The sequence below is a fragment of the Streptomyces sp. NPDC059828 genome, from assembly GCF_042731955.1.
In the GTDB taxonomy this organism is placed as follows: Bacteria; Actinomycetota; Actinomycetes; order Streptomycetales; family Streptomycetaceae; genus Streptomyces.
This window is the reverse complement of the sequence record NZ_JBHWIW010000029.1, coordinates 1-91,474: the sequence shown is the minus strand read 5'-3', so window position 1 is coordinate 91,474 and position 91,474 is coordinate 1. Positions and strand designations below refer to the sequence as shown.

General features: G+C 71.0%; 80 protein-coding genes and 2 tRNA genes. 61 read left to right on the top strand and 21 right to left on the bottom strand.

All coding sequences use genetic code 11. The annotated features are described in order from the left end of the window. Positions 1-122: 122 nt before the first annotated feature. The 5 genes from rsfS to ACFV6V_RS19030 all read left to right on the top strand — a co-directional run bounded on the left by rsfS (position 123) and on the right by ACFV6V_RS19030 (position 2,221). The gene (rsfS, locus tag ACFV6V_RS19050) at positions 123-563 is read left to right on the top strand and encodes a ribosome silencing factor (RefSeq protein ID WP_385566250.1); all 441 of its coding nucleotides are present in this window, start codon (positions 123-125) and stop codon (positions 561-563) included. Next, complete coding sequence (locus ACFV6V_RS19045; RefSeq protein WP_385566247.1) at positions 560-1,219, top strand: histidine phosphatase family protein; 660 nt, start codon at positions 560-562, stop codon at positions 1,217-1,219. The genes rsfS and ACFV6V_RS19045 overlap by 4 nt, the downstream gene beginning before the upstream one ends. A 106-nt stretch (positions 1,220-1,325) precedes the next feature. After that, a tRNA-Ala gene (locus tag ACFV6V_RS19040) sits at positions 1,326-1,398 on the top strand. 344 nt (positions 1,399-1,742) lie between these two features. Next, entirely contained in the window at positions 1,743-1,976 is a 234-nt protein-coding gene (locus ACFV6V_RS19035; protein WP_361279755.1) for a hypothetical protein, read from the top strand. Positions 1,977-2,148: 172 nt separating this feature from the next. After that, a tRNA-Ala gene (locus ACFV6V_RS19030) sits at positions 2,149-2,221 on the top strand. Positions 2,222-2,287: 66 nt separating this feature from the next. Here ACFV6V_RS19030 and ACFV6V_RS19025 read toward each other — a convergent pair. Next, on the bottom strand, positions 2,288-3,883 hold the full coding sequence (locus tag ACFV6V_RS19025; RefSeq protein ID WP_385566227.1) for an NADH-ubiquinone oxidoreductase-F iron-sulfur binding region domain-containing protein: 1,596 nt from the start codon (positions 3,881-3,883) through the stop codon (positions 2,288-2,290). Continuing rightward, on the bottom strand, positions 3,880-5,622 hold the full coding sequence (locus tag ACFV6V_RS19020; RefSeq protein WP_385566225.1) for a hypothetical protein: 1,743 nt from the start codon (positions 5,620-5,622) through the stop codon (positions 3,880-3,882). The genes ACFV6V_RS19025 and ACFV6V_RS19020 overlap by 4 nt, the downstream gene beginning before the upstream one ends. A 485-nt stretch (positions 5,623-6,107) precedes the next feature. Between ACFV6V_RS19020 and leuS the strand changes: the two genes are divergently transcribed. The 5 genes from leuS to ACFV6V_RS18995 all read left to right on the top strand — a co-directional run bounded on the left by leuS (position 6,108) and on the right by ACFV6V_RS18995 (position 14,475). Beyond that, positions 6,108-8,978 (top strand): leucine--tRNA ligase, encoded by a 2,871-nt coding sequence (gene leuS / locus ACFV6V_RS19015; RefSeq protein WP_385566223.1) that lies wholly within the window; start codon positions 6,108-6,110, stop codon positions 8,976-8,978. Between the two features lie 128 nt (positions 8,979-9,106). Further along, the gene (locus tag ACFV6V_RS19010; protein WP_385566220.1) at positions 9,107-9,880 is read left to right on the top strand and encodes a hypothetical protein; all 774 of its coding nucleotides are present in this window, start codon (positions 9,107-9,109) and stop codon (positions 9,878-9,880) included. A 127-nt stretch (positions 9,881-10,007) separates the two neighbouring features. Then, positions 10,008-10,853 carry a DegV family protein gene (locus ACFV6V_RS19005; RefSeq protein ID WP_385566218.1) on the top strand — a complete coding sequence of 282 codons (846 nt, stop codon included), beginning with the start codon at positions 10,008-10,010 and terminating at the stop codon, positions 10,851-10,853. 425 nt (positions 10,854-11,278) lie between these two features. Further along, positions 11,279-11,992 carry a helix-hairpin-helix domain-containing protein gene (locus ACFV6V_RS19000; RefSeq protein WP_385566216.1) on the top strand — a complete coding sequence of 238 codons (714 nt, stop codon included), beginning with the start codon at positions 11,279-11,281 and terminating at the stop codon, positions 11,990-11,992. Further along, positions 11,992-14,475, top strand: coding sequence for a ComEC/Rec2 family competence protein (locus ACFV6V_RS18995; RefSeq protein WP_385566243.1), 2,484 nt, complete (start codon positions 11,992-11,994; stop codon positions 14,473-14,475). The genes ACFV6V_RS19000 and ACFV6V_RS18995 overlap by 1 nt, the downstream gene beginning before the upstream one ends. On the opposite strand, the gene ACFV6V_RS18990 is transcribed toward ACFV6V_RS18995, so the two are convergent. Next, on the bottom strand, positions 14,460-14,915 hold the full coding sequence (locus ACFV6V_RS18990; RefSeq protein WP_385566214.1) for a pyridoxamine 5'-phosphate oxidase family protein: 456 nt from the start codon (positions 14,913-14,915) through the stop codon (positions 14,460-14,462). The two genes, ACFV6V_RS18995 and ACFV6V_RS18990, sit on opposite strands and share 16 nt — an antisense overlap. Before the next feature lie 137 nt (positions 14,916-15,052). On the opposite strand from ACFV6V_RS18990, the gene ACFV6V_RS18985 reads away from it, so the two are divergent. Genes ACFV6V_RS18985 through holA form a run of 3 tightly spaced genes read left to right on the top strand, consistent with a single transcriptional unit; the run spans position 15,053 to position 17,174 of the window. Then, positions 15,053-15,865, top strand: a complete 813-nt coding sequence (locus tag ACFV6V_RS18985; protein ID WP_385566211.1) for an arylamine N-acetyltransferase — start codon at positions 15,053-15,055, stop codon at positions 15,863-15,865. A gap of 16 nt (positions 15,866-15,881) precedes the next feature. Then, positions 15,882-16,127 (top strand): hypothetical protein, encoded by a 246-nt coding sequence (locus tag ACFV6V_RS18980; protein WP_385566209.1) that lies wholly within the window; start codon positions 15,882-15,884, stop codon positions 16,125-16,127. A gap of 60 nt (positions 16,128-16,187) precedes the next feature. Next, positions 16,188-17,174, top strand: coding sequence for a DNA polymerase III subunit delta (gene holA, locus ACFV6V_RS18975; RefSeq protein ID WP_385566206.1), 987 nt, complete (start codon positions 16,188-16,190; stop codon positions 17,172-17,174). A gap of 302 nt (positions 17,175-17,476) precedes the next feature. Here holA and rpsT read toward each other — a convergent pair whose 3' ends face one another. After that, positions 17,477-17,743, bottom strand: coding sequence for a 30S ribosomal protein S20 (gene rpsT / locus ACFV6V_RS18970; protein WP_361279543.1), 267 nt, complete (start codon positions 17,741-17,743; stop codon positions 17,477-17,479). 202 nt (positions 17,744-17,945) lie between these two features. Here rpsT and lepA point away from each other — a divergent pair, with 202 nt between their 5' ends. The 4 genes from lepA to hemW all read left to right on the top strand — a co-directional run bounded on the left by lepA (position 17,946) and on the right by hemW (position 25,605). Further along, positions 17,946-19,817: a translation elongation factor 4 gene (lepA, locus tag ACFV6V_RS18965; RefSeq protein ID WP_385566202.1), complete on the top strand. Its 1,872-nt coding sequence runs from the start codon at positions 17,946-17,948 to the stop codon at positions 19,815-19,817. 358 nt (positions 19,818-20,175) lie between these two features. After that, a complete protein-coding gene (locus ACFV6V_RS18960) occupies positions 20,176-22,065 on the top strand; it encodes an AMP-dependent synthetase/ligase (RefSeq protein ID WP_385566199.1) in 1,890 nt (629 codons plus the stop codon). 232 nt (positions 22,066-22,297) lie between these two features. Then, the gene (locus ACFV6V_RS18955) at positions 22,298-24,319 is read left to right on the top strand and encodes a SpoIIE family protein phosphatase (RefSeq protein ID WP_385566197.1); all 2,022 of its coding nucleotides are present in this window, start codon (positions 22,298-22,300) and stop codon (positions 24,317-24,319) included. Between the two features lie 53 nt (positions 24,320-24,372). Further along, positions 24,373-25,605 carry a radical SAM family heme chaperone HemW gene (hemW, locus tag ACFV6V_RS18950; RefSeq protein WP_385566194.1) on the top strand — a complete coding sequence of 411 codons (1,233 nt, stop codon included), beginning with the start codon at positions 24,373-24,375 and terminating at the stop codon, positions 25,603-25,605. Between the two features lie 118 nt (positions 25,606-25,723). On the opposite strand, the gene ACFV6V_RS18945 is transcribed toward hemW, so the two are convergent. After that, on the bottom strand, positions 25,724-26,530 hold the full coding sequence (locus ACFV6V_RS18945) for a DUF3097 domain-containing protein (RefSeq protein WP_385566192.1): 807 nt from the start codon (positions 26,528-26,530) through the stop codon (positions 25,724-25,726). A 10-nt stretch (positions 26,531-26,540) separates the two neighbouring features. Continuing rightward, positions 26,541-27,278 carry an MBL fold metallo-hydrolase gene (locus ACFV6V_RS18940; protein ID WP_385566190.1) on the bottom strand — a complete coding sequence of 246 codons (738 nt, stop codon included), beginning with the start codon at positions 27,276-27,278 and terminating at the stop codon, positions 26,541-26,543. A gap of 263 nt (positions 27,279-27,541) precedes the next feature. On the opposite strand from ACFV6V_RS18940, the gene hrcA reads away from it, so the two are divergent. From hrcA to ACFV6V_RS18920, 4 genes are all read left to right on the top strand, one after another. Beyond that, a complete protein-coding gene (gene hrcA / locus ACFV6V_RS18935; RefSeq protein WP_385566187.1) occupies positions 27,542-28,558 on the top strand; it encodes a heat-inducible transcriptional repressor HrcA in 1,017 nt (338 codons plus the stop codon). After that, positions 28,559-29,692, top strand: a complete 1,134-nt coding sequence (gene dnaJ / locus ACFV6V_RS18930; protein WP_361279535.1) for a molecular chaperone DnaJ — start codon at positions 28,559-28,561, stop codon at positions 29,690-29,692. A gap of 113 nt (positions 29,693-29,805) precedes the next feature. Beyond that, positions 29,806-30,897, top strand: a complete 1,092-nt coding sequence (locus ACFV6V_RS18925) for a nitronate monooxygenase (protein ID WP_385566184.1) — start codon at positions 29,806-29,808, stop codon at positions 30,895-30,897. Beyond that, positions 30,894-31,625, top strand: coding sequence for a 16S rRNA (uracil(1498)-N(3))-methyltransferase (locus ACFV6V_RS18920; RefSeq protein WP_385566181.1), 732 nt, complete (start codon positions 30,894-30,896; stop codon positions 31,623-31,625). The genes ACFV6V_RS18925 and ACFV6V_RS18920 overlap by 4 nt, the downstream gene beginning before the upstream one ends. Here the strand turns inward: ACFV6V_RS18920 and ACFV6V_RS18915 are convergent. Then, positions 31,596-32,003 (bottom strand): hypothetical protein, encoded by a 408-nt coding sequence (locus ACFV6V_RS18915; protein WP_385566179.1) that lies wholly within the window; start codon positions 32,001-32,003, stop codon positions 31,596-31,598. The genes ACFV6V_RS18920 and ACFV6V_RS18915 overlap by 30 nt on opposite strands. 237 nt (positions 32,004-32,240) lie before the next feature. Here ACFV6V_RS18915 and ACFV6V_RS18910 point away from each other — a divergent pair, with 237 nt between their 5' ends. From ACFV6V_RS18910 to ACFV6V_RS18885, 6 genes are all read left to right on the top strand, one after another. Further along, positions 32,241-35,645, top strand: coding sequence for a hypothetical protein (locus ACFV6V_RS18910; RefSeq protein WP_385566176.1), 3,405 nt, complete (start codon positions 32,241-32,243; stop codon positions 35,643-35,645). A 398-nt stretch (positions 35,646-36,043) separates the two neighbouring features. After that, on the top strand, positions 36,044-36,526 hold the full coding sequence (locus tag ACFV6V_RS18905; protein WP_385566173.1) for a tyrosinase family oxidase copper chaperone: 483 nt from the start codon (positions 36,044-36,046) through the stop codon (positions 36,524-36,526). A gap of 20 nt (positions 36,527-36,546) precedes the next feature. Beyond that, positions 36,547-37,365, top strand: coding sequence for a tyrosinase family protein (locus ACFV6V_RS18900; RefSeq protein WP_385566172.1), 819 nt, complete (start codon positions 36,547-36,549; stop codon positions 37,363-37,365). Between the two features lie 115 nt (positions 37,366-37,480). Beyond that, positions 37,481-37,840: a histidine triad nucleotide-binding protein gene (locus ACFV6V_RS18895; RefSeq protein ID WP_361279528.1), complete on the top strand. Its 360-nt coding sequence runs from the start codon at positions 37,481-37,483 to the stop codon at positions 37,838-37,840. Positions 37,841-37,855: 15 nt separating this feature from the next. Then, positions 37,856-38,773: a ribonuclease Z gene (locus ACFV6V_RS18890; protein WP_385566169.1), complete on the top strand. Its 918-nt coding sequence runs from the start codon at positions 37,856-37,858 to the stop codon at positions 38,771-38,773. Positions 38,774-38,783: 10 nt separating this feature from the next. Next, the gene (locus tag ACFV6V_RS18885; RefSeq protein ID WP_385566166.1) at positions 38,784-39,785 is read left to right on the top strand and encodes an adenosine deaminase; all 1,002 of its coding nucleotides are present in this window, start codon (positions 38,784-38,786) and stop codon (positions 39,783-39,785) included. A gap of 117 nt (positions 39,786-39,902) precedes the next feature. Here the strand turns inward: ACFV6V_RS18885 and ACFV6V_RS18880 are convergent, their stop codons facing one another. Further along, positions 39,903-41,246 (bottom strand): MFS transporter, encoded by a 1,344-nt coding sequence (locus tag ACFV6V_RS18880; protein WP_385566164.1) that lies wholly within the window; start codon positions 41,244-41,246, stop codon positions 39,903-39,905. A gap of 398 nt (positions 41,247-41,644) precedes the next feature. On the opposite strand from ACFV6V_RS18880, the gene ACFV6V_RS18875 reads away from it, so the two are divergent. The 5 genes from ACFV6V_RS18875 to ACFV6V_RS18855 all read left to right on the top strand — a co-directional run bounded on the left by ACFV6V_RS18875 (position 41,645) and on the right by ACFV6V_RS18855 (position 46,242). Next, positions 41,645-42,739, top strand: coding sequence for a PfkB family carbohydrate kinase (locus ACFV6V_RS18875; protein WP_385566242.1), 1,095 nt, complete (start codon positions 41,645-41,647; stop codon positions 42,737-42,739). A gap of 175 nt (positions 42,740-42,914) precedes the next feature. Next, entirely contained in the window at positions 42,915-44,000 is a 1,086-nt protein-coding gene (locus tag ACFV6V_RS18870; RefSeq protein WP_385566161.1) for a PhoH family protein, read from the top strand. A 13-nt stretch (positions 44,001-44,013) separates the two neighbouring features. Beyond that, positions 44,014-44,511: an rRNA maturation RNase YbeY gene (gene ybeY, locus ACFV6V_RS18865; RefSeq protein ID WP_361279522.1), complete on the top strand. Its 498-nt coding sequence runs from the start codon at positions 44,014-44,016 to the stop codon at positions 44,509-44,511. A 64-nt stretch (positions 44,512-44,575) separates the two neighbouring features. Further along, positions 44,576-45,868 (top strand): hemolysin family protein, encoded by a 1,293-nt coding sequence (locus tag ACFV6V_RS18860; protein WP_385566158.1) that lies wholly within the window; start codon positions 44,576-44,578, stop codon positions 45,866-45,868. Between the two features lie 20 nt (positions 45,869-45,888). Next, a complete protein-coding gene (locus tag ACFV6V_RS18855) occupies positions 45,889-46,242 on the top strand; it encodes an MmcQ/YjbR family DNA-binding protein (protein ID WP_385566239.1) in 354 nt (117 codons plus the stop codon). Positions 46,243-46,331: 89 nt separating this feature from the next. Here ACFV6V_RS18855 and ACFV6V_RS18850 read toward each other — a convergent pair whose 3' ends face one another. Beyond that, on the bottom strand, positions 46,332-47,750 hold the full coding sequence (locus tag ACFV6V_RS18850) for an MFS transporter (RefSeq protein WP_385566157.1): 1,419 nt from the start codon (positions 47,748-47,750) through the stop codon (positions 46,332-46,334). A gap of 141 nt (positions 47,751-47,891) precedes the next feature. Between ACFV6V_RS18850 and ACFV6V_RS18845 the strand changes: the two genes are divergently transcribed. The 3 genes from ACFV6V_RS18845 (at position 47,892) to ACFV6V_RS18835 (ending at position 49,981) form a co-directional block, all read left to right on the top strand. Continuing rightward, a complete protein-coding gene (locus ACFV6V_RS18845; RefSeq protein WP_385566237.1) occupies positions 47,892-48,716 on the top strand; it encodes a helix-turn-helix transcriptional regulator in 825 nt (274 codons plus the stop codon). 117 nt (positions 48,717-48,833) lie between these two features. Beyond that, complete coding sequence (locus tag ACFV6V_RS18840; RefSeq protein ID WP_385566154.1) at positions 48,834-49,595, top strand: hypothetical protein; 762 nt, start codon at positions 48,834-48,836, stop codon at positions 49,593-49,595. Continuing rightward, positions 49,592-49,981: a GntR family transcriptional regulator gene (locus ACFV6V_RS18835; RefSeq protein ID WP_385566151.1), complete on the top strand. Its 390-nt coding sequence runs from the start codon at positions 49,592-49,594 to the stop codon at positions 49,979-49,981. The genes ACFV6V_RS18840 and ACFV6V_RS18835 overlap by 4 nt, the downstream gene beginning before the upstream one ends. 360 nt (positions 49,982-50,341) lie before the next feature. On the opposite strand, the gene ACFV6V_RS18830 is transcribed toward ACFV6V_RS18835, so the two are convergent. Continuing rightward, the gene (locus ACFV6V_RS18830; RefSeq protein WP_385566150.1) at positions 50,342-50,701 is read right to left on the bottom strand and encodes a cytidine deaminase; all 360 of its coding nucleotides are present in this window, start codon (positions 50,699-50,701) and stop codon (positions 50,342-50,344) included. Positions 50,702-50,891: 190 nt separating this feature from the next. Between ACFV6V_RS18830 and ACFV6V_RS18825 the strand changes: the two genes are divergently transcribed. The 3 genes from ACFV6V_RS18825 (at position 50,892) to era (ending at position 54,275) form a co-directional block, all read left to right on the top strand. Continuing rightward, positions 50,892-52,232, top strand: a complete 1,341-nt coding sequence (locus tag ACFV6V_RS18825; RefSeq protein ID WP_385566147.1) for a beta-xylosidase — start codon at positions 50,892-50,894, stop codon at positions 52,230-52,232. A gap of 61 nt (positions 52,233-52,293) precedes the next feature. After that, positions 52,294-53,283, top strand: a complete 990-nt coding sequence (locus ACFV6V_RS18820; RefSeq protein WP_385566145.1) for a WxL protein peptidoglycan domain-containing protein — start codon at positions 52,294-52,296, stop codon at positions 53,281-53,283. 20 nt (positions 53,284-53,303) lie between these two features. After that, complete coding sequence (gene era / locus ACFV6V_RS18815) at positions 53,304-54,275, top strand: GTPase Era (protein ID WP_385566142.1); 972 nt, start codon at positions 53,304-53,306, stop codon at positions 54,273-54,275. A 15-nt stretch (positions 54,276-54,290) separates the two neighbouring features. Here era and ACFV6V_RS18810 read toward each other — a convergent pair whose 3' ends face one another. After that, positions 54,291-54,557, bottom strand: coding sequence for a protealysin inhibitor emfourin (locus ACFV6V_RS18810; protein WP_385566140.1), 267 nt, complete (start codon positions 54,555-54,557; stop codon positions 54,291-54,293). A 4-nt stretch (positions 54,558-54,561) separates the two neighbouring features. Further along, positions 54,562-55,644: a M4 family metallopeptidase gene (locus ACFV6V_RS18805; RefSeq protein WP_385566138.1), complete on the bottom strand. Its 1,083-nt coding sequence runs from the start codon at positions 55,642-55,644 to the stop codon at positions 54,562-54,564. 325 nt (positions 55,645-55,969) lie between these two features. On the opposite strand from ACFV6V_RS18805, the gene leuA reads away from it, so the two are divergent. From leuA to ACFV6V_RS18775, 6 genes are all read left to right on the top strand, one after another. Then, positions 55,970-57,742 carry a 2-isopropylmalate synthase gene (leuA, locus tag ACFV6V_RS18800; protein ID WP_385566135.1) on the top strand — a complete coding sequence of 591 codons (1,773 nt, stop codon included), beginning with the start codon at positions 55,970-55,972 and terminating at the stop codon, positions 57,740-57,742. Positions 57,743-57,968: 226 nt separating this feature from the next. Then, positions 57,969-58,661: a TerB family tellurite resistance protein gene (locus ACFV6V_RS18795; RefSeq protein WP_385566234.1), complete on the top strand. Its 693-nt coding sequence runs from the start codon at positions 57,969-57,971 to the stop codon at positions 58,659-58,661. A gap of 263 nt (positions 58,662-58,924) precedes the next feature. Continuing rightward, the gene (locus ACFV6V_RS18790) at positions 58,925-61,045 is read left to right on the top strand and encodes an MMPL family transporter (protein WP_385566132.1); all 2,121 of its coding nucleotides are present in this window, start codon (positions 58,925-58,927) and stop codon (positions 61,043-61,045) included. Positions 61,046-61,248: 203 nt separating this feature from the next. Beyond that, positions 61,249-62,433, top strand: coding sequence for a sensor histidine kinase (locus ACFV6V_RS18785; protein ID WP_385566232.1), 1,185 nt, complete (start codon positions 61,249-61,251; stop codon positions 62,431-62,433). After that, positions 62,430-63,116, top strand: coding sequence for a response regulator (locus tag ACFV6V_RS18780; RefSeq protein WP_385566129.1), 687 nt, complete (start codon positions 62,430-62,432; stop codon positions 63,114-63,116). The genes ACFV6V_RS18785 and ACFV6V_RS18780 overlap by 4 nt, the downstream gene beginning before the upstream one ends. A gap of 217 nt (positions 63,117-63,333) precedes the next feature. Further along, positions 63,334-64,827, top strand: a complete 1,494-nt coding sequence (locus ACFV6V_RS18775) for a hypothetical protein (protein WP_385566127.1) — start codon at positions 63,334-63,336, stop codon at positions 64,825-64,827. Between the two features lie 76 nt (positions 64,828-64,903). Here the strand turns inward: ACFV6V_RS18775 and ACFV6V_RS18770 are convergent, their stop codons facing one another. Further along, positions 64,904-65,731, bottom strand: a complete 828-nt coding sequence (locus tag ACFV6V_RS18770) for a dienelactone hydrolase family protein (RefSeq protein ID WP_385566125.1) — start codon at positions 65,729-65,731, stop codon at positions 64,904-64,906. Between the two features lie 103 nt (positions 65,732-65,834). On the opposite strand from ACFV6V_RS18770, the gene ACFV6V_RS18765 reads away from it, so the two are divergent. Both ACFV6V_RS18765 and ACFV6V_RS18760 read left to right on the top strand, forming a co-directional pair. Next, positions 65,835-66,806, top strand: coding sequence for a GlxA family transcriptional regulator (locus ACFV6V_RS18765; protein WP_385566122.1), 972 nt, complete (start codon positions 65,835-65,837; stop codon positions 66,804-66,806). 138 nt (positions 66,807-66,944) lie between these two features. Further along, the gene (locus tag ACFV6V_RS18760; protein WP_385566119.1) at positions 66,945-69,206 is read left to right on the top strand and encodes a tetratricopeptide repeat protein; all 2,262 of its coding nucleotides are present in this window, start codon (positions 66,945-66,947) and stop codon (positions 69,204-69,206) included. Here the strand turns inward: ACFV6V_RS18760 and ACFV6V_RS18755 are convergent. After that, positions 69,193-69,393 (bottom strand): DUF397 domain-containing protein, encoded by a 201-nt coding sequence (locus ACFV6V_RS18755; protein WP_385566118.1) that lies wholly within the window; start codon positions 69,391-69,393, stop codon positions 69,193-69,195. The genes ACFV6V_RS18760 and ACFV6V_RS18755 overlap by 14 nt on opposite strands. Then, positions 69,375-70,229 carry a helix-turn-helix domain-containing protein gene (locus ACFV6V_RS18750; RefSeq protein ID WP_385566115.1) on the bottom strand — a complete coding sequence of 285 codons (855 nt, stop codon included), beginning with the start codon at positions 70,227-70,229 and terminating at the stop codon, positions 69,375-69,377. Before ACFV6V_RS18750 ends, ACFV6V_RS18755 begins: the two co-directional genes overlap by 19 nt. A gap of 120 nt (positions 70,230-70,349) precedes the next feature. Between ACFV6V_RS18750 and ACFV6V_RS18745 the strand changes: the two genes are divergently transcribed. The 5 genes from ACFV6V_RS18745 (at position 70,350) to ACFV6V_RS18725 (ending at position 74,490) form a co-directional block, all read left to right on the top strand. Next, complete coding sequence (locus ACFV6V_RS18745) at positions 70,350-70,565, top strand: hypothetical protein (protein ID WP_385566113.1); 216 nt, start codon at positions 70,350-70,352, stop codon at positions 70,563-70,565. Then, positions 70,562-70,780 carry a hypothetical protein gene (locus ACFV6V_RS18740; RefSeq protein ID WP_385566110.1) on the top strand — a complete coding sequence of 73 codons (219 nt, stop codon included), beginning with the start codon at positions 70,562-70,564 and terminating at the stop codon, positions 70,778-70,780. Before ACFV6V_RS18745 ends, ACFV6V_RS18740 begins: the two co-directional genes overlap by 4 nt. A 177-nt stretch (positions 70,781-70,957) precedes the next feature. Next, positions 70,958-72,616: an FAD-dependent oxidoreductase gene (locus ACFV6V_RS18735; RefSeq protein WP_385566108.1), complete on the top strand. Its 1,659-nt coding sequence runs from the start codon at positions 70,958-70,960 to the stop codon at positions 72,614-72,616. Next, positions 72,613-74,076, top strand: coding sequence for an ATP-binding protein (locus ACFV6V_RS18730; RefSeq protein ID WP_385566106.1), 1,464 nt, complete (start codon positions 72,613-72,615; stop codon positions 74,074-74,076). Before ACFV6V_RS18735 ends, ACFV6V_RS18730 begins: the two co-directional genes overlap by 4 nt. A 54-nt stretch (positions 74,077-74,130) precedes the next feature. Further along, positions 74,131-74,490 (top strand): hypothetical protein, encoded by a 360-nt coding sequence (locus ACFV6V_RS18725; protein WP_385566104.1) that lies wholly within the window; start codon positions 74,131-74,133, stop codon positions 74,488-74,490. A gap of 13 nt (positions 74,491-74,503) precedes the next feature. Here ACFV6V_RS18725 and ACFV6V_RS18720 read toward each other — a convergent pair whose 3' ends face one another. Beyond that, a complete protein-coding gene (locus ACFV6V_RS18720) occupies positions 74,504-74,851 on the bottom strand; it encodes a VOC family protein (RefSeq protein WP_385566103.1) in 348 nt (115 codons plus the stop codon). Positions 74,852-75,087: 236 nt separating this feature from the next. Between ACFV6V_RS18720 and recO the strand changes: the two genes are divergently transcribed. From recO to ACFV6V_RS18695, 5 genes are all read left to right on the top strand, one after another. Next, positions 75,088-75,918 carry a DNA repair protein RecO gene (gene recO, locus ACFV6V_RS18715; protein WP_385566100.1) on the top strand — a complete coding sequence of 277 codons (831 nt, stop codon included), beginning with the start codon at positions 75,088-75,090 and terminating at the stop codon, positions 75,916-75,918. Positions 75,919-75,925: 7 nt separating this feature from the next. Continuing rightward, a complete protein-coding gene (locus tag ACFV6V_RS18710) occupies positions 75,926-76,786 on the top strand; it encodes an isoprenyl transferase (RefSeq protein ID WP_361279498.1) in 861 nt (286 codons plus the stop codon). A gap of 75 nt (positions 76,787-76,861) precedes the next feature. Beyond that, positions 76,862-77,518, top strand: coding sequence for a response regulator transcription factor (locus tag ACFV6V_RS18705; RefSeq protein ID WP_385566229.1), 657 nt, complete (start codon positions 76,862-76,864; stop codon positions 77,516-77,518). Next, positions 77,515-78,654: a sensor histidine kinase gene (locus ACFV6V_RS18700; RefSeq protein WP_385566098.1), complete on the top strand. Its 1,140-nt coding sequence runs from the start codon at positions 77,515-77,517 to the stop codon at positions 78,652-78,654. The genes ACFV6V_RS18705 and ACFV6V_RS18700 overlap by 4 nt, the downstream gene beginning before the upstream one ends. A gap of 130 nt (positions 78,655-78,784) precedes the next feature. Further along, positions 78,785-79,639 carry a DUF3152 domain-containing protein gene (locus tag ACFV6V_RS18695; protein ID WP_385566096.1) on the top strand — a complete coding sequence of 285 codons (855 nt, stop codon included), beginning with the start codon at positions 78,785-78,787 and terminating at the stop codon, positions 79,637-79,639. Positions 79,640-79,726: 87 nt separating this feature from the next. On the opposite strand, the gene ACFV6V_RS18690 is transcribed toward ACFV6V_RS18695, so the two are convergent. Genes ACFV6V_RS18690 through ACFV6V_RS18675 form a run of 4 tightly spaced genes read right to left on the bottom strand, consistent with a single transcriptional unit; the run spans position 79,727 to position 82,903 of the window. Next, positions 79,727-80,158 (bottom strand): Fur family transcriptional regulator, encoded by a 432-nt coding sequence (locus tag ACFV6V_RS18690; RefSeq protein WP_385566094.1) that lies wholly within the window; start codon positions 80,156-80,158, stop codon positions 79,727-79,729. Positions 80,159-80,214: 56 nt separating this feature from the next. Continuing rightward, positions 80,215-81,111 (bottom strand): metal ABC transporter permease, encoded by an 897-nt coding sequence (locus tag ACFV6V_RS18685; protein ID WP_385566092.1) that lies wholly within the window; start codon positions 81,109-81,111, stop codon positions 80,215-80,217. 2 nt (positions 81,112-81,113) lie between these two features. Continuing rightward, positions 81,114-81,899: a metal ABC transporter ATP-binding protein gene (locus ACFV6V_RS18680; RefSeq protein ID WP_385566089.1), complete on the bottom strand. Its 786-nt coding sequence runs from the start codon at positions 81,897-81,899 to the stop codon at positions 81,114-81,116. A gap of 44 nt (positions 81,900-81,943) precedes the next feature. Then, positions 81,944-82,903 (bottom strand): metal ABC transporter substrate-binding protein, encoded by a 960-nt coding sequence (locus ACFV6V_RS18675; RefSeq protein WP_385566087.1) that lies wholly within the window; start codon positions 82,901-82,903, stop codon positions 81,944-81,946. 189 nt (positions 82,904-83,092) lie between these two features. On the opposite strand from ACFV6V_RS18675, the gene ACFV6V_RS18670 reads away from it, so the two are divergent. From ACFV6V_RS18670 to ACFV6V_RS18660, 3 genes are all read left to right on the top strand, one after another. Then, a complete protein-coding gene (locus ACFV6V_RS18670; RefSeq protein ID WP_385566084.1) occupies positions 83,093-84,475 on the top strand; it encodes a glycine--tRNA ligase in 1,383 nt (460 codons plus the stop codon). Between the two features lie 110 nt (positions 84,476-84,585). Then, complete coding sequence (locus tag ACFV6V_RS18665; RefSeq protein ID WP_385566082.1) at positions 84,586-84,783, top strand: hypothetical protein; 198 nt, start codon at positions 84,586-84,588, stop codon at positions 84,781-84,783. Between the two features lie 259 nt (positions 84,784-85,042). Continuing rightward, on the top strand, positions 85,043-85,228 hold the full coding sequence (locus tag ACFV6V_RS18660) for a DUF6243 family protein (RefSeq protein WP_385566079.1): 186 nt from the start codon (positions 85,043-85,045) through the stop codon (positions 85,226-85,228). 160 nt (positions 85,229-85,388) lie between these two features. On the opposite strand, the gene ACFV6V_RS18655 is transcribed toward ACFV6V_RS18660, so the two are convergent. Next, on the bottom strand, positions 85,389-86,843 hold the full coding sequence (locus ACFV6V_RS18655) for an MFS transporter (RefSeq protein ID WP_385566077.1): 1,455 nt from the start codon (positions 86,841-86,843) through the stop codon (positions 85,389-85,391). A 52-nt stretch (positions 86,844-86,895) separates the two neighbouring features. Here ACFV6V_RS18655 and dusB point away from each other — a divergent pair, with 52 nt between their 5' ends. Both dusB and ppdK read left to right on the top strand, forming a co-directional pair. Beyond that, positions 86,896-88,032 (top strand): tRNA dihydrouridine synthase DusB, encoded by a 1,137-nt coding sequence (gene dusB / locus ACFV6V_RS18650; RefSeq protein ID WP_385566075.1) that lies wholly within the window; start codon positions 86,896-86,898, stop codon positions 88,030-88,032. Between the two features lie 403 nt (positions 88,033-88,435). After that, positions 88,436-91,144 carry a pyruvate, phosphate dikinase gene (gene ppdK / locus ACFV6V_RS18645; RefSeq protein ID WP_385566073.1) on the top strand — a complete coding sequence of 903 codons (2,709 nt, stop codon included), beginning with the start codon at positions 88,436-88,438 and terminating at the stop codon, positions 91,142-91,144. The last annotated feature ends 330 nt before the right edge of the window (positions 91,145-91,474 follow it).

Here is a 91,474-nt window from a genome sequence, read left to right as displayed (position 1 = left end):
GGCCCGCGGGTTGGCTTGGGGGTGGCCCGTGGGCGCGACCGGGCCCCGGATTAATCACCGCGTGAGCTGTCGGTGGTCCGTGAGACCCTTGAGGGGTCTTGACCACCGACGAAAGCCTGCTTGTGACCGCTACGGACCGCTCCCTGGAGCTCGTCAACGCCGCCGCCCAGGCGGCAGCCGACCGGCTCGCGCACGACATCATCGCGTACGACGTCAGTGACGTCCTCTCGATCACCGACGCCTTCCTGCTCGCCTCCGCTCCCAATGACCGCCAGGTCAAGTCGATCGTGGACGAGATCGAGGAGCGGCTCCTCAAGGAGCTCGGCGCCAAGCCGGTGCGCCGTGAGGGCGACCGCGACGCGCGCTGGATCCTCCTCGACTACGTCGACATCGTCGTCCATGTCCAGCACAGCGAGGAGCGTGTCTTCTACGCGCTGGAGCGGCTGTGGAAGGACTGCCCCGAGCTGCCGCTGCCCGAGGACGCCCTGAAGACCCGCGGCAAGGCCGAGGAGCACGCCCGTCTCGTGGGAGACGGCAGCGGCACGGACGGTGAGCTGAGCTGAGCGCCACCGGCCAGGGCAGAGGCAGGGACCGCCGCATCGTTCTGTGGCGGCACGGCCAGACGGCCTGGAATCTGGAGCGGCGTTTCCAGGGTTCGACGGACATCGAGCTGACGGAGGCCGGTGTCGGTCAGGCCCGTCGGGCCGCCCGGCTCCTCGCCTCCCTCAGGCCCGACGCGATCATCGCGTCGGATCTGAAGCGGGCGGCGGTCACGGCCCGCCACCTCTCCGCCATCACCGGCCATGACGTGACCCTCGACCCGGCGCTGCGAGAGACCTACGCGGGCGTCTGGCAGGGGCTCACCCACGACGAGATCGTGGCCCGGTACGGCGAGGAGTACACCGCCTGGAAGCGCGGCGAGCCCGTGCGCCGAGGCGGCGGCGAGCTCGAGACCGAGGTCGCCGACCGTGCCGCCCCCGTGGTACTCGAACACGCCGACAAGCTGCCGGACGGCGGGGCGCTGGTCGTGGTGAGCCACGGCGGCACGATCCGGACCACCATCGGCCGGCTGCTGGGCCTTGAGGCGCACCACTGGGAGAGTCTCGGCGGGCTGTCCAACTGCTGCTGGTCCGTGCTCGGCGAAGGCGCGCGTGGCTGGCGCCTGCTGGAGCACAATGCGGGCACGCTGCCCGAGCCGGTGCTCGGCGACGACGACTGAGCGGGGTGTGGCGCCCGCTCATGCCCCGGACCGGCCGGATTTCACTTTCCGGCTGGTCACAGGCTAGAGTTCTTCTTGTTCGCAGCGCGGAGCGCGAAGAACACAAGGGGCTATAGCTCAGTTGGTAGAGCGCTTGCATGGCATGCAAGAGGTCAGGAGTTCAATTCTCCTTAGCTCCACAAGTTGGCACATCGATCCCGTCCTCCTCGTGGGGGGCGGGATTTTGTGTTTCGGCGCTTCAGCCCTCAGTGACCTCAACCTCCTCAGGTCTCCACCACTTCTCGTGCCGCGTGGCGGTGCCATGGCAGAATCGGGACGGCCGGAGGAGACGACGGCCGGAACGGGAGGAAGGGCGATGCCCGGTGGCAGCCTCGAGGAGGGCGATGATCTGCTCGCCCCTGTGGAGGCCCGAGCTCGCCTCAGCTGCCCTTCGTGTGGTTCGTCTCAGGTCGCCCAAGTGCTCGGTGACAACGGAGGTATTTCGTACGTGTGCACCGCTTGCGGCCACAGCTGGAGCTGAATGATGGGTGCACACAGGCGGAAGTGTGACTGGTGTGACAGCGGCACGCCGATCGTCCGGGACATGGACCCCGTCAACCCCGAGTACCAGTACTGGTGCGAAGAGTGCGCGCGGGCGCTGATCATAAAGGGCGACCCGATCGAGACATATCGGGAACTCGAGGGCGAACCGATCTACGGCAGGCTGCTCGATGAGCATTGCGCCCTCAAGAGGTTCTACTCGTTCGCAAGAGCCTGAGGGGGCGCGAAGGGGTCGGGGTGATGGCCGGTAGGCCGTTCGCCAACCATCCCAAAACGGGCACGTCAGATCAAAAGGTCAGCCGCGGGAAACGATTTGCTGAACCACCGGGGAGACCGTGTAATGTTCTCCGTGTCGCCACGAGGGAAACCGAAAGGCCGACACACCGCAAGGGGCTATAGCTCAGTTGGTAGAGCGCTTGCATGGCATGCAAGAGGTCAGGAGTTCAATTCTCCTTAGCTCCACAGCAGCTCGTTCAGAGCAAACGAAGAGGGCCATCCGATCCGGATGGCCCTCTTTCGCGTCTCCTGTCAACCCCGCCCGCTGCCAAGCGCCTTGCGGCCGGAGCCGGAACTGGGCAGCTCCGGGCGCTGCTTCGGGCGCCGCTCCGCGGGCGCCTGCTCAAGGCGGATCGCGAGCGCCGGGCAGCGGCGTACGACGCGCTGTGCGCGGCCCTGCAGATGCGTCGGCACCGCTGCCTCCGCCACCGTGGGGAAGCCGTCGGGACCCATGCGGATCAGCTCGGGCACGATCTCGGCGCACATACCGTGGCCCTTGCACAGCGTCCAGTCGATGGCGAGCTTCTCACCGCTCGGGATCGACTCCGCCGCCTCCTCGTAGCCGGGCAGCGGCAGCGGCAGCACGCCGGTCGTCTCGCGGCCGCAGCCGCCGTGCAGAACGTGCGCCGCCAGATCGTCCGTGAACGCCGACAGGGTCGACGCGAAGAAGCGTGCCGAGCCGTCCGGGTGCTTGCACGCCCCGCGACCCTTCACGGCCTGTGTGACCTCCCTCAGCGCCTCCAGCGCGGCCGGTCCGCCGCCGTTGATGACGTCGGACAGTCCGCCGGCCGCCGCGGGCAGGCCGAGCTTGCAGGGGCCGCACTGGCCGGCCGTCTCGGCGGCCAGCCAGTTGGCCACGCGCTGTGCCTCGCCGAGCGGGCAGGTCTCGGGACCGATCGGCAGGATCGCGCCCGCGCCGAGCGCGCCGCCCACATTGGCCAGCGACTCCCGCGAGATCACCGCGTCATGCGTGGCGGCGGCGTCGATCCAGTTGCCGTGGTAGCCACCTGTCAGCACACCCTGGGGGACCGGCGGAGCGCCCGCGAGCTGGAGCACGTAGCGCAGTGGCACACCGGTCGGCACCTCAAGGACCATGGGGCGGGCGACGGCCCCGGACACCGTCAGCATCACCGTGCCCGGCTCGCTCTCCAGGCCCGCGTGGCAGTACCGCCGGGCACCGACCCGGGCGGCCACCGCAAGCTGGGCGAAGGTCTCGGCGTTCGACAACAGCGTCGGCGCGCCGCCGACACCGGACTCGGCGGCGCGCTCACGGCGGCCCGGGGGCAGTGCGGGGCCGCCGTTGATCGCCCGGATGATCGCCGAGGCCTCACCGGAGACCATGCGCTCGGGGTTGCGCTGCACCCGGGCCCGCAGCTGCTGACCGCGCCGGTCGGACAGCCCCCGCTCGGCGAGGGCGGCGCGCATCGAGACCTCAGTGGAGTTGCGGGTCACCGCGACGACCAGGGTGCGGGCGCCCAGCGCCTCGGCGGCCAGCAGTGCGCCGTCCAGGATGAGGTGGGGCGCCCGGTTGACCATCACCGTGTCCTTGCGGCACGCCGGCTCGTCCTCACTGGCGTTGATCACCACGACGGGGCGTACACCGCGCCGGATGGCTGCCTTGGCCACGGCCCGAAGCTTCTGGTGAAACGGGAACCCCGCGCCGCCTCGGCCGCGCAGGGATATGTTCTCGGCCAGCTGAGCCAGCCGCTCCCCTGTCATGGGCTCGAGCGGACCGTGCACCTTCAGGTGCATCTGGAGGTCGAGGCGCTCGACCAGGTCGAAGCCCTGCGTCAGTTGGGGGAGGCCGACGACGCGGACTTCGGGGACATCGGGGAGAGGGGCGTTCACGGTCGTTCTCCTGCGGGTGTGTTCCAGGGCTCCCCGGCAGTGGGCGGGTACAGCGGGCCGGGGGCTTGTTGCGTGTCGTCCAGCGACGGGCGGGGCGCGGCCGGGTCGGCATAGCCGCCGCCCACGCCGCCGTACGCGGATGCGGCGCTGTAGGGATCGGCGTACTGCGGCATGGCGCCCGTCTCGTACACCGGGATGTTTCCGGTGTCGTACGCGGGTGCGCCGCCGCTGCCGTAGGCCGGGATGCCTCCGGTGCCGTAGGCAGGCATGGAGCCGGTGTCGTACGCAGGCATGGAGCCGGTGTCGTACGCCGGTACGGAGCCGGTGTCATATGTCGGCACCGAGCCCGTTCCGGTCCCGTATGCCGGTACGGAGCCCGTCCCCGTGTCGTACGCGGGTATCGAGCCGGTGTCGTACGGAGCGGCGCCGGTGGTCTCGTAGCGGGTGGCGGCGGACGGCGGGGGGAAGGCCTGTCCGGGCGGCGGCGGGGAGGGCGTCGGCCATGACTCGGGACGGGGGCCGGACTCGTCGACGATCGGGAGTTCCTCGGTCATCGGGACGCGCTGGGCGAAGGGGACATCGCCGGACGGCGCCGCCTCAGCGGCGCCCGAGGTGCGGGCCGGTCCTTCAGCGGCCATGGACACGGCGCGGTAGGCGGCGGAGATTCCCGTACCGGGGCCGTCCCCGGCCAGCGAGCCGCGGGACGACGCGCCACTGCCCAGGAGGGACTCAGCGGCCGTGTCAGGCCCGGCGGATGCGAAGGCCGTCGCCGATGGCGCCGCTTCGTACAGCGCGGGCGAGGGGGCGGGGATGCGCGGGGTGTCTCCCCGCGGCGGGGCGAGCGGCTGACCCAGGGACGCGGTGAGCGGGGATCCCAGGGCCTGAGCGCCGGGTCGTCCCAAGGCCTCGTCCATGCCCTCCGGGCGCCGACGGGGGAACTCACGCTCGAACTCGGTCCCCGACGCGCTCCCTGAGGCGCCCGGAAGAGGAGAGGTGGAGAGGTCGCGCCGGGACGTCTCGGCGGCTTCGGCCGCCGGGCGGCTGCCTCCCATCAGGAGCATGAGGCGCTCCGCCACTTGGCGCTGCGCCTGACCCGGCAGCAGCCGCAGGGCGACGACTCCGGTGACGCCGGCGAGTGCCAGGCAGTACATCGTGGTCACCCAGGTGGCCGCGGGGCGACCCGCGTAGAGACCGTGCACGAGTGCGAAACACCAGGCGGGGTAGGCCAGCATGTGCAGGGCCCGCCAGCGCGCTGCAAGCTGGACGTTTCCGGCGAGTGCGCTGCGCGCGGCACCTGTGGACGCGGCGACGATCATCAGCAGACCGGCGAGCGAACCGAATCCGATGAGGGCGGACGTACCTGTGACCCCGAGGCCGAAGGGTATGAGCGCGCCGATCAGCTCGACGTGGCCGAGCGAGACCTTGACCGCGACGTGCAGCAGCAGGAAGCCGAGCGAAGCGGTCGCGGTGCCGCGGTGGAACCCCTGGGCGAGCAGCCGCTGGCGTGTGTTGAGGAGCAGCCGGTCGGTGGCGAGGAGGCCCCACGCGACCGAGGCTGACAGCGATACCAGCGAGAGGACACCGGAGGCGAAGTCCAGGGCGGCGCGGAAGCTGTCGCTGCCGCTGACGGCGATCACGGGGAGGATGACAAGAACGGCCACAATCAGTGCGCCCTGCACCTGGCGGCTGAGTCCCGGGTCCTGACCGGGCGATGAGCGGATCTTGCGACGAGGGTTCATAGGGGCGACTCCGATGGTGCGGGAAAGCGGTCCCGTGGATCGCATGCTAGGTCGAGCCATACCAAGCAGTACGCGCTTTGCTCGTTTAATGGTCAGTCCGACCGGCAACTGACCCGGGGGTTGCCCCGGAACGGGTCGATACGCCGAGTAACCCAAGGCCTGAAATGGCCCGGAAGGCTGTGGGAGCGTGGCCGGAATCACGTTCTCAGATGGCGAGATTGTGCTCACCCCCGGTGTACGGCTGAACGCTGCGTGTTCGTGGGCCGTTGATCCGCTCCCCACATCGCGTACGCACCCTGCGGTACCCTGGCGCCATGCGTGCCGTACGCCGTCTGCTTAGCGGGCCGCGCTGACCAGTCCCGGCCGGTGACTCATCCGGTCGGAGTCAGCGCGGCGTCCCCTCCTGTGTGAGGGGTCCTTTTGTTTGTGGGCACAGCCCGTTCCGGGACCGCTGGCAGAGACGACCGATGGAGCTTTAAGGGATCATGACCGAGACCAACACGGGTGCTGCCGAGGCCGCACCGCACCGCTATACGGCGGCCATGGCCGCCGATATCGAGGCACGCTGGCAGGACTTCTGGGACGCCGACGGCACGTACGAGGCGGCCAATCCGAGCGGCGACCTGGCCGGAGACCCGACCGCCGTCGCCCGCCCCAAGAAGTTCATCATGGACATGTTCCCGTACCCCTCGGGTGCGGGTCTGCACGTCGGCCACCCGCTCGGCTATATCGCCACCGACGTCTACGCCCGCCACCAGCGGATGACCGGTCACAACGTCCTGCACACCCTGGGCTTCGACGCCTTCGGCCTGCCCGCCGAGCAGTACGCTGTCCAGACCGGCACGCACCCGCGGGTCTCCACCGAGGCCAACATCGAGAACATGAAGGTCCAGCTGCGCCGGCTGGGCCTGGGACACGACAAGCGCCGGTCGTTCGCGACGATCGACCCGGACTACTACAAGTGGACCCAGTGGATCTTCACTCAGATCTTCAACTCCTGGTACGACGAGGATGCGAAGAAGGCCCGCCCGATCGACGAACTGGTGGCGCAGTTCGAGAGTGGTGAGCGCGCCACTCCGTCCGGCGGCTCCTGGAGCGAGCTGAGCGCTGTCGAGCGCGCGGAGGCTCTGGGGCAGTACCGCCTGGCGTACGCGTCGAACGCCCCCGTCAACTGGTGCCCTGGCCTGGGCACCGTCCTGGCCAACGAGGAAGTCACGGCCGACGGTCGCTCCGAGCGCGGCAACTTCCCGGTCTTCAAGGCCAACCTGCGCCAGTGGAACATGCGCATCACGGCCTACGCCGACCGGCTGCTGGACGATCTGGACGCGCTGGACTGGCCCGAGGCCATCAAGCTGCAACAGCGCAACTGGATCGGCCGCAGCGAGGGTGCGCGGGTCGACTTCGCGGTCGAAGGCCACGAGGGCGAGCCGGCCACGGTCTTCACCACCCGCCCCGACACCCTGTTCGGCGCGACCTACATGGTGCTGGCGCCCGAGCACGGCCTGATCGACGCGATCCTGCCCGCCGAGTGGCCGCAGGACATCCCGCAGGACAGCAGGGGGCTGTGGACGGGCGGCGCCGCGACCCCGGCCGAGGCCGTCGCCGCGTACCGCAAGCAGGCTCAGTCGAAGAGCGATGTCGAGCGCCAGACCGAGCACAAGGACAAGACCGGTGTCTTCACCGGCGCGTACGCCCTGAACCCCGTCACCGGCACCCGGATCCCGGTGTTCGTCGCCGACTACGTGCTGATGGGCTACGGCACCGGCGCCATCATGGCCGTGCCTGGCCAGGACGAGCGCGACTGGGAGTTCGCCGAGGCCTTCGGCCTGCCGATCATCCGCACCGTGCAGCCGCCGGACGGCTGGGAGGGCGAGGCCTTCACCGGCCAGGGCCCGGCCGTCAACTCGTCGAACGACGAGATCTCCCTGGACGGCCTGGCCGTCACCGAGGCCAAGTCGAAGATCATCGCCTGGCTGACCGATCGCGGTATCGGCGAGGGAACCATCAACTTCCGGCTGCGCGACTGGCTGTTCAGCCGCCAGCGCTACTGGGGCGAGCCCTTCCCCATCGTCTACGACGAGGACGGCGTCGCCCACGCGCTGCCCGACTCGATGCTGCCCCTGGAACTGCCCGAGGTCGACGACTACGCCCCGCGGACGTTCGACCCCGACGACGCCGACACCCAGCCCGAGACCCCGCTGTCGCGGAACGGCGAGTGGGTGCACGTCGAGCTGGACCTGGGCCGGGGCGACGGGGTCAAGCGCTACCGCCGCGAGACCAACACCATGCCCAACTGGGCCGGTTCCTGCTGGTACGAGCTGCGCTACCTGGACCCGCACAACGAGCGGCAGCTGGTCGACCCCGCGGTCGAGCAGTACTGGATGGGCCCGCGCGAGGGCCAGCCGCACGGCGGTGTCGACCTGTACGTCGGCGGTGCCGAGCATGCCGTGCTGCACCTGCTGTACGCCCGGTTCTGGTCCAAGGTGCTGTACGACCTGGGGCACGTCTCGTCCGTCGAGCCGTTCCACAAGCTGTTCAACCAGGGCATGATCCAGGCGTATGTCTACCGGGACAGCCGTGGATTCCCGGTGCCGGCCACGGAGGTCGAGGAGCGGGACGGGAAGTTCTTCTTCGACGGTGAGCCCGTGAAGCGCGAGCTGGGCAAGATGGGCAAGTCCCTGAAGAACGCGGTCACCCCGGACGAGATCGCCGCCGAGTACGGTGCGGACACGCTGCGCCTGTACGAGATGGCGATGGGCCCGCTGGACGTCTCCCGGCCGTGGGACACGCGTGCCGTCGTCGGCCAGTACCGGCTGCTCCAGCGCCTGTGGCGCAATGTGGTGGACGAGGCGACCGGCGAGGTCACCGTCGCGGACGCCGAGCCCGACGAGGCCACGCTGCGCGCGCTGCACAAGGCGATCGACGGGGTCGGCCAGGACATGTCCGCCCTGCGCTTCAACACCGCCATCGCCAAGATCACCGAGCTGAACAACCACCTGACCAAGGCGGGTGGCGCGGTGGCGCGGCCGGTCGCGGAACGGCTGGTCCTGCTGATCGCCCCGCTGGCCCCGCACATCGCGGAAGAGCTGTGGCACCGTCTGGGGCACACCGGGTCCGTGGTCCACGCGGACTTCCCCGTCGCCGACCCGGCGTACACGGTGGACGAGGCTGTCACCTGCGTGGTGCAGATCAAGGGCAAGGTCAAGGCACGTCTGGAGGTCGCGCCGTCGATCACGGACGCCGAGCTGGAGACCCTGGCACTGGGGCATGAGGCCGTGGTCGCGGCCCTGGACGGGGCCGGGATCCGCAAGGTGATCGTCCGGGCACCGAAGCTGGTGAACATCGTCACCGCGTAGGTCCGGGCAAGCCAGGGGCTGTCCCTGGAGTTTCCCCTAAGGGCAGGTTGGGGGTTCCGATGGAACCCCTGGCCTGCCCGCTCCGTTTACGGTGGGAGGACACACCGCAGACGAACCGGAGGCGTTCCGTGCTAGAAGTCATCGTCATCCTGGCGCTGCTCTTCGTCGCCTTCGTGGCGCTCGGGGTGTATGTGAGCGTGAAGGCGATCGGCGCGGCCAAAAGGGGCGTGGACCGCACCATCAGCCAGGCCAGGCGCACGGTGGAGGACACGACGCTGCGCGCGAGGAGCCTCGGACAGACCGGTGTCGCCGGTGACCTGGCCCAGCTCCGGGTGCGGCTGCGCACCTCGATGAAGGCCACTCAGGACGCGCTGCACGCCGGTGTGGCCGACGATGCCTCGTTGAAGGAGTCGATCGGCCTCTTCCAGCAGCTGAGCGCGCACGGCCATGAGCTGGATGACCAGCTCCGCCGGCTGGAGCGGGAGCCGGACCGGAGCAGGGTCGCGCAGCGGATGCCTGAGCTGCGCGAGCGCGTGGAGCGGATCACGCAATCGGCGGACTCGCTGCGCTGGGCCGCCCGGGACCGCGCCCGCGCGTTCGCCGCAGAGGACCTGGAAGCGCTGAGCGCACAGATCGACGTGGAGGCGGGCGCGCTCCGCGACTGGTCACGGGCGGAGCCGGACTGGTCGGCGGTGGACATGCCCGACCTGGCCCCCGCCGGGCCGGACACGCCCGCGCCCGATCAGGGGGCGGCCCGACGACGGGAGACGGCCGACCCGAAGGCGCAGACCGCCGAAGCGGGTGCGGACGGAGCGCGTCCTCCGCAGGCCCTTACGGAGCGGGACCCGAGGCAACAGCCCTACTCATGGCAGAAGGCGCCGCGTCCGGAGACGACGAACTAGGTCCCGTCCGGGCAGGACCCGGGCAGGGCAGGCAGAGCCCCGCGCGCCAGGCGTTCGCAGAGCGGAACGGCCGGGCAGGGTGGGGTCGGGCTGCCGTGCGGCGCCCCCTGCCGGTAACCTCCCGCTCATGTCCCGCCATGTCGCGATCGTCACCGATTCCACGGCCTACCTGCCGCCGCAGACGATGGAGCGGCACCGCATCACGGCGGTACCACTGACCGTGGTCCTCGGTGACCAGGCGCTCGAGGACGGCACCGAGCTGTCGGCGCGCTCACTGGCCCTCGCACTGCAGAAGCGGCGGCCGGTGACGACCTCGCGACCGAGCCCTGAGACCTTCGCCGCGACCTATCGCGCCACGGCGGAGGCCGGTGCGACCGGAATCGTTTCTCTGCACCTGTCCTCCGAGTTCTCCGGGACTTACGACGCCGCGGTGCTGGCAGCGCGGGAAGCGCCCGTCCCGGTGCGGGTGGTGGACACCGGCATGGTGGCGATGGCGCTCGGCTTCTGCGCGCTCGCGGCGGCGGATGCCGCGGACGCCGGTGGCGCCTTGGACGAGGCCGTGGCGGCGGCCGAGAAGCGCGCCGCGGCCACATCGGCCTACTTCTACGTCGACACCCTCGACTACCTGCGCCGAGGAGGCCGCATCGGCGCGGCGCAGGCGCTGCTCGGGTCCGCTCTCGCCGTGAAGCCGCTGCTCCAGCTCGACGGCGGCAGGATCGAGCTCCTGGAGAAGGTCCGTACGGCGTCGCGGGCGATCGCTCGGCTCGAGGAGATCGCGGCCGAACGAGCGGGCACGGGCCAGGTGGACGTCGCCGTGCACCACCTCGCCGCGCCGGAGCGTGCGTTGGCGCTCGCGGAGCGGCTCCGGGAGCGGGTGCCGAATCTCGCGGAGCTTCACGTCAGCGAAGTCGGGGCAGTGATCGGCGCACACACCGGGCCGGGGCTGCTGGGGGTCGTGGTCTCGCCCCGGTAGTTCGCTCGTCCGGGTGACGAAGATATCCACAATGAGCAGGGTATCCACCGGAATTGGGGGCGGTCGGCGGGAAGGGGCGGTTGTGCCTACCGTCAGGTGGCATGACTCAGCGATCACGTTCCGCGACCAGTGGCCCGGGCCGCACCCCGGGTTCGGACGGCCGGGTCCGCGGCAGTCGACATCGATTGCGTCCCGGGCGCCCGGCCTGCGTGCCGGCTGCCGCACTCACCGCTGCGGCGACTGATCCTCGGCGTACCACCGCTCCCGGTCCCGTCTCAGATGCGGGCCCGGTTCCGGAGTCGGCGGTGCGGCGGCGAGCGGAAGCGCTCTTCACACAGCCCCAGGCGTCCCCGCCCGGGACCCGGCCACCAGATGTCCATCCCCCACCTGCGCCCGCCGAAGCCGCGCCGTCGGCGGCAGTGCCGATGAGCGGACGGGGGCGCCATGCCCTGCGCGACCGGCTGCCGCTGTGGCTCCAGCTCCGGTGCGGGCTCGAGCCGAGGGCGCTGGCGGCGCTCGCGGTCGTCCTCGTGGCCGCGCTGGGCTTCGCCGTCCACCACTTCTGGACCGGGCGACCGGAAGCAGTGCGTGCGCCGCAGCTTGTCGGGGACAGCCGCAGCACCAGCCTCGCAGCGCCCCCGAGCACCGAGCCCGGGCCTTCTCCCGGGCTGCCGCCCGCTCCGGGGAGCGGTGGGGCACGGATCGTGGTCGATGTCAGCGGCAAGGTGCACAGACCGGGTGTGCTGCAACTGCCCGCTGGTTCGAGGGTGGCCGACGCGCTGCGCGCGGCGGGCGGAGTGAGGTCCGGCACAGACCTCACCGGGCTGAACCGGGCCCGTGTCCTCATCGACGGCGAGCAGGTGCTCGTCGGTGCCACACCGCCACCGGGCCTGCCCCCGGGTCAGGCGGGCGCGGGCGCGGCGGGCATCCCGGCCGGAGCCGGCACGGGACCTCTCAGCCTGAACTCGGCGACCGCGGACCAGCTCGACGGGCTGCCCGGAGTCGGTCCGGTGCTTGCCCAGCACATCGTCGACTACCGCACCGAGCATGCCGGTTTCCGCTCCGTGGACGAGCTACGCGAGGTCAAGGGGATCGGCGACCGCAGATTCGCGGATCTACGCGCCCTGGTGCGGCCGTGATGCGCACCGCCGCGGCGCCGGACCCGTGGCAGGAGGGCTCGGTCGACCTCCGGCTGGTCTTCCCCGCCCTCGCGGCCTGGGGTACCGCGGCCTTCGGTCTCACCGCACGACCGCCCTGGCCGGCGACCGTGGCCGTGCTGTGCCTCGCCGTGGCGGGCCTGCTCCTCGGGCCCGCGTGCATGGCCGCCGTACGGGGGCGGGCGCCGGGGACCTCCGGGAATCGGGTGGCGGTCGCCGCGGTCCTGGTCTGCGCCGCCGCGGGCGCGGCGGCGGGCGGCCTGAGCGGGGCCGATCTGTACCGGGGGCCGGTTCCCGAGGCAGCGGGCCGGTACGGCCGTATCACGGCCGAGGTGGCGGTCTCGGGTGATCCGCGCACGCTCCAGCCCCGGGTCCAGGCACCCCATATGACGGACACGGCGATCGCACTCGACGCCGAGGTCACCACGGTCACCGGTCCCGACGGCGCGGCGGTGGCAACACGGGCCCCGGTGTTGGTGATCGTCCGACCCGGCACGGCCACGGCGCGGTGGCTGAGTCTGCTGCCCTCGACCCGGCTGCGGCTGACGGCCCGCGCGGAGCCACCGCTCGGCGGCGACGGTCGCTACGCCGCGGTGCTGAGGGTGCGGGAGACGGGGCCGCCCGCGGTCACCGGGCCGCCGTCCGCCATCCAGCGGACGGCCGGGACGCTGCGCGCGGGGCTCCGTCGCGCGACCGACGGACTCGGCCCGGACGCGCGCTCCCTGCTCCCCGGGCTTGTGGTCGGAGACACCTCGCGGATCGGTCCCGAGCTGCACGACGCCTTCAAGGCGACCGATCTCACGCACCTGTTGGCCGTGTCCGGGAGCAATCTCACGCTCGTACTGTGCGTGCTCGTCGGGCGGCCAGGCAGGGCACTCCTGGCCGAGCGCGGGGGACTGGCCCCACGTCTTGGGCTCTCACTGCGGACGACGGCACTGACGGGGGCGGCGCTCACTCTCGGGTTCGTGGTGGTGTGCCGGCCAGAGCCCAGTGTGCTCAGGGCGGCGGCCTGCGGGCTCATCACCCTGCTGGCCATCGGCACCGGCCGCCGCCGGTCCCTGGTTCCCGCGCTGGCCGCGGCCGTGCTGCTGCTGGTGCTCTATGACCCGAGGCTGGCGCGCACCTATGGGTTCTTGCTGTCCGTGCTCGCCACGGCGGCACTCCTCACCATCGCCCCGCGCTGGAGCGATGCGCTACGACGCCGGGGAGTGCCGGAGCGGCTGGCGGAGGCGCTGGCAGCGGCCAGTGCGGCACAGCTGCTGTGCGCACCAGTGGCCGCGGTGTTCGCGGAGCGGGTCAGCCTGGTGGCGATTCCCTGCAATCTGTTTGCCGAGATCGCGGTCGCGCCCGCCACGGTGCTGGGTTTCGCCGCGCTCGCCGTGGCGCCGGTGGCGATACAAGTCGCCGAGGTGCTGGCCTGGTGCGCCGGTGTGCCCGCCGAGTGGATCGCGGGAGTCGCCCGCAGCGGGGCGGCGCTTCCCGGGGCGCAGATCGGCTGGCCGGGGGGCTGGCGAGGCGGACTTCTGCTCGCCGCGGCGGGCGGACTGGCGATCCTGGCCGTCCGCGTGCTGGTGCGCCGCACCTGGGCCGTCGCCGTCTGCGCGCTGCTGCTGATGCTCGCCGTGATCAGGCCCGCCCCGCTGACCAGGGTCGTCACGGGGTGGCCGCCACCCGACTGGACGTTCGCGATGTGCGACGTGGGGCAGGGCGACGCCACCGTGCTCTCGGCGGGCCGCGGTACGGCGGTGGTCGTGGACGCGGGTCCCGATCCGCAGCTGGCCGACCGGTGTCTGAGCGAGCTGGGTGTCACCCGGATCCCGCTCCTGCTGCTGACGCACTTTCATGCCGACCATGTGGCGGGGCTGGCCGGGGTCCTGCGGGGAAGAGCGGTCGGCATGGTGCAGACCACGCCCTACGAAGAGCCCCGTGACCAGGCGGCGTTCGTACGGCGCGAGGCGGCGGAGGCCGGGGTGCCGCTGGTGCACGCGGTGCCGGGGGAGAGGCGCAGACTGGGCCGGCTGGACTGGCGCGTGCTGTGGCCGCCGGGCAGGCCCGCACCACCACCGGAAGGGCCCAACGACGCGAGCGTCGCCCTGTTCGTCCGGGCCGCCGACGGCCCCTCGCTGCTGCTCCTCGGAGATCTGGAACCGCCGGCCCAGCGCAGGCTCATACGGGACCTCCCCGCCCTCCCGCACGTGGACGTGCTCAAGGTCGCCCACCACGGCTCGGCCTTCCAGCACCCCGGACTGATGGCGGGAGCCCGGCCGCGACTGGCGCTGATCAGCTGCGGCCGGGACAACCGCTACGGGCATCCCTCGCCGCGCACGGTCCGCGCCCTGCGGGCACACGGGGCCGTCGTTCTCCGTACGGACGAGGACGGGGCGATCGCCGTGACCGGCACGGGCGGAGCACTGCGTGCCGTGTCCAGGGGCGCGGCCTCTCACCCCCGTCAGTCCAGCCACTGACCTTCGCGCATGAGCAGTCGGTCCGGCTGCTCGTTCGCCTCGCGCCAGGCCTTCACCACGACAGGAGTGAATCTGATGTACACCCAAGGCGTCCGGTCCCGCGGGTCCCAGCCGAGCTTCGCCGCGAACGCGTCGGCCGATTCCTTCGCGAGGTCGCGGCCTTCGACGAGCTCCGCGTCCGCCTCGATGTGCACCACGTCCCGGGTATGGCCGAGGGCCACCACGGCCCGGCCCTGGCGACCCACATTGATCGCGGTCGGATTGGCACGGCGCGTGCTCACCAGCAGGGTGCCGCGATCCCATAGGAACGACAGCGGCACGAGACAGGGCTCGCCGGACGGCGAAGCCGTGGCGACCCAGGCATCCTCATCGCGGTCCAGCCGATTCAGCACGTCCTGTTTGCGCTGGCTGCGGCTACGTGCCGGCTCTCTGCTCGTCATGGGGCACAACCTAGGCAGCCCGCCCGGTGTCGCACGTCAGGCGGTGGTCGCAGATCCGCCTGGGCCGACCGGCCTAGGTCCCCGCCTAGGACCAAGAGCGCATGGCGCACGGGTGGGCCGGTGGCCAGACTGGAGCCATGGACACGCCCCAGCCCACAGCACCGGAGGCCATCGACGCCTACCTCCGCCGTATCGGCGCCACACGTCCGGAGCGACCGGATGCCGCGGCGCTGCGCGAGCTACAGCACCGGCATCTGCTCTCCGTGCCCTTCGAGAACCTCGCGGTGCACCTGGGCGAGGAGATCGTCCTGGCGGACGGGCCGCTTCTGGCCAAGGTCGTGGACGCCCACCGGGGAGGCTTCTGCTACGAACTCAACGGGGCGTTCGCGGCGTTGCTGCGCGGGCTTGGCTTCGGGGTCACTCTGCTCCAGGCCCGGACGTTCGGGAAGGACGGCACGTTGGGGATCCCCTACGACCATCTCACCCTGCGCGTCGAGACCGAGGACGGCACCGGGCCCTGGTTCGCGGATGTCGGGTTCGGCGAGCACAGCCAGTACCCCCTGCTGATGGAGGAGCGCGGCGACCAGCTGGACCCGGCGGGCACGTTCCGGATCGCCGGGGCGCCCGAGGGCGGCGACCTCGACGTACTGCGAGACGGCAAACCGCAGTTCCGGGTGGAAGCCCGGCCACGTGTGCTGGCGGACTTCGAGGCGGGTGCCTGGTACCACCGCACCTCGCCCGCCTCGCACTTCACCCAGTCCCTCGTCTGTTCCCGGCTCACCGGGAACGGCCGGATCACCCTGACCGGGCGGAAGCTGGTGACGACGGTGCACGGCGTACGCGAGGAGCGGCAGCTCGGGGACGACGCCGAGGTGCTGGCCGCCTACCGGGACCACTTCGGTGTCGCGCTCCGCCAGGTCCCGCAGGCGCGCCGGCCGGACTCCGGATGAGCGGCACAATGTGGCGGTGGACGATGTGAGACATGTGCTGGTGCTGCCTGACCGCGACGCCGCCGAGGAGGTCATCGAGGCCATAGGCGACCACTTCGGCGGCCTCGACGAGCCCCAGCTCGTCAGGGACGCCCTGGCGGGCGAGGACGACGCCGAGGACGCCCAGTGGCTGGTGGTCGTCGAGGATCCGGAGGGCCGTCTGGACGCGGCCGAGCTGGACGAGTTCGTCGCGGACTGGGAGGGCTGGCGGGAGGCGCCGTAGGCCGGCCCGCAGGTCGGTACCCCACCGCGGTGTCGGTGCCCCGTGCGATGCTGGTCCGCGATGGCCACCAGGAAGAACACCAACGACGACCCGCTCGCCCCGGTCACGATCGCCGTGGGGCAGGAGGACCTGCTGCTGGACCGCGCCGTGCGGCAGGTCGTGACGGCGGCCAGAGCCGCCGACGCCGACACCGACGTACGCGACCTCGCTCCGGACCAGCTCCAGCCCGGCACCCTCGCCGAACTGACCAGCCCCTCGCTCTTCGCCGAGCGCAAGGTCGTGGTCGTACGGGACGCACAGGACCTGTCAGCGGACACGATCAAGGACGTCAAGGCGTATCTCGACGCGCCCGTGGAGGAGATCACCCTGGTCCTGCTGCACGCGGGCGGGGCGAGGGGAAAGGGCCTGCTCGACGCGGCACGCAAGGTGGGGGCGCGTGAGGTCGCCTGCCCCAAGACGACCAAGCCCGCGGAGCGGCTGACCTTTGTGCGGTCCGAGTTCCGGGCCCTCGGCCGGTCGGCGACGCCCGAGGCGTGCCAGGCGCTGGTCGACGCCATCGGCAGCGACCTGCGCGAGCTGGCCAGCGCGGTGTCCCAGCTCGTGGCGGATGTCGACGGTGCCATCGACGAGGCCGTCGTCGGGCGTTACTACACGGGTCGTGCCGAGGCCTCCAGCTTCACCGTGGCCGACCGCGCGGTGGAGGGGCGGGCGGCGGAGGCCTTGGAGGCGCTGCGGTGGTCGCTGTCGACCGGTGTCGCCCCCGTGCTGATCACCAGCGCACTGGCGCAAGGCGTGCGGGCGATCGGCAAGCTGTCGTCCGCTCGGGGCGGCCGTCCCGCCGACCTGGCACGGGAGCTGGGTATGCCGCCCTGGAAGATCGACCGGGTGCGGCAGCAGATGCGCGGCTGGACCCCGGACGGGGTGGCGCTGGCCCTGCGCGCCGTCGCCGAGGCGGACGCGGGCGTCAAGGGCGGGGGCGACGACCCCGAGTACGCCCTGGAGAAGGCCGTGGTGACGGTGGCCAGAGCGGCGCGCCTGCGGCGCTGAGCCGCCGGGCCTGAGACCACCCGGGCCGTAATACCGAAGCCAGGGTCCGAAGACCCGACACCGGGGTCCGAAGGCCCGACACCGGGGTCCGGAAACCCGAAGCCCCGCCGCTCCATCCTGGGAAGGACGGAAAGGCGGGGCTTCGGTCCGGCCGGAAGGGCCGGGAAGTGCTGGTCTCGCACCCGCGTGGCGAACGCAGGCCGCGTGCGAGTCCGGGGTGCCGGGCGGGAGCGGATGAGAGAGGGCCCGCTGGATCCGCCAGGCGATCAAGTCATGGGAGTCGCCTCCCGGGGGTACGGAGCTCAGCCCTGGAGGGAGGCAACCTTGGACGACAGCGCCGACTTCTTGTTGGCGGCGGCGTTCTTGTGGATGACACCCTTCGAAACGGCCTTGTCGAGCTTGCGGGACGCCTCACGAGCGGCCACGGTGGCCTTCTCGAGGTCGCCCGAAGCGGCAGCCTCGCGGGCCTTGCGGATCGCGGTCTTGAGCGACGACTTGACGGCCTTGTTGCGCAGGCGCGCCTTCTCGTTGGTCTTGTTCCGCTTGATCTGGGACTTGATGTTCGCCACGAAAGAGCCTTTTCAGGTTCGATGATTTTCCAAGGTGCGCTCGCAGCTGAGAGGGCGTACGAGACACAGCTGCCCAGGCTACCAGCCACGGTGCGAGCGGCCCAAACCGGGCTCAGGGCCCCGGTCGTGGGACCATGGAGGCTGCGTATCGATCCGACACGACCCGAGACGAGCGCTCGGCGCTCAAGAATCAGGACCCTGCGTGCCCGCGACCCCTAGCCATGTGCCCGAGCCGAGCCGTACCGACCCGGCACTGATCCGCAACTTCTGCATTATCGCTCACATCGACCACGGCAAGTCCACGCTTGCCGACCGGATGCTCCAGCTGACCGGTGTGGTCGAGCAGCGGCAGATGCGCGCTCAGTACCTCGACCGTATGGACATCGAGCGTGAGCGCGGCATCACGATCAAGTCCCAGGCAGTGCGTCTGCCCTGGGCGCCCACGACGGGCGATGGCCAGGGCAAGACCCATATCCTCAACATGATCGACACCCCGGGCCACGTGGACTTCACCTACGAGGTGTCCCGTTCGCTCGCCGCCTGTGAGGGCACGGTCCTGCTGGTGGACGCCGCCCAGGGCATCGAGGCGCAGACCCTCGCGAACCTCTACCTCGCGATGGAGAACGACCTCACCATCGTGCCGGTCCTCAACAAGATCGACCTTCCCGCGGCGCAGCCCGAGAAGTTCTCCGAGGAGCTGGCGAACCTCATCGGCTGCGACCCCTCGGACGTGCTGAGGGTGTCGGCGAAGACCGGTGTCGGTGTGGACGCGCTGCTGAACCGGGTCGTCCAGGACGTCCCGGCGCCCGAAGGTGTGGCGGACGCCCCCGCCCGCGCGATGATCTTCGACTCGGTCTACGACTCCTACCGGGGCGTCGTCACCTATGTGCGAGTCGTGGACGGTCAGCTGGGCAAGCGCGAGCGCATCCGGATGATGTCCACCGGCGCCACGCACGAGCTCCTGGAGATCGGCACCAACTCGCCGGAGATGCTTGCCGCCGACGGTCTCGGCGTGGGCGAGGTCGGCTATCTGATCACCGGTGTGAAGGACGTCCGCCAGTCCAAGGTGGGTGACACGATCACCCAGCTGACCAAGGGCGCCACCGAGGCGCTCGGCGGCTACAAGGACCCCAAGCCGATGGTGTTCTCCGGCCTCTACCCGCTGGACGGCTCGGACTACCCCGAGCTGCGCGACGCCCTCGACAAGCTCCAGCTCAACGACGCCGCGCTGGTGTACGAGCCCGAGACCTCCGCGGCACTCGGCTTCGGCTTCCGTGTCGGCTTCCTCGGCCTGCTGCACCTCGATGTGATCCGTGAGCGGCTTGAGCGCGAGTTCGGCCTCGACCTGATCGCGACCGCGCCGAACGTGGTCTACCGGGTGGTCATGGAGGACGGCGTCGAGCACACCGTCACCAACCCGAGCGAGTTCCCCGAGGGGAAGATCGACGAGGTCTTCGAGCCGGTCGTACGGGCCACGATCCTCGCCCCGAGCGAGTTCATCGGCTCGATCATGGAGCTCTGCCAGAACCGGCGCGGTGTGCTGCTCGGCATGGACTACCTCTCCGAGGACCGGGTGGAGATCCGCTACACCCTCCCGCTCGCCGAGATCGTCTTCGACTTCTTCGACCAGCTGAAGTCCAAGACCCGCGGTTACGCGTCCCTGGACTACGAGCCCACCGGCGAGCAGAACGCCTCGCTCGTGAAGGTCGACATCCTGCTGCACGGCGACAAGGTCGACGCCTTCTCCGCGATCACCCACAAGGACCAGGCGTACGCGTACGGTGTGCGGCTCGTGGCCAAGCTCAAGGAGCTCATCCCGAGGCAGGCGTTCGAGGTGCCGGTGCAGGCGGCGATCGGCTCCCGGGTCATCGCCCGCGAGACCATCCGCGCCATCCGCAAGGACGTCCTCGCCAAGTGCTACGGCGGTGACATCTCCCGTAAGCGGAAGCTGCTCGAGAAGCAGAAGGAAGGCAAGAAGCGGATGAAGATGGTCGGCTCCGTGGAGGTTCCGCAGGAGGCCTTCATCGCGGTGCTCTCCAGCGACGACTCCGGGGGCGGTAAGGCGAAGAAGTAGGCCCGGGGATGCCTTCGGGCGTTCTTCAGGCGTCCTTCGGCCCCCTTCCGGGGTCGGCTGTTCGCGCGGCGGTCCGCGGTCGGCGCCCGGGCAGCTCACAGCCGGCTCACAGGCCGGCACGTGAGTAGCCCGGAAGCACCAAACACCTCTGTTCGCCTGAACCGCCCCACAGGCCCCCGTGTCCCCGGCACGGGGGCCTGTTCGTTATGAAGCGGCAGCCTGCTCCCCCTTACGTGGGGGAGCCATGGCCTTTACCCTGACAACGCCTGACGGGTTACTCGCGAGTTAAACAACCGTGTCCCGTAGCGCAATCAGCCAGTCATGCAGCAACGCCGCAGCAGCAGGCCCGGAGGATGTCGTGACCGACGCAAAGACCCTGATCGAGAACCGACCGCCTTCCGTGGCGAATCTCTTTGTCCAGCGGGTGGCGGCCACTCCCGACGCGGAGGCGTACCGCTACCCGGTACCGGCGGCATCAGGGCAGGGGCCCGATGACTGGAAGTCGCTGAGCTGGGGCGAGGCGGCCGAGCGGGTGTATGCGATCGCGGCGGGCCTCATCGACCTCGGCGTACAGCCCGAGGAGCGGGTCGCGCTCGCCTCCACCACCCGGGCCGAGTGGATCCTCGCCGACCTCGGCATCCTCTGCGCGGGTGCGGCCACCACGACCGTGTACCCGCAGACGAACGCCGAGGAGTCCTCGTACATCCTCGCCGACTCCGAGAGCCGCGTGATGATCGCGGAGGACGCCGAGCAGCTGGCCAAGGCCCGTGAGCGGCGCGTCGAGCTGCCCAATCTGCAGCATGTCGTCGTGATCGACCCCAAGGGCGTGGAGCCCTCCGACGACGACCCGGAGGGCTGGGTCGTCTCCCTCGCGGATCTGGAGGCGCGCGGCGCCCAGTACCTGGCCAAGCATCCCAGCGCGGTCAAGGAGCGGGTCGAGGCGATCACTTCCGAGCAGCTCGCCACCCTCATCTACACCTCGGGCACCACGGGCCGTCCCAAGGGTGTCCGGCTGCCGCACGACAACTGGTCGTACATGGCCAAGGCCGTCGCCTCGACCGGCCTGATCACCAGGGACGACGTCCAGTACCTCTGGCTGCCGCTCGCCCATGTCTTCGGCAAGGTGCTGATCTCCGGCCAGATCGAGGTCGGACACGTCACCGCAGTCGACGGCCGCGTCGACAAGATCATCGAGAACCTGCCGGTGGTGCAGCCGACCTACATGGCTGCCGTGCCCCGGATCTTCGAGAAGGTCTACAACGGCGTCGCCGCCAAGGCCCGTGAAGGCGGCGGGGCCAAGTACAAGATCTTCCAGTGGGCCGCGGGCGTGTCGCGCGCCTACGCCAAGGAGACACAGGACACCTTCCGCCGCACCGGAAAGGCCTCGGCCTCCTTCGGCCTCACCGCCAAGCACAAGGTCGCCGACGCTCTCGTCTACTCGAAGCTCCGCGAGGCGTTCGGCGGGCGGCTGCGCGCCGCCGTCTCCGGCTCGGCCGCGCTCTCGCCCGAGATCGGCTTCTTCTTCGCCGGTGCGGGCATCCACATCCTCGAGGGCTACGGCCTCACCGAGTCCAGTGCCGCGTCCTTCCTGAACCCCGCCGAGGCCTACCGCACCGGCACGGTCGGCAAGCCGCTCACGGGTACCGAGGTCCGGATCGCCGACGACGGCGAGATCCTGCTGCGCGGCCCCGGCATCATGCAGGGCTACCACCGGCTTCCGGAGAAGACCGCCGAGGTCCTGGAGGCGGACGGCTGGTTCCACACCGGAGACATCGGCGAGCTCTCGCCCGACGGCTACCTGCGGATCACCGACCGCAAGAAGGACCTCATCAAGACCTCCGGCGGCAAGTACATCGCCCCGGCCGAGGTGGAGGGCCAGTTCAAGGCGGTCTGCCCGTTCGTCTCCAACATCCTGGTGCACGGTGCCGACCGGAACTTCTGCACCGCCCTCATCGCCCTGGACGAGGCCGCCATCCTCGGCTGGGCCAAGGAGAACGGGCTCGCGGGCAAGTCCTACGCCGAGGTGGTCGCGGCTCCGCAGACCGAGAAGTTCATCGAGGGCTATGTGAAGCGTCTCAATGAGGGCCTCCAGCGCTGGCAGACCATCAAGCAGTTCCGTCTGCTCCCGCGTGACCTCGATGTCGAGCACGGTGAGCTGACGCCCAGCCTGAAGCTGAAGCGCCCCGTCGTGGAGCGCGAGTACAAGGACCTCATCGAATCGATGTACGAGGGGTCGCGTGAGGCGTAGCCCCGAGCTGCCCTGAGCCGGGCGCGACGAGGAAGTCCTCCTCGTCGCGCCCGCGCCTTTTCTCTCCCGCTCCAGAGCACGGAATTCCTTCATCCGGGTGTGGTCATATCGGGCACTTCGATGACTCCGTGCTTATGGGTGAGTCCGGTCTGTCACCCTGTCCGTGTCGTCAGTCGTTCACAGGGCAGCACAGGGCAGCACAGGGCAACACAGAGCCGGACAGGAGCCGAGCGTGGGGTCCGTACCGACACAGCAGGAGAACGCCGCAGCGGCCGCGAACGCCTCCACCGCCGCCCGGCGGTCGAGGCACCTGCTCTCACAGCGCGCCGCCGCACGTGCCGCGGTGCGCACCAGCCTGCCCGCCAACCCGGCCGCCGCATCGGCCGCGCGGCGGTTCGTGGGCGCGGCAATCGCCGAGTGGACACGGCTCGGGACGGTGCCGGTACGCGGGGCCGACCGGCTGGCCGAGGATGCCGCGCTGGTCGTGAGCGAGCTCGTGACCAACGCGGTGGTGCATGCCGGGACCACCGTGGAGGTGCTCGTACGCTTGGAGACCGCGACGGATGACGATCCGGCGTCCCTCGTCGTCGAGGTCGGTGACCATCACCCGGCCCGGTCGGTACGCGGTCATGAGGCCGATGCGGGGTCGGAGCCGGACGCGGCGGCGGGCGAGCCCGAGTACGGCAGGGGACTGCGCCTCGTCGCGGCGCTGACCGGCTCCTGGGGGATCATCTACCGCACGGGCCGCAAGGCGGTGTGGGCGAAACTGCCGCTCGACGGCTGCGAGATCCCGGCGGTGACCGGCCCGACCGGCCTCACCGGCTTCCAGCAAGGCGTCCAAGGCGTTCAGGGAGTCCAAACGGCGCACGCCGCCATCGGATTCCCCCTGAGCCCCCCGCCACCCCGCACGCCGCCCGAGCAGCGCGACGACCACCCCGGCTGGACCGGGCGCGGCGCGCTGACCTTCCTCGCCGAGGCGTCCGATCTGCTCGCCGGACAGCTCGACGAGGACATGGTCGCCGCCCTGACCGGGCAGCTCCTGGTCCCCCGCTTCGCCGACTGGTGCGCGGTGTGGCTGGACGGCGAGACCGGCCCCGTACCCCGGCTCGCCAAGGTCTGGCACGCGGACGAGTCCCGGATCGAGGATCTGCGCACGGCGCTGATCAAGGACCCGCCCCGGTTACCGCGTGAGGCCGCCGGCACCGCAGCGACCGTCCCCGTCCCCTGGCCGTACGGGGCAACCGCGGCGCAGCCCGACACGGAGGCGGGGCGCACGGGCGGCAGCGCCATGGCCCTGCGGCTGGCAGCCGGGGCCCGGCCGCTCGGCACTCTGCTGCTCGCCCGCGAGGGAGAGCACGGCGCGGACACCTGCGCGGGCATCCCCGACCAGGCGACCGCGCTGATCGAGGACTTCGCCCGGCGGGTGGGACTCGCCGTCGGAGCCGCCCGTGCCTACACCCGGCAGGCCACCATCAGCCGGGTGCTCCAGCGCGGACTGCTGCCCGCCCAGGTGGCCCAGATCCCCGGGGTCGACAGCTCGCTCGTGTACGAGCCCAGCGGCGACGGTCTCGCGGGCGGCGACTTCTACGACATCTTCCCGGCCGGGAAGGGCGGTCGCTGGTGCTTCATGCTCGGCGACGTCCAGGGCAGCGGTCCCGAAGCCGCCGTCGTCACCGGTCTCGCCCGCCCCTGGCTGCGGCTGCTCGCTCGCGAGGGCTACCAGGTCGGACAGGTGCTCGACCGCCTCAACGACCTGCTGCTCGACGACGCCATGGAGGCGGCGGAGGCGGCGGCGCTCATGGCGGTGACCCCGGGCAGCGCGGTACCCGAAAGTCCCCAGTCACGCTTCCTGTCCCTGCTGTACGGGGAGCTCACACCGCTCCCGGGCGGCGGCGTCAGCTGCACCCTGGCCTGCGCGGGCCACCCGCTCCCGTTGCTGCTGCGCCCGGACGGCACCGTCCGGCCGGCAGGTGCGTCCCAGCTGCTGCTTGGGGTGGTCGGGGACACGACGTACGAGAGCCAGACCTTTGTGCTGAAGCCCGGCGACACACTGCTTTGTGTCACCGACGGCGTCACGGAGCGGCGCTCGGGCCAGCGGATGTTCGACGACTCCGACGGGCTGGCGCGGGCACTGGCCGAGTGCACGGGCCTGAGCGCCCAGGGTGTCGCGGACCGCATAAGGATGGCCGTCCACACCTTCGCGGAGACCCCACCCGGCGACGATCTGGCCCTGCTGGTGCTCCAGGCGCGCTGATCCCCCGGACCGCGGGTCCGGGGGAAGGCGACGGGTGGCGGACAATGGTGTGCATGCCTTCCGTACTGCCCGATGGTGAGCCCGTGCCCGCGGACGGGTCGCTGCCCCCGCACGTCCTCGAGGGCGCGGGCGACCGGCCCCTCGGGTTCTATCTGCATGTGCCGTACTGCGCCACCCGATGCGGCTACTGCGACTTCAACACGTACACGGCGAGCGAGCTGCGGGGCAGCGGAGGCGTTCTGGCCTCCCGTGACAACTACGCCGACACTCTGATCGAGGAGATCAGGCTGGCCCGCAAGGTGCTCGGCGACGACCCCCGCCAGGTGCGGACCGTCTTCGTCGGGGGTGGTACGCCGACCCTGCTCCCCGCGGCCGACCTGGTGCGGATGCTCGGGGCGGTGCGCGAGGTGTTCGGCCTGGCCGATGACGCCGAGATCACGACGGAGGCCAACCCGGAGTCCGTGGATCCGGCCTATCTCGCGGAGCTGCGGGCCGGTGGCTTCAACCGGGTGTCCTTCGGGATGCAGAGCGCCCGGCAGCATGTGCTGAAGGTCCTCGACCGCACCCACACACCCGGCCGCCCCGAGGCCTGTGTCGCCGAGGCACGCGCGGCGGGCTTCGAGCACGTCAACCTCGATCTGATCTACGGCACGCCCGGGGAGACCGACGACGACTGGCGGGCCTCGCTGGACGCGGCGATCGGCGCCGCCCCCGACCACGTCAGTGCCTACGCGCTGATCGTCGAGGAGGGCACACAGCTCGCCCGGCGGATCCGCCGCGGCGAGGTGCCGATGACCGACGACGACGTACACGCCGACCGCTATCTGATCGCCGACGAGGTGCTGTCCGGAGCGGGATTCGACTGGTACGAGGTGTCGAACTGGGCCACGTCCGGTGCCGGGCGCTGCCTGCACAACGAGCTGTACTGGCGGGGCGCCGACTGGTGGGGTGCCGGGCCCGGGGCCCACAGCCATGTGGGCGGCGTCCGCTGGTGGAACGTGAAGCACCCCGGCGCTTACGCCACGGCCCTCGCGGAGGGCCGCTCACCCGGCGCCGGGCGGGAGATCCTGCCCGACGAGGACCGCAGGGTCGAGCGGATCCTGCTGGAGCTGCGGCTGCGCGAGGGCTGCCCACTGGACCTGCTGCGTCCCGCGGGGTTCACGGCCGCCCGCCGCGCCCTGGCGGAAGGGCTGCTCGACCCCGCTTCGTACGAGCAGGGCAGAGCGGTGCTGACGCTGCGCGGGCGGCTGCTGGCGGACGCGGTGGTCCGGGATCTGGTCGACTAGGACGCCTCAGCGCGCGGGAAGTCCTGTGCGTCCCGCCCGGGGCCCGGGGGGACGCACCCTGGGGCCGAGAACATCGCCGGGACGGGGAGACCGCGCGGTCTGAGCGCCGGTTCGTGGCTCAGCCCGTCGCCGTGACGAAGTCGATCAGCTCCTCCACCCGCCCCAGCAGCGCGGGCTCCAGGTCCTTGTAGCTGCCCACCTTCGACAGGATGTGCTGCCAGGCCGCCCCCGTGTTCTCCGGCCAGCCCAGCGCCCGGCACACCCCCGTCTTCCAGTCCTGTCCGTGCGGCACGGACGGCCAGCCCGCGATCCCGACCGAGGACGGCTTCACCGCCTCCCAGACGTCGATGTACGGATGTCCGGCCACCAGCACATGCGGGTCGGTGACGGACGCGGCGATACGGGACTCCTTGGAGCCCGGCACCAGATGGTCCACGAGCACCCCGAGCCGGGCGTCCGCCCCGGGTGCGAAGTCCGCGACGATCGCCGGGAGGTCGTCGATGCCCGCCAGGTACTCGACCACCACGCCCTCGATGCGCAGATCGTCGCCCCAGACCCGTTCGACCAGCTCCGCGTCGTGCCGCCCCTCCACATAGATCCGTCCCGCCCGGGCCACCCGGGCCCGTGCCCCGGGCACGGCGAGGGATCCGGATGCCGTACGGGTGGGCCGTACCGGAGCGCCCGAAGACGGCCGCACCAGCGTGACCACCCTGCCCTCGAGCAGGAAACCGCGCGGCTCCAGCGGAAACACCCGGTGCTTGCCGAAGCGGTCCTCCAGCGTCACCGTTCCCGCCTCACAGCGGATCACCGCGCCGCAGAAGCCCGTTCCGGCCTCCTCCACGACCAGGTCGCACTCGGCGGGGACCTCGGGCGCGGGGGTGGACCGCTTCCAAGGGGGCGTCAGATCAGGGCTGTAGCTGCGCATTGGGCAGACGCTACGACACCCCGAACCGCCGGGCCAGCTCATCCCGTTGGGCGCGTACGAATGCCGCGTCCACGACCGCTCCGTGCCCCGGTACGTACAGCGCGTCGTCCCCGCCCAGTGCCAGCAGCCGGTCGAGGGCGGCGGGCCAGCGCGTGGGGATGGCGTCCGGGCCGGCCTGGGGCTCCCCGGACTCCTCGACCAGGTCGCCGCAGAGCACCACCTCGGGGCCGCCCGCCGTCCCCGGCACCAGCACCACGAGGTCGTGGCCGGTGTGGCCGGGCCCCACGTTCGCCAGCAGCACCTGGCGACCGCCGAGGTCCAGGGTCCACTCACCGCTGATCACATGCCGGGGCGCCACCAGCACGTCCGCGGCCTGGGTGGCGTCGGCGGGCGCCACACCTTGGCTGATGGCGTCGTCGCGGAGGGCGTCCCGCTCCCGTGCCAGCCCCATGAGCTGGTCGGTCCCCACCGCCCCGTAGACCCGTGCCGCCGAGAAAGCCGCCGTGCCGAACACGTGGTCGAAGTGTGGATGACTGAGAGCGATATGCGTCACACGCCGGCCGCCGAGCAGGGACTGGATCTGGGTGCGCAGCTCGGCGCCCTCGCGCAGCGTGGCGCCCGTGTCGTACAGGAGTACGGCGTCATCCCCGACCACCACGGCCGCTGTCGCGTCCCATACGGGCAGCCGCCGCCGCCCGACCCCGTCGGCGAGGCGCTCCCAGCCGAAGTCTTCCCAACTGACGTCCATGAGGCGACGCTATCCCGTAAGGGGACGACAGCCCCGCGCGGCCGTGGCGGGCGCTGCCGCAGGTCCCGGCGACGAGCCCCGTGACATGTTCCGTCGCGAGCTCTGTGGCAGGGTCCGTGACGTGTTCGCCGTCCGGTCGCCCTTGCTCGGGGTGTACCTCACGGCCGTACACTGGCCGGGGGGCTTTGGCACTCCGCCCTGGTGAGTGCCAGATCACACCGACCGACCGATCCGCCGATGAACGACAGCTGGAGGTGCGCACGATGCTCAGCGAACGCAGGCTGGAGGTTCTGCGCGCCATCGTCCAGGACTATGTGGGCACGGAGGAGCCGGTCGGTTCCAAGGCCCTCACCGAGCGTCACCGGCTCGGCGTGTCGCCCGCCACCGTGCGCAACGACATGGCGGTGCTGGAGGACGAGGGCTATATCGCCCAGCCCCACACCAGCGCCGGCCGGATCCCCACGGACAAGGGCTACCGCCTGTTCGTGGACAAGCTCGCCGGCGTCAAGCCGCTGTCGTCCCCCGAAAGGCGGGCGATCCAGAACTTCCTCGACGGCGCCGTGGACCTCGATGACGTCGTGGCCCGCACGGTGCGGCTGCTGGCGCAGCTGACCCGGCAGGTCGCCGTGGTCCAGTACCCGTCCCTGACCCGCTCGACGGTGCGGCATGTGGAGCTGCTGGCGCTCGCGCCCGCACGCCTGATGCTGGTGCTGATCACGGACACGGGTCGGGTGGAGCAGCGGCACGTGGACTGCCCGGCGCCGTTCTCCGACACCTCGCTCGCGGATCTGCGGGCGAGGCTGAACAGCCGGGTCGTCGGCCGGCGCTTCACCGATGTGCCGCAGCTTGTGCAGGACCTCCCGGATTCCTTCGAACCGGAGGACCGCGGCACGGTGTCGACGGTGCTCTCGACGCTGCTCGAGACCCTCGTCGAGGAGACCGAGGAGCGGCTGATGATCGGCGGTACCGCCAATCTGACACGCTTCGGGCACGACTTCCCGCTCACCATCCGGCCCGTCCTCGAGGCGCTGGAGGAGCAGGTCGTGCTGCTGAAGCTGCTCGGTGAGGCGAAGGACTCCGGCATGACGGTCCGGATCGGGCACGAGATCGCCCACGAGGGCCTCAACTCCACCTCCGTGGTCGCTGTCGGCTACGGTTCGGGCGACGAAGCCGTCGCCAAACTCGGCGTGGTCGGACCGACCCGCATGGACTACCCCGGAACGATGGGAGCGGTACGCGCAGTGGCACGTTACGTCGGACAGATCCTGGCGGAGTCGTAAGTGGCCACGGACTACTACGCCGTACTCGGCGTGCGCCGCGACGCATCGCAGGATGAGATCAAGAAGGCCTTCCGGCGGCTGGCGCGGGAACTCCACCCGGATGTGAACCCGGACCCGAAGACGCAGGAGCGCTTCAAGGAGATCAACGCCGCCTACGAGGTGCTTTCCGACCCGCAGAAGAAGCAGGTCTACGACCTCGGCGGAGACCCCCTATCCAGCGCGGGCGGCGGCGCCGGAGGCTTCGGCGCGGGCGGCTTCGGCAACTTCTCGGACATCATGGACGCCTTCTTCGGTACGGCGTCCCAGCGCGGTCCGCGGTCGCGCACCCGGCGCGGCCAGGACGCGATGATCCGGCTGGAGATCGAGCTCAGCGAGTCGGCCTTCGGCACCACGAAGGACATCCAGGTCGACACCGCCGTGGTGTGCACGACCTGCACCGGCGAGGGCGCGGCGCCCGGCACCTCGGCGCAGACCTGTGACATGTGCCGCGGCCGTGGTGAGGTCTCGCAGGTCACCCGGTCCTTCCTGGGCCAGGTCATGACCTCGCGCCCCTGCCCGCAGTGCCAGGGCTTCGGCACCGTCGTCCCGACTCCTTGCCCGGAGTGCGCCGGCGACGGACGGGTGCGCTCCCGGCGCACGCTGACGGTGAAGATCCCGGCCGGTGTCGACAACGGCACCCGTATCCAGCTCGCGGGCGAGGGCGAGGTCGGCCCCGGTGGCGGTCCGGCCGGTGACCTGTACGTGGAGATCCACGAGCTGCCCCACTCGATGTTCCAGCGGCGCGGTGACGACCTGCACTGCACGGTGACCATCCCGATGACTGCGGGCGCCCTCGGCACCAAGGTGCCGCTGGAGACCCTGGACGGGATGGAGGAGGTCGACATCCGGCCCGGCACCCAGTCGGGGCAGTCCATCCCGCTGCACGGCCGCGGTGTGACGCATCTGCGCGGCGGTGGCCGTGGTGACCTCATCGTCCACGTCGAGGTGCAGACCCCGTCGAAGCTGGACCCGGAGCAGGAGAGGCTGCTGCGGGAGCTGGCGAAGCTGCGTGGCGAGGAGCGGCCCACGGGGCAGTTCCAGCCCGGCCAGCAGGGGCTGTTCTCCCGGCTGAAGGACGCGTTCAACGGCCGCTGACGCTGCCGAAGAGGGGCTGAGAGTTACTGGGATGGGGTCCTCCGCGTGGGGGACCCCATCCCTCATGGGCGCGGGATTCGGCCATGGCACCGGGACGTGGCACCATGCGGGGCATGTCCTCCGTGCCGCCCGTGCCGACTGTGCTCTCGGGTCTCTGCCGCTACCCCATCGTGCAGGCTCCCATGGCCGGCGGCGCGTCCGGTCCGGATCTCGCGGCAGCCGTGTGCGAGGCCGGTGGCCTGGGCTTTCTCGCCGCCGGCTACAAGACCGCGGACGGGATGTACCAGGAGATCAAGCAGTTGCGAGGGCTCACCAGGCAGCCTTTCGGGGTCAATCTCTTCATGCCGCAGCCCGCGCACGCCGATCCGGCCGCGGTGGACGTCTACCAGCAGCAGCTCGCGGGCGAGGCGACCTGGTACGAGACACCGCTCGGCGATCCCGACTGCGGACGGGACGACGGCTATGAGGCCAAGCTGGCACTCCTGTGCGACGACCCGGTACCACTGGTGTCCTTCACCTTCGGCTGCCCCACCAGGGCCAGCGTCGCCGCGCTCAAGCGGGCCGGAACCCTGAGCGTCGTCACGGTCACCACGGTCGACGAGGCGCAGGCCGCGCAGTTCGCGGGGGCGGACGCCCTCTGTGTGCAGGGCGTCGAGGCGGGAGGCCACCAGGGCACCCATCGCGACGACCCCGCCCTCGACGGCTCGGGCACCGGGCTGCTCGCACTGCTCGCGCAGATCCGCGAGGCCGTACGGCTTCCGCTGATCGCCGCCGGAGGACTGATGCGCGGCAGCCAGATCGCCGCGGTGCTGGCCGCGGGAGCCGACGCCGCCCAGCTCGGCACCGCGTTCCTGGTCTGCCCGGAGTCGGGTGCGCACCCGCTGCACAAGGAGGCCATGACCGCATCGGTGTTCACCAGAACCGCGCTGACCCGGGCCTTCACCGGCCGCCCCGCGCGGGCGCTGGTCAACCGGTTCATGAGCGAGCACGGACCGTACGCTCCCGCCGCCTACCCCGAGGTGCACCACATCACCTCGGGCCTGCGCAAGGCCGCCGCGAAGGCGGGCGACGCGCAGGGCATGGCTCTCTGGGCAGGCCAGGGACACCGGCTTGCCCGTGACCTGCCCGCCGCCCAACTCACCGAGCTGCTCGCCGCGGAGACGGCCGCCGCGAGCGCCTCCCTGACCCTGAGGAACCCCTCATGACCGCCCCCGTGTTCCTCGTGGACCAGGTGCACCCCGGCACCGTCGTCGTCGACGGTCCGGAGGGGCGCCACGCCGTGTCCGTACGCCGCCTCCGGGTGGGCGAGGAGATCGTCGTCACCGACGGGCAGGGCCACGGCGGTTACGGCACCGTCGCCGCCGTGGAAGGCAAGGACCGGCTGGAGGTCAGCGTCACGGAGGTACGCACGGAGGCGGAACCCGCGCCGCGGATCACCGTCGTCCAGGCCCTCCCCAAGGGGGACCGTGGTGAACTCGCCGTCGAGACCATGACGGAGACCGGTGTCGACGCCGTCGTCCCGTGGTCGGCGGCCCGCTGCATCACGCAGTGGAAGGGCGAGCGGGGCGCCAAGGCCCTCGCCAAGTGGCGTGCCACGGCCCGCGAGGCGGGCAAGCAGTCCCGGCGGCTGCGCTTCCCGGAGGTGGCGGAGGCCGCGACCACCCGCCAGGTGGCCGCGTTGCTCGCCGGGGCGGACTTCGCCGCCGTCCTCCACGAGGAGGGCGCCGAACCCCTCGCCACGGCTGAACTCCCGGTTTCCGGGCATATCGTGCTGGTCGTCGGCCCTGAAGGAGGCGTGTCGCCGGAGGAGTTGGCCACCTTCGGGGAGGCGGGCGCGAAGCCCTACCGTCTCGGCCGCAGCGTCCTGCGCACCTCCACGGCGGGCACCGCCGCGTCCGCTCTGCTACTCGGGCGCACCGGCCGCTGGTCCTGACCCGGCGGACAGGACCTGGGCGGACGAGGCGGATGCGTCGGCCCGTACGATCGCGTCGTACAGCGTCCAGCCGTCCACCTCGGCGGGGGCGCTGACCCCGGCCGCCTGTGCCGCTTCCAGGAACTGCCGTACCACGCCCGGCTCATGCAGGTTTAGGGCCTCGCCCTCACTGCGGGCGACCAGCCCGTCGTGCCAGTAACCCCCGGACACGATCAGCCCCGGCCCCTCCTGGAACACGATCCGCAGTCGGGCCGCCGTCCCCTCGCGGGTCAGCGACAGAATCTGACGGCAGACCCCGTCGGGGTGCCCGTGCCCCTGGGACCAGAGCCACACGGCGTCGCCGATGACGAGCCTGCGTACCCTTCGCTTGCTGCTCACCCCGTCACCGTACGCGGCCCCGCCGAAGGGGCGGAAGGAATTCCGTGATGGCCGGACCGCTCCTCGGCGCTGTCCACGCAGGCCATGCCGACCGCGCTGTCGGCAGCGCGCGCCACGTGGGCCGTCCGGCACTGCCGTAAGTCCGTAAGCCCGTAAGTCCGGTCCCTGCCGGCGAAGCCCCGACAATCCGCCAAATCTGTTGGCCGCGTGCGGATTTCGCGAGGCACAATCGCGCACATGTCGCCCACGGTCAATGATCTGCTCGCCGCGCTCGAACCTCTGCCGCACGGGCGCCGCCTCGAGCATCTCGCCCGCACGGCAAGGGAGTCCGACCGGCGAGGCGAGCTCGACGGCATGCTCGCCGAGCTGGACCGTGGAGGGCCGTACGAGCGGCGCCTAGCGGCGCTGGCCGCGACGGTGTGCGGGCGGGGGGACTTCCTGGCCGCGCGGCTCACCGACCCGGACCGTGGAGTGAGCGGATATGCGCTGCGCGCCGCCCGCACACCGCTGGTGCCCGACGAGGCGGTCGAAGCCGCCTACGAAGGGGCGTCCGCCGCGACCCGGCGCAGGCTCGCCGGGGTGCTGTTGATGGGCCGCCGCACCGAACTGGCCGAGCGGATGGTGGGGCGGCTGCGTGCGCAGTGGGGTGACGGGGAAGCGGCCAGGCTGCTGCCCGCCTGCTCGGCCGCGTTCGTACGCGCCCACCTTCCCGGGCTCGCCCATGCCGTCGAGTCCGGCACCCGGCTCGCCAAGGACCACCCCGACCCCGTACTCGACCAGTGCGAGCGGGAACTCGCCGGCATCACCGAGTCGAGGCAGCGCGACGCGTGGTGGAAGGACCGGGCACCGGCCATGGCGGTGCTGGCGTCCATACGTCCGCAGCGGCTGCTCGACCTGCTGGAGCGGCACGGGCCGTCCAGAGCCCCCGCGATGCTCTGGAACAGGTTCGGACCGCTGATCCGTGCGGACGCCGAGCGCACCGTGCGCTGGCTGCTTTCGCCCGACCGCAACCAGGACCGCTTCGAACCGCTTCCGTCCACCGGAATGCTGCGCAAGCTGGTCCATGCGGACCCGCCGTCGCTGGCGGCGCTGGGCCGCCACTGGCTGCGCCGGCAGCAGCCCTTCGTCGGCTTGGTCAAGGCCATGGCACCCGCCCGCCGGGGCGCGTTCATCGACGCGGTCGCGGCCGGCAGGGAGCTCACGAGCGATCAGATCTGCTCGGTGCTGCACCTTCTGCCCCGTGAGCGGCGCTGGGCGCAGCTCCGGACCTGGCTCGCCGGACAGGACGACGACGGGGCGCAGTGGTTCTGGATGGACATGCTGGAATTCCGGTCGCTCGGCCCCCTGGACGAGGTCAGGCCCGAGCTGCTCGCCGCGCTGAAGCGCCCCGACGCGGACGACCGGGCGGTGGTCTGGCCCATCCTCGTCGCCGCCACCGGGTGCAGCGCTGACCGTGCGGCGATGTCGGAGCTGCTCGACCTGATGCGGAATCGGCTGCGCAACGAACAGGACCCCGTGCGGGTACGGGCGCTCGAAGCGCTGGCGGAGCTGCGCCCAGGGCATTTCGCCGCCGAGGACGTTCCGTCGCTCGACCGGATCGTGCTCGACGCGCTCGAGGCCAGGGACGGTTCCGATGCGTCACGACGGGCACTGTGCCGGCTGGCCGTGGGGGTGCTCGCCGAGCACACGACCCAGCCGTCCGCGGAGCAGCCCGCCCTGCTGGACTGGGCCCTGCGTGCTCTGGAACGGATCACCGCGCACGCCGGGGTCCAGGATCTCGGCCTCTTGTACCGGAGGCTGCGCCGGGGGCAGGAGCACCAGGTGTTCGAGGCCCTGCGGCCCTGGGCCGAGGCAGCCGCCGGCAGGTCCGAGTACCGACTGCTGTTCTCGCTGGCAGCCTCCTTCGGTCCCCGTGCGCGCCGGATGCCCGAGCTCCAGCGGATGCTCGAGGACGCCCTCGCCCATGGCGGTGACCAGGCCTTCGCGACCGCCGCCGAACTGTGGCTGGACGACCCCGCGGCGCGGGACGAGCGGGTGGCCCGGATCGTCGCCATGGAGCCTTCGGCCGTGGTCCTCGGCCCCGTGCAACGCGTGCTCGCCCGGCGCCGTACCGATCTGCTCGACGGCCTGCTCGGGCTCGGTGGGCAGCCGCCGCACGGCCGCTTCCTGCGGCCTGGAGCCGACCGTCCGCTGCCCGCACCGGGCCACAGCGACCGCTGGACGCCGCGCCAGCAGGAGGCGGCGGTGCGGCTGTTCCGCGCGACGGCCACGGACACGTCCCGGTCGGTGTACGAACGGGCCGCGGCCATCCGGGCCGCCGCGCCGGTGCCGGAGCAGGGGCACCGGCTGGTGCGGGAGTTCGTGGATTCGCCGGAGGTCGTGGTCGCCGAAGCCGCCCTGGGCGCACTGCCCTGGACGGACCGCCCCGCCGCGGCGCTAGGGATCCTGCTGGCCCACTCGGGCAGCGACCGTGCGCGCGTCGCGGTGTACGCGGCGGCTCGCGCCGCGCGCTTCGTCCCGCCACGGGAACTCGCGGCGCGGCTGGAGCGGTTGCTCACCGCCACCGGTGGGGTGAAGGTGACGAGCCGCAAGGAGGCGGTGCGGCTGGCCGCCAGGTACCTGCCCCCGGCGCAGGCGGCGGAGCTGCTCGCGGCGGTCTACCGGATGCCGGGCCGGCACGCCGATGTGGCGGCGGCCGTCATCGCGGTCGCCCCCGGGCTGCTCGACCAGCCGCAGATGTGGGAGGTGCTCACGGATACCGCCGAGTGGACGCCGCAGACCGCGACCGCACTGACGGCGCCCGCGCCGTGGGAGGTTCCGGATGCACACCGCCCCCGGTACGCACGCCTGATCGGCACGATGTGCGAGGCCGCGGACCAGGAGATCGCGGCGGTGGGGCTGCGGGCCCTGCCGAAGTGGGTGCGTTTCGCGCCCGAGACGGCGCACGCGGTCCCCCGCTGGGTCACCTCCCTCGACGAGCGCAGGAACTGGCGTGTGGCGGCCGGCGCGCTGAGGTCGGTAGCGGCCTCCGGGCTGCCGCATCCGGTGGGCGGGGCAGCGGTGGGCAGCCTGCTCCGGACCACGGTGGCGGAGCTGCTCGCCGTCGTCCGGGCAGGCGACGGGGAGGTGTCCACCGAGCGGGACCGGCCCGCCGGCCAGCGGCTGGAGTCACTGGTGGAGGAGCTGTGCGCGGAACCCGAGGAAGCGCTGCGCCCGGTGCTCGGTGCCCTGGCGGATCAGCTGGCGGACGAGCCGTCGCTCATCGGCGCCCGCGCCGCCCTGCTGCGCCAGCTCGTGGACCTCGACGCGGAACTCCCGCTTCTGCACGCACAGCTGACCGATCTGGCCCGGGTGCTGCGTGACCATCGCCTGCTCGCTTCGTACACGGCGGACCGGCTGTGCTCGTGGCGTGCGTACGGGTCCTGGATGCCCCGGGACCCCGCGACCCTGCTCGCCGCCGCTGAGCGGCTCGCGGCCGACGGCCCTGGCTCGGCAGGTCTGTTCGCAGTGGCCCTCGTGGGGCTGATGGGGCTGCGGCTGAACTGGCCGGAGGAGTGGCGCGGCCTGCTGTGCACGCTCAGGCGGCACGAGGACGGGGATGTGCGGTACGCGGCCATGAAGGTGTTCCTGCATCACGAGTGACTGCCCGCGTCTCACGGCACCGGCGACTGCCGAAACCAGGGCGCCTACCCCGCAGAGCGGGTTCAGCCCCCGCGATTGCGCCGAGTTGCGAACGTGTACACCGTGCCGTTGACGCCGCGGCTGCCGAAGGATTTGTGGGAGCAAGCGGCGGGAGCGGGGCGAGTTTCCCTTCCGAGGGGTCCCTCGGGAGTCGCGCGATGAAGATCATCCGCCGTTGAAGAGTGCACTATCCGTATGTGGTTGTCTTGTTCATGACCGTGTGGGGTCATGCCTCTCTTTCCTCCCGTTCGCCACTGCCAACATGTGGGGCCACGGGACGCGTTCGTCCCACCACTCGAAGAAACGTTCCTGCTGCTGGTCCTCCACGGCCGGCGGCGGGCCGACGAGAGGAGCAGAACGTGCAACGTCTCACCCGCCGCGACATGGTGCGAGGAACCACCCTCGTGGTCGCCGGTGCCGCGCTCGCCGCACCGGCAGCCGTCGCCGCCGCCACCGCGTCGCGGCCTTCCGGAACCCAGGGTGCGGGGCATCACGGCGCCGGTACGCAGCACACCGCTTCGGCCCATGCCGCTCAGGCCCGCGCGGCCGACGTACCGGAGCCGTTCGACGAGACGTACCTCGGGCGGCACATTGAGGGCTGGCCCGCCGAGGAGGGTGACGGCGGTGGACATCACGGCCACGGCCGGAAGGCCCAGGAGCCCCAGGAACCCGTGGAGTTCGTCGTCCGCGTCGACGACGACGAGCTGCATGTGATGCGGAACGCGGACGGCACCTGGATCAGCGTCGTCAACCACTACGAGATCCACCGCACACCACGCGACGCGGCCCGCGCCGCCGTACGGGAACTGCACGGCGCCTCACTCGTACCCCTCACCGTCTGACGTCCGACAAGGAGCGTGGTATGGCAGACCGCAAGAACCAGGCAGACCTCTCCGCCACCGAGAAGCGCGACTTCGTGGACGCCGTGGTCCAGCTCAAGAAGCAGGGCCGCTACGACGAGTTCATCACCACCCACAACGCCTTCATCATGAGCGACACCGACAGCGGAGAGCGCACGGGGCACCGTTCCCCGTCGTTCCTCCCCTGGCACCGCCGGTTCCTCCTGCAGTTCGAGCAGGCACTCCAGAGCGTCAACCCCTCGGTGATGCTGCCCTACTGGGACTGGACCGTCGACCGCTCGCCCCGCAGCTCCCTGTGGGCTGACAGCTTTCTCGGCGGCGACGGCCGCGCCGGCGACGGCAGGGTCACCACCGGCCCTTTCGCCTTCGGCGGCGGCAACTGGCCCATGAACATACGCGTCGACGGCAGGACCTTTCTGCGCCGGTCGCTGGGCGTCGGCGTCCGCGAGCTGCCCACTCGCGCCGAGGTCGACTCCGTGCTCGCCCTGAGCACCTATGACGCGTCTCCCTGGAACAGCGGGTCCAGCGGCTTCCGCAACCAGGTCGAAGGCTGGCGCGGACCGAACCTCCACAACCGGGTCCATGTGTGGGTGGGCGGTCAGATGACCACCGGAGCCTCGCCGAACGACCCCGTGTTCTGGCTCCACCACTGCTTCATAGACAAGCTGTGGGCCGACTGGCAGCGACTGCACCCTTCACTGGGATACGTGCCCGTCACCGCCCCGCAGGGCGTCGTCGGTCTGCGCGACACGATGAAGCCGTGGAACGACGTGACGCCCGAGGACATGCTCGACCACACGAAGTTCTACACCTACCGCTGAGGCACGGCCTACCGGCATGGCGCGGCGAGCGGCGGCGGTTGGGGGACTCCCCATCCGCCGCTCTGGGGATAGCATGCGCACGTACTGATCACCGGAGTCGGGAAGGGGCCGGACCATGGCGGGAGAACCGCAGGCGGACTGCCTGTTCTGCAAGATCGTCGCGGGGGACGTGCCCGCCACCGTCGTCCGCGAGACCGAGACGACCGTCGCCTTCCGCGACATCAACCCGCAGGCGCCCACCCATGTGCTCGTGATCCCCCGGGTGCACTACCCCGACGCCGGCACGCTGGCCGCAGCCGAGCCCGCCGTCGCCGCCGACATACTGCGCGAGGCGGCCGAGGTCGCGGCCGAGGAGAAGGTCGACGGGACCGGCTTCCGCGTCGTCTTCAACACCGGTTCCGGCGCCGGACAGACCGTGTTCCACGCGCACGCCCACGTCCTCGGCGGCCGTGGCCTCAACTGGCCTCCCGGCTAGAGCGCCGGAGCCCTCATGTCCGTACGCGAACTGGTCGTGCTCGGCACCGCCAGTCAGGTCCCCACCCGGCACCGCAACCACAACGGCTATCTGCTCCGCTGGGACGGCGAAGGCATCCTCTTCGACCCGGGTGAGGGCACCCAGAGGCAGATGCTCCGGGCCGGAGTCGCCGCACACGACATCAACCGGATCTGTGTCACCCACTTCCACGGTGACCACTCACTCGGCCTCGCCGGGGTGATCCAGCGCATCAACCTCGACCAGGTTCCGCACCCGGTCACCGCGCACTACCCGGCGAGCGGACAGCGCTTCTTCGAACGGCTGCGGTACGCGACCGCCTACCGCGAGACCGTCCCCATCTCCGAGCGCCCCGTCACCGACGACGGTGGCGACGGCGTGCTCGCCATCACGCCGGCCTACACCCTCGACGCCCGCAAGCTCTCCCACCCCGTGGAGTCCTTCGGCTACCGGCTCACCGAACCGGACGGCCGCCGGATGCTCCCCGAACGTCTGGCCGCACACGGCGTCAAGGGCCCCGACGTGGGCCGCATCCAGCGCGAGGGCGTCCTCGGCGGGGTCAGCATCGAAGACGTGAGCGAGATACGCAGGGGACAGCGTTTCGCCTTCGTCATGGACACCCGCCTCTGCGAGGGGGTCTACGAACTCGCCGACGGCTGCGACATGCTCGTCATCGAGTCCACCTTCCTCGACGAGGACCGCCGGCTTGCCACCGACCACGGCCACCTCACCGCGGGGCAGGCCGCAGCCGTGGCACGTGACGCGGGCGTACGGCACCTCGTGCTGACGCACTTCTCCCAGCGCTACAGCGAACCCGGGGAGTTCGAGCGCGAGGCCCGCGCGGCGGGCTTCGACGGCGAACTCTCCGTGGCCCAGGACCTCGTCCGCGTACCCCTGCCCAAACGCGCACCCTGAGCGAGCACCGATGCCAGCACTGCCCAAGGCCGAACTGCACCTCCACATCGAGGGCACTCTCGAACCCGAACTCGCCTTCACACTCGCCGCACGCAACGGAGTCGAGCTCCCCTATGCCGGGACCGAGGACCTCCGCAAGGCGTACCTCTTCACCGACCTCCAGTCCTTCCTCGACCTGTACTACGAGCTGATGGCGGTGCTGCGCACCGCCGAGGACTTCACCGAACTCGCCGACGCCTATCTCGCGCGGGCCGCCACCCAGGGCGTACGGCATGCCGAGATCTTCTTCGACCCGCAGGCGCACACCGCCCGCGGTATCCCCATCGGCACCGTGATCGAAGGGCTGGCCCACGCCCTCGACCGCGCCGATGAGCGGCACGGCGTCTCCACCCAGCTGATCATGTGCTTCCTGCGGGACCAGCCCGCGGATTCCGCGATGGCCACGCTCGACGCCGCGAAGCCGTATCTCCACCACATCAGCGGAGTCGGCCTGGACTCGGCCGAGGTCGGCAATCCGCCCGCCACGTTCCGCGAGGTCTACGCCGCCGCCGAGTCACTCGGACTGCGCAAGGTCGCCCACGCCGGGGAGGAGGGTCCGCCCGCCTACATCGAGGAGGCCCTCGACGTGCTGGGCGTCGAGCGCATCGACCACGGGCTGCGCGCGATGGAGGACCCGGCGCTGGTGGAGCGGCTGGTACGGGAGCGGATCCCGCTGACCGTGTGCCCGCTGTCGAACGTGCGGCTGCGCGCCGTCGACACCCTGGAGGACCACCCGCTGCGCGCGATGATGGACGCCGGGCTTCTGGTGACCGTCAACTCCGACGACCCCGCGTACTTCGGCGGCTATGTCGGGGACACCTTCCACGCGGTCCGCGAGGCCCTGGGACTGGACCGGGAGCAGATGCGGCAGCTCGCGCGGAACTCGTTCGAGGCGTCCTTCCTGGACCAGGACGAGGCCCGGCGCAGGCGGTATCTGGACGCGGTCGACGCGTATGAGTTCGGCGCCGGCTGAGTCCTTCCCGGACGGCTCTGACGGCTCAGAAGGACTGAGGGAAGACGTGAGCCCGGGACCTCCCCTCCAGGTCCCGGGCTCCGTTCCAGCGCCGCTGATTCTCCGGAATTCGGGGACTCAGGAGGCGAGGACCTTGGACGACCGGTCGCGGATGAGCCGCCGCCGCCGTGCCCGTACCGGTGCCGGGATCTCCGTGACCGCCTGCTCGGGCGCGCCGATCTGCGGGACGCGGGCGCCCGTCGAGGCCATTCCGGCCGCACCGGCGACGACGGCCGCCGGGTTGCCGCCGCGGCGGCGGATGGCACCCGGGACCAGCGGACGGCCGGAGGTGTGCAGGGCCACCGCCGACATCGGGACCGCCACGAGCAGCAGCATCGCGCACATCGCCAGGCCCATCACCGGGTATCCGGTGTGCTCCGACAGCAGGCTTCCGGTCATGGGACCGCAGGCCACACCCAGCGACGACGCGGCGCCCACCAGCACCGCCCACCGGCCGCGCGGGTCGAGCGAGGCGGAGAGGCCGAGCAGGTACGACAGGACCACCGGGTAGAAGAGGTTCCAGAGGACCTCGCCGGTGGCGAAGCCGACCAGGCCCCGGGCCGACGAACTCACCACGATGCAGCCGCCGATCAGCGCCGTGCCCACGCCGATCGGCACCGCCCGGCCGAGCCGGGAGCCGACCGCACCGGCGCCGATGACACCCGTCAGACCCGCGCCGAGGGCGACCGCGAAGACCGCCCCCACGGTGGCCTCGCTCAGGCCCGCCTGGGTGGTGCCGATCCGTCCGCTGACGCCCCACAGGGCGTTCTGGGCCATGGACCAGAAGAGGATCGCGCCCGCGAGCACGATGCCCGAGCGGCGCCGCGGCAGTGGGGTCCGCGAGCTGAACGGGACCGTGGCGGAGCCCCCCGGCGCCGCCACCGTCCCGGCTCCCGTCAGCCGTGCGGTCGCCGGCCACACCAGCACCGCTGCGACGGCCAGCGCCGCGAATGGCAGCGCGTGCCCGCCGCCGAGCCGCGGAATCGTGAGGTACAGCGCCCCCGCGGTCGCCGACACCGCCAGCAGTCCGAGCGAGGACGCCCGGTGTGGATCGCGCTGCGCGGCGATGCCCGCCGCGGCCACCGCCGTCGCCGTACCCGAGCCCAGGCCGCCGACGGCGGCACCGGCGATCACCAGCGGTACGTACGAGGTGAGGGCGGCGGCGCCGTAGCCGGCGAAGGTCAGCAGCAGTCCCAGCCGGGCCAGTCGCCGCTGCCCGTGGCGGTCGACGCGGGAGGCCAGCGCGAAACCGGCGATGGCCGAGTGGAGCAGCAGGGTGGATCCCACGAGACCGGCCTCGGCGGAGCTGAGTCCGAGTCCGGTGGACAGGCGGCCGACGATGGTCGGCAGGAGGTACGGGGCCAGGTAGCCGGCGTTGAACACGGCGACCAGGGGCCACGCGGCGCGCGGGCGCGAAGACATGGGCGTTCCCGGAAAAGGGCAGGGCGAAGCGGGGGTCAAGGAGGGGGGAGGCGCCCGGTGTTGCACAGGAACGTGGGGCAGCGGGGCAATTTGTATCAAGTGTGTCCGGGGTCGGAGAAGGTGAGATGGTGTGAGGCGGGACACATTTGGTTTGCCTGGGTATCTCAGGGGTAGGCAAGCGCGATTTCGGTGATCGTCGGCGCCTCTGTGGAGCCCCGGATCAGGCACACTGGGCAGATCCCGCAGAGCCCTCGGACCGCTCGCACCACATTCGCACCGACCTGCACTGGCCCGCACCGACCGCACCCCCGGGAGGCGTCGTGATCACGCCCGGCGGAGACCTGCAACACGCCGCTGCCGCACACCTGTTGGACGAGCATGTCGACCCGCTGCGTGACATGCGCGCGGACGGCGACCCCGGGTGCGATGTGTTCCTGACCGGCACGGTGTTCCTGGACATCATCTTCACCGGCCTGGACAGCGCCCCCGTCCGCGGCACCGAGTCCTGGGCCCGGGGTATGGGGTCGAGCCCCGGCGGCATCGCCAACATGGCCACCGCCCTCGCCCGCCTCGGGCTGCGTACCTCCCTCGCGGCGGGTTTCGGCGACGACCACTACGGCGACTACTGCTGGGACGCGCTCGAACAGGGTGAGGGCATCGACCTCTCGATGTCACGCACCATCCGCGGCTGGCACTCCCCGGTCACCGTCTCCATGGCCTACGAGGGAGAGCGGACGATGATCTCCCACGGCCACGAAGCCCCGCCGTACGACGACACCGGGGACAGCGGCGAGGAGGGCGTACCCCCGGCGCACTCGGTGCCCCCGCGGGCACGGGCCGCCGTCGCGTCCCTCGTACCGGGCCGCCCGGAGGGCTGGATCGCCGGGGCCGCGGCCCGTGGCGCCCGGATCTTCGCCGACACCGGCTGGGACGACACCGGCCGCTGGGACCTGGCGGCCCTCCCCGGGCTCGAACTGTGCGAGGCGTTCCTGCCCAACGCCGAGGAGGCGATGCGGTACACCCGCACCGACTGCCCCCGCGCCGCGGCCCGGGTGCTCGCCGAGAAGGTGCCGGTCGCCGTGGTCACCCTCGGCGCGGACGGTGCCGTCGCCGTCGACGGGGGCTCGGGCGAGACCGCCGAGGTCCCGGCGATCGAGGTCGAGGCGCTGGACCCCACGGGCGCGGGCGATGTGTTCGTGGCCGGATTCGTCACGGGCACCCTCGCGGGCTGGCCCCTCGCCGACCGGCTGGCCTTCGCCGGGCTGACCGCCGCGCTGTCCGTGCAGGAGTTCGGCGGGTCACTCTCCGCACCCGGCTGGTCCGAGGTGGCCGCCTGGTGGCAGCGCGTGCAGGGGTGGGTCGGCCAGGACCCGGAGGCGCTGGCCCGCTACGCCTTCCTCGGCGGTCTCCTTGAGCGGCTGCTGCCCAGGGCCTGCCGCCCCTGGCCACGGGCGCGGGCGGTGCCCACGATCGGCTTCCGCCGCTCTCCCTGAGGCGCTCTGCGGCGCTCTGCGGCGTTCTGGCGTGTTCCGAGGCGCGCCCGCCGAGACCTTCCGTGTGAAAAACGCCTCGGCACTGTCAGCGCGGGGTCGTACGCTTGTATCCAAGAGGTTGTCGAGCAGCGAGAACCCTGCAACGGGAGGTATGTGCAGGCCACAGAGCCGGCCCATGACTCAGACACCCACAGCCCAGAACACTCCCCGTCCCGAGAGCGCCGGGGGGAACCCTGCGCCGGGGCAGGCGCGAGCCCAGTTCACCGTCCCTGCGAAGCATCCGATGGTGACGGTTCTCGGCTCGGGCGATGCCCTGCTGCGCGTGATCGAGAGGTCCTTCCCCGGGGCCGATATCCATGTCCGGGGCAACGAAGTCAGTGCGGTGGGTGACGAGCGGGAAGTCGCTCTGATCCAGCGCCTGTTCGACGAGATGATGCTGGTGCTCCGCACCGGGCAGCCGATGACGGAGGACGCGGTGGAACGCTCGATCGCCATGCTCAGGGCGAGCGAGAACGGCGATGGCCCGGATGAGACCCCGGCCGAGGTGCTCACACAGAACATCCTTTCCAGCCGCGGTCGCACCATCCGCCCCAAGACCCTCAACCAGAAGCGCTATGTCGACGCCATCGACAAGCACACGATCGTCTTCGGCATCGGCCCCGCGGGCACCGGCAAGACCTATCTGGCCATGGCCAAGGCGGTCCAGGCGCTCCAGTCCAAGCAGGTCAACCGGATCATCCTGACCCGGCCCGCGGTGGAGGCGGGGGAGCGGCTCGGCTTCCTGCCAGGCACGCTCTACGAGAAGATCGACCCGTATCTGCGCCCGCTCTACGACGCCCTGCACGACATGCTCGACCCCGACTCCATCCCGCGCCTGATGGCCGCGGGCACGATCGAGGTCGCACCGCTGGCGTACATGCGCGGTCGCACGCTCAACGACGCCTTCATCATCCTGGACGAGGCCCAGAACACGAGCCCCGAGCAGATGAAGATGTTCCTGACCCGCCTCGGCTTCGATTCGAAGATCGTCATCACCGGTGACGTCACCCAGGTCGACCTTCCCGGCGGGACCAAGAGCGGTCTGCGCCAGGTCCGGGAGATCCTGGAAGGGGTCCCCGATGTGCACTTCTCGATGCTGACGTCGCAGGATGTCGTCCGGCACAAGCTCGTCGGCCGTATCGTCGACGCGTACGAGCGGTACGACAGCCGTAACGGCTCCCACCACGCCACTCATGGCACCAGCGGCTCCCACGGGAAGTGAACCGATCAGCACCATGTCGATCGACGTCAACAACGAGTCCGGCACCGAGGTCAACGAAGAGGCGATCCTCGACATCGCCCGCTACGCCCTCGCGCGGATGCGTATCCACCCGCTCTCCGAACTCTCGGTGATCGTCGTGGACGCCGAAGCCATGGAGCAGCTCCATATCCAGTGGATGGACCTGCCCGGGCCGACCGATGTCATGTCCTTCCCGATGGACGAGCTGCGTCCGCCGGCCAAGGACGCCGACGAGCCCCCGCAGGGGCTGCTCGGCGACATCGTGCTCTGCCCGGAGGTCGCCCGCAAACAGGGGGACGAGGCCCCGACCCAGCACTCCATGGACGAGGAGCTCCAGCTCCTCACCGTCCATGGAGTGCTGCACCTCCTCGGCTACGACCACGAGGAGCCGGACGAGCGCGCCGAGATGTTCGGCTTGCAGGCGGCGATCGTGGACGGCTGGCGTGCGGAGAAGGGCCTGACGGGCCCCTCCCCGGCACCGACCGTCTCATGAGACCCGCACCTGTCTCCGTCCCCGCCTCGTACGTGAGGTCCGCACCGGACGGCGGGGCCGCCTCATGAGCGCCCAGCTGATCGCCGGTGCGGTCCTGCTCGTCGTCGTCGCCTGGCTCGCGGCCTGTGCCGAGGCGGGCATCGCCCGTGTCTCCAGCTTCCGTGCCGCCGAGGCCCAGCGCGCGGGGCGGCGCGGCGCCGACAAGCTCGTCCAGGTGGCGTCCGACCCGACCCGCTACCTCAACGTGGCCCTGCTGGTGCGCGTCGCCTGCGAGATGGCGGCCGGAGCCCTGGTCACCTACGCCTGCCTCCAGGAGTTCGCCGCGACCTGGGAGGCGCTGGCCGTCGCCATCGGCGTGATGGTCCTGGTCTCCTATGTCGCCGTCGGGGTCTCGCCGCGCACCATCGGTCGTCAGCATCCGCTCAACACGGCGACCGCCGCGGCGTACGTCCTGCTGCCGCTGGCCCGCATCATGGGCCCGATCCCGCAACTGCTGATCCTCATCGGCAACGCGCTCACCCCCGGCAAGGGTTTCCGCAAGGGCCCGTTCGCCAGCGAGGCGGAGCTGAGGGCCATGGTCGACCTCGCCGAGCAGGAGTCGCTGATCGAGGCCGACGAGCGCAAGATGGTGCACTCCGTCTTCGAGCTCGGCGACACCCTCGTACGCGAGGTCATGGTCCCGCGCACCGATCTGATCTGCATCGAGCGCTACAAGACCATCCGCCAGGCGCTGACCCTGGCGCTGCGCTCCGGCTTCTCCCGGATCCCCGTGACCGGTGAGAACGAGGACGACATCGTCGGGATCGTGTATCTCAAGGACCTCGTGCGCAAGACGCACATCAACCGCGATGCCGAGGCCGAGCTGGTCTCCACGGCGATGCGGCCCGCAGCCTTCGTGCCCGACACCAAGAACGCGGGCGATCTGCTGCGCGAGATGCAGCAGGAGCGCAACCATGTCGCCGTCGTGATCGACGAGTACGGCGGTACGGCGGGGATCGTCACCATCGAGGACATCCTCGAGGAGATCGTCGGTGAGATCACCGACGAGTACGACCGCGAGCTGCCGCCCGTGGAGGAGCTCGGGGACTCCCGCTACCGGGTGACGGCCCGGCTCGACATCGGGGACCTCGGCGAGCTGTTCGGTCTCGACGAGTTCGACGACGAGGACGTCGAGACGGTCGGCGGGTTGCTCGCCAAGTCACTTGGGCGCGTTCCGATCGCCGGAGCCACCGCGGTGGTGGAACTCCCGGACGGGCGCTCCCTGCGGCTGACGGCGGAGTCGCCGGCCGGGCGCCGGAACAGGATCGTCACCGTCCTGGTGGAGCCCTCGGAACCGGCGGCCGGACCGGTCGCATGACGGACCGGACGAGTGACCCGATGACCGCGAAGCAGCTCAGGGCCTTCTGCCTGGAGCAGAACGCGGTGGTGGAGGACTTCCCCTTCACCCCCGAGGTCTCCGTGTTCAAGGTCGCCGGGAAGATGTTCGCCCTCACCGACCTCGCATCCACCCCGCTGAAGGTGTCGCTGAAGTGCGATCCGGACGAGGCGGTGCGGCTGAGGGCCGAGCATCCGGCGATCGTGCCGGGCTGGCACCTCAACAAGCGCCACTGGAACACCGTCACCGTGGCGGAGCTCCCGGCCCGTATGGTCCGGGAGCTCATCGAGGACTCGTACGACCTGGTCGTCGCGGGTCTGCCGAAGGCCGAGCGACTCCGTCTCGACAGACCCTGACCGGCCCGAGCGGGGCGGGGCCGGCCCGGCAGTCGGCATCCCTGTGTCCGCCCCGCCGATGCCGTCCCAGCCACCGCCCGCCCAGGTCGTCATCGCCGACCGCGCAGGCCCACTGCCATCAGCACAGCCGCCGCCACCACGATCACGGCGTCGATCCCCAGCACGGCCCGCACACCGTCGTACAGCCCGCCGCCCCAGGTGGTCGCCAGCACGCCCAGCAGCGGGATTCCCACCGTCAGCCCCACCTGCTGGGTGGTGGTGACCAGCCCGGTGGCGAGTCCCTGCTCCTCGTCCGGCACACCCGAGGTGACGGTGAGCCCGTACGAGATGATCGCGAGCAGGTGGCACATGCTCGCCAGCGACACCGCCACGGTGGCGAGGACGACCCCTGACCGCTCACCGAGGCCAAGCAGCAGCGCCACGAGCAGCCCCTGGCCCAGCAGGCCCATCGCCAGCGTCCGCCGCGCGCCCAGCCGCCCGATGACCTTGGGGGCGTACGCACCCGCGAGGATCGAAACCCCGCCCTGCACTCCGAAGACCAGCCCGGTCCCGAACGCGGAGATCCCGAGCACCTCCTGGAGGTACAGGGTCAGCACGAAGACCACGGTCGACATCATCGAGAAGGTGACCAGACCACCGAGGTTCCCCAGGGCCACGGTGCGCCGGCGCAGCATCGGCAGCGACACCAGCGGGGCGGCGCTGCGGGACTCGACGACCACGAACGCGGTCAGCAGGAGCAGGCCCGCGACGAGCGTGACCAGCACGTCCAAGCCCCCGAAGCCGCGGTCGGCGGCCGTGGTCAGCGCGTAGATCAGCGCGAGCAGTCCGCCGGTGACGGTGACCGCGCCGGGCACGTCGAGCCGCGGCCGGTCGGCGGTACGGGACTCGGTCAGCAGCCGCGGCGCGAGCGGCAGCACCACCAGCGAGAACACAGTGAGCAGGCCCATCGTGGAGCGCCAGCCGAGGGTGTCGGTCATCACCCCGCCCAGCACCATGCCGACGGTGAAGCCCAGCGACATCAGCGTGCCGCTGATGCCCAGCGCCTTCTCACGCTGCGGCCCCTCGGGAAACGTGGTGGTCAGCAGGGACATCCCGGTCGGCACGATGACCGCGGCGCCGAGCCCCTGGAGCGCCCGCCCGGCGAGGAACGCCGCCGGGTCCCAGGCGAAGGTCGCCAGCAGCGACGCCGCGCCGAACAGGGCGAGACCCGAGAGGAACAGCCTGCGCCGGCCGTAGAGATCGGCGATCCGGCCGAACAGCAGCAGAAATCCGCCGGAGGGCAGCGCGAACGCGGTGACGCCCCATTGCAACGCGGTGGTGCTCATCCCGAGGTCGGCGCCGAGCACGGGCAATGCCACATTGAGTACGGAGAAATCCAGCGCGACCATGAACTGCGCGGCGCACAGCACGAAGAGGGTGAGACGGGCCCGGCCGGTCAGCCGTACCGGAGCCGCGGGACCTTGCCGAAGAGCAGACGTGCCGGTGGGGTGGGATGTGTCGATTGCCATGCCCCCGAGCCTCCTGCGGACGGAATGCCGCTGGGGAGCCGCTACTTATCCTGTTGGCCGCACCACCACTCAGGACCTCAGGGGGAGTTGTACGTGGCTGAGACCAGGACCCATCGGCACACCGAACTGCGGGAGTTCCTGATGAGCCGCCGTGCCCGGATCAATCCGGCGGACGCCGGACTGCCGGATGGCGGCGCGCGCAGGCGCACCCCGGGACTGCGCCGTGAGGAGGTGGCGGTACTCGCGGGTGTCGGGGTCTCCTGGTACCAGTGGCTCGAGCAGGGCAGGGACATCACGGTCTCCCCGCAGGTGCTGGACGCGGTGGCCAGGGTGCTGCGGCTGAGCAGCGCGGAGCGCCGCCACCTGTACGCGCTGGCGGGCCTCAACCCGCCGCCCGCCGAGGTCGATCCGGCCGAGCGGCACGGCAACTGCGAGGGGATGCGGCGGCTGATCGACACCTGGATGCCCTATCCCGCGCACATCATGGATGCGTACTGGAACATCATCATGTACAACGACGCGGCGACCGTGGTCATGGGCATGCGTCCGGAGAACCCGCAGAACTGTGTGATCTCGTTCTTCACCGACCCCGTCTACCGGGCGCGTGCCACCAGCTGGCAGCGGAACGCGGCGACGGTGGTGGCGCAGTTCCGGGCGGCGTGCTCGGAGCGCCCGGACGACGAGGGGTTCCGGGCGGTCGTGGCGGCGGCGAAGGAGGCGAGCGAGGAGTTCGCCGAGCTGTGGGACCGCCGGGACATCGCCCCCGGCGGTCAAGTGCGCAAGGAGATGGAGCACCCGCTGGTGGGTCCGCTGTATATGGAGGCGACCCAGCTGAAGGTGCCGGCGAGGCCCGATCTGACGATCGTGCTGCACACGCCGCTCGCAGAGGGGGACACGGCGGCGAAGCTGGAGTGGCTGGTGTCCCCGGAGGGCCGCAGGGGAGCGATGTACCCACTCACCGGCTGACCGCCGCTGCCGGGATGAACCCCTCATGAGGTCAAGTGTATTTACTGCTTGACACACTTGGCCTCGCGGACCGATTGTATCAATTAGTTGATACACATCATGGGGGAGGGGAACGGCATGTCTGGAGCCGTACGTACAGGCGGCGCGTGGCGGGAGGTGCTGGAGGCTTCGGTGCGCTGGCTCGGCGCGGCAGCGGGGCTGGCGGTCAACGCGCTGGTCACCTACAGCCCCGCGCCGGACGTGGATCTGCTCTGCGGGTTTCCCGTGTTCGGACTGTGTGTGATGGCGGGCGTGTTGGCGGGGGATGTCATCGCGCGCCCCAGCCCCGGTCGGCTGCGCACCGCCGAGGTGGCTCCCCGCAGCGTCCGGGACCAGGTGCCCCGGCTGCTCACCGCCTCGGTGGCGGTGCAGGCCCTCGTGCTCGTTCCGCTCCTTGTCGTCGGTGCCGCGACGGCGACAGCGGACGCCGAGGGCCGCCCGGGGCGGGCCTGGGCGGTCACCTGCCCGGAGGGGGTGCGGCTGCTGGCGCCCTGGCCCGGTCCGGCCTACGTCTGGCCGGCCTTCGGCGGTCTCCTGCTCGGTACCGCCGCCTGCGCGCTGCTGCTGCGCCGGATCGCGAGATACTCCACGGGCGACGGCCAGCGCCGCGCGGCCAACGCGCGGGCCGCTGTCGGCGCATGGGGGGTACTCGTGAACGCCCCTCTCTTCGCCATCTCCGGAACGATGGGTTTCACGCTCTTGGAGGGTTCCTGCGGTGGCACGATGTACGCCGTGGCCGGCGGCGGGCTGGGCGCCGTGGCCCTCGCATCGGCGATCACCGCGGGCCATTGCCTGTGCGTCCTGCTGCTGCCGCAGGTCTATGTGAAGGCGCAGTCATGACGGGCGTCGCCGTCAGGGTCACCGTCGACCAGGCTTCTCCCGTGCCGCCGTACGAGCAACTCCGCGGTCAGTTGGCGGACTTGATTGCAGTCGGTCGGCTGGGGCACGGGGACAGGCTGCCGTCGGTGCGTCAGCTGGCCTCTGAGCTCGGGGTGGCGAACAACACCGTGGTGCGGGCCTACCGCGAACTCGAGACCGCGGGCCTCGTCGGAAGCCGCAGGGGCTCCGGCACCCGGGTCATCGCCCCGCCGGCCACGACCGGGGTCAGGGAGAAGCTGGCGGAGTACGCACACCGCTACGTCACCGCCGCCAGGCAGTTGGATGCCGGTGACGAGGAGGCCCTCGCCGCGATCCGGCACGCCCTCGCGAGTCTCGACAGGCGGTGATGCCGCGCCGGTGCCGGCGGTGAACGATGTGCCGGACGGTGCGCCGTGGCGGCGTGCGGGCCGGGTGTCCGCGTCTCGCGCTCCGCCTGCGGCGCCGGAGTCGTCCGGATCTCACGGTCGGGCCTGCGGCGGCGACGCCCCAGCGCCCCCGTCCGGCCTTGGCCGTGTTGGAGAACTGGCGTCGTCCGCCCGGAGGGCGGGGATCGCTGCGTCCGGTGCGTGCCATCGCAAGGCGGTGGGGGTTCCCCCGCCGGAGGCAGGGGGAGGTCGTCCTCGTACCGGGCGTACTCGGACGGTTAGACAACGCAGCGAGTGTGCGTGCGAGGCGTCGCGAGCCAGGCGGGAGTTCTCAGACACGGCTTAGGTCGACAGCGTCGCCCGGACCTCGCCGTCGGGGCCCGCCAGATACACCGGGGTCCCCGCCCCGCCCAGGTCGCGCACCGCGGAGAGGTCGGTGTCCGGGACCACGGTCGTGTCAGCGACCACCGCCGCCGCCTCGAGGGACTTCGCGCCGCTCGCCACCGCCATGGCGACCGCGGTCTGGAGGGCACTCAGGCGCAGGGACTCCAGGGCCACGGTGCCCGCGACATACGTACGTCCGGTCTCGTCCCGGACCGCCGCGCCCTCCGGCACGCCGTTGCGGGCGCGGGCGCTGCGCGCCAGGGTGATGATCTTGCGGTCCTCGGGGTCGAGTGCGTCGAGTGCGGTGCTCTCAGTCATGCGCCGAGCATATGCGCTGTCCCCGTGGGCCCGCCGGGCCCGCGGAGCCCATGCCTCCGCCGTGAGCTGCGGAAACGGGGATCTTGACAGTATCTGATGGGTCATCAGACGGTGCATTTCGATTCCATTGACTTCTTTTCGCTTCAACCGGTCAATGGCGGCCACCGATTGAAGTGAAAGGGGGAAGCCCATGGCATCCCTACGCTCGTCCACCCGAAGACGCCGCTGGGCAGCCGCTCTCGGCGTGACCGCTCTCGCCGTGTCCGGGTCCACCGTCCTCGCGCCCGGCGCGCAGGCCCAGGCCCAGGCGGTGGCGGCGTCGGTCTCCTTCCCGACCCACTGCGTACCACCGCCGATCGCGGGCATCCCGCCCATCGACGGCACCACGACCGCGGAGATCACCGTCGACAACGCCACACCCAAGGTCGGCGACACGGTCACCGTCACCTACAAGGTGACCAGCCCCGCCGCGGGCAACCCGGTCGACATCGCGCTCCCGGCCGACATCATGACGCCGACCGGCAAGGCCACCCTCGGCGGTGCCCAGACCGGCAGCATGAACGTCACGGGGCCCAAGTCCAACCCGCCGGTCGCCGGCAAGGCGCCGTTCCCGGCGTTCTCGATGACCGGTACGTTCAAGGTCACCACGCCGGGTTCGATCACGCTCTCGCCGGGTGACTACAACATCCACACCAGCTACATCATGGAGCTGGACACCCCCTGCACGGTGACGAACCCGCCCGCGCCCGTCTCGCTGACGATCGTCGCCAGCCCGCAGACCGTCCCCAATGACCGCGCCATCCAGCTCGGCACCGCGTCCGGCAATGCGGGCGACGCGGTCACGGTCACCGGCAGCAAGTTCACGCCGGGCGCCGCCGTGACCCTTGCGGGGCGTTCCGGAGCGGTTGAGACCGCCGACAGGACGACGGTCACCGCCGACTCCAACGGCTCGTTCTCCGGGCAGCTCACGGTGAACGCGCTGGGCACCACGGGCATCGTCGCGTACGAGGGCGGCGCCTGGGACTCCAGCAAGGGCGCGGGCCCCGCCGCCTACACCGTCATCGACAACACCCCGGTCCCGGCGAACGCCCAGAAGGTCAATGCCTCGGTCGCGGCCGGCACCCTGTCGATGACCCAGGCCGGTGACAGTGTCCAGCTCACCTCGGTCGACTACGGCCAGGGCGGCTCCGCCACCGGTGATCTGAACGCGGTGACGGTCAAGGACTTCCGCGGCGGCCCCGCGGGCTGGTCCCTGACCGGAAAGATCACCGACTTCACCGGGCCGGCCGGCACCATCGGTGCGGGCCAGCTCTCCTGGACGCCGTCCTGCACCACCAAGGCCGGCAGCCCGAGCACCTGTGTCGCGGGCTCCGGGGGCGCCGTCGGCCTGGCCGGCGCGACCCTCGCGTCCACCCCCAACGGTGCGGCCACCGGTGGTGAGTTCACCGCGGGCGCGAAGCTGTCGCTGAACGTCCCGGCGTTCACGGCACCCGGCGCCTACTCCGGAGTGCTCACGCTCACCCTCACCTGATCACCAGGCGGGCCGGGCGCGCACCCGGTCGGCCCGCCCCGAACCCCGGGGAATCCGCACCGTGCGAAGACTGCCAGCACCATCAGCGCTGCCCGCACTCCTCCTCGCCCTGACCGTGAGCCTCACCGCACTGCTGCTCTACGGCGGAGCGCCGGCCGCCCGCGCCGCCGACAACGGCGAGTGGTCGGTCGAGCCCACCGCGTCCGGGCTCGGCAAACGCCCGTACTTCTATCTCACCGCCGAGCCCGGTACGACCGTCACGGACAAGGTCACCGTCAGCAACAAGACCTCCGGCCCCCTGAGCTTCCTGCTGTACGCCGCCGACGCGTACAACACGGAACGGGACGGGGGTTTCGCCGTCCGCACCCTCAAGGAGCCCCAGCGCGGCGTCGGTGCCTGGGCGAAGCCCGAGCGTGAGAAGGTCACCGTCCCCGCGCACGGCTCGGTCACCGTCCCCTACACCCTCACCATCCCCGAGAACGCCGAGCCCGGTGACCACCCGGGTGCGCTCGTCGCCCTGGACGAGCGGATCGCGCGAGGTTCCGGGGGCTCCGTCGCCGTCGGCATCCAGCGGGCCGTGGGTGCCCGGGTCTATCTGCGGGTGAACGGCCCGACGATGCCCGCGCTGACGGTCGAGGACATCGCCTATGAGCCGGACCGGCCGCTGGTGCCCGGAACCGGTGAGAGCAGCGCCCTCATCTCGTACACGCTGCACAACCGCGGGAACATCACCCTCAACCCCAAGGTCGCCCTGCGGGCGGAGGGCCTCTTCGGCCGCACGCTGCTGGCCCGCGACCTGACGAAGATCCCCAGCGAGCTGCTGCCCCGCCAGCGGATCCGGCTCACCGAACGCTGGGCGGGCGCCCCCCAGCTCGACTGGGGCGAGGTCAGGCTCACCGCCCGTGCCCGTGACGTGCGCGAATCGGCCGCGGTGTCGTTCCTCGCCCTGCCCTGGGTGGTCGCGGCCGTGGTGCTCGCGGCGGGTGCGGGAGCGGTCGGATGGCTCCGGATGCGGCACGTACGCCGCCGCCGGGTGACGCTCGGTACGTAGGGCTGCCGGGATCAGGGAGAATGGCCCGCATGAGCGTTCACACCCCTGGATCTGCTGCCCCTGGACCCGAAGCGCCGCACCGCGCGGGCTTCGCCTGCTTCGTCGGCCGCCCCAACGCGGGCAAGTCCACCCTCACGAACGCTCTGGTCGGACAGAAGGTGGCCATCACCTCCAACCGGCCGCAGACCACCCGGCACACCGTCCGCGGCATCGTCCACCTCCCCGCTCTGAACGCACAGCTCGTGCTGGTCGACACCCCCGGACTGCACAAGCCGCGCACACTGCTCGGCGAGCGGCTCAACGACGTGGTGCGCACCACCTGGGCCGAGGTCGACGTGATCGGCTTCTGCCTGCCCGCCGACCAGAAGATCGGCCCGGGCGACCGCTTCATCGCCAAGGAACTGGCCGGGATCAAGAAGACCCCCAAGGTCGCGATCGTCACCAAGACCGACCTGGTCGACTCGAAGACACTCGCCGAGCAGCTCATCGCCGTCGACCAGCTCGGCCGGGAGCTCGGCTTCGAGTGGGCGGAGATCGTCCCGGTGTCCGCCGTCGGCGACAAGCAGGTGAAGCTGCTCGGCGATCTGCTGGTGCCGCTGCTGCCCGAGAGCCCCCCGCTCTACCCGGAGGGCGACCTCACCGACGAGCCCGAGCAGGTCATGGTGGCCGAGCTGATCCGAGAGGCCGCGCTGGAGGGCGTACGGGACGAGCTGCCGCACTCGATCGCGGTGGTCGTCGAGGAGATGCTGCCGCGTGAGGGGCGCCCGGTGGACAAGCCGATGCTGGACATCCACGCCAATGTCTACATCGAGCGCCCCAGCCAGAAGGGCATCATCATCGGCCCGAAGGGCAGCCGCCTCAAGGAGGTCGGCATCAAGTCCCGCAAGCACATCGAGGCCCTGCTCGGCACGCCGGTGTTCCTGGACCTGCATGTGAAGGTCGCCAAGGACTGGCAGCGGGACCCGAAGCAGCTGCGCCGACTGGGCTTCTGAGCCCGGTCGCGCGGGCTACGCGCCCTCTTTCAGCACCCGGGTGATCAGCTTGCGCTGAGCATCGCTGAGCCGTGGGTCGGCGCAGTGGACGGACTCACCGTCCACTGTCAGCTCGTACCGGAACCCGTCAGGCACCCCCGCCGGTGGCGTGCCCCGGCCGTCGCTCATCGCCTGCGCGGCCAGGGCATGCCACTCCCGGGCGTCGGGCCGGCCGTCGGTGTCGACCTCGGCGACCCGTTCGATCCCGGCGAAGCCACCTGTGCGTCGTACGTGGATACGCATGGGTTCAGTTTGCGGGCACACCGACCTGCTGCCAGGACTTCAGCACCGCCTCGTGCTCCGCGCCCTCGCCGTACCGCGCCGCGGCCGCGGCGACCGTGGCCCGCGCGAAGTCCGTGAAGGACGCGTCGACCTCCAGGGTCCCGCCGGTCAGCACGTCGTACCAGATCTGGCCGGCCCGCTCCCAGGCCTTGCCGCCGAGCTGCGTGGCCAGCAGGTAGAACGCGTGGTTGGGGATACCGGAGTTGATGTGGACCCCGCCGTTGTCCCGGCCGGTGCGGACGTAGTCCTCCATCGTCCCGGGCTGCGGGTCCTTGCCGAGTACGTCGTCGTCGTACGCCGACCCGGGCTCCTTCATCGAGCGCAGCGCCACCCCCGTCACCCGCGGCGCGAGCAGCCCGGCCCCGATCAGCCAGTCGGCCTGGTCCGCGGTCTGGTTGAGGACGTACTGCTTCACCAGTGAACCGAGGACATCGGACACCGACTCGTTGAGCGCGCCGGGCTGCCCGAAGTAGGTGAGGTTCGCCGTGTACTGGGTGACGCCGTGGGCGAGCTCATGGCCGATGACGTCGATCGGCACGGTGAAGTCGAGGAAGATCTCGCCGTCCCCGTCACCGAACACCATCTGCTCGCCGTTCCAGAAGGCGTTCCCGTAGTTCTCGTCGTAGTGGACGGTCGCGAGCAGCGGCAGTCCTGCGCCGTCGATCGAGTCCCGTCCGTAGGCGGACATCAGCAGCTCGAAGGTCGCGCCGAGTCCCGCGTAGGCGCGGTTCACCGTGGCGTCCTGCCCGGGGTCCTCGCCCTCGTCGCGCACCTGGGTGCCGGGCAGCGTGATGCCGTGCTCCGCGTCGTAGATGGTGCGGCGCGGTTCTCCGGCCGGCGCCTCGACCGTGGGGGCGGTGGCACCGACGACCGTGGTCAGACGGCGGCCGGTGCGCTGGGCGGCGTCGGAGACCAGGGTCCGGCGGGCGGCGGCGGAGATCGCCGGGTCCTCGCTGCGGGCCAGCTTGTCGAGGATGTGCGGCGGCACGATGCCGCAGAAGACCGGCGTCCGGGACATTCCGGCGCGGGTGGAGGAGTAGGTGTCCATGTCTGGCAATGTGGCACTGGGTCATGGAACTGTCACGAGTTGCGACGACGATTAGCAAAATGGAGTGGTCTGTCACATTTCCCCGTTACCGATCGGTTAGCTGATCAGTCGTCCCGCATACTGAAACGGGACCGCCGCTCCCGCGGAAGCTCCGCTACTCTCGATCGCATCATGCGTTTCGGGCTGCTTCTCCTTAGCTGCCGCGGCGAGGGCCTGTAGTCGTAGGCCGACCCCCTCCCCGCGGAGTCTGGTGCTGCGTTTCGACAGTCGGCCGTCCCCCTCAAGGGACCCACCAAGCCCTCCAGGACTCGAGGAGCCCCACGCAATGTCCCAGTCGCAGTGGATCGGCAAGCCCACCCCGATCACCAGCACGACGCACACCCAGCAGCCGTCCGGTATGCCGATCCACAAGTACGGCTCCTACGAGGCCGTGGACATCCCGGACCGCACCTGGCCCGAGCAGCGGATCACCAAGGCCCCGCGCTGGCTGTCCACGGACCTGCGGGACGGCAACCAGGCGCTGATCGACCCCATGTCGCCCGCGCGCAAGCGCGAGATGTTCGACCTGCTGGTACGCATGGGCTACAAGGAGATCGAGGTCGGCTTCCCGGCCTCCGGTGAGACCGACTTCGCGTTCGTCCGCTCGATCATCGAAGAGGGCGCGATCCCGGACGACGTGACCATCTCCGTGCTGACCCAGGCCCGCGAGGACCTGATCGAGCGCACCGTCGAGTCGATCGTCGGCGCCAAGCGCGCCACCGTGCACCTGTACAACGCGACCGCCCCGACCTTCCGCCGCGTCGTCTTCCGCGGCTCCAAGGACGACATCAAGCAGATCGCGGTCGACGGCACCCGGCTGGTGACGGAGTACGCGGAGAAGCTGCTGGGCGACGAGACCACTTTCGGCTACCAGTACAGCCCCGAGATCTTCACCGACACCGAGCTGGACTTCGCCCTGGAGGTCTGCGAGGCCGTCTGCGACGTCTGGCAGCCCGGCCCCGGCCGCGAGATCATCCTGAACCTGCCCGCGACCGTGGAGCGTTCCACCCCGTCCACGCACGCCGACCGCTTCGAGTGGATGTCACGCCGGCTGACCCGCCGCGCGTACGTCTGCCTGTCCGTGCACCCGCACAACGACCGCGGCACGGCCGTGGCCGCCGCCGAGCTGGCGATCATGGCAGGCGCCGACCGTATCGAGGGCTGCCTGTTCGGACAGGGTGAGCGGACCGGCAACGTGGACCTGGTCACCCTGGGCATGAACCTGTTCTCGCAGGGTATCGACCCGCAGATCGACTTCTCGCAGATCGACGAGATCCGCCGCACCTCCGAGTACTGCAACCAGATGGAGATCCACCCGCGCCACCCCTACGCGGGCGATCTGGTCTACACCTCCTTCTCGGGCTCCCACCAGGACGCCATCAAGAAGGGCTTCGACGCGATGGAGGCCGACGCGGCGGCCCAGGGCAAGACGGTCGACGACATCGAGTGGGCCGTCCCGTACCTGCCGATCGACCCGAAGGACGTGGGCCGCTCCTACGAGGCCGTCATCCGCGTCAACTCGCAGTCCGGCAAGGGCGGTATCGCCTATGTCCTGAAGAACGACCACAAGCTGGACCTGCCGCGCCGGATGCAGATCGAGTTCTCCCGCATCATTCAGGCCAAGACCGACGCGGAGGGCGGCGAGGTCACCCCGGCGGACATCTGGTCGGTGTTCCAGGACGAGTACCTGCCGCACCCGGACGACGACGGCGCCCGCTGGGGCCGTATCCAGCTGCGCAGCGGCCAGACCACGTCCGACACGGACGGCACCGACACCCTGACCGTGGAGGCGGTCGTCGACGGCGCCGACACCGTGCTGTCCGGCAGCGGAAACGGCCCGATCTCCGCGTTCGTCGACGCGCTGAACACCATCGGCGTCGACGCCCGCGTCCTGGACTACCAGGAGCACACGATGAGCGAGGGCGCGTCCGCGCAGGCCGCGTCGTACATCGAGTGCGCGATCGACGGGAAGGTGCTGTGGGGTATCGGCATCGACGCCAACACCACGCGCGCCTCCCTGAAGGCGGTCATCTCGGCGGTGAACCGCGCGGGTCGTTGACTTCAGCCCGCCCGTAGACCTCCCGGTCCTCACGAACCCCGCCCGCGTCCCCGTGGGCGGGGTTCGGCCATGTCCCGGCGAACTGCCGCCAAGGTGCTGACTCCGACTCGCGGATGTGGCTAACATCACGTCCACGCGGCGCTGTTGCCGCGGGGCGGCCCCTGGCTCCGCCCGGGGGACGTGACGGAGGTGCGACGTGCCGCAATTCAAACCGGGCATCAACGGCATGGTTCTTCTGCATGGCCTCCCGGGCTTCCTGCGGGTCGTCGGGGTGCGCACCTCGTGGACCACCGTCGGCGACGGCGAGTTCTTCTGCCCGGAGTGCGGGGGCGACCGCAACTTCCGGCGCCGCACCGGCCGGCGTCGCTTCACCGTCCTGGGCGTCCCCGTGCTGCCGCGCGGCGAGGCGGGCCCCGTCGTCGAATGCACCGACTGCCAGGCCCACTTCGGCACGGAGGTGCTCGACCACCCCACCACCGCCCGGTTCTCCGCGATGCTCCGCGACGCGGTCCACACCGTGGCTCTCGCGGTGCTGGCGGCAGGCGGCACCGCGTCCCGTACGGTCACGGAGACCGCGGTGGCCGCGGTGCGGGCGGCGGGGATCCCCGACTGCACGGAGAAGCAGCTCACGGCGATGATCGAGGACCTCGCGGCGGACACCGGCCGCTTCGTCACCGACTCGGAGCCGTGCGGCGCGGCCCTCGCGATCGAGCTCCACGAGGCCCTGGAGCCGCTGGCCCCGCATCTGGCGTCCGCGGGACGCGAGTCGATCGTGCTCCAGGGCGCGCGTATCGCTCTTGCGGACGGGCCGTACACCCCCTCGGAGCGGGAGGTCCTGGCGACCGTGGGCAACGCGCTGGCGATGAACGAGGACGACACGGCCCGTCTCCTCGCAGCGGCGCACACGCCGTCCCCGTAGCGTGGGGAAGGCAGGTTCCGCGGGGTTCCGCACCCCGCGCGGTATGTCGCGGAAGCCACGGCCTGTCGTCCGGACAGGGCCCAGCCGCACCCTCAGGCGACGTACCGCCGCTACTCCCCGGGGAGTAGCGGCGTCCGCCCACCACCCCGGGTGGTACGACTCAGCTCCGCCCTGAGCGCGACGATTCACTCCCTTCACCACGGAAGTCTTGTGTGCGGCGCTCCGACGCCCGCCGAGACCCGCCGAGAAGGGAAGACCCGCCCATGGGGCCCGTCACACCGATGCAGGCCGTGGGGCAGCAGCTCCCGCCGCCCGTCGCCGCACCACCGCGCCGCAGTCGCACGCGCCGAGCCCTGCCCTGGGCCGTCGTCGCGCTCTGGATCGCGCTGACCGCGATCGCGCTGCCCTTCGGGGAGAAGCTCGCGGACGTCAAGCGCGACGGCGTCGTGGACTACCTTCCGGACAGCGCCGACTCCACCCACGTCGCCAGGATCCAGCAGCAACTCCCGGGTGGCAGCGGCGCCGAGGTCGTGGTCGTCTACCGGCGCGACGGCGGGCTGACCGCCGGCGACCGGGCGACCGCCGCCGCCCAGACCGACCGGATCGCCGCCGCGCACAAGCTCACCGCCCCGCCGCGTGGCGTCCCGTCCAAGGACGGCACCACCCTCATGTACCCGGTGTCGACCACCGAGACCGGCAACGACGAGAAGGCGCGGAACGTCTTCGTCGACGCCGTACGCGAGAAGGTCGGCGGTGGCGACGGGCTCGTCGTCCAGGTCGGCGGACCGAGCGCGCTGCAACGCGACATGGAGGAGGTCTTCGGGTCCGTCGACGGCACCCTGATGCTCGCCACCGCGCTCGTCGTCGCGGTGCTGCTGATCCTCACCTACCGAAGCCCGTTCCTGTGGCTGCTCCCGCTGGCCGTCGTCGGCGTGGCCGCGGTCACCAGCCAGGCCCTGATCTACGGGCTCGTCCAGGGCCTCGGGCTCACCGTCAGCAGCCAGAGCGCGGGCATCATGACCGTGCTCGTGTTCGGCGCGGGCACCGACTACGCGCTGCTGCTCGTGGCCCGCTACCGCGACGAACTCCGGCGCATCCACCGTCCCTACGACGCGATGCGGGCGGCCCTGCGCGGCTGCGGCCCCGCCGTGCTCGCCTCGTCGGGCACGGTCGCGGCAGGACTGCTGTGCCTGCTGGCCGCCGACCTCAACAGCGCCAGCGGTCTCGGACCGGTCGGCGCGGTCGGTGTGGTGTGCGCGCTGGCCGCCATGATGACGCTGCTCCCCGCGCTGCTCGTGCTGCTCGGCCGCCGGGTCTTCTGGCCTCTCGTGCCCCGCTACGGCAGCGAGCCGACGGCCACCACCGGGCGCCGCAGGGGCCTGTTCGCCGCGATGGGCGGCGCCGCCGCCCGCCGGCCGGCCGCCGTGCTCGCCGGTGGGGCGGTGCTGCTGGGAGCGCTCGCGCTCGGTATGTTCAACCTGCCCGGCAGTCTGAAGCAGGAGGACGGCTTCACGAAGCGGCCCGAGTCCGTCTCCGCGATGCGCACCCTCGCCGCTTCCTATCCCGACCGCGCCAGCCAGCCCATCACCGTGGTCGCCCCGGCCGGCACTGCCGACCGGACGCTCGCCGAGGCCCGTACGACCCCGGGGGTGGCCGCCGCGGAGCGGGGCCGCACAGGGGACGGCTGGACTGAGCTCAACGTGTTCGCCGAGGACGCCCCCGAGTCGGCGGGCGAGCGCGACACCATCGAGGCCCTACGCGCGCACCTGGATCCGGACGGGGCGTATGTCGGCGGGCCCAGTGCCCAGCAGATGGACCTGGAGGACACCAACGCCCGCGATACGGCGGTCATCGTCCCGCTGGTGCTCGCCGCCGTCCTGCTGGTCCTCATCGCCCTGCTGCGCAGCCTCGTCGCCCCACTGATCCTCATCGCCGCGGTCGTCGCCGTCTGGGGCGCGGCCCTGGGCATCGGCGGGCTGGTCTTCGGACCCGTCCTCGGCTTCGCGGGCATGGACCCCGGACTGCCGCTGCTGTCCTTCGTGTTCCTCGTGGCGCTCGGCGTCGACTACGGCATCTTCCTCATGCACCGGATGCGTGAGGAGGCACTCGCCGGAGCCCCGCCCCGGGAAGCGGCGCTCACCGCGCTGCGCACCACCGGGGGCGTCATCGCGTCGGCGGGCGTCGTCCTGGCCGCCACCTTCGCGGTCCTGGCGACCCTTCCGCTGGTCGCGCTGGTGGGGATGGGGCTTGTCGTCGCGGCGGGGGTGCTGCTGGACACGTTCCTCGTCCGCACCTATCTGGTGACGAGCGCGAGTCTGCTGCTCGGACGCCGGGTGTGGTGGCCGGGCCCGCTCAGCCGGGGCGGCGGCACCCGGGAAGAATGACGGCCAGGGGTGGCGATCACCGGCCGATCGGGTGCTGGCGGGCGAGCCGAGCACCCGATCGAGCGCCGACGCCCGCCCTGAAGGGGCCAGAGGGAGGGGAGAGCAGGATGGCAGGACGACTGACGGAGGCCGTCGCGCGGGCGGTGCGTGTGTACGGCGACAAGGGCCCGGGCGGACCGGGCGCGGAGGCACGCCGCCCCCGCATGGGCGAGCGCGTGCTCACCGCCGTCAGCCGCGACCCGCTGACCACACCGCACCGGCGGCGCAACGACGCCCTGGTCGCCCTCGGCACGGCCGCCGTCGCGGCCGTCCTCGCCCTCGTCGTACGGGACGGGAAGACCCCCGACCTGCTCGGCTGGCTCCTCCTCGGCGCCGGGGCGGTGCCCCTGGTCTGGCGCCGAAGCCGTCCGGTTCCCGTCCTCGGCGCCGTGCTGGCGGCGACCGCGGCCTACCATGCGGCCGGTTACACCCACGCCGCGCCGCACCCGGCCATGGTGCTCGCCCTCTACACCGTGGCCTCCACCGCACGGCCGCTGATCACCCTGCTGATCGGCGCCGGGGTCATCGGCACCACCCTGGCGGTGAAGTTCCTCGTCGGCACCGCCGAGGGGGTGGAGTCCCTGCGCACCTCCGGCTGGACCCTCGCGGTGCTGGTCTTCGGCGTCGATGTGCGCATCTACCGCCGCTACATCGCCTCCGTGGTGGCCCGCGCCGAACGCGCCGAACGGACCAGGGAGGAGGAGGCCGCCCGCCGCGTCGCGCAGGAACGGCTGCGGATCGCCCGTGATCTGCACGACCTCCTCGCGCACAGCATCACCCTCATAGGGGTACGGACCTCGGTCGCCTCGCACGTACTGACCGCCGACCCGGACCGTCTCGACCGCGCGGCCGTCGCCGTCGCGCTCGACGAGATCGCGGAGACCTGCCGCACCGCCCGCCAGGAGCTGCGCACCACGCTCCAGGTGCTGCGGGACGACGGTCCGGCCCAACAGGACGGTCCACTACCGGGGTTGGAGGCGCTGCCCGCGCTGGTCCGTGCCGCGGGCGCGGACCTGGAGATACGCCCGCCGACGCTCGGTGTCGCGTCCGCCACCGGCGCCGCCGTCTACCGCATCGTCCAGGAGTCCCTGACGAACGCCGTCCGCCACGCGGGGGCGAACACCCCGGTACGGGTCACCGTCGCCGAGGACACGGGCGGCGCCCTCCGGCTCACCGTCACCGACGACGGCGCGCCGCAGCACACGGCTCCGGGTGCGGGCTTCGGTATCGCGGGCATGCGCGAACGGGCGCGCAGCGTCGGCGGTACGTTGTCGGCCGGACCGCGCGAGTGCGGCGGGTTCGAGGTCGCGGCGGTACTGCCGCTCGGGACGGGGGAGCCTGCGGCATGACGGAGCACGGCATGGCGGACACGGCGATCCGCGTGCTGCTCGCGGACGACCAGACCCTCGTACGCGCCTCGTTCGCGATGCTGGTCGAGTCCGCACCGGACATGGAGGTGGTGGCGCAGGCCGCCACCGGCCGCGAAGCCGTCGAGCTGGCCCGCTCCGAGCGCGCCGACGTCATCATCATGGATGTCCGGATGCCCGAACTCGACGGTATCGGGGCCACCCGCGAGATCGCCGCCGACGAGGACCTCGCGGGCGTCAAGGTGCTGGTCCTGACCACCTATGACACCGACGAGCACATCATCGACGCCTTGCGCGCGGGTGCGTCCGGCTTCCTCGTCAAGGACATCAGGCCCGCGGACCTGCTCGCCGCGATCCGAACCGTCGCGTCCGGCGAAGCCCTGCTCTCGCCCGGCCCGACCGCCCGCCTCATCGCCCGGGTCCTCGCCACCCCGGAGGCACCGCGCGCCGCGGCCGGTCCCGACGGCCTCTCCGATCGGGAGCGCCAGGTCCTCGCCCTGGTGGCCCGCGGCCTGAACAACACGGAGATCGCCGAGAGCCTCGGGCTCAGCCCGCTCACCGCCAAGACGCATGTCAGCCGCATCATGGGCAAGCTCGGCGCCCGGGACCGCACCCAACTGGTGGTCATCGCCTATGAGTCGGGCCTCGTCGTCCCGGGAGCCTGACCGGGGCGGGGTCTCCCGGCCGGTGCGGTCAGCCGAGGCAGCCGGTGACGGCGACCCTGGGGACGTCGATGTGCGGGCTGTCAACTCTTTGTGAACATCAGCGCATTGGCGTCCCGCGATTGTGACGAAGCGGTGGGTGCGTGCCATGCTTCGGCCCAGTCATTACTCCAGAGTAATGAAGCCACCCCCCCCAACTCCCTTCGCCGGAGGACCACCCGTGCGTGCCCTCACCAGGAGATTCCTGGTCCCTGTCGCCCTGACGACATTCGCCCTCACCGCGAGCGCATGTTCCGCCCCCTCCCATGAGACCGGCTCCGGCGCCGGTCCCACCCCCGTCGCCGAAGCAGCGGCGAACGGTTCCGAACAGCTCGATGTCACCGCCGCGCCCACCGGCGCCCCCACGCCGACGGCCGTCGCCGCGGCGGGCAGCAGGGGGAGCGGAGCCAAGAAGACCGCGCTGAAGATCGCGGCCTACGACAAGAGCACCGGACGCGCTGTCATATCCAAGCCGGTGAAGCGCTCTCCCGGTTCCACACCCTCCTCGCCCACCAGCGAGCCCAGGCCGACCACCGAGCCCACCACCGGCACCCCCTCAGCCAGTCCGTCCGTTTCCGCCTCCAGCGCCCCGGACACCGAAGCCCCTGTCCGCACCGGCGACATCATCGCCAGCGCCCCCGCGCCCGGCGCCCCGGACGGACTGCTCGCCGAGGTCACCGAGGTCGAGGGCGAGAGCGCCCAGGGCACCCGGGTCCGCACCAAGCCGACCACCCTCAACGCGGTGCTCGACGACGACAAGGCCGACGGCGAGGTCCCCGTCGACCCGTCCACGATGGACGTCGAACCCCTCGTCAAGGGCGTCAAGTTCTCCTGGGCCAAGCCCGGCGGCCTCACCTTCGGGCCCAACGGCGCCAAGCTGCCCCTCGGCAGCCTGCGCCTGGATGTCGGCACCGCCATCGAGACGGCGAAGGACGCCCCCGTGTCCGCCGCGGCGTCCGTGGCCGGCTTCGTCCAGCTCTCCCCGCAGGTGGAGTTCTCCTACGACGGCAGCGGAAACGGCGAGGCCGGCAAGTCCACTCCGCGTGGCGCCTTCCTCGGCCTGACCGGTGAGTGGGACGCCCAGTGGCAGCTCAAGGGCCGCGCGGCGGGCGGCGTCAAGCAGCGTATTCCGTTCGCCAAGCTCCACGCCGACCCGGTGATCCAGGTCGGTCCCGTGCCCGTCGTCGTCAACCTCGATCTGACCTGCTACATCCAGGTGGAGGCCGACGGTCGCATCACCCTGGACGTCCAGCAGAAGGTGGGCGGCGACTTCCGCGTCGGCGGCGGCTACACGCCCGGCAAGGGCTGGGCCCCGGTCAGCACGTCCGATGTGAAGGGCACCCCCGTCACGGCCCAGGTCACCGCGAGCGGCCAGGCGAAGGCCGCACTCGGCGCAGAGGCGTCCATCGGCCTCTACGGAATGGTCGGCGTCACCGCCGACTTCGCGCCCTACGTGCGCGGGGAGGCGTCCGCCACCGCCACCGCCTCATCGGACGGCAAGGCGTCGGTGGTCGGCAGCTGGGCCCTCTACGGCGGCTTCGACCTGAACGGCAACCTCCAGTTCCAGCTGTCCATCTTCGGTACGCCGATCTTCACCAAGCGCATCCCGCTGGGCAGCCTGCACCGTGAATGGACCCTGGTGAGCGGCAAGGGCGGCGCGTCCACACCCCACTAGTCCCGACCAGTCCTGAACAGACGGCGCTCCGCCACCCACCCCCGTGGGGTGGCGGCGCGCCGTCGGCCGGTCGCGGCTACCGCTGCCGCGCCCCGAGCCGCTCGGCCAGGAAGGCGATGATCTCGTCCCGAGCCTGCACGGTGGGGTGCCCTTCCTCGTCGACGAGATGCGCCGTCACGACGCTGTGCGCGCAGCCGACGACATCGCGGAAGAAGGGCGGAGGGTTGCTGTTGGCCGTTCGGGCCTTGAGTACGCGCCCGTCGAACGCCTCGCCGAGCAGCGCCCGGTATGCCGCGAACCGCTGTCCCGTGCACCATCTGTCGCCTTCGAAACGGTAAGCGAGCACCTTCAGTCCGTCGCGCGCCACGCGTTCGGCCACGGCAGCCGCGTCCTCGTCGCCGATCTCCAGCCCACCGGGGTCGTCGAGCGGCAGCGACGGATGGTTGACCACGGGCGCGATGACGGCCGGTTCGAGCGCCATGCTCAGGGCGAAGTTCCCGGTGAAGCACAGCCCGACAGCGCCGACTCCGGGCCCGCCGCACTCGGCGTGCGCGAGGCGGGCCAGCCCGCGCAGCCAGCCGGTGACCGGACTGGTGCCTCCACCGGCGAACGCCCGGAACTCAGCGCTGACGCAGGCCCGTTCGACGACGGTCTCGCGTGCCCCGGCGAGCGGATAGGCGCCGTCGACGCCGAACAGGGAGGGCAGATACACGGAGAATCCGGCGTCACGCATCCAGCGTGCCAGCCGTGCGACGTCGGGGCTGATGCCCGGCATCTCCGGCATGAGGACGACCGCCGGTCCCGGACCGGTGACGTACACGGTCTTGTCGACACCGTCGACACTCACGTTCCGCCGTGTGAAGTCGTCCAACGGGTCGTCGCCCTGTCCTCTGCCGATCGCCATGACCACGATGATGTGCGGCGGCCCATCCTCCCGAGAAGCGGCGACATCGCCATGTTCCCCGGTAATATCGCCACCCGTTCACAGGCGACCGGGGGGTACGAGCGTGGGTGCGTTGCGGGTCGGTGTGCTGGCCTACCCCGGCTGCTTCGCCTCGGAGGTGTACGGCGTCCCCGACCTCCTGGCCATGGCCACGCATGTCGCGGCGGCGCAAGGAGCCCTCCAGCCGGGCTATGAGACCTCGGTCGTCTCGCCCCGGCGCCGGGTGGTCGCGTCCGGTGGCTCGGTACTCGACGTCTCCGCCGTACGCCCGGTGGACGTCCTGATCGTCCCGGGTTTCGAACTGCCGCCCGCGCTCGACCTCGACGAGGCACTCGCCGGCCTCGGGCCGGAGATCGCGGCGATCCGCTCGCAGGCGGACTCGGGCACCGCGGTCGTGTCGATCTGTGTCGGCGCCTACCTGGTCGCCGAGGCCGGGCTGCTCGACGGACGCGAAGCCACCACATCCTGGCTGTACGCGGACCGGTTCGCCCGCCGGTACACCGAGGTGCGTCTGCGCCCGGAGGCCCTGGTCGTGACCGACCGGGGGGTGACGACCACAGCCGCCTTCAGCGCGATGTACGACTTCGCGCTCCAGCTCATCCGCGAGCACGACGGCCCGCGCGTCGCCCGCGGCACCGCGCGCGTCGCCCTGGTCGACGATGCGCGCTCCACCCAGGCCCCGTACGTCGACGCGGCGCTCATCCCCGCGGTGGGCAGGGACTTCTCGCTCAATGTGAAACGCCGGCTCGACCAGAACCTCGCAGCACGCTACGACCTGCCCGCGCTGGCCCGGGAGTTCCACGTCAGCACGCGGACGATGCTCCGCCGCTTCGGCCACGAGACCGGCGGGACACCGCTCGCTTATCTGCACACGGCCCGGGTGCGCCGGGCCAGGCATCTGCTGGAGACGACTGACAGGACCCTCGCGGCCGTCGCCGCCGAGGTCGGATACCGCGATCCCGGGGCGTTCAGCGGCATCTTCGTCCGGCACACGGGCCAGCGGCCCCGGGAGTACCGGGCGAAGTTCCGCCGCTGAGACCGGTACAAGGTGGCGGTACTGATGGCGGTGGTGCCTCCGCCGGTGAAGTCGGCGCCTCGATGACGCATGACCCGGCGCTCACCCGGGTGCGCCACAATGGGTACACACGTACGGCGGCTGGGGGGCGTAGTGACTGTGCGGCGGGGGACTTACGCCACGGTCGTGCTGGCCGGCGGATCCAGCCTCCTCACCGTGCTGCTCGCCGTCGCAGTGAACGTGGCGACCGGCGGCACCCTCCCCGCGACCATCGCGCCCCTGGCCCCGTTCGCCTGGCCCCTGGTCGGCCTGCTGACCCTCACCACGGCCTTCGGGGCCGTACGCGCACGCCGCCCCGAGCGCCCTGGCGTCGCCCCGGTGCCGGACGCCGAACCCACCTCGCTGTCCCTTCCCGACCCCGCCGAACTCCCCGCACCCATAGCCGACTTCTCCGGACGTGGCGGTGAACTGACCGCGCTGCTCGGCCTGGCGGACGCAGGTCGCCGCGCCATCGCCATCACCGGCGCCCCCGGCCTCGGCAAGTCGACCCTCGCCATTCGCCTGGCGCACGAGCTGCGTCCGCGCTTTCCCGACGGGCAGCTGTACGCCGATCTCGGCGCCGGCCGGGGCGACCCGGCCGCCCCTGCCGCCGTACTGGCCCGGCTCCTCGACGCGCTCGGCGCCCCCATCGAGGAGCAGTCCGGCGAGCCCGCCGTGCTCGCCGCACGCTTCCGCAGCCGCACCGCCCAGCGCCGCGTCCTGCTCCTGCTGGACGACGCCGCGGACGCGGCCCAGGTCCGGCCCCTGCTCCCCGGCGGCGACCGCTGCCTCGCGCTGATCACCAGCCGCAACGCCCTCACCGGCGTCCCCGAGGCCGCCCCGCTCGCCCTCGGCGGTCTCACCGACACCGACGCGCTCGCACTCCTCGCCGCCGTCGCGGGCCAGGACCGTGTGGCCGCCGAACCCGAGTCCGCCCTCGATGTGGTCCGCGCCTGCGGGCTGCTGCCCCTCGCCGTCCGTATCGCCGCTGCCCGGCTGCGCTCCCGCCCCGGGTGGCCGGTGCACGAGCTGTCCGCACGGCTCGCCGACGAACGCCACCGCCTGGACGAGCTCCACCTCGACGACCTCGCCGTACGCGCCGTCTTCGAAGCCGGTTACGACACGCTGGAGCCCGCCGACCGGGCCCTCTTCCGGTGCCTTGGTGCCTACCCGGGATCCCGTGTCTCCGTCCGCGTCGCCGCGGCCGCCGCGGGCTGCGAGCCCTACGCCGCCCGCGCGGGCCTGGAGCGCCTCACCGACGCCCAACTGCTCGACTCCACCGGCCCCGACACGTACCAGCTCCATGACCTGGTCCGGCTCTTCGCCGCCGAACGCCTCGAACGCGACACCGGCCCCGCCGAGCCCCGCGCCGTCCTCGCCCGCCTCATCGCCGCCCACACCGAGGACGCGACCGAGCACGGCAGTCACGCCTGGGGAAGCGCCCAGCAGGCCACGGTCTCCCTCCTCGTACGCGCCGCCGTACGCGAGGGCCTGCACGCCGAGGGGTTCCGGCTCGCCCTGGCCGCCGACCGCTGGCTGTGGGACCAGCCGAGCCAGCTACCGCGCCTCGCCATGTGGACCACGATCCTGGACACGGCCCGCCGCCTCGGCGAGCAGCGCGTGTCGGCATGCGCGCTGCGCGGCATGGGAGCCGCGTATCTGCACGAGGGCCGCTATGACCGGGCCGTGGACCATCTGCGGATGTCCGGTGCCCTTCAGCGGCTTACCGGCACCCGGCCCGAGCAGATCAAGACCCGCCGCCTGCTGGGCGACGCCCTGCGCCACGCGGGCCGCTACGACCAGGCACTGGGCGAGTACCGCACAGCCCTCAACGGCTACCGCGAACTGGGCCAGGCCATGGGCGAGGCGGAAGTCCTCAGCAGCCTCGGCGCCCTCCACCTGGCCCGCCGCCGCCCCGACGAGGCCATCATCTGCCTGGAACCCGCGGTCGCCGCGCTCGTCCGCCGCACCGGTAGCCCGGCGTATCCGGCCGACGCTCAGCGCAACCTCGGCGCCGCCTACGTCCAGACCGGCAGTCTCGCCCACGCCGAGCAGTCCCTGCGCGCCGCACTCGCGATCTACCGTGAGCACGGCCGCCCGGTGGGCGAGGGCTGGACGCTGCGCGAACTGGGCCGACTCGAAGAACGCCGTGGCGCCTTCGCGGCGGGCGCCGCCCACCACCGCGCCGCACTCGCCGTCTTCGAGGACGCGGGCTACGGCACCGGCGTCGCGTCCCTCACGGAGACCATCGGCGACAACCTGCTGGCCCAGGGCGACGTCGCGGCCGCCGACGCCCACTACAGGCGCGCTGCCGCGGTGTACGCGGACCTCGGCGACCCCGTACGGGAGGCCGAGGTCCGCCGCAAGCTCAGCCTGCGGTGACGACGCCGCCGATGAACGCGCTCCACGCGGCGGCGGGGACCACGAGCACGGGGCCGTCGGGGACCTTGCTGTCGCGGACGGGGACGACGCCGGGGATGGTGTCGAGGACTTCGAGGCAGTCGCCGCCGTTGTCGTCGCTGTAGCTGCTCTTGCGCCAGCGGGCGTTGGTCAGGTGGTCCTCGTGCATTGTTTGTGGTCCTTTGCCGCCGACTCGATCAGGGTCAGGGACGCATCCGGCGGGAGTGCTGCGGCCCTCAGCAGATCGTAGGTCTCCTGAACCCGCTTCACCAAGGCCGGATCGTCCAGCAGATTTCCCGAATACACGGCCTCTGTATAGGCGGTTGGCGGTGCGTCCTCGAACTCCATGAGCTTAAGCATGCGTCCCATGAGGGGATACGCGCCTGCCGAGATCGGGAGCACCTGGATCAGGATCCTCCTGGCGCGGGCGAGGGCGAGGATGTGTTCGAGCTGCTCGGCCATGGCCGCCGGGCCGCCCACCGGCAGCCGCAGCACGTGCTCGTGCAGGATGGCCCAGTACACAGGGCGAGCAGGGTCGTTCAGAAGACATGCGCGTTCCATGCGGCCCGCGACCTTCTCGTCGACATAGTCGTCGGTGGCGAATGCGTTGCCGGCGAGCACCACGGCACGTGCGTACGCGGCGGTCTGCAACAGTCCCGGCACCAATGTGGGTGCGAACTCGCAGATCTTCCGTGCCAGCGTTTCCCATTCGCTCGCCGCCGCGAAGTAGTCGGCGACCGGCGAATCGGAGATGAGCTTGCGCCACATGCGCTCGAAAAAGCCGTCGGTTTGCAGGACTTCATCGATCCGGATCGCCACATCCAGCTGTGGCTTTCGAACCGCCTGTTCGAACTGCCCGATGTAGCCACCGGATACGAACACCCGGTGTCCCAGCTCGCTCTGGGTCAGCCCCGCCGCCTCCCGACGACGCTTCAGCTCGGCCCCGAAGAACTCCCAGGCGGCATGCCGCGACCCGGCGCCCTGGCCGGTATCTCCTTTGGCCATGGATTAACTCCTCTGTGCAGCCGCGCAGTTGTAGCGCGCGTGCGTCTGCCGATACTAGGTCCGTGTCTCCACACTTGTGAGGGGAAAGACAAAAGAACCCGGAATAGGAGCGGGATACCCATGGAAAAGAAGGATTATCTTCAGGATGCTGAGGATGCCCTTGCCGAATTGCGCTCCACCCTTGCCCGCGCCGGGGTGACGCTCCCGTCACTGCGGCTGGACCTCGTGTCCTACGCGAGCGGAAACGGGAGCCGGGTGCTGGTCGAGCTCGGCAGGTGCAGCGTGGAGACGGCACGCCTCATGACGGCCGTGCTGACGGAGGCGACGGACCGATGACGGAACCGGCCGTGGGGTCGTATGTGATCGACACGAGCACCGGCCGGATGGGGAGAGTCATGGGCCACCTCGGGCCCTACGTGCAGCTCAGACCGATCGGCGGGGGCCGTGAGTGGGACTGCGCGCCCGATGCGCTGCGCGTGGCGACCATGGCGGAACGCATCAGCGCGGTGACGGCGCACGCGAATGCCCGCAGCCGGGGCGAGGTGCCGTAGCCGGACCCGCCACGGAGTGCGCTCGCACCGGACACCGGCATCCCGTTCCCCGGCACCCGGTGCCACCGTGGCCCCCAGAGTGCGGCCCACCCGCGCGGCGCCCCCACCCCGCGGCCGGCCGCACGAGAACCCGCCCACCACGTGGCCGCGAGGCCCCGCCTCGCGCATCATGAAGAGATGGCTAAGGCGACGATCCTGACCGTCGACGACGACCCAGGTGTCTCCCGGGCCATCGCCCGCGACCTGCGGCGCCACTACGGCGACCGCTTCCGCGTGTTGCGCGCCACCTCCGGGGACGAGGCACTCGAAGCGCTGCGCGAGGTCAAGCTGCGGGGCGAGGCGGTGGCGGTGATGGTCGCGGACTACCGCATGCCGACCATGAACGGCGTCCAGTTCCTGGAGGCCGCGATGGACCTCTTCCCCCGGGCCCGGCGCGTCCTGCTGACCGCGTACGCGGACACGGGCGCGGCGATCGACGCGATCAACGTCGTGGACCTCGACCACTACCTGCTCAAACCGTGGAGTCCCCCCGAGGAGAACCTCTACCCGGTGCTCGACACGCTCGTGGACCTCTGGGACGCGGCGTCGGACCCGGAGGCACCGGAGACGCGGTTGGTGGGCCACCGCTGGTCGGCGCCCTCCTTCACGGTACGGGAGTTCCTCGCGCGCAACCTCGTCCCGTACCGCTGGATCCCCGCCGACGAACCGGAGGGCGTCCAACTGCTCCAGGCCGCGGGACTCACCGCATGCGAGGTGCCCCTGGTCGTCACGGCCGAAGGCAAGGCCCTGCACGCGCCGTCCGAGGCGGAGCTCGCCGCGCACGTGGGACTCCGCACCAGCCCTACGGCGGACTTCTACGACGTGGTCGTCATCGGCGCGGGACCGGCCGGTCTTGGCGCGGCGGTGTACGGAGCCTCCGAGGGGCTGCGTACGGTGCTGGTCGAGCGCAGCGCGACCGGCGGCCAGGCGGGGCAGAGCAGCAGGATCGAGAACTACCTGGGGTTCCCGGACGGGGTCTCGGGCGCGCAGCTCGCCGACCGGGCGCGGCGGCAGGCGACCCGATTCGGGGCGGAGATCCTCAGTGCCACCGAGGTGGTGGCGCTGGAGGCCGCGGGATCCGGCCGGGTGCTGCGGTTCGGGGACGGCACGTCGATCGGCGCGCACACCGTCGTGCTGGCCACGGGAGTCACGTACCGCCGCCTCGCGGGTTCGCAGCTCGACGGCTTCACCGGCGCCGGGGTGTTCTACGGTTCGGCCTCGTTCGAGGCGGCCAACTGCCGGGGCGACGACGTGTACATCGTCGGCGGCGCCAACTCCGCGGGCCAGGCGGCGGTCTATTTCTCGCGCTTCGCCGAGCACGTCCACGTACTGCTGCGGGGCCCGGATCTGACCCGCTCCATGTCGGCGTATCTGATCCAGCAGATCGAGGCGCTGCCCAACATCGAGATCCATCCGTGCACGGAGGTGTCCGCGGGCGGCGGGGACGGCCATCTGGAGCGGCTGACGCTGCGGGACAACCGCACCGGGGCCGTCACGGAGGTGGATGCGAGCTGGCTCTTCGTGTTCATCGGGGCCGAGCCGCAGACCCAGTGGCTGGAGGGCCTGGTGGCCAGGGACGAGCGCGGCTTCATCCTGACCGGCCCCGATCTGCCCGAGGCGGGTGGCCGCTCGCCCCGCTGGCCGCTGACGCGCGCCCCGTACCACCTGGAGACCAGCGTGCCGGGGGTGTTCGCGGCGGGGGACGTGCGTGCGGAGTCGGTGAAGCGGGTGGCTTCGGCGGTGGGTGAAGGAGCCATGGCCGTCACGCTCGTACACCGCTATCTGGAGGGCCAATGACAGCCGCAACCCCGGCACCCGGGGAATCACGCGAGGCACTCACCCCGGACGAACTGCGCACGCTGTTCCTCTTCGAGGCACTCGACGACGACCAGCTCGCCTGGCTGGCGGGGCGCGGACGCGTGGAGACGCGCCAGGCCCGCACCCACGTCTACTCCCAGGGCGAGGACGCGACCTGCTTCTTCGTGCTGCTGTCCGGTACGGTCGCGCTCAGCCGCCAGCTGCACGGCGACGACATCGAGTTGATGCGCAGCGACCAGAAGGGCGCGTACGCGGGAGCCACGCAGGCGTATCTCGGCGACCGTGTCGACCAGGCCTACCCCAACACGATGCGCGCCGTGACGGACGCGGAGTTCTTCGTGCTGCCGGCGGCGGAGTTCGCCACGGCCATACGGACCTGGTTCCCGATGGCCCTGCATCTGCTCGAAGGGCTGTTCTTCGGGCTCCGGGCCAGCGACATCATCGTGGGGGAGCGGGAGCGGCTCGTCGCCCTCGGCTCACTGACCGCAGGGCTGACCCACGAGCTCAACAACCCGGCCGCCGCGGCGGTCCGCGCCACGGACACACTGCGCGACCGGGTGGCCCACATGCGGCGCAAGCTGGCCCTCATCGCGGACGGCCGCGTGGACGGCAAACGCCTCCACGAGCTGGTGGAGGTGCAGGACGCGGCGGTCCGGTGTGCCCGGGACGCCCGCAAGCTGACGGCGATCGAGGCGGCGGACGCCGAGGACGAGCTCGGTGACTGGCTGGCGGACGCGGGCGTGGAGAACGCCTGGGACATCGCCCCCACGTTCGTCGCCGGAGGCATCGACGCCGACTGGCTCGCCGAGGCCACCGCGGAGCTTTCCGACGACAACCGCCGGGCGGCCGTGGGCTGGCTCAACTACACCGTCGACACGGAGCTGCTGATGGGCGAGATCGGCGACGCGGTGAGCCGCATCTCCGGCCTGGTCGACGCGGCGCGCCAGTACTCCCAGCTCGACCGCGCCGCCCAGCAGCGCGTGGACATCCACGAACTCCTGGACGCGACACTGGTGATGCTGAAGGCCAAGATCCCTGCCGGGGTGCGGGTGGTGAAGGAGTACCAGCCCGAACTGCCGCTCGTCCCCGCGTACGGGGCTGAGCTCAACCAGGTCTGGACGAACCTCATCGACAACGCCCTCGCCGCGATGGACGGCACCGGCACCCTCACCCTCGCCACCTGGTACGAGGCGGACCATGTGTACGTCGAGGTGCGGGACACGGGAGCCGGCATCGATCCCGAGATCAGGCCCCGCATCTTCGAACCGTTCTTCTCGACGAAACCGGTCGGCCAGGGCACGGGCCTCGGGCTCGACATCTCGTACCGGATCGTGGTCAACAAGCACGGTGGCGACATCCGCGTCGACTCCCGCCCCGGGGACACCCGGTTCCGGGTCTGCCTGCCGATGGTCCGGCCCTCGGCGGACGAGCCTCTCTGATATGACCGTCAGCACGTGATGATCTGCCGTGCGCAGACGGACACAGGGGGACACGTGGGCACGATGAATCACCACCACCGCGACCACCCTGCACCCGGCCGGGTCCTGGTCGTGGACCCGGCGCTGGGTGAACAGGCGCTGACGGAGCTGCACGGCTTCAGCGACCTCGGGCTGGTGCCGACGGTCAACCTCCGGCGGGTGGCGGACGCGGGGCTGCGGGCCCGTCGACGCGGAGGGCCCGGCTTCTCCTCGGTGCTCGCGGACAACCCCCACTGCACACTGTCCCCTCACGCCGCGGGCATGACGCGTTCCGCGATGCGCGCGGCGTCGCATCGCCTCCTGGAGCAGTTCGCGCACTTCGTCGAGGAGGCCGGTCTGGTGAGGGGCGGCGCGGCGCCCGGCGAGCTCCGGTAGGTCGGGAAGGACGTCAGCGGTGGCTGAGCACGTTGACCACCCGTCCGTTGGGGTCGCGGACGAAGAACCGGCGCACGCCCCACTCCTCGTCCTGCAGGGGATGGACGATCTCCGCACCGCCGTCCCGCACGGCCGCATAGGCCGCGTCCACGTCGTCGACCTCGACGCTCATGTCAGGGGTGACCGGGGCGGTTCTGTCGCCGGTCATGAAGCTGACCTGTGCCGCCGGACTGTCAGGGGAGGCGAGGGTCATGATCCAGCCGTGGTTCATGACCTCCTCGAAGCCCAGCAGGCCGTAGAACTCCCGGCTCTCCTGCGCGGCCTCCGACTGGATGATGGGCACGACACGGCGAACGGCCATCGACGACTCCAGGTGGGTACAGACGTGACTCCGGGACACTCCAGGAGTACCACCCCCATGCCCGCCGCCGCGCACACTTCCCCAGCGGACGGGCGGGGCGGAGGGCGAGCCGGACGAGCCGCGGCCCGGGGGCGGGGGTCCTCGAGGATCCCGCGGCCGTGATCGACCGCGCTCGACGTGCCCCCGGGGCACCCCGGGGGCACCCCCGTCCCGCCCCCGTGCGGAAGAATGGCCCCATGACCCTGTTCCGCGACGACGGCATCGTGCTGCGCACCCAGAAGCTGGGTGAAGCGGACCGCATCATCACGATCCTCACCCGCGGCCATGGCCGGGTACGGGCCGTCGCACGCGGGGTGCGCAGGACCAAGTCGAAGTTCGGGGCACGGCTCGAACCGTTCTCGCATGTGGACGTGCAGTTCTTCGCGCGCGGCAGCGAACTGATCGGCCGGGGGCTGCCGCTGTGTACGCAGAGCGAGACGATCGCCCCGTACGGTAGCGGGATCGTCACGGACTACGCCCGCTACACCGCGGGTACCGCCATGCTGGAGACGGCGGAACGGTTCACCGATCATGAGGGGGAGCCGGCGGTCCAGCAGTATCTGCTGCTCGTCGGGGGGCTGCGGACGCTCTCCCGGGGCGAGCACGCGCCGAATCTGATCCTCGACGCGTTCCTGCTGCGCTCCCTCGCCGTCAACGGCTACGCGCCCAGCTTCGACGACTGCGCCAAATGCGGACTGCACGGTCCCAACCGGTTCTTCTCGGTCGCTTCGGGTGGAGTGATATGCGGCGACTGCCGGGTGCCCGGCAGCGTCGTACCCTCGCCTGAGGCCGTCCGGCTGCTCAGCGCGCTGCTCACCGGTGACTGGGACACGGCGGACGCCTGTGAGGCCCGTCATGTCAGGGAGGCGAGCGGGCTGGTGTCCGCCTATCTGCACTGGCACCTGGAGCGGGGGCTGCGCTCCCTGCGGTACGTGGAAAAATTCGCCGCGAACGCCGAGACCGAGAGCGCCGAGCCCGCTGCGAGCGCTGCGAACGCTGCGAACGCTGCGAACGTCGAGAAGAAGTGAGTGTGACATGGCACGACGCGGAATCCTGGGACGCTCCCGCCGGGAGTACAAGGTCCCCGAGCCGCACCCCTCCGGTGCCCGCCCGCCGAAGATCCCGGCCGAGTTGGTGCCCGAGCACGTCGCCATCGTCATGGACGGCAACGGCCGCTGGGCCAAGGACCGCGGACTGCCCCGCACCGAGGGTCACAAGGTGGGCGAGGGCGTGGTCCTCGACGTGCTCAAGGGCTGCCTGGAGATGGGCGTCAAGAACCTCTCCCTCTACGCCTTCTCCACCGAGAACTGGAAGCGCTCCCCCGAGGAGGTGCGCTTCCTGATGAACTTCAACCGCGATGTGATCCGCCGCCGCCGCGACGAGATGGACGAGCTCGGCATCCGTATCCGCTGGGTCGGCCGGATGCCCAAGATGTGGAAGTCCGTGGTCCAGGAGCTCCAGATCGCCCAGGAGCAGACCACGGCCAACGACGCCATGACGCTCTACTTCTGCGTCAACTACGGCGGCCGTGCCGAGATCGCCGACGCCGCGAAGAGGATCGCCGAGGACGTCGCCGCGGGCCGGCTCGACCCGTCGAAGGTCAGCGAGAAGACCTTCCAGAAGTACCTGTACTACCCGGACATGCCGGACGTCGACCTGTTCCTGCGCCCGAGCGGTGAGCAGCGCACCTCCAACTACCTGATCTGGCAGAGCAGCTACGCCGAGATGGTGTTCCAGGACGTGCTGTGGCCCGACTTCGATCGCCGTGACCTGTGGCGGGCCTGCCTGGAGTACGCTTCGCGCGACCGGCGCTTCGGCGGTGCGATCCCGAACGAGGAGCTGCTCGCCCTGGAGAAGAAGCCGGGGGAGAACGCGTATCCGGCCGGGAACGCGTAACCGCCCCGCACCCTCTACCAGGGCGCCGGAGCCGCGACCGTGCGGGCCCGGTGGTCATGGAGTGGGGTGGGACGGATGCGGGTGCTCGTCGTCGAGGACGAGGAGATGCTGGCCGCGGCGATAGCCGACGGGCTGCGCCAGGAGGCGTTCGCCGTCGATGTCGTGCACGACGGCGAGGCCGCGCTGGAGCGGCTCGCGGTCAACGAGTACGACGTGATGGTCCTGGACCGGGACCTGCCCAAGGTGCACGGTGACGTGGTGTGCGGCCGGGTCGCCGCGTCCGGGGCGGGGGTGCGGATCCTGATGCTCACGGTGTCCACCACCGTTGCCGAACGGGTCGCCGGGCTCAGCCTCGGCGCCGACGACTACCTCGCCAAGCCCTTCGCCTTCGCCGAGCTCGTGGCACGTATCAGGGCGCTGGGCCGCCGTGCCCGCGCCGCGGCACCACCGGTCCTGGAGTGCGCCGGGCTGCGTCTCGACCCCCATCTGCGCGAGACCTACCGGGACGGGCGCTACATCGCCCTGTCCCGCAAGGAGTTCGCCGTGCTGGAGGAGCTGCTGCGGGCCCAGGGCGCCCCGGTGTCGGCGGAGATGCTGCTGGAGCGGGTGTGGGACGAGAACATCGACCCGTTCACCACCATCGTCCGCGTCACCATCAGGAGCCTGCGCCGCAAGCTGGGCGATCCCGGGGTGGTGGAGACGGTGACCGGCGTGGGGTACCGGGTCCGATGAGCGAGGAGCAGCACCCGCATCAGCCGCCGCTGCTCTCGCCGCAACGCGGGAGCATGCGGCTGCGCCTGACGGCCGTCTTCGGTCTGCTGTTCTTCATCGCGGCGGCGGCCGTGCTCATCGGTGCGGTCATCCTCGTGCAGAACAGCATGCGTTACAGCCTGAGTCTGGTGCTGCCGGGCGCTTTCGGCAGCGATCCCCTCGTGGACCGGACGACCAGGCAGATCATCGTCGACACGATGCGCACCAATCTGCTGACCAAGGGCGGGGTGACCGTCCTCGTCGTGGGCGTGGCCGCCACCACGCTCGGCTGGGTCGTCGCGGGCCGTCTGCTGCGGCCCCTCGAGCGGATCACCTCCACCGCGGAACGCATCGCGAGCCGGACCCTGCACCGGCGTATCGGCCTCGACAGCGCGTCGGGCGAGGTCAAGCGCCTCGCGGACTCCTTCGACAGCATGCTGGACCGCCTCGACGCGGCCTTCGCGGGGCAGGAACGTTTCATCGCCAACGCCGCCCACGAGCTGAAGACCCCGCTGGTGATCAACCGCACCCTGGTGGAGGTGGCCATGAGCCGCCGCGACGCCCCACCCGAGATCCAGCACCTCGGTGAGAACCTCCTCGCTGTCAACGCCCGCCATGAACGGCTCATCGACGCCCTGCTCACCCTCGCCCGCGCCGATGACGCGCTCACCGAGCGGGTCGGAACAGACCTGGCGGAGATCGCCGCCGTCGTCATCGAGCACACGGAGGGCGAGGCGGAACGCGGGGGCGTGACCGTCGAGTCGTACCTCGGTGCCGCGTCCACCACCGGCGACCCGATCCTGCTGGAGCAGCTGGTACGCAACCTCGTGGAGAACGCCGTCCGGCACAACGTACCCAGCGGAAACGTGACTGTGGAGACCCGCAAGGACGCGTCCGGGGCGCAGATCGTGATCGGCAACACCGGCGCCCAGATCTCCCCGCACGAGATCCCCGTGCTCTTCGAGCCGTTCCGCAGGCTCACCGACCGGGTGGGGTCGGCCAGGGGCAGCGGGCTGGGCCTTTCGATCGTACGAGCCGTGGCGCAGGCCCACGACGGCGACGTGATGGCCGCGCCGCGCAAGGGCGGCGGGCTGGTCGTGCACGTCACCCTGCCGTAGGCGTGAGCGAGGACCGCGACCTCGCGTGTGTCCGTGTGAGTTCCGTGTGAGCGCAGGCGCTCACCGTCAGTTCACGTAGCGGCATGTGTAGTTCCGGTAAGGACATCGTCCCTGCAAGGAGCTCCACATCATGCCGAGCAGGCAGCACCGCAAACAGAGCCGCAGAAAGCCCCGCACGGGCCGCCGACGCACTCCCCTCTACGCTGTGGCACTCCTCGCCGTCGTGGGTGCCGGGTACGTCCTCGGCACCGGAGGGGACAGCGGAACGGGGGCAGGGGGGAAGCCGACCCCCGTGCCGGGTCTCGACGGCGGCGGGTCGACGAGCGGGCTCGACCTTCCCGAGTCCCAGGAGTTGAGACCCGGAGCATCGCCGTCCGCCGCCGAGGCAGCGGCCGAAGCCGCGGGCCAGCCGCACATCCCGGAGCGCGGTGACGGCGAGTTCGAGACGGTGCCGGTGAAGGGCAGCGGCCGCATCGTCGGAACCGGCGCCCCGCTGCGCTATTCCGTGGCGGTGGAGGGCGGACTGGGCCAGGCTCCGGACGGCTTCGCCCGCGAGGTCGAGGGCATACTCGCCGACAAGCGCGGCTGGACCACCGGCGGCAAGGCCTTCCAGCGGGTCGACCGGCCCCCGTACGACTTCGTGGTGCGGCTGGCATCACCCGCCACCACGGACGAGGTCTGCGCGAAGTACGGGCTCGACACGGGCGGTCAGGTCAATTGCAGCGGCGGCACCGATGTCATGGTCAACCTCCGGCGCTGGGTGCTGCTCGCCCCCGCCTACCAGGGCCGGGCAGCGATGTACCACGCGCTGATCGTCAACCACGAGGTCGGCCACCGGCTCGGCTACGGGCACCGCGGCTGCCCCGGGCCCGGGCGCCCGGCGCCCGCGATGATGCAGCAGATCAAGGGGCTCAACGGATGTGTGATCAACGCATGGCCGTATGACTCGGACGGCCGCGCGATCGAAGGCCCGAAGCGCGACTAGCGGTCTTCCGCCGCTCCTCCACGGGTCCGGGTGGTGTAGGGCCGGACGCCGAGCCCACCCCGACCAGGCGCCTGCTTCCGCGAGCTCCTACGGGCAGCCGTTCGCTGCCTCGGACTTGGCGCAGGCCGCGCACGTGCCGAAGATCTCCACCGTGTGCGCCACGTTGACGTAACCGTGCTGCGCGGCGATCGTCTCCGCCCACTGCTCGACGGCCGGACCCTCGACCTCCACCGCCTTGCCGCACACCCGGCACACGAGATGGTGGTGGTGCTCACCGGAGGCGCAGCGCCGGTAGACCGCCTCGCCCTCGGTGGTGCGCAGCACATCCACCTCACCGGCCTCGGCAAGGGACTGCAACGTCCGGTAGACCGTGGTCAGCCCCACCGAATCACCGCGGTGCCTGAGCATGTCGTGCAGCTCCTGCGCGCTGCGGAACTCGTCCACCTCGTCGAGTGCCGCCGCCACCGCGGCCCGCTGCCGGGTCGACCGGCCGCGTACGGGGGGTCCAGCCGTCACCACAGGTGCCTCCTTCGATCCGCCCGCTCCTCGGACGGGCCATTCTGCCAGGCCCGGTATCAGACCCTGACGTCATCGGCCGGGCGGCGACTGATCTCAGCCGCCGTCTCGCACCGGTCTCCGGCCGCCGCGATGACGGTTTTCGCCCGCCGTCGCGCCAGCGGCGTCGCCAGCGCGGTGAGCAGCACGAAGACCGCGATGGCCAGCAACACGATCGTCGCACCCGGCGGCACGTCCTGGTAGTACGTCGTGACCGTACCCGTCAGCGTCACGACGATGCCGATCGCCACGGACACCACGAAGGTCAGTTTGAACGACCGGGTGATCTGCTGTGCCGCGGCCACCGGCACCACCATGAGTGCGCTCACCAGCAGCAGACCGACCACGCGCATCGCGACCGTCACGGTGACCGCCGCCGTCACCGCGACCAGCAGGTTGAGCGCCCGCACCGGAAGCCCGGTGACCCGGGCGAACTCCTCGTCCTGGCTGATCGCGAAGAGCTGCCGCCGCAGCCCCACCGTCACCAGCAGCACAAAGGCCGCGAGCAGGCAGATCGCCGTGAGGTCCTCGTCGGAGACCGTGGACAGCGAGCCGAAGAGATACGAGGTGAGGTTGGCGTTCGAGCCGGTGTCGCTGAGGTTCATCAGCATCACCCCGCCCGCCATACCGCCGTAGAACAGCATCGCGAGCGCGATGTCGCCGCGGGTGCGCCCGTACGCCCGGATCAGCTCCATCGCGACCGAGCCGACGACGGCGACGAGGGTCGCCATCCACACCGGGTTGGTGGACAGCAGGAAGCCGAGGCCGACACCGGTCAGCGCGACATGGCCGATGCCGTCGCCCATCAGCGCCTGGCGGCGCTGCACCAGGTGGATGCCGACCGCCGGGGCGATCACACCGACCAGCACGGCGGCGAGCAGCGCCCGCTGCATAAAGGGGTCCTGGAGGAATTCCATGGTCAGGTCAGCAGTCCCGTGCGGAGCGGCTCATCGGCCGCGTGCGGATGTACGTGGTCATGCCCGGGCAGCGCGTGCTGGCCGACGGCCTCGGGCGGCGGACCGTCATGGACCACGCAGCCGTCGCGTAGCACCACGGCCCGGTCGATCAGCGGCTCCAGCGGTCCCAGCTCATGCAGCACCAGCAGCACGGTCGTCCCGGCCGCGACCTGCTCGCGCAGCGTCCCGGCCAGGATCTCCTGGCTGGCCAGGTCCACGCCGGCCATCGGCTCGTCCATGATCAGCAGTTCGGGGTCGGCGGCGAGCGCACGGGCGATCAGTACCCGCTGGTGCTGGCCCCCGGACAGGGCGCCCACCGCGTCCTTGGCCCGGTCGGCCAGCCCGACCAGCTCGATCGCCCGCTGGACCGCGGCGCGGTCGGCCTTGGACGGCCACCCCAGCTTCGTACGCGACAGCCGGCCGGAGGACACCACCTCGCGGACGGTCGCGGGGACACCGCTGGTCGCGGTGGTGCGCTGGGGTACGTAACCGACCCGCTTCCAGTCGCGGAAGCGCCGCAGCTCCGTACCGAAGAGGGAGACCGAGCCGTCGGTGAGCGGCACCTGCCCGATCACGGACCGGACGGCCGTCGACTTGCCCGAGCCGTTGGCGCCGAGCAGCGCGACGACCTCGCCCCGGCGCACGGTGAGGTCGACCCCGCGCAGTACGGGGCGGGAGCCGAGGGTGGCCCGGGCGCCGCGGACGGATATGACGGGCTCCTGAAGCCCCTGGGGCTCCTGCGTCTCCATGGCCTGTGTCTCCGATGCTGTCGTCTTTTCTGCCACGGTGTCCGTCACTGGGCGCCGAGTGCCTTGCGCAGCGCGGCCAGGTTGGACTCCATGACGCCGATGTAGTCATCGCCCTTGGAGCGGTCCGTGATCCCCTCCAGGGGGTCCAGCACGTCCGTCTTCAGCCCGGTGTCACCGGCCAGGGTCCTGGCGGTCCGGTCGCTGGCCAGGGTCTCGAAGAACACCGTGGTCACCTTGTCCTGCTTCGCCACGCTCTGGAGCTCCCTGATACGTGCGGGGCTCGGCTCCGACTCGGGGTCGAGCCCCGCGATGCCCTGCTGCTCGAGCCCGTAGCGCTCGGCGAGATAGCCGAAGGCGGCGTGGGTGGTGATGAAGGTCCGGGTGCCGGTGTGCTTCAGCCCGTCTGTGAAGCGGGTGTTGAGGGTGTTGAGCTTGGCGACCAGCGCGTCGGTGTTCTTGGTGTACTCGGCGGAGTGGGCGGGGTCGGCCTTCTCCAGGGACTTGCCGACACCGCGGGCGATCTCCGCGTACTTCACCGGGTCGAGCCAGACATGCGGGTCCTGGCCGCCACCGTGTTCGTCGTCGCCGTGTGCGTGGTCGTGATCACCGCCGACCGCGGTGCCGTGCGCCTCCAGCTCGGTCAGGGTGCCCGCGTCGACGGTGTGCTCGACGCCGGCCTGTGCGATGGCGTCGTCCACGGCCGGCTGGACGCCCTTGAGATAGAGGACGTAGTCGGCTTGGCGGAGCGCGGACGCCTGCCTGGGCTTCAGCTCCAGGTCATGCGGCTCGACGCCGGGCTTGGTGAGGGTGGTGACCGCCACGTGTTCCCCACCGATCTGCTCGGCGAGATACTGCATGGGATAGAAGGACGCCACCACATCCAGCTTGCCGCCGCCGTGCCTGCCCGCGGCGCCGGAGGCCCCCGCGCAGGCGGACAGGGTGACGAGCGACAGTGCGGTCGCTCCCGCGACGGCACCGGTGGATATGAGGCGGCGTACGTTCATGACAGTCATTTTCAACAAGAGTGGAAACGATTGTCAACAAGATGAAGGAGTCGCTCAGCTCCTGCACCGATTTGATCGGAGGGGTGAGGCCGCCGGTAATCTGAAGCACTCGCCACTCATCACCCCGGCCGGGCGCCTCGCGCCGCCCCAGCCAGTCGTCCTACCCGTCGTCGTAATGAAGAGAGCACCGTGGCCGCCGACAAGATCGACACGATCGTCAACCTGAGCAAGCGCCGTGGCTTTGTCTACCCGTGCAGCGAGATCTACGGCGGACAGCGTGCCGCCTGGGACTACGGACCGCTGGGCACCGAGCTCAAGGAGAACATCAAGCGCCAGTGGTGGCGCTACATGGTCACCTCGCGTGAGGACGTCGTCGGTATCGACTCGTCGGTGATCCTGGCCACCGAGGTCTGGGAGGCCTCCGGCCACGTCGCCACCTTCTCCGACCCGCTCACCGAGTGCACCTCCTGCCACAAGCGCTACCGCGCCGACCACCTGGAAGAGGCCTACGAGGAGAAGCACGGCCACGCCCCGGCGAACGGCCTGGCCGACATCAACTGCCCCAACTGCGGTAACAAGGGCCAGTTCACCGAGCCCAAGCAGTTCTCGGGTCTGCTCTCCACCCACCTCGGCCCCACCCAGGACTCGGGCTCCATCGCCTACCTGCGGCCCGAGACCGCCCAGGGCATCTTCACCAACTTCGCCCAGGTCCAGCAGAGCGCGCGCCGCAAGCCGCCGTTCGGCATCGCGCAGGTCGGCAAGTCCTTCCGCAACGAGATCACGCCGGGCAACTTCATCTTCCGCACCCGCGAGTTCGAGCAGATGGAGATGGAGTTCTTCGTCAAGCCGGGCGAGGACGAGCAGTGGCAGGAGTACTGGATGGAGCAGCGCTGGAACTGGTACACCGGCCTGGGTCTCCGTGAGGAGAACATGCGCTGGTACGAGCACCCCAAGGAGAAGCTCTCCCACTACTCCAAGCGCACCGCCGACATCGAGTACCGCTTCCAGTTCGGCGGCAGTGAGTGGGGCGAGCTCGAAGGCGTCGCCAACCGCACCGACTACGACCTCACGGCCCACTCCAAGGCCTCCGGCACCGACCTGTCGTACTACGACCAGGAGGCGCAGGAGCGCTGGATGCCGTACGTCATCGAGCCCGCCGCCGGTGTCGGCCGCACGATGCTGGCGTTCCTCCTCGACGGCTACAACGAGGACGAGGCCCCCAACGCCAAGGGCGTCATGGAGAAGCGCACCGTGCTGCGCCTCGACCACCGCCTCGCCCCGGTGAAGGTCGCGGTGCTGCCGCTGTCCCGCAACCCGCAGCTCTCCCCGAAGGCGAAGGGCCTCGCGGCCGACCTGCGCCAGCACTGGAACATCGAGTTCGACGACGCGGGCGCGATCGGCCGCCGCTACCGGCGCCAGGACGAGATCGGTACCCCGTTCTGCGTGACCGTCGACTTCGACACCCTCGACGACAACGCGGTGACGGTGCGCGAGCGCGACTCGATGAAGCAGGAGCGAGTGTCCCTGGACCAGATCCAGGGGTACCTGGCGACGCGCCTCATCGGTGCCTGACGCCGAGCGTGCTGCTTAGGACAAAGGCCGACCGGGCTGGTGCCCGGTCGGCCTTTGTCGTGCACACTGGGCGCGCACGCGTCACCGGGAGCGCCACCGGGAGGGGACCGATGCCGTCCATGACCAGCAGCAGGGTCAGCCGATGGGACCAGCACGGCCGCGAACACGTCGTGCACGTCAGGAAGTCGGGCATCCAGCGCACCCTGACCTGCGAGACGTGCGGCTGGCGCAAGAACGCGCAGTTCCTGCCGTGGCTGAAGGCGGAGGAGCACCTCACAGAGGCGCACCAGGCGACGGTCGCCCCATGAACCCCTGAATCCCTGTACCCCTGAATCCCCGTACCCCTGAAAACCAGGTGCCCGGGGCGTGGGGTGCGGGTACGGTCGCGGTATGTGTTCTTTCCACCAGATCTACGAGTGAGAGTGCAGCGGGTGGGTCTGCCGGTGTGCCGCACCCCCATGAGGGCGCCCCGGCCTGCATCGTCGGGCTTGCCCGACATCGTCGACTGAGAGCGACATCCCCACCCGCCCCGCGACGAACCCCTTCTCACCAGGACAGGAGAATCCGGTGGCCAAGAGCCGCAACAACCTTCTCGGCGTGGGCGGACAGCGAAAGAAGCTGTCCCGTGCCGACCAGCACGGCAACGGCCCGGCCCGCGCGGCCGGGCAGAAGTCGGCCGACGAACAGAAGCAGGAGCTGCTGCGCAAGATGCGTGAGCGCACACAGGGCAAGCAGGAAGACCAGCAGAGCTGACGCCCGGCACAAGGTGGGCCCGGACCGCATGCTGCGGTCCGGGCCCACCGGCTTTGCGCGTCGCCCCCGTCCGATCGTGAACGTGAACAGCCGCTGCACGAAGCACAGTGACCCGCCTGACAGCGGGCCAGGCTCGGGGAGAACGAGGCACCCGGGATGCCTATGACCCGCTCCGTGCCGCCACCCGCGCCCCTGTGCGCTCGAGTCGCTCCGCCGTCCGCCGGGCCGTCTCCCGTGCCCACCGTCCGCTCGTCGCCGCGCCCACCACGAGGACCGACAGACCGCAGGCCATGATGATCCACCAGGCCGGGCGGCTTGCCTCCAGGAAGGTCGAGGCGGGGGCTGCGGCATTGGTGCCGGCTGCCAGGACGGAGCCGATGACGGCGACGCCGAGGGTCGCGCCGGTCTGGCGACTGGTGGAGGCGATGGCAGCGGCCACGCCCGCCTGGGCGCGGGGCATTCCGGAGACCGCGGTGTTGGTGATGGGGGCGTTCACCATGCCGAAGCCGAGGCCGAACAGCACGTAGCCGGTGAAGAGCAGCAGTGTGCTCGATTCCGCGTCGAAGGCGGCGAACAGCAGGGCGCTCGCCGCCATCGTGGTTCCGGCGACGATCAGGGGCAGGCGTGGGCCGCGGGCGCCGACCAGGCGGCCGGAGAGCGGGGCGCACAGGAAGGTGAGCCCGGCCATGGGAAGCATGTACAGCCCTGCGTGGAGCGGGGACAGGCCGCGCAGGCCCTGGAGGTAGAGGGTGTTGAGGAACAGGAAGCCGCTCAGCGCGGCGAAGGCGCTGATCGCGATCACGGTCGCGCCGCTGAACGGTGCCGAGCGGAAGAAGCGCAGGTCGATGAGGGGCTCGTCGCGGCGGGGCTCGTAGAGCAACAGCGTGGCGAGGGAGGCGACCGCGACCCCGGCCAGGGGGAGGACGGCTGCTCCCTTGCTGGGGGCCTCGATGATCGCGTACGTGACGGAGCCGAGCAGGGCGATGACGAGGAGTTGACCGACCGGGTCGGGCCTGCGCGGCTTGGGGGCGCGGGACTCGGGGACGTAGCGCCAGGTGAGCAGGAGGGCGGCGAGGCCGACCGGGATGTTGAGCCAGAAGATCGAGCGCCAGCCGACCGTTTCGACCAGCAGGCCGCCGATGACCGGACCCGCGGCCATCGAGATGCCGACCACACCGCCCCAGGCGCCGATGGCGCGGGCGCGTTCGCGTGGGTCGGTGAAGGTGTTGGTGATGATCGACATCGCGACCGGGTTGAGCATCGAGCCGCCCACCGCCTGCACCATGCGGAAGACGACGAGCAGGGGGAGGTCCGGTGCGAGGGAGCACAGGGCGGAGCCCAGCGTGAAGAGCACGAGACCCGTCAGGAAGACCTTGCGGCGGCCGATCCGGTCGGCGGTGGAACCCGCGAGAACCAGCAGGGACGCCAGGACGAGGGTGTAGGCGTCGATGATCCACTGGAGGTCGGCCACGCTCGCGCCCAGGTCCTGGCGGATCGAGGGCAGAGCGACGTTGAGGACGGTGGCGTCCAGACTGACGATCAGCAGGCTCATGCAGCAGATCGCCAGGATCAGCAGCCGCCGCCGGGGACCCGGGGCCGATGTTGACGCGGGCATGAGTGCATAGTACGCCTAACTAATGAACCTGGCGGTGCGCGACAATAGGCGAATGGCCACGCATCCCACCCTCTCGATTGGGCCGCACCCCGTGCAGCCCCCGGTCGTGCTCGCCCCCATGGCGGGCATCACCAACGCACCCTTCCGCACCCTCTGCCGCGAGTTCAGTGGCGGCAAGGGACTGTTCGTGAGCGAGATGATCACGACGCGGGCGCTGGTCGAGCGCAACGAGAAGACGATGCAGCTCATCCACTTCGACAAGACCGAGACCCCGCGCTCGATCCAGCTCTACGGAGTGGACCCGGTCACCGTCGGCAAGGCCGTGCGCATGATCGTGGACGAGGATCTGGCCGACCATATCGACCTGAACTTCGGCTGCCCGGTCCCCAAGGTGACCCGCAAGGGCGGCGGCTCGGCGCTCCCGTACAAGCGGAACCTGCTGCGGGCGATCCTCAACGAGGCGGTCGGCAACGCCGGCGACCTGCCGGTGACCATGAAGATGCGCAAGGGCATCGACGACGACCACATCACCTATCTCGACGCGGGCCGGATCGCCGTGGACGAGGGCGTCACGGCCATCGCCCTGCACGGGCGCACGGCGGCGCAGCACTACGGCGGCACCGCCGACTGGGAGGCCATCGCCCGGCTCAAGGAGCATGTCCCGGAGCTCCCCGTGCTCGGCAACGGAGACATCTGGTCGGCCGACGACGCCCTGCGGATGATGCGCGAGACCGGCTGTGACGGCGTGGTCGTGGGGCGCGGCTGCCTCGGCAGGCCCTGGCTCTTCGGGGATCTGGTGGCGGCCTTCGAGGGGACCGGGCAGTACGCGCGGCCGTCGCTGCGTGAGGTCGCGGAGGTCATGGTGCGCCATGCCCAGTTGCTGGGGGAGTGGATCGGTGACGAGTCCCGTGGCGTCATCGACTTCCGAAAGCATGTGGCCTGGTACCTCAAGGGGTTCGCCGTGGGTTCGGAGATGCGCAAGAAGCTCGCGGTGACCTCGTCCCTGGACGAGCTGCGCGCTCAGCTGAGCACGCTGGACCTGAATCAGCCGTGGCCGGTCGGCGCGGACGGCCCGCGCGGCCGGACATCCGGGAACAATCGGGTCGTACTACCCGACGGCTGGCTGAAGGACCCGTACGACTGTGCAGGTGTGAGTGAGGATGCGGAGCTGGACACGTCGGGCGGCTGAGCTGGCCGGACCGTCCCAACCGGCGTCCGGATGCCGGAAACAGGCCATGCGTGGCGGCGTGATCCTCGCCACCTTTGATCGGGATGGCGCTCAGATGAGCGCCTGGATGATGGCTGCACCTTTAGAAGGGTGGCACTGAGTGCCACCCTTTCTGTGTTCAAGAGTTGAACTCATCTGGCCTCTTGAGCGCTCATGTGAGCGGACAATTTCCGCTTTCAGTCAAGCACTCTTCGAGGCGTGAAAGAGTCATGGGCGTCCCGTTAACACGTCAGTAACCTGCGATCTGCTGGCGGACGGGTGGTTAAGCCCCGATGACGGAGAAGTGCACGTACCCAAACACCTTCGATCTGGGTATGTTCCTCGCCGTCAGGGCAGCCACCGAGTCCTCGAGGAGTCGAGACCCGTGTCGGAAAACAAAGATCAGAAGTTCGTCTACGACTTCACCGAGGGCAACAGGGACCTCAAGGACCTCCTCGGTGGCAAGGGTGCGAACCTCGCCGAGATGACCAACCTCGGGCTGCCCGTCCCTCCGGGCTTCACCATCACCACCGAGGCGTGCAAGGTCTACCTCGAAAGCGGCGAGGAGCCCGCGGCGCTGCGTGACGAGGTGAGTGCGCACCTCGAGGCCCTTGAGCAGAAGATGGGCAAGAAGCTCGGCCAGGCCGACGACCCGCTGCTCGTGTCCGTACGCTCCGGCGCCAAGTTCTCGATGCCCGGAATGATGGACACCGTCCTCAACATCGGGCTCTCCGACGCGTCCGCCGAGGGCCTGGCCAAGCAGGCGGGCGACGAGCGCTTCGCCTGGGACTCGTACCGCCGGCTCATCCAGATGTTCGGCAAGACCGTGCTCGGCGTCGACGGTGAGCTCTTCGAGGACGTCCTCGATGAGACCAAGGCCGCCAAGAAGGTCGCCGTCGACACCGATCTCGACGCCGCCGACCTCAAGAAGCTGGTCAAGCAGTTCAAGAAGATCGTCAAGGCCGAGACCGGCCGTGACTTCCCGCAGGACCCGCGTGAGCAGATGGATCTCGCCATCAACGCGGTCTTCAACTCCTGGAACACCGACCGCGCCAAGCTCTACCGCCGCCAGGAGCGCATCCCGGGCGACCTGGGCACCGCGGTCAACGTCTGTTCCATGGTGTTCGGCAACCTCGGCCCCGACTCCGGCACCGGCGTCGCCTTCACCCGCGACCCCGCGTCGGGTCACCAGGGCGTCTACGGCGACTACCTCCAGAACGCCCAGGGCGAGGACGTCGTCGCCGGTATCCGCAACACCGTGCCGCTCGCCGATCTGGAGTCGATCGACAAGAAGTCGTACGACCAGCTCATGCAGATCATGGAGACGCTCGAAACGCACTACAAGGACCTGTGCGACATCGAGTTCACCATCGAGCGCGGGCAGCTCTGGATGCTCCAGACCCGCGTGGGCAAGCGCACCGCAGGTGCCGCCTTCCGTATCGCCACCCAGCTCGTGGACCAGGGCCTCATCGACGAGGCCGAGGCGCTCCAGCGGGTCAACGGCGCCCAGCTCGCCCAGCTGATGTTCCCCCGCTTCGACGAGTCCGCCAAGGTCGAGAAGCTCGGCCGGGGCATCGCCGCCTCCCCGGGCGCCGCCGTCGGCAAGGCCGTCTTCGACTCCTACACGGCCGTCAAGTGGTCCCGCTCCGGCGAGAAGGTCATCCTGATCCGCCGTGAGACCAACCCCGACGACCTGGACGGCATGATCGCCGCCGAGGGCATCCTGACCTCCCGCGGTGGCAAGACCTCGCACGCGGCCGTGGTCGCCCGCGGCATGGGCAAGACCTGCGTCTGCGGCGCCGAAGAGCTCGAGGTCGACACCAAGCGCCGCCGGATGACCGTCAACGGCACGGTCGTCGAAGAGGGCGACGTGGTCTCCATCGACGGCTCCACCGGCAAGGTGTACCTCGGTGAGGTGCCGGTGGTGCCCTCCCCGGTCGTCGAGTACTTCGAGGGCCGGATGCACGCGGGCGCCGACGACGCCGACGAGCTGGTCCAGGCCGTGCACCGGATCATGGCTTACGCGGACCGGGTACGCCGGCTGCGCGTACGGGCCAACGCCGACAACGCCGAGGACGCCCTGCGCGCCCGCCGCTTCGGTGCCCAGGGCATCGGCCTGTGCCGCACCGAGCACATGTTCCTCGGCGAGCGCCGCGAGATGGTCGAGAAGCTGATCCTCGCCGACACCGACGACGAGCGCGAGGACGCGCTGAAGAACCTGCTGCCGCTGCAGAAGAAGGACTTCATCGAGCTCTTCGAGGCGATGGACGGTCTGCCGGTGACCGTGCGGCTGCTCGACCCGCCGCTGCACGAGTTCCTGCCGGACATCACCGAGCTGTCGGTGCGCGTCGCCCTCGCCGAGTCCCGCAAGGACCACAACGAGAACGACCTGCGCCTGCTCCAGGCCGTGCACCGCCTGCACGAGCAGAACCCGATGCTGGGTCTGCGCGGTGTCCGTCTGGGCCTGGTCATCCCCGGCCTGTTCACCATGCAGGTGCGGGCGATCGCCGAGGCCGCGGCCGAGCGCAAGAACGCCAAGGGCGACCCGCGCGCCGAGATCATGATCCCGCTCGTCGGCACCGTGCAGGAGCTGGAGATCGTCCGCGAGGAGGCCGAGCAGGTCATCGCCGAGGTCGAGGCCGCCACCGGCGTCGCCCTCAAGCTGGCCCTCGGCACGATGATCGAGCTGCCGCGTGCCGCGCTGACCGCCGGTCAGATCGCCGAGGCCGCGGAGTTCTTCTCCTTCGGCACGAACGACCTCACCCAGACCGTGTGGGGCTTCAGCCGGGACGACGTGGAGGCCAGCTTCTTCACGGCCTACCTGGAGAAGGGCATCTTCGGCGTCAGCCCGTTCGAGACCATCGACAAGGACGGTGTCGGCGCGCTCGTCCGTGACGCCGTCGCGGCCGGCCGGGCCACCCGCCCCGACCTCAAGCTCGGCGTGTGCGGCGAGCACGGTGGCGACCCCGAGTCGGTGCACTTCTTCCACGAGGTGGGTCTGGACTACGTCTCCTGCTCGCCGTTCCGCATCCCCGTGGCGCGCCTGGAGGCGGGCCGCGCGGCGGCGCAGTCCTCGGGGAGCGACAGCCGCTGACCGGCGCTTGAGAATCCGGGGCCGTCGGTGGCTCGACCCTCAACCCTCACCGACCCAGCGGCGGCCGCGGCACCCAGGAGACGGGCGGGAGAGGCACCTTGTGCGGAGGTGCCGCTCCCGCCCGTCGCCTTTTCCCGCCGTCCCAGGGCCCGGGGGTCTTGCGCGGCCATCAGCGGCCCAACTTGGCTTATTCTGACCCGACTTGGCTCAACACCGCTCCCACCGATGTGGCGTACGCCACTGTTGAACGGTGAGCCAGTAGTGGACATTAACGGGAGTTTGATTCCCGCCATTCATTGAGCAAAGAACGGGCGGGGCGCGGCCGGCGGA

Coding starts and splice junctions, on each gene's coding strand:
- ACFV6V_RS19035 (WP_361279755.1), top strand. CDS start 1,743: ATGGGTGCACACAGGCGGAAGTGTGACTGGTGTGACAGCGGCACGCCG.
- ACFV6V_RS19020 (WP_385566225.1), bottom strand. CDS start 5,622: ATGAACCCTCGTCGCAAGATCCGCTCATCGCCCGGTCAGGACCCGGGA.
- leuS (WP_385566223.1), top strand. CDS start 6,108: ATGACCGAGACCAACACGGGTGCTGCCGAGGCCGCACCGCACCGCTAT.
- ACFV6V_RS19005 (WP_385566218.1), top strand. CDS start 10,008: ATGTCCCGCCATGTCGCGATCGTCACCGATTCCACGGCCTACCTGCCG.
- ACFV6V_RS19000 (WP_385566216.1), top strand. CDS start 11,279: ATGAGCGGACGGGGGCGCCATGCCCTGCGCGACCGGCTGCCGCTGTGG.
- ACFV6V_RS18995 (WP_385566243.1), top strand. CDS start 11,992: ATGCGCACCGCCGCGGCGCCGGACCCGTGGCAGGAGGGCTCGGTCGAC.
- ACFV6V_RS18990 (WP_385566214.1), bottom strand. CDS start 14,915: ATGACGAGCAGAGAGCCGGCACGTAGCCGCAGCCAGCGCAAACAGGAC.
- ACFV6V_RS18985 (WP_385566211.1), top strand. CDS start 15,053: ATGGACACGCCCCAGCCCACAGCACCGGAGGCCATCGACGCCTACCTC.
- holA (WP_385566206.1), top strand. CDS start 16,188: ATGGCCACCAGGAAGAACACCAACGACGACCCGCTCGCCCCGGTCACG.
- hemW (WP_385566194.1), top strand. CDS start 24,373: ATGCCTTCCGTACTGCCCGATGGTGAGCCCGTGCCCGCGGACGGGTCG.
- ACFV6V_RS18945 (WP_385566192.1), bottom strand. CDS start 26,530: ATGCGCAGCTACAGCCCTGATCTGACGCCCCCTTGGAAGCGGTCCACC.
- ACFV6V_RS18940 (WP_385566190.1), bottom strand. CDS start 27,278: ATGGACGTCAGTTGGGAAGACTTCGGCTGGGAGCGCCTCGCCGACGGG.
- hrcA (WP_385566187.1), top strand. CDS start 27,542: ATGCTCAGCGAACGCAGGCTGGAGGTTCTGCGCGCCATCGTCCAGGAC.
- ACFV6V_RS18925 (WP_385566184.1), top strand. CDS start 29,806: ATGTCCTCCGTGCCGCCCGTGCCGACTGTGCTCTCGGGTCTCTGCCGC.
- ACFV6V_RS18920 (WP_385566181.1), top strand. CDS start 30,894: ATGACCGCCCCCGTGTTCCTCGTGGACCAGGTGCACCCCGGCACCGTC.
- ACFV6V_RS18910 (WP_385566176.1), top strand. CDS start 32,241: ATGTCGCCCACGGTCAATGATCTGCTCGCCGCGCTCGAACCTCTGCCG.
- ACFV6V_RS18900 (WP_385566172.1), top strand. CDS start 36,547: ATGGCAGACCGCAAGAACCAGGCAGACCTCTCCGCCACCGAGAAGCGC.
- ACFV6V_RS18895 (WP_361279528.1), top strand. CDS start 37,481: ATGGCGGGAGAACCGCAGGCGGACTGCCTGTTCTGCAAGATCGTCGCG.
- ACFV6V_RS18890 (WP_385566169.1), top strand. CDS start 37,856: ATGTCCGTACGCGAACTGGTCGTGCTCGGCACCGCCAGTCAGGTCCCC.
- ACFV6V_RS18885 (WP_385566166.1), top strand. CDS start 38,784: ATGCCAGCACTGCCCAAGGCCGAACTGCACCTCCACATCGAGGGCACT.
- ACFV6V_RS18880 (WP_385566164.1), bottom strand. CDS start 41,246: ATGTCTTCGCGCCCGCGCGCCGCGTGGCCCCTGGTCGCCGTGTTCAAC.
- ACFV6V_RS18875 (WP_385566242.1), top strand. CDS start 41,645: ATGCGCGCGGACGGCGACCCCGGGTGCGATGTGTTCCTGACCGGCACG.
- ACFV6V_RS18870 (WP_385566161.1), top strand. CDS start 42,915: ATGACTCAGACACCCACAGCCCAGAACACTCCCCGTCCCGAGAGCGCC.
- ybeY (WP_361279522.1), top strand. CDS start 44,014: ATGTCGATCGACGTCAACAACGAGTCCGGCACCGAGGTCAACGAAGAG.
- ACFV6V_RS18860 (WP_385566158.1), top strand. CDS start 44,576: ATGAGCGCCCAGCTGATCGCCGGTGCGGTCCTGCTCGTCGTCGTCGCC.
- ACFV6V_RS18855 (WP_385566239.1), top strand. CDS start 45,889: ATGACCGCGAAGCAGCTCAGGGCCTTCTGCCTGGAGCAGAACGCGGTG.
- ACFV6V_RS18850 (WP_385566157.1), bottom strand. CDS start 47,750: ATGGCAATCGACACATCCCACCCCACCGGCACGTCTGCTCTTCGGCAA.
- ACFV6V_RS18845 (WP_385566237.1), top strand. CDS start 47,892: ATGAGCCGCCGTGCCCGGATCAATCCGGCGGACGCCGGACTGCCGGAT.
- ACFV6V_RS18840 (WP_385566154.1), top strand. CDS start 48,834: ATGTCTGGAGCCGTACGTACAGGCGGCGCGTGGCGGGAGGTGCTGGAG.
- ACFV6V_RS18835 (WP_385566151.1), top strand. CDS start 49,592: ATGACGGGCGTCGCCGTCAGGGTCACCGTCGACCAGGCTTCTCCCGTG.
- ACFV6V_RS18830 (WP_385566150.1), bottom strand. CDS start 50,701: ATGACTGAGAGCACCGCACTCGACGCACTCGACCCCGAGGACCGCAAG.
- ACFV6V_RS18825 (WP_385566147.1), top strand. CDS start 50,892: ATGGCATCCCTACGCTCGTCCACCCGAAGACGCCGCTGGGCAGCCGCT.
- era (WP_385566142.1), top strand. CDS start 53,304: ATGGCCCGCATGAGCGTTCACACCCCTGGATCTGCTGCCCCTGGACCC.
- ACFV6V_RS18810 (WP_385566140.1), bottom strand. CDS start 54,557: ATGCGTATCCACGTACGACGCACAGGTGGCTTCGCCGGGATCGAACGG.
- ACFV6V_RS18805 (WP_385566138.1), bottom strand. CDS start 55,644: ATGGACACCTACTCCTCCACCCGCGCCGGAATGTCCCGGACGCCGGTC.
- leuA (WP_385566135.1), top strand. CDS start 55,970: ATGTCCCAGTCGCAGTGGATCGGCAAGCCCACCCCGATCACCAGCACG.
- ACFV6V_RS18795 (WP_385566234.1), top strand. CDS start 57,969: ATGGTTCTTCTGCATGGCCTCCCGGGCTTCCTGCGGGTCGTCGGGGTG.
- ACFV6V_RS18790 (WP_385566132.1), top strand. CDS start 58,925: ATGGGGCCCGTCACACCGATGCAGGCCGTGGGGCAGCAGCTCCCGCCG.
- ACFV6V_RS18785 (WP_385566232.1), top strand. CDS start 61,249: ATGGGCGAGCGCGTGCTCACCGCCGTCAGCCGCGACCCGCTGACCACA.
- ACFV6V_RS18780 (WP_385566129.1), top strand. CDS start 62,430: ATGACGGAGCACGGCATGGCGGACACGGCGATCCGCGTGCTGCTCGCG.
- ACFV6V_RS18770 (WP_385566125.1), bottom strand. CDS start 65,731: ATGGCGATCGGCAGAGGACAGGGCGACGACCCGTTGGACGACTTCACA.
- ACFV6V_RS18755 (WP_385566118.1), bottom strand. CDS start 69,393: ATGCACGAGGACCACCTGACCAACGCCCGCTGGCGCAAGAGCAGCTAC.
- ACFV6V_RS18750 (WP_385566115.1), bottom strand. CDS start 70,229: ATGGCCAAAGGAGATACCGGCCAGGGCGCCGGGTCGCGGCATGCCGCC.
- ACFV6V_RS18745 (WP_385566113.1), top strand. CDS start 70,350: ATGGAAAAGAAGGATTATCTTCAGGATGCTGAGGATGCCCTTGCCGAA.
- ACFV6V_RS18740 (WP_385566110.1), top strand. CDS start 70,562: ATGACGGAACCGGCCGTGGGGTCGTATGTGATCGACACGAGCACCGGC.
- ACFV6V_RS18735 (WP_385566108.1), top strand. CDS start 70,958: ATGGCTAAGGCGACGATCCTGACCGTCGACGACGACCCAGGTGTCTCC.
- ACFV6V_RS18730 (WP_385566106.1), top strand. CDS start 72,613: ATGACAGCCGCAACCCCGGCACCCGGGGAATCACGCGAGGCACTCACC.
- ACFV6V_RS18720 (WP_385566103.1), bottom strand. CDS start 74,851: ATGGCCGTTCGCCGTGTCGTGCCCATCATCCAGTCGGAGGCCGCGCAG.
- recO (WP_385566100.1), top strand. CDS start 75,088: ATGACCCTGTTCCGCGACGACGGCATCGTGCTGCGCACCCAGAAGCTG.
- ACFV6V_RS18710 (WP_361279498.1), top strand. CDS start 75,926: ATGGCACGACGCGGAATCCTGGGACGCTCCCGCCGGGAGTACAAGGTC.
- ACFV6V_RS18705 (WP_385566229.1), top strand. CDS start 76,862: ATGCGGGTGCTCGTCGTCGAGGACGAGGAGATGCTGGCCGCGGCGATA.
- ACFV6V_RS18700 (WP_385566098.1), top strand. CDS start 77,515: ATGAGCGAGGAGCAGCACCCGCATCAGCCGCCGCTGCTCTCGCCGCAA.
- ACFV6V_RS18695 (WP_385566096.1), top strand. CDS start 78,785: ATGCCGAGCAGGCAGCACCGCAAACAGAGCCGCAGAAAGCCCCGCACG.
- ACFV6V_RS18685 (WP_385566092.1), bottom strand. CDS start 81,111: ATGGAATTCCTCCAGGACCCCTTTATGCAGCGGGCGCTGCTCGCCGCC.
- ACFV6V_RS18680 (WP_385566089.1), bottom strand. CDS start 81,899: ATGGAGACGCAGGAGCCCCAGGGGCTTCAGGAGCCCGTCATATCCGTC.
- ACFV6V_RS18675 (WP_385566087.1), bottom strand. CDS start 82,903: ATGAACGTACGCCGCCTCATATCCACCGGTGCCGTCGCGGGAGCGACC.
- ACFV6V_RS18665 (WP_385566082.1), top strand. CDS start 84,586: ATGCCGTCCATGACCAGCAGCAGGGTCAGCCGATGGGACCAGCACGGC.
- ACFV6V_RS18655 (WP_385566077.1), bottom strand. CDS start 86,843: ATGCCCGCGTCAACATCGGCCCCGGGTCCCCGGCGGCGGCTGCTGATC.
- dusB (WP_385566075.1), top strand. CDS start 86,896: ATGGCCACGCATCCCACCCTCTCGATTGGGCCGCACCCCGTGCAGCCC.